Origin of the sequence: Streptococcus sp. oral taxon 058 str. F0407 (assembly GCF_000235485.1) — a bacterium.
Lineage (GTDB): Bacteria > Bacillota > Bacilli > Lactobacillales > Streptococcaceae > Streptococcus.
The window spans coordinates 444,306-557,723 of the sequence record NZ_JH378887.1 but is presented as its reverse complement, the minus strand read 5'-3'; the positions used below and the strand labels follow the sequence as shown (position 1 = coordinate 557,723).

Annotated in this window: 114 protein-coding genes, 3 pseudogenes and 1 other annotated feature (1 of these 118 cut by a window edge); of the genes and pseudogenes, 12 read left to right on the top strand and 105 right to left on the bottom strand. The window is 41.3% G+C overall.

Going from position 1 to position 113,418, the window contains the following annotated elements; genetic code table 11:
- Window positions 1-374 precede the first annotated feature (374 nt).
- Window positions 375-1,181 carry a peptidylprolyl isomerase gene (locus HMPREF9184_RS04345; RefSeq protein WP_000731902.1) on the top strand — a complete coding sequence of 269 codons (807 nt, stop codon included), beginning with the start codon at window positions 375-377 and terminating at the stop codon, window positions 1,179-1,181.
- A 27-nt stretch (window positions 1,182-1,208) separates the two neighbouring features.
- Window positions 1,209-1,448: a zinc-ribbon domain-containing protein gene (locus HMPREF9184_RS04340; protein ID WP_000600218.1), complete on the top strand. Its 240-nt coding sequence runs from the start codon at window positions 1,209-1,211 to the stop codon at window positions 1,446-1,448.
- 42 nt (window positions 1,449-1,490) lie between these two features.
- Here HMPREF9184_RS04340 and HMPREF9184_RS04335 read toward each other — a convergent pair whose 3' ends face one another.
- The 7 genes from HMPREF9184_RS04335 to HMPREF9184_RS04305 all read right to left on the bottom strand — a co-directional run bounded on the left by HMPREF9184_RS04335 (window position 1,491) and on the right by HMPREF9184_RS04305 (window position 7,988).
- Complete coding sequence (locus HMPREF9184_RS04335; protein ID WP_000025371.1) at window positions 1,491-3,032, bottom strand: ABC-F family ATP-binding cassette domain-containing protein; 1,542 nt, start codon at window positions 3,030-3,032, stop codon at window positions 1,491-1,493.
- 1 nt (window position 3,033) lies between these two features.
- Entirely contained in the window at window positions 3,034-3,513 is a 480-nt protein-coding gene (locus HMPREF9184_RS04330) for a VanZ family protein (protein ID WP_000197239.1), read from the bottom strand.
- Window position 3,514: 1 nt separating this feature from the next.
- Window positions 3,515-4,600 (bottom strand): 23S rRNA (adenine(2503)-C(2))-methyltransferase RlmN, encoded by a 1,086-nt coding sequence (gene rlmN / locus HMPREF9184_RS04325; RefSeq protein WP_000804767.1) that lies wholly within the window; start codon window positions 4,598-4,600, stop codon window positions 3,515-3,517.
- 20 nt (window positions 4,601-4,620) lie between these two features.
- On the bottom strand, window positions 4,621-5,151 hold the full coding sequence (locus HMPREF9184_RS04320; RefSeq protein ID WP_001224373.1) for a YutD family protein: 531 nt from the start codon (window positions 5,149-5,151) through the stop codon (window positions 4,621-4,623).
- A gap of 155 nt (window positions 5,152-5,306) precedes the next feature.
- On the bottom strand, window positions 5,307-5,912 hold the full coding sequence (sodA, locus tag HMPREF9184_RS04315; protein ID WP_000974734.1) for a superoxide dismutase SodA: 606 nt from the start codon (window positions 5,910-5,912) through the stop codon (window positions 5,307-5,309).
- 69 nt (window positions 5,913-5,981) lie between these two features.
- Window positions 5,982-7,019: a DNA polymerase III subunit delta gene (gene holA / locus HMPREF9184_RS04310; RefSeq protein ID WP_033585947.1), complete on the bottom strand. Its 1,038-nt coding sequence runs from the start codon at window positions 7,017-7,019 to the stop codon at window positions 5,982-5,984.
- Window positions 7,020-7,052: 33 nt separating this feature from the next.
- The gene (locus HMPREF9184_RS04305) at window positions 7,053-7,988 is read right to left on the bottom strand and encodes a dihydroorotate oxidase (RefSeq protein WP_000255169.1); all 936 of its coding nucleotides are present in this window, start codon (window positions 7,986-7,988) and stop codon (window positions 7,053-7,055) included.
- Between the two features lie 203 nt (window positions 7,989-8,191).
- Here HMPREF9184_RS04305 and gdhA point away from each other — a divergent pair, with 203 nt between their 5' ends.
- Entirely contained in the window at window positions 8,192-9,538 is a 1,347-nt protein-coding gene (gene gdhA / locus HMPREF9184_RS04300) for an NADP-specific glutamate dehydrogenase (protein WP_000199521.1), read from the top strand.
- Between the two features lie 290 nt (window positions 9,539-9,828).
- Here gdhA and HMPREF9184_RS04295 read toward each other — a convergent pair.
- From HMPREF9184_RS04295 to mecA, 12 genes and pseudogenes are all read right to left on the bottom strand, one after another.
- Window positions 9,829-10,209 (bottom strand): annotated as a pseudogene (locus HMPREF9184_RS04295) (ATP-binding protein); the annotation flags it as partial.
- 144 nt (window positions 10,210-10,353) lie between these two features.
- Window positions 10,354-11,229: a hypothetical protein gene (locus HMPREF9184_RS04290; protein ID WP_000588665.1), complete on the bottom strand. Its 876-nt coding sequence runs from the start codon at window positions 11,227-11,229 to the stop codon at window positions 10,354-10,356.
- Complete coding sequence (locus HMPREF9184_RS04285) at window positions 11,222-13,669, bottom strand: hypothetical protein (RefSeq protein ID WP_001255530.1); 2,448 nt, start codon at window positions 13,667-13,669, stop codon at window positions 11,222-11,224. The genes HMPREF9184_RS04290 and HMPREF9184_RS04285 overlap by 8 nt, the downstream gene beginning before the upstream one ends.
- 226 nt (window positions 13,670-13,895) lie before the next feature.
- On the bottom strand, window positions 13,896-14,264 hold the full coding sequence (gene rplL, locus HMPREF9184_RS04280; RefSeq protein WP_001196963.1) for a 50S ribosomal protein L7/L12: 369 nt from the start codon (window positions 14,262-14,264) through the stop codon (window positions 13,896-13,898).
- Between the two features lie 74 nt (window positions 14,265-14,338).
- On the bottom strand, window positions 14,339-14,839 hold the full coding sequence (gene rplJ, locus HMPREF9184_RS04275; protein WP_001287271.1) for a 50S ribosomal protein L10: 501 nt from the start codon (window positions 14,837-14,839) through the stop codon (window positions 14,339-14,341).
- A 38-nt stretch (window positions 14,840-14,877) separates the two neighbouring features.
- Window positions 14,878-15,013: a sequence feature (ribosomal protein L10 leader region), on the bottom strand.
- A 61-nt stretch (window positions 15,014-15,074) separates the two neighbouring features.
- Entirely contained in the window at window positions 15,075-16,334 is a 1,260-nt protein-coding gene (locus tag HMPREF9184_RS04270; RefSeq protein ID WP_000870434.1) for a TRZ/ATZ family protein, read from the bottom strand.
- A gap of 106 nt (window positions 16,335-16,440) precedes the next feature.
- Window positions 16,441-18,189, bottom strand: a complete 1,749-nt coding sequence (locus HMPREF9184_RS04265) for an ABC transporter ATP-binding protein (RefSeq protein WP_001254294.1) — start codon at window positions 18,187-18,189, stop codon at window positions 16,441-16,443.
- Between the two features lies 1 nt (window position 18,190).
- Complete coding sequence (locus HMPREF9184_RS04260; RefSeq protein WP_000681726.1) at window positions 18,191-19,915, bottom strand: ABC transporter ATP-binding protein; 1,725 nt, start codon at window positions 19,913-19,915, stop codon at window positions 18,191-18,193.
- Window positions 19,916-19,975: 60 nt separating this feature from the next.
- Window positions 19,976-20,914 (bottom strand): peptide-methionine (R)-S-oxide reductase MsrB, encoded by a 939-nt coding sequence (msrB, locus tag HMPREF9184_RS04255; protein WP_000818197.1) that lies wholly within the window; start codon window positions 20,912-20,914, stop codon window positions 19,976-19,978.
- Window positions 20,915-21,119: 205 nt separating this feature from the next.
- Window positions 21,120-21,989 (bottom strand): homoserine kinase, encoded by an 870-nt coding sequence (gene thrB / locus HMPREF9184_RS04250; protein WP_000692405.1) that lies wholly within the window; start codon window positions 21,987-21,989, stop codon window positions 21,120-21,122.
- Window position 21,990: 1 nt separating this feature from the next.
- Complete coding sequence (locus HMPREF9184_RS04245; protein ID WP_000216370.1) at window positions 21,991-23,277, bottom strand: homoserine dehydrogenase; 1,287 nt, start codon at window positions 23,275-23,277, stop codon at window positions 21,991-21,993.
- A 147-nt stretch (window positions 23,278-23,424) separates the two neighbouring features.
- Window positions 23,425-24,165, bottom strand: a complete 741-nt coding sequence (mecA, locus tag HMPREF9184_RS04240; protein ID WP_000782704.1) for an adaptor protein MecA — start codon at window positions 24,163-24,165, stop codon at window positions 23,425-23,427.
- A gap of 122 nt (window positions 24,166-24,287) precedes the next feature.
- Between mecA and HMPREF9184_RS04235 the strand changes: the two genes are divergently transcribed.
- Window positions 24,288-25,766: an oligosaccharide flippase family protein gene (locus HMPREF9184_RS04235; RefSeq protein ID WP_000789713.1), complete on the top strand. Its 1,479-nt coding sequence runs from the start codon at window positions 24,288-24,290 to the stop codon at window positions 25,764-25,766.
- 49 nt (window positions 25,767-25,815) lie between these two features.
- Here HMPREF9184_RS04235 and HMPREF9184_RS04230 read toward each other — a convergent pair whose 3' ends face one another.
- From HMPREF9184_RS04230 to HMPREF9184_RS04155, 16 genes are all read right to left on the bottom strand, one after another.
- Window positions 25,816-28,341, bottom strand: coding sequence for an MBL fold metallo-hydrolase (locus HMPREF9184_RS04230; RefSeq protein ID WP_000790871.1), 2,526 nt, complete (start codon window positions 28,339-28,341; stop codon window positions 25,816-25,818).
- Window positions 28,342-28,377: 36 nt separating this feature from the next.
- The gene (locus HMPREF9184_RS04225) at window positions 28,378-29,190 is read right to left on the bottom strand and encodes a LicD family protein (protein ID WP_000004183.1); all 813 of its coding nucleotides are present in this window, start codon (window positions 29,188-29,190) and stop codon (window positions 28,378-28,380) included.
- 57 nt (window positions 29,191-29,247) lie between these two features.
- Entirely contained in the window at window positions 29,248-31,407 is a 2,160-nt protein-coding gene (locus HMPREF9184_RS04220) for a LicD family protein (protein ID WP_001011692.1), read from the bottom strand.
- 21 nt (window positions 31,408-31,428) lie between these two features.
- Entirely contained in the window at window positions 31,429-32,397 is a 969-nt protein-coding gene (locus HMPREF9184_RS04215; RefSeq protein WP_000969651.1) for a glycosyltransferase family 2 protein, read from the bottom strand.
- Entirely contained in the window at window positions 32,394-33,230 is an 837-nt protein-coding gene (locus HMPREF9184_RS04210; RefSeq protein ID WP_001281452.1) for a LicD family protein, read from the bottom strand. Before HMPREF9184_RS04210 ends, HMPREF9184_RS04215 begins: the two co-directional genes overlap by 4 nt.
- Before the next feature lie 147 nt (window positions 33,231-33,377).
- On the bottom strand, window positions 33,378-34,652 hold the full coding sequence (locus HMPREF9184_RS04205) for an LCP family protein (RefSeq protein WP_000032492.1): 1,275 nt from the start codon (window positions 34,650-34,652) through the stop codon (window positions 33,378-33,380).
- A complete protein-coding gene (gene pheA / locus HMPREF9184_RS04200; RefSeq protein WP_000686391.1) occupies window positions 34,649-35,497 on the bottom strand; it encodes a prephenate dehydratase in 849 nt (282 codons plus the stop codon). The genes HMPREF9184_RS04205 and pheA overlap by 4 nt, the downstream gene beginning before the upstream one ends.
- Entirely contained in the window at window positions 35,494-35,970 is a 477-nt protein-coding gene (locus HMPREF9184_RS04195; protein ID WP_001151354.1) for a shikimate kinase, read from the bottom strand. The genes pheA and HMPREF9184_RS04195 overlap by 4 nt, the downstream gene beginning before the upstream one ends.
- On the bottom strand, window positions 35,963-37,246 hold the full coding sequence (gene aroA, locus HMPREF9184_RS04190) for a 3-phosphoshikimate 1-carboxyvinyltransferase (protein WP_009755206.1): 1,284 nt from the start codon (window positions 37,244-37,246) through the stop codon (window positions 35,963-35,965). Before aroA ends, HMPREF9184_RS04195 begins: the two co-directional genes overlap by 8 nt.
- A 90-nt stretch (window positions 37,247-37,336) precedes the next feature.
- The gene (locus HMPREF9184_RS04185) at window positions 37,337-37,675 is read right to left on the bottom strand and encodes a YlbF/YmcA family competence regulator (protein WP_000065971.1); all 339 of its coding nucleotides are present in this window, start codon (window positions 37,673-37,675) and stop codon (window positions 37,337-37,339) included.
- A gap of 10 nt (window positions 37,676-37,685) precedes the next feature.
- Window positions 37,686-38,789, bottom strand: a complete 1,104-nt coding sequence (locus tag HMPREF9184_RS04180) for a prephenate dehydrogenase (RefSeq protein WP_001140497.1) — start codon at window positions 38,787-38,789, stop codon at window positions 37,686-37,688.
- A 9-nt stretch (window positions 38,790-38,798) separates the two neighbouring features.
- Window positions 38,799-39,965 carry a chorismate synthase gene (aroC, locus tag HMPREF9184_RS04175; protein ID WP_001269857.1) on the bottom strand — a complete coding sequence of 389 codons (1,167 nt, stop codon included), beginning with the start codon at window positions 39,963-39,965 and terminating at the stop codon, window positions 38,799-38,801.
- Window positions 39,966-39,974: 9 nt separating this feature from the next.
- Window positions 39,975-41,042 carry a 3-dehydroquinate synthase gene (aroB, locus tag HMPREF9184_RS04170; RefSeq protein ID WP_000702178.1) on the bottom strand — a complete coding sequence of 356 codons (1,068 nt, stop codon included), beginning with the start codon at window positions 41,040-41,042 and terminating at the stop codon, window positions 39,975-39,977.
- 18 nt (window positions 41,043-41,060) lie between these two features.
- Complete coding sequence (locus HMPREF9184_RS04165; protein ID WP_000762468.1) at window positions 41,061-41,915, bottom strand: shikimate dehydrogenase; 855 nt, start codon at window positions 41,913-41,915, stop codon at window positions 41,061-41,063.
- Window positions 41,905-42,582: a type I 3-dehydroquinate dehydratase gene (gene aroD / locus HMPREF9184_RS04160; protein ID WP_000780377.1), complete on the bottom strand. Its 678-nt coding sequence runs from the start codon at window positions 42,580-42,582 to the stop codon at window positions 41,905-41,907. Before aroD ends, HMPREF9184_RS04165 begins: the two co-directional genes overlap by 11 nt.
- Window positions 42,579-43,742 (bottom strand): class I SAM-dependent rRNA methyltransferase, encoded by a 1,164-nt coding sequence (locus HMPREF9184_RS04155; RefSeq protein ID WP_001079980.1) that lies wholly within the window; start codon window positions 43,740-43,742, stop codon window positions 42,579-42,581. The genes aroD and HMPREF9184_RS04155 overlap by 4 nt, the downstream gene beginning before the upstream one ends.
- Window positions 43,743-44,014: 272 nt before the next feature.
- On the opposite strand from HMPREF9184_RS04155, the gene HMPREF9184_RS04150 reads away from it, so the two are divergent.
- Window positions 44,015-45,463: an alpha-amylase gene (locus HMPREF9184_RS04150; RefSeq protein WP_001181036.1), complete on the top strand. Its 1,449-nt coding sequence runs from the start codon at window positions 44,015-44,017 to the stop codon at window positions 45,461-45,463.
- An 87-nt stretch (window positions 45,464-45,550) separates the two neighbouring features.
- Here the strand turns inward: HMPREF9184_RS04150 and alaS are convergent, their stop codons facing one another.
- From alaS to budA, 11 genes and pseudogenes are all read right to left on the bottom strand, one after another.
- Window positions 45,551-48,169, bottom strand: a complete 2,619-nt coding sequence (alaS, locus tag HMPREF9184_RS04145; protein WP_000811708.1) for an alanine--tRNA ligase — start codon at window positions 48,167-48,169, stop codon at window positions 45,551-45,553.
- A gap of 21 nt (window positions 48,170-48,190) precedes the next feature.
- Window positions 48,191-48,676, bottom strand: a complete 486-nt coding sequence (locus HMPREF9184_RS04140; RefSeq protein WP_000847086.1) for an LURP-one-related/scramblase family protein — start codon at window positions 48,674-48,676, stop codon at window positions 48,191-48,193.
- Window positions 48,677-48,953: 277 nt separating this feature from the next.
- Window positions 48,954-49,115: pseudogene (locus HMPREF9184_RS10050) on the bottom strand (PASTA domain-containing protein); the annotation flags it as partial.
- A gap of 89 nt (window positions 49,116-49,204) precedes the next feature.
- A complete protein-coding gene (locus HMPREF9184_RS04135; protein WP_000364424.1) occupies window positions 49,205-50,029 on the bottom strand; it encodes a GIY-YIG nuclease family protein in 825 nt (274 codons plus the stop codon).
- Window positions 50,030-50,187: 158 nt separating this feature from the next.
- Complete coding sequence (locus HMPREF9184_RS04130) at window positions 50,188-51,258, bottom strand: ABC transporter substrate-binding protein (protein ID WP_000737936.1); 1,071 nt, start codon at window positions 51,256-51,258, stop codon at window positions 50,188-50,190.
- Entirely contained in the window at window positions 51,255-52,028 is a 774-nt protein-coding gene (locus tag HMPREF9184_RS04125) for an ABC transporter permease (protein WP_000712724.1), read from the bottom strand. Before HMPREF9184_RS04125 ends, HMPREF9184_RS04130 begins: the two co-directional genes overlap by 4 nt.
- Window positions 52,025-52,831 (bottom strand): ABC transporter permease, encoded by an 807-nt coding sequence (locus tag HMPREF9184_RS04120; RefSeq protein WP_000754114.1) that lies wholly within the window; start codon window positions 52,829-52,831, stop codon window positions 52,025-52,027. The genes HMPREF9184_RS04125 and HMPREF9184_RS04120 overlap by 4 nt, the downstream gene beginning before the upstream one ends.
- Complete coding sequence (locus HMPREF9184_RS04115; RefSeq protein ID WP_000742901.1) at window positions 52,812-53,969, bottom strand: ABC transporter ATP-binding protein; 1,158 nt, start codon at window positions 53,967-53,969, stop codon at window positions 52,812-52,814. The genes HMPREF9184_RS04120 and HMPREF9184_RS04115 overlap by 20 nt, the downstream gene beginning before the upstream one ends.
- A gap of 158 nt (window positions 53,970-54,127) precedes the next feature.
- On the bottom strand, window positions 54,128-55,033 hold the full coding sequence (gene murB, locus HMPREF9184_RS04110; protein ID WP_000177102.1) for a UDP-N-acetylmuramate dehydrogenase: 906 nt from the start codon (window positions 55,031-55,033) through the stop codon (window positions 54,128-54,130).
- 110 nt (window positions 55,034-55,143) lie between these two features.
- A complete protein-coding gene (locus tag HMPREF9184_RS04105; RefSeq protein WP_000172438.1) occupies window positions 55,144-55,899 on the bottom strand; it encodes a YhfC family intramembrane metalloprotease in 756 nt (251 codons plus the stop codon).
- Window positions 55,900-55,908: 9 nt separating this feature from the next.
- Window positions 55,909-56,640, bottom strand: a complete 732-nt coding sequence (gene budA / locus HMPREF9184_RS04100; protein WP_000375401.1) for an acetolactate decarboxylase — start codon at window positions 56,638-56,640, stop codon at window positions 55,909-55,911.
- A 145-nt stretch (window positions 56,641-56,785) separates the two neighbouring features.
- Between budA and HMPREF9184_RS04095 the strand changes: the two genes are divergently transcribed.
- Window positions 56,786-58,057, top strand: coding sequence for an aminotransferase-like domain-containing protein (locus tag HMPREF9184_RS04095; protein WP_000166364.1), 1,272 nt, complete (start codon window positions 56,786-56,788; stop codon window positions 58,055-58,057).
- Between the two features lie 20 nt (window positions 58,058-58,077).
- Here the strand turns inward: HMPREF9184_RS04095 and HMPREF9184_RS04090 are convergent, their stop codons facing one another.
- The 23 genes and pseudogenes from HMPREF9184_RS04090 to HMPREF9184_RS03985 all read right to left on the bottom strand — a co-directional run bounded on the left by HMPREF9184_RS04090 (window position 58,078) and on the right by HMPREF9184_RS03985 (window position 75,101).
- Window positions 58,078-58,893, bottom strand: a complete 816-nt coding sequence (locus HMPREF9184_RS04090) for an ABC transporter substrate-binding protein (RefSeq protein ID WP_009755199.1) — start codon at window positions 58,891-58,893, stop codon at window positions 58,078-58,080.
- A 158-nt stretch (window positions 58,894-59,051) separates the two neighbouring features.
- On the bottom strand, window positions 59,052-59,705 hold the full coding sequence (gene phoU, locus HMPREF9184_RS04085; RefSeq protein WP_000946472.1) for a phosphate signaling complex protein PhoU: 654 nt from the start codon (window positions 59,703-59,705) through the stop codon (window positions 59,052-59,054).
- 11 nt (window positions 59,706-59,716) lie between these two features.
- Entirely contained in the window at window positions 59,717-60,475 is a 759-nt protein-coding gene (gene pstB / locus HMPREF9184_RS04080; protein WP_000138670.1) for a phosphate ABC transporter ATP-binding protein PstB, read from the bottom strand.
- 12 nt (window positions 60,476-60,487) lie between these two features.
- On the bottom strand, window positions 60,488-61,291 hold the full coding sequence (gene pstB, locus HMPREF9184_RS04075) for a phosphate ABC transporter ATP-binding protein PstB (protein ID WP_000049851.1): 804 nt from the start codon (window positions 61,289-61,291) through the stop codon (window positions 60,488-60,490).
- A 10-nt stretch (window positions 61,292-61,301) separates the two neighbouring features.
- Complete coding sequence (gene pstA, locus HMPREF9184_RS04070; RefSeq protein ID WP_000543050.1) at window positions 61,302-62,186, bottom strand: phosphate ABC transporter permease PstA; 885 nt, start codon at window positions 62,184-62,186, stop codon at window positions 61,302-61,304.
- Window positions 62,176-63,093 (bottom strand): phosphate ABC transporter permease subunit PstC, encoded by a 918-nt coding sequence (gene pstC / locus HMPREF9184_RS04065; RefSeq protein ID WP_001070946.1) that lies wholly within the window; start codon window positions 63,091-63,093, stop codon window positions 62,176-62,178. The genes pstA and pstC overlap by 11 nt, the downstream gene beginning before the upstream one ends.
- Complete coding sequence (locus tag HMPREF9184_RS04060; protein ID WP_000746352.1) at window positions 63,093-63,971, bottom strand: phosphate ABC transporter substrate-binding protein PstS; 879 nt, start codon at window positions 63,969-63,971, stop codon at window positions 63,093-63,095. Before HMPREF9184_RS04060 ends, pstC begins: the two co-directional genes overlap by 1 nt.
- A 212-nt stretch (window positions 63,972-64,183) precedes the next feature.
- Window positions 64,184-65,488: an RsmF rRNA methyltransferase first C-terminal domain-containing protein gene (locus HMPREF9184_RS04055; protein ID WP_001160280.1), complete on the bottom strand. Its 1,305-nt coding sequence runs from the start codon at window positions 65,486-65,488 to the stop codon at window positions 64,184-64,186.
- Window positions 65,489-66,262 carry an inositol monophosphatase family protein gene (locus HMPREF9184_RS04050; protein ID WP_000448247.1) on the bottom strand — a complete coding sequence of 258 codons (774 nt, stop codon included), beginning with the start codon at window positions 66,260-66,262 and terminating at the stop codon, window positions 65,489-65,491.
- The gene (locus HMPREF9184_RS04045; RefSeq protein WP_001041968.1) at window positions 66,252-66,530 is read right to left on the bottom strand and encodes a UPF0223 family protein; all 279 of its coding nucleotides are present in this window, start codon (window positions 66,528-66,530) and stop codon (window positions 66,252-66,254) included. The genes HMPREF9184_RS04050 and HMPREF9184_RS04045 overlap by 11 nt, the downstream gene beginning before the upstream one ends.
- Window positions 66,531-66,932, bottom strand: coding sequence for a Spx/MgsR family RNA polymerase-binding regulatory protein (locus HMPREF9184_RS04040; RefSeq protein WP_004246303.1), 402 nt, complete (start codon window positions 66,930-66,932; stop codon window positions 66,531-66,533).
- Between the two features lie 197 nt (window positions 66,933-67,129).
- Window positions 67,130-67,750, bottom strand: a complete 621-nt coding sequence (locus HMPREF9184_RS04035) for a TIGR01906 family membrane protein (RefSeq protein ID WP_000850609.1) — start codon at window positions 67,748-67,750, stop codon at window positions 67,130-67,132.
- Entirely contained in the window at window positions 67,740-68,513 is a 774-nt protein-coding gene (locus HMPREF9184_RS04030) for a TIGR01457 family HAD-type hydrolase (RefSeq protein WP_000323534.1), read from the bottom strand. The genes HMPREF9184_RS04035 and HMPREF9184_RS04030 overlap by 11 nt, the downstream gene beginning before the upstream one ends.
- 10 nt (window positions 68,514-68,523) lie before the next feature.
- The gene (locus HMPREF9184_RS04025; protein ID WP_000524792.1) at window positions 68,524-69,261 is read right to left on the bottom strand and encodes an acyl-[acyl-carrier-protein] thioesterase; all 738 of its coding nucleotides are present in this window, start codon (window positions 69,259-69,261) and stop codon (window positions 68,524-68,526) included.
- 4 nt (window positions 69,262-69,265) lie between these two features.
- Window positions 69,266-70,396: a radical SAM family heme chaperone HemW gene (gene hemW, locus HMPREF9184_RS04020; protein ID WP_001170095.1), complete on the bottom strand. Its 1,131-nt coding sequence runs from the start codon at window positions 70,394-70,396 to the stop codon at window positions 69,266-69,268.
- Window positions 70,397-70,479: 83 nt separating this feature from the next.
- On the bottom strand, window positions 70,480-70,878 hold the full coding sequence (locus tag HMPREF9184_RS04015; protein ID WP_000517397.1) for a YtxH domain-containing protein: 399 nt from the start codon (window positions 70,876-70,878) through the stop codon (window positions 70,480-70,482).
- 15 nt (window positions 70,879-70,893) lie between these two features.
- Window positions 70,894-71,277, bottom strand: coding sequence for a DUF948 domain-containing protein (locus HMPREF9184_RS04010; RefSeq protein ID WP_000895023.1), 384 nt, complete (start codon window positions 71,275-71,277; stop codon window positions 70,894-70,896).
- A complete protein-coding gene (gene lgt / locus HMPREF9184_RS04005; RefSeq protein WP_000609725.1) occupies window positions 71,278-72,066 on the bottom strand; it encodes a prolipoprotein diacylglyceryl transferase in 789 nt (262 codons plus the stop codon).
- Window positions 72,059-72,994, bottom strand: coding sequence for an HPr(Ser) kinase/phosphatase (gene hprK / locus HMPREF9184_RS04000; protein ID WP_000115191.1), 936 nt, complete (start codon window positions 72,992-72,994; stop codon window positions 72,059-72,061). Before hprK ends, lgt begins: the two co-directional genes overlap by 8 nt.
- Window positions 72,995-73,124: 130 nt before the next feature.
- Window positions 73,125-73,301, bottom strand: coding sequence for a 30S ribosomal protein S21 (rpsU, locus tag HMPREF9184_RS03995; protein ID WP_000048054.1), 177 nt, complete (start codon window positions 73,299-73,301; stop codon window positions 73,125-73,127).
- A 160-nt stretch (window positions 73,302-73,461) separates the two neighbouring features.
- Window positions 73,462-74,085 (bottom strand): Type 1 glutamine amidotransferase-like domain-containing protein, encoded by a 624-nt coding sequence (locus HMPREF9184_RS03990; protein ID WP_000811179.1) that lies wholly within the window; start codon window positions 74,083-74,085, stop codon window positions 73,462-73,464.
- A gap of 35 nt (window positions 74,086-74,120) precedes the next feature.
- A pseudogene (locus HMPREF9184_RS10030) lies at window positions 74,121-74,291 on the bottom strand (class I SAM-dependent methyltransferase); the annotation flags it as partial.
- 102 nt (window positions 74,292-74,393) lie between these two features.
- Window positions 74,394-75,101 carry a glucosamine-6-phosphate deaminase gene (locus tag HMPREF9184_RS03985; RefSeq protein WP_000864601.1) on the bottom strand — a complete coding sequence of 236 codons (708 nt, stop codon included), beginning with the start codon at window positions 75,099-75,101 and terminating at the stop codon, window positions 74,394-74,396.
- A 147-nt stretch (window positions 75,102-75,248) separates the two neighbouring features.
- Here HMPREF9184_RS03985 and queA point away from each other — a divergent pair, with 147 nt between their 5' ends.
- Window positions 75,249-76,277 carry a tRNA preQ1(34) S-adenosylmethionine ribosyltransferase-isomerase QueA gene (gene queA, locus HMPREF9184_RS03980; protein ID WP_001090128.1) on the top strand — a complete coding sequence of 343 codons (1,029 nt, stop codon included), beginning with the start codon at window positions 75,249-75,251 and terminating at the stop codon, window positions 76,275-76,277.
- A 61-nt stretch (window positions 76,278-76,338) separates the two neighbouring features.
- Here the strand turns inward: queA and HMPREF9184_RS03975 are convergent, their stop codons facing one another.
- The 7 genes from HMPREF9184_RS03975 to HMPREF9184_RS03945 form a co-directional block, all read right to left on the bottom strand.
- A complete protein-coding gene (locus tag HMPREF9184_RS03975; RefSeq protein WP_000864838.1) occupies window positions 76,339-77,046 on the bottom strand; it encodes a B3/B4 domain-containing protein in 708 nt (235 codons plus the stop codon).
- 13 nt (window positions 77,047-77,059) lie between these two features.
- Entirely contained in the window at window positions 77,060-77,512 is a 453-nt protein-coding gene (locus HMPREF9184_RS03970; RefSeq protein WP_000055210.1) for a MarR family winged helix-turn-helix transcriptional regulator, read from the bottom strand.
- Between the two features lie 90 nt (window positions 77,513-77,602).
- The gene (locus HMPREF9184_RS03965; RefSeq protein WP_000759527.1) at window positions 77,603-78,487 is read right to left on the bottom strand and encodes a YihY/virulence factor BrkB family protein; all 885 of its coding nucleotides are present in this window, start codon (window positions 78,485-78,487) and stop codon (window positions 77,603-77,605) included.
- A 35-nt stretch (window positions 78,488-78,522) separates the two neighbouring features.
- Window positions 78,523-80,577: a cation:proton antiporter gene (locus tag HMPREF9184_RS03960; RefSeq protein WP_000421606.1), complete on the bottom strand. Its 2,055-nt coding sequence runs from the start codon at window positions 80,575-80,577 to the stop codon at window positions 78,523-78,525.
- An 11-nt stretch (window positions 80,578-80,588) separates the two neighbouring features.
- Window positions 80,589-80,843, bottom strand: a complete 255-nt coding sequence (locus HMPREF9184_RS03955) for a hypothetical protein (protein WP_000361101.1) — start codon at window positions 80,841-80,843, stop codon at window positions 80,589-80,591.
- Window positions 80,836-81,393, bottom strand: a complete 558-nt coding sequence (locus HMPREF9184_RS03950; protein ID WP_000828426.1) for a tRNA (mnm(5)s(2)U34)-methyltransferase — start codon at window positions 81,391-81,393, stop codon at window positions 80,836-80,838. The genes HMPREF9184_RS03955 and HMPREF9184_RS03950 overlap by 8 nt, the downstream gene beginning before the upstream one ends.
- The gene (locus HMPREF9184_RS03945) at window positions 81,377-82,333 is read right to left on the bottom strand and encodes a TIGR01212 family radical SAM protein (protein WP_000867023.1); all 957 of its coding nucleotides are present in this window, start codon (window positions 82,331-82,333) and stop codon (window positions 81,377-81,379) included. Before HMPREF9184_RS03945 ends, HMPREF9184_RS03950 begins: the two co-directional genes overlap by 17 nt.
- A gap of 91 nt (window positions 82,334-82,424) precedes the next feature.
- Between HMPREF9184_RS03945 and HMPREF9184_RS03940 the strand changes: the two genes are divergently transcribed.
- Window positions 82,425-82,790 carry a DUF3397 domain-containing protein gene (locus tag HMPREF9184_RS03940; RefSeq protein WP_000525417.1) on the top strand — a complete coding sequence of 122 codons (366 nt, stop codon included), beginning with the start codon at window positions 82,425-82,427 and terminating at the stop codon, window positions 82,788-82,790.
- A gap of 99 nt (window positions 82,791-82,889) precedes the next feature.
- Here the strand turns inward: HMPREF9184_RS03940 and HMPREF9184_RS03935 are convergent, their stop codons facing one another.
- Window positions 82,890-84,512, bottom strand: coding sequence for a putative polysaccharide biosynthesis protein (locus tag HMPREF9184_RS03935; RefSeq protein WP_000064190.1), 1,623 nt, complete (start codon window positions 84,510-84,512; stop codon window positions 82,890-82,892).
- Window positions 84,513-84,617: 105 nt separating this feature from the next.
- On the opposite strand from HMPREF9184_RS03935, the gene HMPREF9184_RS03930 reads away from it, so the two are divergent.
- Window positions 84,618-86,063, top strand: coding sequence for a UDP-N-acetylmuramoyl-L-alanyl-D-glutamate--L-lysine ligase (locus HMPREF9184_RS03930; RefSeq protein WP_000590322.1), 1,446 nt, complete (start codon window positions 84,618-84,620; stop codon window positions 86,061-86,063).
- A gap of 36 nt (window positions 86,064-86,099) precedes the next feature.
- Here HMPREF9184_RS03930 and HMPREF9184_RS03925 read toward each other — a convergent pair whose 3' ends face one another.
- The 17 genes from HMPREF9184_RS03925 to HMPREF9184_RS03845 form a co-directional block, all read right to left on the bottom strand.
- Window positions 86,100-86,300, bottom strand: coding sequence for a CsbD family protein (locus HMPREF9184_RS03925; protein WP_000051187.1), 201 nt, complete (start codon window positions 86,298-86,300; stop codon window positions 86,100-86,102).
- A gap of 101 nt (window positions 86,301-86,401) precedes the next feature.
- Window positions 86,402-87,052, bottom strand: a complete 651-nt coding sequence (locus HMPREF9184_RS03920) for a DUF1803 domain-containing protein (RefSeq protein ID WP_000614495.1) — start codon at window positions 87,050-87,052, stop codon at window positions 86,402-86,404.
- Window positions 87,036-87,548 carry a YiiX/YebB-like N1pC/P60 family cysteine hydrolase gene (locus tag HMPREF9184_RS03915; RefSeq protein ID WP_000892231.1) on the bottom strand — a complete coding sequence of 171 codons (513 nt, stop codon included), beginning with the start codon at window positions 87,546-87,548 and terminating at the stop codon, window positions 87,036-87,038. Before HMPREF9184_RS03915 ends, HMPREF9184_RS03920 begins: the two co-directional genes overlap by 17 nt.
- A gap of 85 nt (window positions 87,549-87,633) precedes the next feature.
- A complete protein-coding gene (locus tag HMPREF9184_RS03910) occupies window positions 87,634-88,569 on the bottom strand; it encodes a manganese-dependent inorganic pyrophosphatase (protein WP_000036036.1) in 936 nt (311 codons plus the stop codon).
- Window positions 88,570-88,654: 85 nt separating this feature from the next.
- The gene (locus tag HMPREF9184_RS03905) at window positions 88,655-88,939 is read right to left on the bottom strand and encodes a GIY-YIG nuclease family protein (RefSeq protein WP_000349623.1); all 285 of its coding nucleotides are present in this window, start codon (window positions 88,937-88,939) and stop codon (window positions 88,655-88,657) included.
- Window positions 88,929-89,675: a tRNA1(Val) (adenine(37)-N6)-methyltransferase gene (locus HMPREF9184_RS03900; RefSeq protein ID WP_000414875.1), complete on the bottom strand. Its 747-nt coding sequence runs from the start codon at window positions 89,673-89,675 to the stop codon at window positions 88,929-88,931. The genes HMPREF9184_RS03905 and HMPREF9184_RS03900 overlap by 11 nt, the downstream gene beginning before the upstream one ends.
- Before the next feature lie 33 nt (window positions 89,676-89,708).
- The gene (locus HMPREF9184_RS03895; RefSeq protein WP_000689606.1) at window positions 89,709-90,068 is read right to left on the bottom strand and encodes a S1 RNA-binding domain-containing protein; all 360 of its coding nucleotides are present in this window, start codon (window positions 90,066-90,068) and stop codon (window positions 89,709-89,711) included.
- 1 nt (window position 90,069) lies between these two features.
- Window positions 90,070-91,470, bottom strand: a complete 1,401-nt coding sequence (locus HMPREF9184_RS03890; protein WP_000992229.1) for a bifunctional Cof-type HAD-IIB family hydrolase/peptidylprolyl isomerase — start codon at window positions 91,468-91,470, stop codon at window positions 90,070-90,072.
- Window positions 91,471-91,551: 81 nt separating this feature from the next.
- Complete coding sequence (locus HMPREF9184_RS03885; RefSeq protein ID WP_033585920.1) at window positions 91,552-92,061, bottom strand: GNAT family N-acetyltransferase; 510 nt, start codon at window positions 92,059-92,061, stop codon at window positions 91,552-91,554.
- A gap of 240 nt (window positions 92,062-92,301) precedes the next feature.
- A complete protein-coding gene (gene rpsR, locus HMPREF9184_RS03880; RefSeq protein ID WP_000068664.1) occupies window positions 92,302-92,541 on the bottom strand; it encodes a 30S ribosomal protein S18 in 240 nt (79 codons plus the stop codon).
- A 31-nt stretch (window positions 92,542-92,572) separates the two neighbouring features.
- A complete protein-coding gene (gene ssbA / locus HMPREF9184_RS03875) occupies window positions 92,573-93,043 on the bottom strand; it encodes a single-stranded DNA-binding protein SsbA (protein WP_000609594.1) in 471 nt (156 codons plus the stop codon).
- An 11-nt stretch (window positions 93,044-93,054) separates the two neighbouring features.
- Window positions 93,055-93,345: a 30S ribosomal protein S6 gene (rpsF, locus tag HMPREF9184_RS03870; RefSeq protein WP_001151782.1), complete on the bottom strand. Its 291-nt coding sequence runs from the start codon at window positions 93,343-93,345 to the stop codon at window positions 93,055-93,057.
- Between the two features lie 132 nt (window positions 93,346-93,477).
- Complete coding sequence (locus HMPREF9184_RS03865) at window positions 93,478-94,686, bottom strand: MFS transporter (RefSeq protein WP_000476800.1); 1,209 nt, start codon at window positions 94,684-94,686, stop codon at window positions 93,478-93,480.
- Window positions 94,687-94,819: 133 nt separating this feature from the next.
- On the bottom strand, window positions 94,820-96,163 hold the full coding sequence (gene asnS, locus HMPREF9184_RS03860) for an asparagine--tRNA ligase (protein ID WP_000167158.1): 1,344 nt from the start codon (window positions 96,161-96,163) through the stop codon (window positions 94,820-94,822).
- Between the two features lie 13 nt (window positions 96,164-96,176).
- Entirely contained in the window at window positions 96,177-96,548 is a 372-nt protein-coding gene (locus HMPREF9184_RS03855) for a VOC family protein (protein WP_000565237.1), read from the bottom strand.
- Window positions 96,548-97,729 (bottom strand): pyridoxal phosphate-dependent aminotransferase, encoded by a 1,182-nt coding sequence (locus HMPREF9184_RS03850; protein WP_000777438.1) that lies wholly within the window; start codon window positions 97,727-97,729, stop codon window positions 96,548-96,550. The genes HMPREF9184_RS03855 and HMPREF9184_RS03850 overlap by 1 nt, the downstream gene beginning before the upstream one ends.
- A gap of 9 nt (window positions 97,730-97,738) precedes the next feature.
- A complete protein-coding gene (locus HMPREF9184_RS03845; protein ID WP_000776858.1) occupies window positions 97,739-98,215 on the bottom strand; it encodes a cell wall elongation regulator TseB-like domain-containing protein in 477 nt (158 codons plus the stop codon).
- A gap of 118 nt (window positions 98,216-98,333) precedes the next feature.
- On the opposite strand from HMPREF9184_RS03845, the gene HMPREF9184_RS03840 reads away from it, so the two are divergent.
- Window positions 98,334-98,780: a MarR family winged helix-turn-helix transcriptional regulator gene (locus HMPREF9184_RS03840; protein ID WP_000809185.1), complete on the top strand. Its 447-nt coding sequence runs from the start codon at window positions 98,334-98,336 to the stop codon at window positions 98,778-98,780.
- A 91-nt stretch (window positions 98,781-98,871) separates the two neighbouring features.
- On the top strand, window positions 98,872-99,420 hold the full coding sequence (locus HMPREF9184_RS03835; RefSeq protein ID WP_000039635.1) for an NADPH-dependent FMN reductase: 549 nt from the start codon (window positions 98,872-98,874) through the stop codon (window positions 99,418-99,420).
- Between the two features lie 31 nt (window positions 99,421-99,451).
- Here HMPREF9184_RS03835 and yaaA read toward each other — a convergent pair whose 3' ends face one another.
- From yaaA to HMPREF9184_RS03815, 4 genes are all read right to left on the bottom strand, one after another.
- The gene (gene yaaA, locus HMPREF9184_RS03830) at window positions 99,452-100,180 is read right to left on the bottom strand and encodes a peroxide stress protein YaaA (protein ID WP_000697761.1); all 729 of its coding nucleotides are present in this window, start codon (window positions 100,178-100,180) and stop codon (window positions 99,452-99,454) included.
- 75 nt (window positions 100,181-100,255) lie between these two features.
- Window positions 100,256-101,851 carry a hypothetical protein gene (locus tag HMPREF9184_RS03825; RefSeq protein WP_000821470.1) on the bottom strand — a complete coding sequence of 532 codons (1,596 nt, stop codon included), beginning with the start codon at window positions 101,849-101,851 and terminating at the stop codon, window positions 100,256-100,258.
- A gap of 11 nt (window positions 101,852-101,862) precedes the next feature.
- A complete protein-coding gene (locus tag HMPREF9184_RS03820) occupies window positions 101,863-102,273 on the bottom strand; it encodes a peptide deformylase (RefSeq protein WP_000412243.1) in 411 nt (136 codons plus the stop codon).
- 104 nt (window positions 102,274-102,377) lie between these two features.
- Window positions 102,378-105,074: a cation-translocating P-type ATPase gene (locus HMPREF9184_RS03815; protein WP_000032433.1), complete on the bottom strand. Its 2,697-nt coding sequence runs from the start codon at window positions 105,072-105,074 to the stop codon at window positions 102,378-102,380.
- A gap of 307 nt (window positions 105,075-105,381) precedes the next feature.
- On the opposite strand from HMPREF9184_RS03815, the gene mntE reads away from it, so the two are divergent.
- Window positions 105,382-106,569, top strand: a complete 1,188-nt coding sequence (gene mntE, locus HMPREF9184_RS03810; protein ID WP_001076577.1) for a CDF family manganese efflux transporter MntE — start codon at window positions 105,382-105,384, stop codon at window positions 106,567-106,569.
- Between the two features lie 37 nt (window positions 106,570-106,606).
- Here the strand turns inward: mntE and HMPREF9184_RS03805 are convergent, their stop codons facing one another.
- The 7 genes from HMPREF9184_RS03805 to HMPREF9184_RS03775 form a co-directional block, all read right to left on the bottom strand.
- Window positions 106,607-108,478 carry an ABC-F family ATP-binding cassette domain-containing protein gene (locus HMPREF9184_RS03805; protein ID WP_001279105.1) on the bottom strand — a complete coding sequence of 624 codons (1,872 nt, stop codon included), beginning with the start codon at window positions 108,476-108,478 and terminating at the stop codon, window positions 106,607-106,609.
- Window positions 108,475-109,674 (bottom strand): CCA tRNA nucleotidyltransferase, encoded by a 1,200-nt coding sequence (locus HMPREF9184_RS03800; protein ID WP_009755191.1) that lies wholly within the window; start codon window positions 109,672-109,674, stop codon window positions 108,475-108,477. The genes HMPREF9184_RS03805 and HMPREF9184_RS03800 overlap by 4 nt, the downstream gene beginning before the upstream one ends.
- Entirely contained in the window at window positions 109,671-110,438 is a 768-nt protein-coding gene (dapB, locus tag HMPREF9184_RS03795; protein WP_000027908.1) for a 4-hydroxy-tetrahydrodipicolinate reductase, read from the bottom strand. The genes HMPREF9184_RS03800 and dapB overlap by 4 nt, the downstream gene beginning before the upstream one ends.
- A 39-nt stretch (window positions 110,439-110,477) precedes the next feature.
- Window positions 110,478-111,326: a DegV family protein gene (locus HMPREF9184_RS03790; RefSeq protein WP_000762166.1), complete on the bottom strand. Its 849-nt coding sequence runs from the start codon at window positions 111,324-111,326 to the stop codon at window positions 110,478-110,480.
- Between the two features lie 2 nt (window positions 111,327-111,328).
- Window positions 111,329-111,703, bottom strand: a complete 375-nt coding sequence (locus HMPREF9184_RS03785) for a DUF1149 family protein (protein WP_001050092.1) — start codon at window positions 111,701-111,703, stop codon at window positions 111,329-111,331.
- A 73-nt stretch (window positions 111,704-111,776) separates the two neighbouring features.
- Entirely contained in the window at window positions 111,777-113,129 is a 1,353-nt protein-coding gene (gene glmM / locus HMPREF9184_RS03780) for a phosphoglucosamine mutase (protein WP_000521445.1), read from the bottom strand.
- A gap of 29 nt (window positions 113,130-113,158) precedes the next feature.
- On the bottom strand, window positions 113,159-113,418 hold the end of the coding sequence (locus HMPREF9184_RS03775) for a CdaR family protein (protein WP_001230926.1). 526 nt of this gene lie beyond the right edge of the window; only the last 260 of its 786 coding nucleotides appear in the window; the start codon falls outside the window, past its right edge — the gene reads right to left on this strand; the stop codon is at window positions 113,159-113,161.

Genomic DNA, 113,418 nt, shown 5'->3' with positions numbered 1-113,418 from the left:
TTTATTTATTTATATAGCATAAATTGATTTCGGAGTCAATTTTTAGAGTAAAAATAATCTTCAAAAAAATTTGATTTTAAAGAATCTATAATTTAACAATTATTAGGACTGTCTAAGATAAAGGCTGCAGATCTGGATCAAGTCCTTCATTACAACTTGACAGAAGAAGAATTAGCAACTCACTTTTCAATTCGTGGCTACAGATTAACTCCTAAGGGAGAGCAGATACAGGAACAGTAACAGGAAATTATAGACCGACATCCGAAGAAAAATCTCTAATAAAGCAATTTTCAGTAAGTTGTCTTATCACTAAAATTTGAAATCGCCTCCCTTTTAGGGTACAATGGTAGAAATGAATTTTTGAGAGGAAAACAATGAAAAAACTAGCAACCCTTCTTTTACTATCAACTATAGCCCTTGCTGGATGTACTAGTATCCAACGTGGTCTCCGTGGTGATGACTATGTCGACTCTAGTCTTGCAGCAGAAGAAAGCTCAAAAGCGGCTGCTCAAGCTGCCAAAGATTTGAATGACGCTTTGACCAATGAAAATGCCAACTTCCCTCAACTTTCTAAGGAAGTTGCTGAAGATGAAGCCGAAGTGATTCTCCACACAAGTCAGGGTGATATTCGCATTAAGCTCTTTCCAAAACTAGCACCTCTTGCGGTTGAAAACTTCCTCACTCACGCTAAAGAAGGCTACTATAACGGAATTACCTTCCACCGTGTCATCGATGGCTTTATGGTCCAAACTGGAGATCCTAAGGGAGATGGTACAGGTGGCCAATCCATCTGGCATGATAAGGATAAAACGAAGGACAAGGGAACTGGATTCAAAAATGAAATCTCTCCTTATCTATACAATATCCGCGGAGCTCTTGCTATGGCTAACACTGGTCAGCCAAACACCAACGGTAGCCAGTTCTTCATCAACCAAAACTCGACAGACATTTCTGCTAAACTCCCTACAAGCAAGTATCCAAAGAAAATCATCGAAGCCTATAAAGAAGGTGGAAATCCAAGTCTAGACGGCAAACACCCTGTCTTTGGTCAAGTCATTGATGGCATGGATGTTGTTGACAAGATTGCCAAAGCTGAAAAAGATGAGAAAGACAAACCAACGTCTGCTGTCACCATTGATAGTATCGAAGTGGTGAAAGACTACGACTTCAGCAAAAAATAAGCCATCTACAGATAAGGAGACGATGACATGATTTTATTTTGGGGTTCTAAAGGTTATCAAAAAGATTTGGGACATACGCAAACTGCAATCGAATGTGGTCACTGTAACAATGTTGACACTTGGGAAATTGTTGAAACAGGGCGCAAATTTACCCTCTACTGGATTCCACTTTTTCCTTACGGCAAAACTTATTTCGTTTCTTGTCCGGTTTGCCACTATGGTAAAGAAATTGAGAAATCTGAAGTTGAAAACTATTTAAATTACTAGTCAAAAAAGCCAAGTCATTTCGACTTGGCCTTTTTAGTGCTTTTAAGTTAACTTGTTAAAGTCCCAGATTTGGTCCATCCAGCCTTCATAGAAGTCTGGCTCGTGGCAGACCATGAGGATACTTCCTTTGTACTCTTTGAGAGCACGCTTGAGTTCATCCTTGGCATCCACATCCAAATGGTTGGTCGGCTCATCCAACACTAAAACGTTGTTTTCACGATTCATCAAGAGACAGAAGCGCACCTTGGCTTGTTCCCCACCTGATAGGACCTGAATCTGACTTTCAATATGCTTGGTTGTCAAACCACAACGAGCAAGGGCTGCTCGAACTTCTGCTTGGTTGAGAGCAGGAAAGGCATTCCAGACTGCTTCGAGAGGAGTTTGGCGATTGCCTCCTTCCACTTCCTGCTCAAAGTAGCCAAGTTCTAGATAGTCGCCACGTTCGACTTCTCCAGCAATGGGAGGGATAATGCCCAAGAGAGACTTCAGGAGAGTTGTTTTTCCGATACCATTTGCCCCGATAATAGCAACCTTTTGATTGCGTTCAAAGGTGAGATTTAGGGGTTTGGTGAGTGGATGGTCATAACCAATCTGTAGGTCCTTGGCTTGGAAGATAAAGCGCCCAGGTGTACGAGCCGGTTTGAAATCAAAGGATGGTTTTGGCTTCTCACTTTGAAGTTCGATAATATCCATCTTGTCCAATTTCTTCTGACGGGACATGGCCATGTTTCGTGTTGCAACACGCGCTTTATTACGAGCAACAAAGTCCTTAAGGTCTGCAATTTCTTTCTGTTGACGTTCATAGGCTGCCTCTAGCTGTGATTTCTTCATAGCATAGACTTCTTGGAACTGATAGTAGTCTCCAGAATAGCGAGTTAGCTGTTGGTTCTCCACATGGTAGACAATATTGATCACGTCGTTGAGGAAAGGAATATCGTGCGAAATAAGGACAAAGGCATTCTCATAGTTTTGGAGATAGCGTTTGAGCCAGTCAATGTGCTCGGCATCCAAGTAGTTGGTTGGCTCGTCCAGTAACAAGATATCTGGCTTTTCAAGGAGGAGTTTAGCCAAGAGTACCTTGGTTCTTTGTCCACCAGACAAGGCTGTTACATCTGTATCCATACCATAATCCATGACACCGAGAGCACGCGCTACTTCATCAATCTTGGCATCCAAGGTATAGAAATCACGACTCTCCAAACGATCTTGGAGCTCTCCTACTTCTTCCATAAGCGCGTCGATATCCGCTCCGTCTTCTGCCATTTCCATATAGAGCTCGTTGATACGGACTTCTGCTTTAAAAAGCTCATCAAAGGCTGTCCGCAAGACATCACGTACGGTTTGGCCTTCTTTTAGCACAGCGTGCTGGTCCAGATAGCCAGCAGTCACATACTTAGACCACTCCACCTTCCCTTCATCTGGTAGCATTTTACCAGTCACGATACTCATAAAGGTTGATTTTCCTTCACCGTTAGCACCGACTAAACCGATGTGCTCTCCCTTAAGGAGGCGGAAAGAAACGTCTTCAAAAATTGCACGGTCACCAAAACCGTGACTTAAATTTTTAACTTCTAAAATACTCATTCTAATTCCTTATCTTATTTTTATGTAGTCCTTTATAGAGGAGCCAAGCCAAATAGCCTCCCAGGGTATTGGTCCACAAATCATCAATCTCAAAGACGCGATTAAAGTCGAAGAAAAAATCTAAAACTAGTTGCGTACACTCAATTCCTAGACTTAGTAAAAAACTGAACAAAATCACTTTCTTAGTATTTCTTAGACCAGGCATAAGATAGAGAAGTTGGAAAATCAGTGGGAAGAGCAAGAGGATATTTAAGGCATTTTGCAAAAATATCCAGAATAGCTGCAGGAGGCTAGTCACTTCACCCAGTTTCCAAAAGGAGTTAAAAGGCGTCAAAAGAAAAACCAGGCGTCCAAAAGTTTGAATACCTGGAGTTTCCACTCCTGTAGGAAGTTGAGGTTGGGGAGTAAAACAAAAACAGACAATGCAAAGACTGTAAATAATCACTCCCAATCTTAAGATTATTTCTCTTTTTCTAGTCATTTTATGGATTTACCGCTGCGACTGCCTTCTGGCGGTCACGTTTCATTGTATTGGAACGCAATTGTCCACAAGCCGCATCAATATCTGTACCATGCTCCTGACGAACCACACAGTTAATCCCTTTTTTCTTGAGGGTATCATAGAAGGCCATCACGCGCTCTTTAGGACTACGGCTATATTGGTCATGTTCACTAACTGGGTTATAGGGAATCAAGTTTACGTAAGATAATTTCTTGATGTTCTTGAGCAACTCAGCCAACTCCAAGGCTTGTTCAACACCATCGTTGACTTCATTCAGCATGATATATTCAAAGGTCACACGGCGATTGGTTGTTTCGATATAGTACTCAATAGCTGCAAAGAGCTTTTCAATCGGAAAGGCACGGTTAATTTTCATGATGCTTGAACGTAATTCATTATTGGGTGCGTGAAGGGAAACAGCGAGATTAACCTGTACGCCTTCATTAGCAAAATCACGAATTTTATGGGCCAAACCTGAAGTAGAAACAGTGATGTGACGAGCACCGATTGCCATCCCCTTGTCATCATTGATGGTACGGACGAAATTCAAAACATTGTTGTAGTTATCAAAGGGCTCACCAATTCCCATGACAACAATATGGCTGACACGCTCGTCCTGACCACGTTCATCAAAATATTTCTGAACCAGCATGATCTGCGCTACAATTTCCCCATTATTAAGGTCACGTTGCTTCTTAATCAATCCTGACGCACAGAAGGTACAACCAATATTACAGCCGACCTGAGTGGTCACACAGACTGACAGCCCATAGTGTTGACGCATCAGTACTGTCTCAATCAACATACCATCTGGCAACTCGAAAAGATACTTAACAGTACCATCAGCCGACTCTTGTACGATGCGTTGTTTCAATGGATTTACCACAAACTGCTCATTGAGCTTGGCAATCAAATCCTTGGAAAGGTTGGTCATCTCTTCAAATGACTGGACACGTTTACGGTAGAGCCATTCCCAGATTTGATCTGCTCGGAATTTCTTTTCTCCTTGTTCTAATACCCATTCTTGCATGGTTTGACGTGTTAAACTATAAATAGACGGTTTCATCTTTTCTCCTTATTCTCTATCTATTTTTGACGAATGACAAAATGGCGCTGTCCCTTGTCCTCTTTCTGAGACTTTTGGTCCTTATGACGACGTCTATTTCTCTTATCCGCATTTGGTTTTCTCTTGTTATGCGAAGGTTTCTTTCCTCTTCTAGGAAGGTTTTCCTCTTCCTTTTTACGCATTTTCTTGTCAAATGACGCACGCTTAGGTGCTTGGTTTTCTAGGACAAAATAAGCACAACCATAACTACAGTACTCTAAAAGATAATCCTGTAAGCGACTGATTTTTTCAATTTTTTCCTCTGTTCGATCGTCTTTGTAAAAACCGCGTAGGCGAAGCTGTTCATTGCTCCAGTCCCCTACGACATAATCAAACTTGGTCAACACTTCTGAAAAGCGCTGATTAAAGACGGTCACATCGAAAGCATCCTTGATATTTTCAACCAAGGTAAAAGCAATCCCTTCAGTCTCAACCTTATCCCCATTTACCTGAAATTCTGGGCCAGGAAACTTGTTATAATTGTATAATTCAGGTGCAATTTCTTTACGCATAGTCTTCCTTTTCCACGATTACTTAACACTCTATTTTACCATATTTTCTAGCAGTTAGCACGTTTCTCATAAAAATGAAAAAAGTCTGACGATTCTGTCAGACTTCTGCCTTATAAACCAAAAAAGAGAAGAATGACTCTTCCCTCTATATTTTATTATTTAGCTGCTGCATAAAGCTCATCTACTTTGTTCCAGTTAATCACTGAGAAGAAAGCTTTGATGTAGTCAGGACGAACATTGCGGTATTTCACGTAGTATGCATGTTCCCAAACGTCCAAGCCCAAGATTGGTTTTTTACCTTCTGAGATTGGTGTGTCTTGGTTTGCTGTTGAAGTCACTTCAAGATTCCCTTCTTTGTTGACAACCAACCAAGCCCATCCAGAACCAAAGCGAGTTGTAGCTGCTGCTGTAAAGGCTGCTTGGAACTCTTCAAATGAACCAAATGTTGCATCGATTGCTGCTGCAAGTTCTGCTGAAGGAGCAGTCTTTTCAGGAGTCATCAATTCCCAGAAAAGAGCGTGGTTCAAGTGTCCACCACCGTTGTTGATAAGCGCTTGGCGGATATCAGCTGGGATAGATTCTACATCAGCAAGCAAGGCTTCAAGGTCTTCACCAATTTCAGGGTGTTTTTCAAGAGCTGCATTGGCATTGTTGACGTAGGTTTGATGATGCTTGTCATGGTGCAAGTGCATTGTTTCAGCATCGATATAAGGTTCCAAAGCATCATACGCGTATGGAAGGTCTGGTAAGATAATAGCCATCTGTAATACCTCTTTTTCTTTCTATATGAAAATGATAACGCAATCATCCTCTTTTTTCAAGTTTTTTGCTCAATTTGCCTCTGTCGCAATCTGCAAGAGCGCCTTTTCAAACAAGTAACTTTTTTCATAGACACCTGTCTTAATCTGGTAGTCCGTTTCAATCAAATAAGAAATCGCTCGCTTGAGAAAAGCCAAGGAAATCCCTCTCGAATCTCTTAATGAGAACTTGATTTGATAAGGATTAGGATTGCGTCCCAAATAAGTCCCCAGACTGCTTACAATCTGCGATTCCGTTTGACCAGCCTCTGATAAGATTTTCACTTGAGTAAAAGTCCGAAATTGTCCTAACATGACAGCTATGAGCTTGATTTCGTCTTCCCCTTGCAAGGTCAAGTCTCTAACCAAATCACGAGCCATATCAATCTTCTTAGTTAAAATAAACTGAGTCAAATCAAAAATATTGTCCTGCAAAGTCTTTGGAATAGCCTCTACAATGTCCTTCTCCTCAATCACTCCGTCCGACTTATAAGACTGTAAAAAGAGGAGATTTTTCTGGATTTCGCTAAATTGAAAACCAGACTTGATAAGGAGATTTTCAAAAGATTTTTCCGCAAACTGCAGACCTTGTGTCTGGCTCCATTTTTGGAAATACTGGCGAAGTTCTTGTTCTTTGGCTTCTACTGCATCAAAAACCTTGGCATCACGTTTGAGAAGTTTAACCAACCGTCTCTTGCTATCCAGTTTTCCTTCTGCAAAAATTAAGAGTTTAGTCGTTGGTGAAGGATTGTCAAGGTATTCCTCAAATGACTTGAGTTCATCATCTGTTAAAAAACGTTTCTTGGCTGTTGTAATATCGACAAAATGGTCTAGTATCACGATTTTCTCATCTGCAAAGAAAGGGAGACTGACTAGCTCCAGTTCCACATCCTTATAGGCTACTTCTTTCATGTCAAAGTAGGCAAAATTGAGGTCGGCTGGATCATAACCAATCTGTTTCAGCACCTGATCCTTCATAACTTCAAACTGACCTTGGTCCGAACCTGTAAATAAGGTCAAGCTAGATAAGTTTGATAGAGATAATGTCTGACTCTCCTCTACTGCTAGCATCTTCTCTCCCTTCTTCTGATTTTTCGATTTCATTTAGTCAATATAGCGCAATTTCCCACGGAAATCTTCTAGGTTTTCGTACCCTTTTTCTGCCATGATTGCTTTTAGTTCATTGGTAATACGCTCAAAAGCACCGACGCCTTCCTTGTGAAGGGTAGTTCCGACCTGCACCATACTCGCACCACAGAGGATATGTTCAAAAGCATCACGACCTGTTAGAACACCACCCGTTCCGATGATTTGGATTTGAGGATTTAAACGTTGGTAGAAGGCGTGCACATTAGCAAGAGCAGTCGGTTTGATGTATTCTCCACCAATTCCACCAAAACCATTTTTAGGACGAATAACGACCGACTCGCCTTCTATATAAAGGCCGTTTCCGATAGAGTTAACACAGTTAACAAACTTGAGTGGATATTTGTTGAAAATAGCAGCCGCTTGGTCAAAGTGGACAATATCAAAATAAGGTGGCAATTTGATCCCAAGAGGTTTGGAAAAGTAGGCAAATACTTCTGCCAAGATACGGTCTGTTGTCTCAAAATCATAAGCAATCTGAGGTTTTCCTGGAACATTTGGACAAGAGAGATTAAGCTCTGTCAGTCCTTTAAACTCACTCTCTTGTACTTTTTTCAAGATGGTATGTGTTTCTTCTGGAGACATGCCAACTAGAGATAGGAAGAAAGTACGGTTTGGCTCTTTTTCCTGCAAGTCCAAAAGATAGTCCAGATAGTAGTCTAAGCCATTATTTGGTAAGCCCATGGAGTTGATAGAACCAAGTGGAACATCCTGGTAACGTGGCTCAGGATTGCCCTGACGAAAGTCCAAGGTCGCTGTCTTCGTGACAAAAGTACCTGCTGCTGAGTTTTTAACCCCTTCAAGCTCTTCTATCGTCATACAAGCAACACCCGCCGCATTCATCAAGCAATTGTCAAACTCAAAGCCAGCTATTTGTGTTTTCGTTGATACCATGATTCTAATCCTCCAGATTCCTTTTATTTCTAATATTATACCATACTTTAAGATTTTCTCTTTGAGAAACTAATTTCAATATAAAACGTTCGGTTTTGTGAATTGAAAGAATTTTTAGAAAATTTCTGTTTTTTTCTTTACACTCAAAAAAAATTCTGCTATAATGGCTCATGTAATAAAATATAACAACAAAGGAGAACGATATGACATCTGCTAAAGACTATATCCAAAGCGTGTTTGAAACTGTAACAGCTCGTAATGGGCACGAGGCTGAATTTCTCCAGGCGGTTGAAGAATTCTTCAGTACCTTGGAGCCTGTCTTTGAAAAACACCCTGAGTATATCGAAGAAAACATCTTGGCACGTATCACTGAGCCTGAGCGCGTGATTTCTTTCCGTGTTCCTTGGGTTGACCGTGATGGAAAAGTTCAAGTCAACCGTGGTTACCGTGTTCAATTCAACTCAGCTGTTGGACCATATAAAGGCGGACTTCGTTTCCACCCAACTGTAAACCAAGGGATTTTGAAATTCCTCGGATTTGAACAAATCTTTAAAAACGTCTTGACTGGACTTCCTATCGGTGGAGGTAAAGGGGGATCAGACTTCGATCCTAAAGGAAAGACTGATGCTGAAGTGATGCGCTTCTGCCAAAGCTTCATGACTGAATTGCAAAAATACATCGGACCATCACTTGACGTCCCAGCCGGTGATATCGGTGTTGGTGGACGTGAGATTGGTTACCTTTACGGACAATACAAACGTCTTAACCAATTTGATGCGGGTGTCTTGACTGGTAAACCTCTTGGATTCGGTGGTAGCTTGATTCGCCCAGAAGCAACTGGTTACGGTTTGGTATACTACACTGAAGAAATGCTTAAAGCTAACGGTAACAGCTTTGCTGGTAAAAAAGTGGTTATTTCAGGTTCTGGTAACGTTGCTCAATACGCTCTTCAAAAAGCAACTGAACTTGGTGCTACTGTTATCTCTGTGTCTGACTCAAATGGGTATGTCATCGATGAAAATGGTATCGACTTCGATCTTTTGGTTGATGTTAAAGAAAAACGCCGTGCTCGTTTGACTGAATATGCAGCTGAGAAAGCAACTGCTACTTACCATGAAGGTTCTGTATGGACTTACGCTGGTAACTATGATATTGCTCTTCCATGTGCGACTCAAAACGAGATCAACGGTGAAGCAGCGAAACGCTTAGTTGCTCAAGGTGTTATCTGTGTATCTGAAGGTGCTAACATGCCAAGTGACCTTGATGCTATCAAAGTCTACAAGGAAAACGGAATCCTTTACGGACCAGCTAAAGCTGCCAACGCTGGTGGTGTAGCCGTTTCAGCCCTTGAAATGAGCCAAAACAGCCTTCGCCTTTCATGGACACGTGAAGAAGTTGATGGCCGTCTCAAAGACATCATGACCAATATCTTTAATACAGCTAAAACAACTGCTGAAACATACGGTCTTGGTACCGATTACCTCGCAGGTGCCAATATCGCTGCCTTCGAAAACGTAGCCAACGCTATGATTGCGCAAGGCGTAGTTTAAAAAACAAATTACAGAAACTGACTACCCAGACGGGCAGCCAGTTTTTTTCAATTCTTAAAATTCAAAATTCTAATAGCCTTTATGCAAAAAGATAGAATGCTAACTTTCTCTTCATATAGGCTAATGTTTTTAATATATTTTTTGTCTATTTTTGAAAAGACAATAAAACTACTCTACTATAGAGTATCATTTCCCAGAATTCATAACTTAAACCTAATATTATGTTATAAAACAGTAGATTGTATTTATTATATCTGGCACCTTAAGAAGTAAGAAATATAAATTAAAATTTAAAACTCTTTTTCCAATTCTCTTTCAATAGCTTTCCGCTTGCCATCTATTAGTTTATCCAAGTACAGTAGCAAATTAATATAGTCTATATCAGTTTCAAATATCTTTTTAATTCTTTCTAGGAGTTCTTTTTCTAATTCCAACACCGGAACGTGACTACCAGTAAAAAAATGTGAATAGGGAATAAAATGTATTTCTTGGAATGACTTCTTACCAAATCCTTTAGCTCTGAGAAGATTAAATAGTATTAGTTTTTGATTGTTGTTTTCTAAAAATTCTACACCTAGATTGACCAATCTAATTGCAGATTGCTCATTATTTGTTTCCTCCAGTATTTCTAATATGATTTGACTGTCATTTTTTATGATATCATCAAGCATTTATTTCTTTAAATGATTCATAAATTATTATGCTTAGATTTTATATTGTAATTTCATACTTTTTTAATATCACGATTATATTTTTTTAGATGAAATTATCTCGTTCTTTAAATTTATTTTTGAATTAAAGTTAGATTAAATATACTAGCTCCATACAATCTTACTTAACTCAGAGCGCGTAAGTTCTCCACGTTGGAATTTTTCCCATGACTCCTCATAATTTATGTTTTTCATAGTTGCTTCTATTTTGAATTTTTTGTTATGTATATAATTTGATACCAGTGATTTATTAATTTTATCAAGTATATATTGAAGCAGTTTTTTCTGGAATAGTTTTCTCTGAATTTCATTATACAGTATATAACTATCTGACAGGTCATCTAAAGAAAAGTTAAGACCTAGACCTCTCAGTTTTCTAAGCAATAATTTAGTGTTTTTATCTCTATGAACGCTAAAATTATATGTTGGTACTTTTGGTGATTTAGATGTTGTATTATATTTTTCAGCCTGTTTTGCAAGCTTTGTAAAATGATTCTTTTTAAAACCTATTTCTCTTAAGTTAAAAGTGATTAACGTACCTTCGTTGATATCAAACTCAGAAATCTCATTCCTTCCTATCTTATAAAAAAATTTATTTTTCTTCAATATTCCCTTAACTTCACTAATATATATAGAACTAATGATTTTAGACGTGTTGCCTTGTTTATCGATTTGCTCTTCATATTCTGGTTTTATAAAAATGTATGCATTACCATAAATAGCCATGCTGTACAGAACTCTATCTATAATTTTTCCAAAATCGTAGGAAAAACGATATGTGGAAGCATGATTGAATAATTTAACAATTTTAGAGTCGTTCGGTGTAATTTTATAAAAATCTTCTCCATTATGCCTTCCTTCATTTAAAGAAAACTCGTATCCATAAAATAATTCTCTACAAATTTTTTGTAAATATAAACCATCTTCAGGATATTTATATAACTTTTCAATCATTTTACTTATTCTTGTATCCTTAATCATTTAACTTTTTCTCCCACGAAAAACTAGAATGAAGCCTCTTTTCCTCAGGGACTAGAGGATTAACGCAGATAACCCAAAATAATTCTGAAGGATTTGTTCTGAATCCATCATCCAAAATACTAGGGCAAAATACTTTTATTAATTTGCTATCGGTTTTAATCTTCGTTTCAAACATTGTGTTTTCAGTTTCTATGTTAGCAGTATTCTTTATTGCATTTACAACATAGTCATTCCACTTATCTTCTATGAGACCTCTTGAGTTCATAAAGCACATTAACCTTAGCTGATTTCTTAAATTCACATATTCCGTATACTGAATTGCAAGCTCTTTTGAATTTTCTTCATTATTATTTTGAAAAATTATTTCGGAAGTTTCTTTAACAATTTCACTCCATTCTTTATCATTAAAAAATTCACCCCATATTATTCCAAGACCACCAAGCTGTGCCCATTCAACAATCGGACAAGTAATCATATAATAAACATATTCTTTCCTATACGAATTTTTATTTTTACTAAAATATAATCTAATATATTCTTGATATAAAGGCATTATCTGAGTAATAATTTCAAAATTCTTTTTAAATTGTTTTTTATCTGAATTTACAATAGCTTCAATAGTATCTCTTGAGATTTGATTAAAGCATTCTCCTAAAAAGTCAGGAAATTCTCCTTCTCTATCCCAATTTTTTACAGTAAAAATACTTGAACATTTTCTATACATTTCTGGAATGTCTTGTTTGATTTCTCTAAATTTTTCTTTTAATTCATCCAATCTACTCTCTTCCCATGAATCTTCAGAATCAATATGACAACTAAATAGTTTAATCTCCAATTGTTTTGCAAATTCTAAAAAAATTGTCAACTCAGATTCGTACTTATAAAATTTAGAGATTAAAATACAAGCTTCATAATACATTTTTTTCTCAAAAATAATATTACTTAAGAAATATATATGTTCAATTCCTTCTTTTACTACATCATATAATAAATTTACATAATCAAATTCTTCTTTAGCTACATATTGCTTGATCAACCAAACAGGAGTAATACGTTGCTTCTCGACATTAATCTCTAACAATATTTTTTTAAAAATATCTATATCTCTTCTACCTCGAATAGTCTCTATAGAATTAAATGACTTTCCAGTATCAATTCCATCTATAATGGATTTACTTATTTTATCAATGTCTAGTGTCTTAATATAATCTCTTGATTCTAAAATAATATTTAAATATAGAACAGAAATATATTCAACAACTGCAATAAAGGAAATATTTTCTTCCTTATTTTGAATTTCAATAGACTTTTGAATAATGTTATTTATCCAGTCTAAATGTTCTAGATAATAGCTCGCTTCTTTGTATTTAATTGCAGATTGACAAATTTTATCTAATACAACTAAATAACTGTATACAGTTTCAAAATCTTTTTCTTTTATCAAGTAGTTTACACATGTCTTGTTTATAGTCATCAATTCATTTTCAAACCAATAAATATCTGCTTCTTCTTTTGTACTTAACGGCGTTCCCGTATCTAATGCTACTAATACTTCTATATTATCTGCTAAATGCCATTGTTGATATTTAGATTTTTTTCTAAACCAGAGTGAATCCTTTGGTAAACCCTGTTTAATTGACCAATATTTATTTATTAGTCCTAAATTTTTACACATAAAATTAAATACAGAAGAATTATCGGCTATGTCTGGATTACAACCATATTTTTGAATTATTTTTAGTAACTCAATTCTATTTGAAGTAACTTTTCTAAAATAAGCCTGATAGCTATTATCACTAACGTATATTTTATGTTTAAGATTTTTTGAAATTACTCTTTCTAAATATAAATGTGCATCATCTGATAATCTAAAAACATCAGATAACTGATAAATTCTATTCCCTGTAATTCCAAAGTATATAACTACAAGTATAGACCATATTATCAATACTGAAACAGTTGCCCAACTAACTTTACAATTCAATAATAATTCAACTAGTATAATTGTTCCATAAATAATAAAACTACTAATTACATCTAAACTCCTAACAGTCAAATGATCATATTGAAAAGCGATTGCAATTTTTTCAGGTGCATTAGCATATCTTGTGGAATATACACTTGAAATATTAGAGCAATACAAACCTAAAATCACACCAGCAACACCTAGTTCCCCCAAAATAACATCTCCTAATAGATTACTTTCTATTATCGTTGTTACACTAAAATTTAGAAGAATTCTATCAACTATCCCTAAAAGCAAAGCTAAAACAAATCCTTTTATTGCACCAGAGATAAATCTTGCAAAAAGAATATTTCTAAAAGATTTATACTCTTTGGATAATTGCCACTTACTATTTATTTTTAAACGTATTTTTTTAATATAAAAAATAAAATTTAATATTTTATTTCTAATACTCCAGTATATTGCTGATCTCATTTCTTTTACTCGTGTTTTCTAAAAAAAATACATTAGACATACAAACAATACTAAAATTTAATAACTAATATATTCATTATATCAAAAAAATAAAGAAAACCCCACCAAACATTTATTTGGTGGGGTTTTGGTGGGGAATGAAATCATTTTCCACCATATTTTCGCTATTTGACATTACGCAAAACCTTGCTAAGCTGGAATTTCGCAATGTAATTGCCTACTCTTATTATTTAAGAGTAACTGAAGCTCCAGCTTCTTCCAATTTAGCTTTGATTTCTTCAGCTTCTGCAGTTGCAACGCCTTCTTTAACAAGTGCTGGTGCACCGTCAACAAGTTCTTTAGCTTCTTTAAGTCCAAGACCAGTGATTTCACGTACAACTTTGATAACGCCGACTTTCTTGTCACCAGCAGCTGTCAATTCAACGTCAAATGAATCTTTAGCAGCACCAGCGTCAGCAGCACCAGCTGCAGCAACAGCTACAGGAGCAGCTGCAGTTACACCAAATTCTTCTTCGATAGCTTTTACAAGGTCGTTCAATTCAAGGATTGAAGCTTCTTTAATTTCAGCAATAATGTTTTCAATGTTCAATGCCATTGTTATTTCCTCCAAATATGTTTTTAAATTAATAATAGATTTTTCGTAGCCAGGCTACGCTGCGTAGCTTAAGATTAAGCTGCGTCTTCTTTGTTGTCTGCAACCGCTTTGACTGCAAGAGCAACGTTGCGCACTGGCGCTTGAAGTACAGAAAGGAGCATAGAAAGAAGTCCTTCGCGGTTTGGAAGAGTTGCAAGAGCAATAATCTCTTCTTTAGATGCGACAGCGCCTTCGATTGCACCACCTTTGATTTCAAGTGCTTCAGCGTTTTTAGCAAAGTCGTTCAAGATTTTCGCTGGTGCGATAACATCTTCGTTAGAAAATGCCACTGCAGATGGTCCAACAAATACTGATGCAAGATCTTCAAGACCAGCTTTTTCAGCTGCACGACGCAAGATTGAGTTTTTAATGACTTTATACTCAACTTCGCTTCCACGAAGCTCACGACGAAGAACTGTATCTTGCTCAACTGTCAAACCACGAGCGTCTACAACGACGATAGATGCAGCAGCTTTCATTTTTTCAGCTACTACGTCAACTAGTTCCGCTTTTTTAGCAATAATTGCTTCACTCATTAGTGTGTTCACCTCCGTAATTATTTTGCTTGGGGAATTTTTTCAAAAGAAAAACGCGCCCAAACCTAGACACGAAAGTACAATACGCTTCTTTTTACATGATACGTTTTGTCCTCGGTAGGATACTTATGAGTCGAGCTCCCCTACTGTCTTAGGCAGTTTTTTCAAACCGTATATAAGTATAGCATAGACAAAAAAAGAATGCAAGATTTTTGCAAACTTTTTTTGAATTTTTTTAAATCTCAACTGTCAAAACTTGCCCTTGCTTGACAACCAGCTCTCCAGCAATGTAGACATCATCAACATCACTGGATTTGACAGCATAAACGAGGTGAGAGAGCATATTTTCTTGAGGTTGGAGATGAATTTTCCCTTGTGGTTGGATGACCAGAAAATCTGCCTGCTTGCCAACTTCTAGACTTCCTATCTGTTCTTCCATTCTAAGAACCTTGGCGCCTTCTATCGTCAGAGCTTTGAGGGCTGTTTCGATTGGAAACTGACTGGCATCTCCACTCTTCATTTTCTGAAGGAGGGCGGCGGTCCGTCCTTCCTCAAACATATCTAGATTGTTATTGGAAGCGACCGAGTCCGTCGCAATTCCCACTGCTACTCCTGCTTTTTGGAGTTGGATGATTGGAGCAATCCCTGAAGCTAGTTTGAGATTACTGATAGGATTGTGGGCAATAGCCACTTGAGAGGTTGCCAAACGTTCAATTTCTCGCTCGTCTAGTTCGACCCCGTGAGCAAAGACAGAGGGATGGTCTAAGTAACCCAATTCTTCTAGAAAGGCGAGGGGACGTTTGCCGTATCGTTTCAGGATAATTCCTGATTCTTCCTTGGTCTCCGCAACATGGATATGGATAGGAATATTCAACTCTTTTGCCATGTCTAAACTCGCTACCAGCAAGTCTTTGCTACAACTGTAGGGAGAATGGGGTGCTACCATAACCTTGAAATTTGGATTTTCATATTCTAAGATTTCCTCTATGATGGCACGTGTTCTACTTATAGTCTCAGAAGTTGTTTCTACCTCTGAGGAAAAGAGGGTCGGTGAGAAATAACAACGCATCTTGGAAGCTTTCACTGCCTGATAAATTTGCTCCATATCCACACCATTGGGATTATACATATCGTTGAAGGTTGTTGTTCCTGACTGGAGCATCTCTGTCAAAGCCTGCTTGACAGCTCTTGTAGTCATGTCAGGCGTAAATCCTGCTTCTGCAGGCCAGATATAGTCATTGAGCCATTCATGGAGATTGCTATCATCTCGGATCCCTCTCAAACCTGTCATAGCAGAATGGGTATGGCAATTAACCAAACCAGGCATGATCCAAGCCCCTTGATAGTCTATCATCTGCTCTGCTTGATCTAAAATCTCTGGCTTCTCTTGACCAACATAGATAATTTGAGCATCCTTAACAGCCAAAAGGCCATCCAGATAAACATGGAAATCTTGGTCACAGGTCACGATATTTACATGCTGATAGACTTTCATTGATTTTCTCCTTCTAAGACCTTGATTTTTTCTAGCTATTGTAACAAAAAAGTCACCCGAAGGCAACTTTTAGTGTCATTAAGACTTTAAAATGGATAGGAATGGTTTATTCAGAGCTAAAAGCCGCAGCCTTTTGCATTTGGTAATACTTGCCCTTGTTAAGCATCAGGTCATGATGATTACCATACTCAACAATATCACCATCCACCAAGACTAGAATCAGATCCGCATCCTGAATGGTAGACAAGCGGTGTGCAATGATAAAACTTGTTCGCCCTTTCATGAGTTTTGCAAAGGCATCCTGAACCAACACTTCTGTCCGTGTATCAATGGAAGAAGTCGCTTCGTCTAGGATGAGAATCTTGGGAATAGCCAGAAAGACTCGGGCAATGGTCAAGAGCTGGGCTTGACCGACAGAGAGAGATTCACCTGCATTTTCCAATTTGGTATCATAGCCTTGGGGTAACTGTTGGATGAAAAAGTCTGCATTGGCTACTTTTGCAGCAGCAATCACCTGCTCCCGGCTAGCATCAGGATTTCCAAAGGCAATATTGTCATGAATGTTCCCTTGCTTGAGCCAGGTTTCCTGTAGCACCATACCAAACTGCTGTCTCAATGATGCTCGGGTATAATCGTAAATAGAACGACCGTCTAACAAGATATCTCCTGAATTAATAGGATAAAAACGCATGAGGAGATTGATAAGAGTTGACTTACCAGCACCTGTCGGACCAACGATGGCCACCTTGCTACCAGCTGGGATATCGATAGACAAATCCTTAATCAAGATCTTTTCAGGATTGTAGCCAAAAGAAACATGCTTAAAGGAAATGGCTCCCTTAACTTGGTCACTGGTCAAGATTTCCTTACCCGTTTCAACAACCTCAGGACTTTCTAAGACAGCATAGACACGCTCTGCGCAAGCGAGAGCACTTTGCAACTCGGCTAGAACTGAAGAAATATCATTAAAGGGCTTGGTATACTGCTGAACATAATTCAAAAAGGTCACTAAACGTCCGATAGTCACGGTTGAACCCATCATGATACGATAAGCTCCCACTCCAGCTAAAAGGGCATAAATGAGCGCATTGACAAAGCGAGTCGAAGGATTGACCGTTGAGGAGTAAAAGATGGCTGACTGAGAATAGTCTGCGTAGTTGTCATTAGCTTCACGCAGCCTTTGGATAAACTCTGTTTGAGCATTAAAAGACTGGATAATAGTCTGCTGGCTAAGTGATTCTTCAATTAATTGTGTCTGAATTCCCCTTGTCTCTGTTTGCTTTTGGAAGAGATGATAGGATCTCTTGGCAATAAAGCGTGAAATCACCATGGATAGTGGCGTCAACATCAAGACCAATAGGGTCATGAGGAGATGAATTTGGAGCATGGCTAGAATACTAACCAAAATCATCAATACACCAATGAAGAATTGGTTAAAAATCATGGTCAAGCCAGCTGCCAACTGTTCTATATCCGTGGTTACACGACTAACCATCTCCCCACTACCTTGCCAATCCACAAAGGCAATCGGTAAATGATGGAGCTTATGGATTATTCGCTCTCGCAAGTCTTTGGTATAAGAGAAGATTAGACGATTATAGAGGAGAGGATTGGCCCATTGAACTAGGGTATTTCCTATGACCACCAATACCATCTGAATGAAAATCTGCCAAAAAACTGGTGAAGAGCCAGTCACTAGGACCTGGTCAATGACCTGCCCAATCAGAATAGGTAGGTAGATTGATAAGCCAACTTGAGCAATAGTTCCTAGAAAGGCTAGAAAAAGGAGGAAGGGGTGACTTGCAAGGTCTTTAGCCAAACGTGTGAGCGTCTGGTTTGCAGTTTGTCGTCTCATGCTAGTTCTCCTTTCCATGTTGGGATGCATTGATTTCACGATAGACTTGACTAGTCTTCATCAAGTCCTCATGCTTGCCGACAGCTAGAAGCTCCCCTTTTTCCAAAAGGAGAATCTGGTCAGCCATCTGTAAAGTCGAGGTTCGTTGAGAAATCAAGATTAAGCTCGTGTTTGGTAAGTTTTCGCGGATAGCTTTCAAGAGCTTGGACTCGGTAATGGTGTCGAGGGCCGAGGTCGCATCATCTAGGATGAGAAATGGAGCTTGGCGCAAGACTGCTCGAGCGATCGACAGCCGTTGTTTTTGTCCACCTGAGAAATTTCGCCCTCCTGCCTCAACTAGGGCATCCAAGAGTCCTTCCTTTTCACTGACAAAATCCTTTGCTTGTGCTATTTCCAAGGCCTGCCAGAGTTCTTGGTCAGTTACTTCTTGGTTGAAACCTAGAGTCAAGTTGGAACGTATGCTCCCCTTAAAGAGTTCAACTTTTTGGGGAACATAGGCAATCCAAGACCGCCACTCCTCCAAATTAAGAGGACTACGTCCATCTCGATAAAGGTCAATACTTCCCTTATCTGCTGGATAAAGACCAAGTAAGACTTGTACCAAGCTTGATTTACCAGAACCAGTTCCCCCAATGATACCAAGGATTTGCCCTTGAGTCATATCAAAGGAAATATCTCTCAGAGAAGGCTGAGCCGCATCAGGATAGGTAAAGGTTAATTCTTGGACTTGTAAAACCTGATTACTGGTGGCTTGCTTTTGTTCTAACTCTGAATGGATATCTTCTGGACCTTCAGCAAAGACTTCCTCGATTCGCTTAGCTGAGATGTAGGACTGGTTGAGAGAATTAATCAGCATGGCTAGCTTGACCAATTCCACCAAGATCTGCAAGAGGTAGTTGATGAGAGCAATAAGAGCACCTTGACTAAGCAAGCCTCCTTGAATTGAGATATAGCCCTGCCAGATGACGACAAGGAGGGTCCCATTGACAATCAGATAGGTCAGAGGGGTTAATAAACTGGACCAGAAACCTGTTTTCTCTTGCAATCTAGCATAAACTTGGTTAAGGGTTTGAAAAATCTGTAACTCTCGTTTTTCTTGCCCAAAGGCACGAATGACCCGCATTCCTTGTAATTGCTGGCGCGTTTCCTGAACCAGTTGGTCTGTTTTCTTTCTGAGACTGCTGTAGAGAGGATTGACTAGACGAGAGAGCCCTACAATGACAATGGTCAAAATGACAACCATGACCAAAAACCAGAAAGTCAGTTCAGCCGAGATGCGATAGGCCATAAAAATGGCCCCAAAAACGATAATAGGCGCTCTCAAAAAGAGACGCAGGAATTGATTGATACCAGTCTGAATCTGATAGGTATCCGATGTCAAGCGAGTCACCAAGCTAGAAGTTGTCAAACGGTCTCTGCTTTCCTTGGGCAAGGAAAGAATATGACGATAGAGGTCGTCTGTCAGTTCTTTGGCAAATCCAACCGCTGCCTTAGCTGAGTAAAACTGAGCTACCAAGGCCACTACAACACCAATCACTGCAAAGATAAGGAGCAGGCCAATCTGCATCCAGAGATGTCCTTGATCTCTCTGAGGCAAAGATTGGTCAACAATCCCAGCAATCACCATGGGAACCAAGAGCTCAAAAACAGCTTCTAGCAGCTTGAACAAGGGAGCTAAAATGGATTCTTTGATATAGGGTTTGAAGTAAGATAGTAAGTGTTTCATAGATCCTTTCTATTCTTATTCTGGAAATGAAGAAAATGGGAAGCGCCCACCCTCTCAGTTTTATTTGTTTAAGTAAGGCAATAAATAGCCGTATCCTGCCTCTTCCATCTCATCCTTGGCCACAAAGCGCAAGGAGGCCGAATTGATACAGTAACGGAGACCACCTAACTCCTGCGGTCCATCTGTGAAAACATGGCCCAAGTGAGCATTACCTGACCGAGAACGAACTTCGATTCGCTCCATACCATGGCTCAGGTCCTTGTAGTAGTGAATCAATTCCTTGGAAATTGGACGGCTAAAACTTGGCCAACCACATCCTGAGGCAAACTTATCCTTAGCGAAAAAGAGTGGCTCACCCGTCGTGATGTCTACATAAATCCCTTCTTCAAAGGTTTGGTCATAGGCATTGGTAAATGGAGCCTCTGTAGCAGCTTCTTGGGTAACACGATAAGACTCTTCGGTTAAGCTTTCCTTTAACACCTCTTGACTAGGCTTTTCATAGTTAGAGGCATCAATCAATGGCTTCTCAGCATCAGTCACATCGATATGACAGTAACCAGAAGGATTCTTCTTGAGATAGTCTTGATGGTAATCTTCAGCTAAAATGTAGTGGCGAAGTTTCTCCACTTCTACTGCAATCTTTCGACCAAGCATGCGCTCCTGCTCCTGCACCACTGTGTAGATAGCTGGCAAGTCTGTTTCATCTTGGTAATAGATCCCAGTTCGATATTGGCGGCCACGGTCATTCCCTTGCTGGTTGATAGACAAGGGATCGATGACTCGGAAATAATAAAGCAAAATCTCTCTGAGTGACACTGCCTTCTCATCGTAAATCACTTGAACCGTTTCTGCATGGTCTGTTTTCTTGAGTAGCTGGTAATTGGTCGTTTCGACTTGCCCATTAGCGTAGCCAACACTGGTCGCCAGCACTCCAGAAATTCGAGAAAAATACTCCTCTAAACCCCAAAAACAACCACCTGCTAGATAAATTTCTGCCATCTTTGTTTCTCCTTTATCAAGTTTTTAACTAATACTCTTCGAAAATCAATTTCAAACTACGTCAGCGTCGCCTTACCGTACTCAAGTACAGCCTGCGGCTAGCTTCCTAGTTTGCTCTTTGATTTTCATTGAGTATAAACTTCTTTTCAAAAAAAGGATAGGAAGCCCCGCTAATCGAGACTTTCCCCATCCTATCTTCTATTCTTTATTTTGCTTCTACACGGACACCTTGGGTATCAACTTTTAGGTCATGCAATTTCCCTTTGAAAGACTGCTTTTGCAATTCAGCTTTAATCTTGGGCATCTTGTCATGAGAAGCCAGAACCATAACTGTCGGTCCAGCACCAGAGAGGTAGGTCGCATAAGCTCCATTTTCCTTGGCTACTTGCTTAATCGTCGCAAATTCTCTCACCAAGTCCTGACGATAGCGTTCGTGGAAGAGGTCTCCCTCAATCGCTTGGCCAGCAGTCACCATATCTCCTGCCAGTAAGGCTGCAACCGCTACATTAGCAATCGAACTTGCCGCAACAGCTTCCTTGTAGGACAACTTTTTAGGCAAGACACCGCGGCTGTCTCGGGTGCGTAATTCATAGTTTGGAATGTAGGCTAGGAAATCACACTCTGGGAAGTCTGCTACAATCGCTGAAACTTTCCCTTCAACAGAACTTGCAATAACGAGATTACCATAGATAGCAGGAGCCACATTGTCAGGATGCCCTTCAATCTTAGTAGCCAGCTGCAATTTGTCATGGTCAGATAAGTTGAGCTTGCCCAGTTGGTTGGCTAGTTCAATTCCAGCAACAATGACAGAGCTAGAAGAACCCAAACCACGCGCCAAGGGAACATCACTGGTCATTTTCAGGCGTCTTGGTTGCAGGTCAGGAGCAATTTGTAAAGCAATCTTGAGTAAAAGGTTGCGCTCATCGTGGGGAATCCATTTGCCGATCTGATGTTCAATCAACCACTCATCTCGTTCTTCACAGACCTCAATTTGAAGATACTTAGTAACAGCTACACCGACCGAATCAAAACCTGGCCCGATATTGGCACTGGTTGCAGGTACAATAATCTTCATCCTATTCTCCTAACACCTTGAAGGTATTCAAGAGGTCAAATTCTGATACCTTGGTCAACTCAGTTGAAACCTTTTCAAGCTGGGCTTTATTGATCTTATGTGTAATGATGACTACACGCGCCTTGTCCCCCTCTTTTCCGTCTTGAAGGATTTGCTTGAAGGAAATATCTTGAGCGTTGAAGATTTCAGCCAGTTTCAAGACCTGACCTTTTGAGTCTAGAGCCAAGATTGAGAAGTAGTAATTGGCTTTGACATCCTCAGGCTTAGCCAAGACCAAGTCACGACTATATTCGTTGAAGTATTTACCGATGGTACCATCATTCAAGCGACGAACGATACGGACAATATCCGCTACAACACTTGTTGCAGTTGGTTTTTGACCAGCACCTGGTCCGTAGTACATAGACTCGCCAATACCGATAGATTCTACAAAGACGGCGTTCATCACGCCATTCACGCTGGCAAGTGGGTGTGCTTTAGGCAGGAAGGTTGGAGTCACTTCTGCGGCAATACCTGAAGGAGTTTCTTCAATAGAACCAACCAATTTCACAACATAACCAAGGTCTTGGGCTACAGCCACATCTTCTGGTGTGATATTGCGGATCCCCTTGTGGGCTACATCGTCAAACGCAACCTTCATGCCAAAGGCAAATTGGCTTAAAATGACCATCTTGTAGGCCGCATCAATTCCGTCTACGTCATTTGTAGGGTCACTTTCTGCAAATCCTAGGCGTTGCGCTTCAGCCAGAGCATCATCGTAGGACCAGCCTTCTTCGACCATCTTGGTCATCATGAAGTTAGAAGTTCCGTTAACCACACCAAGGACACGAGTGATTTTGTCAGAAGCCAGCGAATTTGCCAACGTACGAAGAATTGGAATCCCACCAGCTACTGCTGCTTCGTAGTAGAGTGCTACCTTGTTAGCTTTAGCGATTTCTAACAATTCTGCACCATGGACAGCCAAAAGGTCCTTGTTAGCAGTAACAACGTGTTTTCCAGCTTTCAGGGCACGAGTGATAAAGGTCTTAGCAGGTTCGATACGCCCCATCAATTCCACTACAATCGTAATGTCCTGATCTGATAAAATATCATCTACATTGGTTACAAAGTTAAAGTCATTCCCTGCTGCAAGCAAGCGGTTCTTTTCATCTTCATCCTTGACCAATACCTTGGCAACTTCAATCTCCGAATGAGCTGACTGAACGATTTTTTCTCCATTTTCCTTTAGGAGGAATGGCACACCACTTGCAACGGTACCAAATCCAAGTAAAGCAATTTTAACTGTCATGTTTGTCTCCTAGAAATTTTCTGATATAGCCATTATAACAGAATTTTGTGAAAATTCCTATTATAGTAAATCACTATTTCAGTCTAGTAAAGAAAAAACGAATCCCATGATTCGTCTTTCTTGATAAATGAAAATTGATTTTAAAAATTATGAACGAATCTTTTGCAGACCGAGAACTGCGTCATGGTTAATCAATATTTGCCCATACTCTTGCAAGACTGAACGACTGATGTCACTGTCGTCTGCAAACTCACGCATACGAGCCAAGAGCCAGGCTGGATATGGACTAGGATGATTTTCCACATCGACTAAGATTGTCAAATAGTAGTGTCCATTCATCTTATAGAGTTCAGATGTTTCCATCTGGTAGTTAACCGTCTTTGCAAAAGCAACCAAGTCAGCAAGGCTTGCAAAGCGCAGGATATAGTAGATATAAGGTTCTTTCTTACTCTCAGTCTCCTTGTCTGCCTGCTCTTGCTCTTCTTCCTTTGCTTCGACCTGCTCTAGAGATTGGATGGCCTCAATATCGTCCTTGGTCTTATCTGCAATGCTCTTTTCCAAGGTTTTGAGAAATTCATCTGGCGACATTTGGGCCAATTCTTCCATGTCTGGTAGGTCTGCCAAATCCTCAAAATCCAAATTCTGGTCAATTTTGGACTTGGTTACAAAGACGTCCACCTTATCTGGTTTTGGCGTCACACGGAAACTCAGCATGCCACTATCCAAAAAATTGTCTGGCATCTCTAATTCATCTAAAATAGCATAGAAAAACTCTTCGGTTTTTTCCTGTGGAACGAGAAAATCTGCAATCTCCATTCCCCGATCCATCAAATCATCTAAAGTCATCGTGATTTTCAGTGTTGTATCACTAATTTGTTTCATCTTCATATCTAGTAACCTCATACTTTCAGTCTATCTATTATACTAGATTTTTACGATTTTATCAAAAGAATGGCGCTGGAATGTGATATAATACTAGAGATGATTTTAGATTTAAGAAAGAAAGTTCAATGAAAAATATAAAAGTTAATGCATTGGCCAGCTTGCTGGTCAATATTCTCAATATCGTTTTTCCTCTGATAACCAACCCTTATCTGACTCGGATTCTCAGCAAATCCAACTACGGTTATTTCAATACCGCTAATACCTGGGCTAGCTTTGTCGTTCCACTAGCTGCCTTTGGTATTTACAACTACGGGATTCGTGCTATCAGTAAGGTTAAGGACGACAAGAATAAAATCAACTATGTCTTTTCTAAGTTGTTTTATATTTCGGTTTTCACTTCTCTCCTGACGACTGGTATCTACTTCCTCTTTATCTTCTTTGACACCAGCATTGAGAACCTGAAAGTCCTTTACTATATCCTAGGAGCTCAGGCACTCTTCCAATTTCTCAATATCGAATGGATGAACGAGGCTTATGAAAACTATGCTTTCATCCTCTACAAGACATTGATTATTCGGATTACCATGCTGGTCGCTATCTTCGCCTTTGTCAAAACTGCTGATGATATTGTCCCCTACGCTATCGTCATGACTGCGACAACTATCCTCAATTACCTCCTCAGTTTTCTTTGGATCAAGAGAGAAGTTTCCTTTGTCAAAATTGGTTTCATCGAGTTAGCTAAGGCTTCTAAACCACTCTTTACTATGCTTCTCTTGGCAAATGCCAATATGCTCTATACCTTGCTTGATAGAATGTTTATCACCAAGGGACCAGATGAAAACTATATTTCTTATTATACAATTGCCTATAGCATCGTCATGCTAATTGCTGGTGTCTTAAGTGGAGCTATCAGTGTCAGCATTCCACGTCTCGGCTACTACCTCGGGAAAAAGGATTACAATTCTTATAATTATCTTGTAAATCAAGCGGCATCATTATTCTATTTTCTCATGGTTCCAACTAGTTTTGGGATTATGATTTTGGGAAAGTACGCAACGGTTATCTACTCTTCTGAAAAGTATCTTGAGGCAGGTATTGTGACCAGTGTCTTCGCCTTTCGAACCATTATCTGGGCTATTGAATTGATCCTTGGTAAGCAAATTATCTTTATCAATGACCACGAGAACCGCTTAACCGCTTTCTACTTTGCTGGTGGTGGAGCAAACCTCCTATTAAATAGCATCTTGTATTTCAATAATATTTTTGCCCCTGAGTATTATATTGCTACTACCATTATTGCAGAAGCCATCGTTGTTCTCTTAGAAATTCATTTTATTAGGAAACACCAACTGATTAGTTTAAAAGAAATTTTTGTGACCTTAACACGTTATGGCCTCATATCCCTTGGATTTATCCCGATCTTCTATATTTTCAAGATGATTTTCCAAATCAGTTCCTATACGGTAAACCTCAATATGATTCTCATGGTTCTCTCTACCATAGCTACTTGTGGAATCTACTATCTCTTAACACTCTTTCTCACTAAGGATAAAACACTTCACTATGCACTGAACCTAGTATTAGCTAAGATCAAAAGAAACTAAAAGAACACCCTACTGATAAACGAACGTTTACTAGTAGGGTGTTTCTTATTTACTCTTTTTCTTTCTTGTCAGAAGTATTGGCTTCTAGATTTGAATCTTGTTTTGGCTGTTCAGCAATAGAGGAACTAGCTTCTTGCTTCTTCTCTGACTGATCTACTTCGCCATTTACAGCAGCAACAGCCTGTCTCCAGATGCCTTCCTCGTTTACCTTATAACCATCCGGTGTGGTAGCATTTTTCAACAAGGAACCATCTGTTTGGAAATAGTACCAATTACCGTCAATTCGTTTCCAACCGGTCTGCATAGCTCCTGATTCATCAAAGTAATAATGATCACCATTTACTTTATGAAGGCCAACCAACATGATGCCATCTTCAGGATTGAGATAATACCAGATTCCTTTATCCTTTATCCAACCTGTTTTCATAGCTCCATTTGATTCAAAGTAACGGTAATGATTATCAAACCATTTCCAGCCTATCTGCATGGCACCTGATGCACTAAAGTAATATTGCTTACCATCCACTTGATGGAGGCCAACCAACATGGTTCCTTCCTGAGATTCAAGGTAATACCATTTCTCATTATCCTTAAACCAACCAGTTTTCATAGCCCCTGAGTCAGCGTAGTAATGCCAGTGTTTATCAAGCCATTGCCAGCCTGTTTGCATGGCACCGCTGGTATTCAAATAGTAGCGCGTACCGTTGATTTCTTGTTTCCCAGTCTGCATAATACCATCTTGATTTAGGTAATACCATTTCTCATTATCCTTAATCCAGCCAGTTTTCATAGCTCCTGAGTTCGCATAGTAATACCAATTGTTCTCTAGCCATTTCCAGCCTGTTTGCATGGCACCGCTAGCGTTCAAATAGTAACGAACACCATTTATATCTTGTTTTCCAGTGAGCATGATACCATCTTTGTCCAGATAATACCAAGTATCCTGATCCTTGATCCATCCAGTTTTCATAGCTCCAGAACTTGCAAAATAGTTCCAGTGACCATCAACAAAGGCCCAACCGGTTTGCATGACACCTTCTTGATTAAAGTAGTATGTGCTTCCATTGATATTCTTTTTACCGATAGTCCGTAGCCCATCCTCATCATAGAAATACCAATCTGAATCAATCTTTTGCCAAGTTGAAGGCTTACCTGCTGTTTGGAGTGCACCACTGTCTGCAAAGAACATCTTCTTGCCATTAAAGAATTGATTTCCTGTTAGCATCTTTCCATCTGCTGCAAAGAGATATTTCTTCCCTCCAATTTCAGAAAGCTCACTAAATCGTCTAGCCCCATTTGATTGGATATAATACCAAAAGCCATTCAGCTTGAACCAACCACCTGTTTGCATTTTACCATTTGAGTTGAGATAGTAATCATTCCCCTTAGCATTTTCTCCCCAATCATCATTAAGGTGAAGCCAACGGCTTGCCTGCATTTGCCCTTTTCCATTAAAGAAGTAAGTGGCTCCGTCAATCTCTCTCCAACCGATAGCCATTTCCCCATCACTTAAACGATATTTCCAGTAGCTGCCTTCTTGATACCATTTTTCGTTAACTACAGGGATGTCAGGAAAGAGATTAGAAACATTAGCAAATCCGCTATCACTAATATCAAAAACGGTAGCGTCTTGAGTTTGGCTAGAAGCATGAAGAACCTGAATATTTTTCTTTTGGAGATATTCTCTGGTTGAAGCAACATTAATGTCACCTCCAGTTGTTTGAATAATCATCTTTGGCGATAGGTTTTCAAGAAAATTAATCGTATTTGAAATTGTCGCATCATAATGATGGTTCCATTTCATCATATCAACCTTACCAATAACAGGACCTAACTTATCTTCCGCTCCTTCTGCGTTATCCAAATCTCCACCAAGATAGATTCTCTTTCCTGCCACAGTCACCACTGAAACGATTGAGTTTGAGTTATCATCTCGAACTTTTTTCAGGTTGCCATCAGCATCATATTCATTTTTATAATTATAGAGTTGGATATCCATATCACCTAATTTAAAGTGACTATCCTCATCTGTAATATTCTGAATAAGAGTAACCCCTCGTTTTTGTGCGGCTCTCAAAGCATTATCGTAATTAAAAAGGTTATCCCAGAGTCCCCAGTTTGCTGTGATCCGATCATCTGAATATTTTTTCAAATAAAACTTATCAACCTGGTAACGATTAAGTATTTCGTCCGCTCCACCAATATGGTCACTATGGACATGAGTTCCTATGATAAAATCTAATTTTTTAACACCTATTTGATCTAGATGGCGAATCAATCGATCCTCCAATACTTGATAATTTCTCATAGAAATTCCCCAGCGGCTTGGATACCTTGGGTCACTCCCATCAGGGAAGTCATAGTCTTCACCCATATCAATCAATGCATAATGACCATTACTTTCAAGAAGGATTGCATCACTCCCAGATTTTGCTTTAGTATTTATAAAATGGATACGATTACCCGAACCAGCAGTAATGGTGTCTGCATCAACTTGTTGTGATAAACCAATCAACACAAAAAGGAAAGCAAGTAAACTATAACTGACTGATTTAATTAATCCTTTATTCTTCATCTTGAACACTCCTTTCTCGATGAAAACAATCTCTTACTAATCAATCCAATAATTCTTATCAGTTCCTGGAACCTGTTGTTCAACAGGTGGTGGAGTCATATAATCTGCTCCAAATTCGTAGGCAAGAATTTCATGGTATTTTCTCGGAGCCTTCACTACGATGTTTTCGTATGGCATATCAATCAGATCATAGAGCCATTCTTTTTTGATTCCCGCTGGAAAACTAGGATCAAATATCGTACAAGTAAGATCTGTAGCTTGATTTACACTATATTTTAAAGCAAGATTCTCTAATTTTTGATTCCAAGTTTGTGGAGAGCTAAGACGGAAAATAGCTGACCCAATATAGCGAGGCAGATTTTTTATCCCCCCATTTTCTGATTTAATTCCTTTGAAATTCAAAGAAGAAAGGCGGACAAAATGTTTATAGAGCTTCATTTTCTTACAATCACTTTCCTCCGTCACGACACCATCGTATGGAAAAATGTCAACACAAGTTCCCAATACGACTGTCGAGTCCAGAAGATCAGCATCTCTACGTGTTCTAATATCATGGACACGCATATAACTGTACGGATAGCCTTTTGTTTCTCTAAATGAAATCAATTTGTAGTAGGGATGATTCTCATTTTTTAAAACCTTATAAAGTTTTTCAAATTCATCTCGCGCCAAGGAAATATCCGTATCATCATCCCAAGGGATAAATCCTTTATGGCGAACAGCTCCTAGTAAGGTTCCAAAATCAATAAAATATTTAATCTGATGCTGTTCACATAGTTCATGTAGATACTTTAAAATATCCAACTCCACTTGTTTTATTTCTTCAAGACTTAAAACTCTCTCAGACATACGTTTTATTCTCCTAATTCCGACTAATTCTTTAAACGATTTTTAACTGCGATTTGCTTACTTAGAACTTTTAGTGATTTTCCACAGTTTAAAATCATGGTGAGATACTCTTTGTTCAAGAGGGGGCAATTGCATGTAATCTCCATAGTCAGAAGTCAAAATTTCATGGTAATGTTTTGGAATCATAAATTCCTTGCCTTCAAACGTTCCCACAATCACTTGTTCTAACCACTCACGTTTCCAAACTGGCTTATTCATATCCTTATAAATCAAATAATCAACTTGCTCGTAGTCAGCAACTGCTCTAGATTTAGCAAGTTCATCAATTTGCTCAACATACTTATTCGTATTTGTGAAATAGAAAATGACAACAGAAATATAACGAATCAAAGAATTCAGTAGACTTTTTGTATTTGTAATTCCTTTAAAAGTATAACAACTCAATTGACGTTTCTTTATCAGTTTCGTCATCTTATTTTTAAAATCTGCGTCATCTTCGTATCCATCCACAGGGAAAATATCTACATAGATTCCCATATTTGAATCGATGCGAACATCTTCTTCTAGCAAGTAAGTATGGTTATCCTGCACTTTCATAAAAGGATAGACATAGTTGAGGTTATTTTTATAAGACATAACCTCATAACGTTCATCAGGGTTAGCGATAAGGTAATCTTGTAGTTTCTCATAGTCTTCTCTTAGCATGCAGATGTCCATATCATCATCCCAAGGAATGAAACCTTTATGGCGAACCGCACCAATTAGACTTCCATAAGCTAAGAAATACTTAACACCAATTTTCTGACAAACTTCATGAATGTACTCCATGATTCCTAGTTCCATCTGTTGAATTTCACTGACATCTGTTACTTCCTGATACCGAATTCCTTCATCCCGTTTGCAAACCACTAGTCCATAACCGATTGCCAACCAAAAGATGATATTGATAAAGTTGGTAGAGTACATAATCTGACTCTCAAACAACTGACCAAACAAGATACCGAAGAAAAGAATCATAATCAATTTGTCAGTATTTTTCTTGGAAACAATCAAATAAGTTAAAAAGCGCTTGATAACATAACCCAATATAAGAAGGAAGGATACTAATCCTAGAACTCCCGAACTAACAAATATGGTCACAAAAATGTTATGGAAGTTCCCACCAATGAGAGAATTTTGAATCTCAAATTTACTGAAATATTCTGTGTAGTAATCTGGAACATTCCGTACACCATAACCAAAAATTGGTTTGGCACTTCCCATTTTAATAGCATTTTTCCAAATATAGGTCCTACCACTTGGTGTTGTTTCAATTAAATGGAGTTCACCAGTCTTCTTGGTAACAGACGAATCTGTCTCAGCGTAGGATTGTCCTTTGTTTAAGTCAAAAACAGTCGCAGTTTCAGATGAGATATAAATTGAAGTTGCATAACTTAATCCAATATTGGTAGCGGTAATCAGCAAACCAGCAACAATAAAAGTAAGGAATCGTTTAACGATACTTCCTCTAGTAGCAAAGAAACTATAAAGTCCAATCATGAGGAGTAAAGAAAGTAAGGCTCCTCGACTTTGCATAGTAGCGAAGTAAACTAATTGAATCACATTGTTCAGTTTAAGGTATACAGAATATTTACTTCCTTTGTGGATCAAATACATAGCTAAAATAATGCTAATGTATGAAAAAATCGCACTAGCATTAGGATTGACAATCCCCCACAGACGTCCATTCATGACACCATAGTAATAAGATTGCTCGCCAATCTTAAATAGGATAAGGACTCTACTTACTAATAAACCAAATGCAAAGATTGCGGAAGAGAAAGAAATAATTTGAACTGTATAGGCAATCCAGTCAAATAATTTTTTGAGTTGACCCGATTGTAACATGGTAAATAATAAAACATAGGTTACCATAAAAAGTATTTCAATCACATTCCCAATCAAATGTCCGGAGCGATTGAATACTGCTGATAGCAGATGACTCCCAGATAACAAGCCAAATAAGGCCAAAAACTTTCGATCTACTGTAATCTGTTTCCACTTAAACAACAGTGTGTAGCAAATATAAAGTACAACAATCGCTGACAATCCCTTATAGATTGGATTTGCTACCTTATAAACTAGTGAACTCATACTTAAAATCGAAATGAAAACAAACAGATATGAAATCCATAATTTTGATTTTTCAAAGTATTCATCCATTTTTGAAAAATTCATTTTCAACTCCTTCTCATGATATTAGTTTTTTAATCCAACAATTTTCTTATATAGCCATGGAGAAATGACAAGTGAAAGAATCGCTACCTTGCGAAAAGTGGTGAAATAAGCATCCTTCCATATTTCACGTCGATGCTGAACAATCCAATTCCTCAGCTCGGTTTTCTCCTTTTGATACTCTTCAGATGAAGTAAAGATAATTTTATCGTAAACTGTGATGTACGACCAACATTCTCTATTTATTAATTCGTATTTTAAATTAGGAAAGACTTGTGAAACTTGAGCAATTATTTGCTTATAAACTTCTATCGTGTCAAATACATGCTGGTTAACAGATGTTGTTGCACTTCCCTCACGATGATCATAGTAATAAACAGGTTTGTCAATAAATACGCTACTGCATCTTGTCTTTAGTAGCAATTCAGTTAAAAACAAGGCATCTTCAGCTAGGTGATAATTTGTATTAAACTTTTCATCCGCAAGCAGGTCTCTCTTAAACAGTTTTGCAACTGGAAAAAATGACGTTCTGGTAGTCATCAGTAGTTCCTTCATGGTTTCTTCTGTTGACCAGAGTTCTGTTTTTCCAGAATGTGGAGGTAAGTCTGTCACAATGCCGTTTTTAATATGGTGTAGAGGAGCAATTACAAAGCCTATATTTTCCCCCTCAACTGCACTAGCTAAAGTAGCTAGATAATCTTTAGTAACGAAATCATCGCTATCAATAAAGGTGATCCAAGCACCCGTCGCTAGCTGAATTCCCATATTTCTCGCATTTGAGACTCCAGCATTTTCGATATGATAAACCTTGATATTCTCATGCAGAGAGGCTAAATTCTCACAGATCAGTCCGCTGGAATCGGTAGAGCCATCGTTGATTAGGATTAACTCAAAATGGGCATAAGTTTGATGAAGAATTGACTCCACACATCGCTCCAGATAGGCTTCTACATTGTAGACTGGAACGATAACGCTGATTTTTTCTTCCATCATGCTCCATATTCTCCCTTGTACTCTGTGTAGCTCTTGTCCATGTCTGCTATAATGGCATCATGATGCGGTACTTGCTTGTCCGCTGGTGGCGGTGTCATATAATCCCCAAAAGCAGTGCTGAGATAGGCATCATAACCGACCGGAATGGGCATCTCAGTTCCTTCGAATGGCAAGAAGAGATTGTCTTCAAAGGATGCGATTGGATATTTGTTTCGCATGTAGCCAGGCCCTGAGCATAATTCCGTGATTCCATCGCTCTCAGCCAGACCATACTTGGTCATTTCTTTTTCAGCTTTTTTCCAAATGCGATAACGTAGAGATTTGGGAGTCAAACCGAGTAAGATACGACTTCCCCATTTCATGACTGCACCATGCTTTTCTGGAACAGTTTGCGCACAGAAAAGGGAATAAATCAAGGCCCAGCGAACCTGTTTCTTGCGCTCAGCTGGATTTTTAGGATAATAATCCAAAGGCAAAACGTCCAAGGCCAAACCGTGTGGCAAATCCAAATCCTTCTGATAAGGCTTGATACAGGTCGTTTCCTTATCACGAATGGTAATAAAAAGGTTACGGTCTACAAAATCCTTGTGACTCTTTGACAAGAAATAGCGCTCATCTGCATAACGTGGCCATAGTTCGGCTAACTTTTCATAGTCCTTGCGAGGCATGAAAAAATCTAGGTCATCATCCCAAGGAATGAAGCCCTTGTTGCGAAGGGCACCAATCGCTCCTCCACCACAGAGATAGCACAACAAATTATGTTCTTTACAAAATGCGACGAAATATTCAGCCATTTCCAGACTACGAGCCTGAATCGCTTTCAAATCACTCATGTCTCTCCTCTTCTGTCCAATAACGAGTTATATCGTTTTATTATACCATAAAAAAGCCTTAAAAATCCATCAGATACCGTAAAAAATCAAAGCCCAATCCACCATTTTTACTAGTGAATGAAGCTTTGATTTTCATTTATTTACATCTTATCTCATTCCCATTTGGGCGAGTTTAGTCTGATATTTGTTTTGGTCGACAAGTAGACCTTGTCCTCCGTAGACATCATAAGCGTCTACCCAATCGCCAAGTTCTGGCACTGTCAACCTTTCAATACCATTCTGTGCGCCTTCGATAACTGACAAACCATTGGTCAACAAGAAGCTATACGGTAGATTGGTTGAAGTCATTCCAAAGACCTTTCCAAGCGCCTCTGAACCTGTAAAGAGTTTGGTCGGGTCTTTGATTTGCTCAAGAACAGCTGACATGACCTGCTGCTGACGTTTGGTACGGCCATAGTCTCCTTCATCATCATCACGGAAGCGAGCGTAGTTAAGTAAGGTTGAGCCATTCATTTGTTGCTTGCCAGCCCGAATTGTTTGAGTTGGTGATTCCGTTTCTGTTGCATGAAGATCATCTCCAACTGTAGCTTCTTTCAGAGGTTGACCATTCAATGTTGAGAATTGAGCATCGATGGTCACCCCATCAGGAAATAGAGTATCAATTGCAGTTGCAAAGGCTTGAAAATCCACTAGAGCATAGTACTTAATGTCCAAATCAAAGTTATCTTTTAAAACCTTGCGAACCATTTCTGCTCCTTTTTGTCCCTCCTGCTCTCCAAGTTCATAGGCTACGTTGAGTTTGTTATCCCTCTGCTTCTTTCCATTCACAATCTGGCTGTAGCTATCAATATAGACTAGGTTGTCACGCATGAAGCTGACTAGCTTGATCTTCTTATCCGAACCACTAACATTCAACACCATAATCGTGTCTGTGCGAGTTTCTGCACTGTTTTGACCAATACGGCCATCTGTCCCCATGATTAGGATATTCACCCCGTCTTTAGTATCTTGACCATTAAACACTTCAACCTGAGCTGCCCGTGCATTGGAAGGATTTTTAGTAGAATTTGTGGACTGGAAACCTCGAAGGAACATAATAATCATGCCCGCAGCCACACAGGTTATCAACAGTAAAAGCCAAATTAGAACTCGTTTAAAAAATCTTCTTGGTTTCTTCTTTTTCACTTTTGGAAGAGAGGGAATTTTCTGATGTCTATTCGAGCGACTTTGATTGGAATACTCTGGAATCCCAATGTCCGTCCCTCGATTTTCTTCCCTTTCTTTAGAGGGTAATTCACCGTTCATTTTTCTTTTCAGATAGTCAAATTCTCTCTTTTCTCTGTCATTTAGGTAATGAATATTCTTAAAAAGGTAGTCATAACGTAACTGCTCATGATGACTTAAAGGGCTTTCTTTGCTCATAGGTTCTCCTTTCCTAGGTCCCTTATGGTGAAAATAGGGTAGGTTCCCAATATCTTGTACTGGATCCCAATTGTTTCTAGTTCTTGTCTGGCAAAATGAACCAGCTCTTTGGCACTATAATCTACATCAATAATGAAAAAATATTCTCCCAAGGCTGTTTTCAAAGGGCGACTTTCAATCTTTGTTAAGTCAATCCCTCTCCAAGCAAAGGTCGAAAGTGCCTTGTAAAGAGCACCGGGAAGATTGTCCGGTAAGGTTAAGGCCAAACTCATTTTTTCTGAATAGGCATCCAAAGGAATGAATGGTAAATCTACACCCAAAACCCAAAAACGAGTGAAATTGGCTTCCATTTCCTGAATATCCTCTGCAATCAGTTTCAAGCCATATTCTTCAGCTGAACTTTTAGGAGCAATGGCTGCGTAAGGTTGGTCTGGATGTTCAGCGATGAAGCGGGCTGCATAGGCTGTACTTGCCGTCACTTCAAGCTGGGCTTCTGGGTAATGCTCATCTATGAATTTCTTTCCTTGAGCCAGAGCTTGAGGGTGGGAAAAGATTTTCTCAATCTTTGACTGACCAGGAACTGCCATCAGTTGCTGATGAATGGGTTGTACTATTTCTGCAACAGCCTGAATGTCCGACTGATGAAAAAGATAGTCCAAGCTTTCATGCACACTTCCCTCAATGGAGTTTTCAACTGGCACCACCGAATAGTCCACCAAGCCTTGTTCATAGGCCTTGATGACATCTGTGATGTTGGCAAAGGCTTGTAATTCCTCATGAAGAAAAGCGGTCTGCACAACATGGTGCGAAAAAGATCCTTTAGGACCTAGATAGGCAATTTTCATCTCAGTTCCTCTATAATTTCCTCTGGGCTTAGCTTAGTCACATCTAGAACACGACTGGCTACTTCCTCGTACCAAGCCTGTCTTTCTTGAAAAATCCCTCGCAACTCTTCCTTACTGTTGTTGAGAAAAAGTGGCCGTTGATTGTCCTTATCAGTTGCGATACGTTGGTAGAGGGTTTCAAAGTCCGATTTTAGATAAATGTTATCAGAATTAGTCTTCAGTAAGTCACGATTTCTCTGAGAAACGACTACTCCTCCACCAGTTGACACAACTCGGTCCGTTTTTAGTAAGTCCGCTAAAACTTCTGACTCCACCTGACGAAAGGCCGCTTCTCCCTTTTCAGCGAAGAAATCCGCAATGGATATGCCCAAACGTTCCTCGATTAAGGCATCCATATCGATGTAGTCTGGGTCCAATCCTCTAGCGATTGTCGACTTGCCAGCTCCCATAAATCCGAGTAATACCTTAGCCATGAATCAAGCTCTCCAAGTCATCAAAGAAGCTAGGATAGCTGGTATTGATGGCTTCAGCACGGTCAAGCTCCACCTCTCCATCTGCAACCAAGAGGGCCGCAATAGCAGTCATCATTCCGATACGATGGTCGCCAAACGTATTGACTCTCGCACCATGAAGGACTGATTTCCCTTTGATAACCATTCCATCTGCTGTAGGTGTGATATCCGAACCCATGCTATTTAAGGCGTCAGCCACCACCTGAATGCGGTCGGTCTCCTTGACCTTAAGTTCCTCAGCATCCTTAATAACTGTGACACCTTGTGCTTGTGTCGCCAGAAGGGCAATAATGGGCAATTCATCAATCAAACGGGGAATCAAAGCTCCCCCAATTTCTGTTCCTTTCAAGTCAGAAGACTCGACAGTTAGGGTTGCAGATTTTGCGACTGGATCAATTTCAGTTATTTCTAGTTTTCCACCCATGGCGCGAATGACATCAATGATACCAGTACGCGTTTCGTTAATGCCCACATTCTTCAGAACCACACGAGAATTTGGAACAATCAATCCAGCAACTAACCAAAAGGCTGCACTGGAAATATCTCCTGGAACGATAACCTTTTGTCCAGTCATTTTTTGCGGTCCTTGTACTGTGATTTTCTTTCCGTCCACACTTAAATGACCACCAAATTGCTGTAGCATATCTTCTGTGTGATTTCGTGTACATTCTTTCTCGATAATAACTGACTCCCCCTGAGCCTGCAAAGCCGCAAACATCAAGGCAGACTTGACTTGGGCAGAGGCGATTGGCAACTCATAGTGAATTGGTGTTAGGTTTTTAGTACCTTTCAAGTGCAGAGGAGGCAAGTCTCGCTCAGTTCGCCCTGAAATGCTAACGCCCATTTTTTTCAGTGGAATCGTCACGCGGTCCATAGGGCGTTTAGAAAGACTATCATCTCCAAACATCTCTACTTCGAAGTCTGCACCAGCAAGTACACCTGAAATCAGACGAATCGAGGTTCCAGAATTCCCCATATCCAAAGCATGTTGCGGAGCTTTAAGGCCATCCATCCCAACACCTTGAATAGTAATCACATCGTCTGTATCCTCAATTTCAACACCAAGGTCACGAAAAACTTGTATAGTCGAAAGCACATCCTCTCCACGCAAAATATCATAAACCTTGGTCTCACCCTCAGCCAAACTTCCAAAGATAACCGAACGGTGGCTAATAGACTTGTCACCTGGAACTCGGATACTGCCATGTAAGTGGCGAATGTTTGTTTTTAGTTTCATAGTTGACCTCATACTTGCAATACTTTTTCTTATTTTATCACAAAAAAGCCAGAAATTCCTGAAATTTCTGGCTTTTATACAGATAAAATACTATTTCAATAATTCTGAAACGGGTTCAAAGACAATTTTTTCAATGTCTGAAAGATAAATAGATAATTGTTGCTGCTTGGCAAAGAAATCTGACAAAAGAGCGTTCTCTTGGATTTGCTTGCTGAAAGACTGCATCTTTTCTTGGAAAGAGGCATCTGGCATTTGTCCCGTTTGAGCCATGACTTGGATTTCTTGCTGGAAAGCGATATAGTCTGCAAAAATCTTGCTAGCTTGTTCATCAGCTTGGATGGCATCTTTTGCTGCCTTAACCGCCTTGTATTCTGGTAATTCGCGTAACCCGCGACTGAGTTCGTTTGCACTATCATAAATATTTGACATATTTTTCTCCTTATTTGATGACGACTGTGTAGTTCGTATTTTCTGTAATTAAGCGCTCAGCTCGTTCCAGATCCTGAGCATTTTTAAAGGAAATTTGTAGAATCCCGTGAACATCCTCACGGTTTTCTTCGTTGATGTGGATATTAACCAAAGAAGTCCCACGAAGCAATTCCAAAATCCGCAAGATAACATCTTCTTCATCGGGAACATCGACATAGAGGTCGTAAGAGCTGTCTACACCACCACGCTTATGGATTTCCATAGCCTGACGTTGCTCACGCGCTTGGTTGAAAAAGTTCCAGATCTTCGCTTCATCCCCCTTGCTAATAGCCAGACCAATCTCATCTAAGCGTTCCTTGAAATCCTCAATCCGCTCTAGGATAGTCTCGCGATTGGATAAGAGAATAGAAGTCCACATGCCTGGCTCGCTCTCTGCAATCCGAGTCATATCTCGAAATCCTCCCGCCGCAAAGCGCCTTGCCATTTCATGTTCCTGAGCATAAACTGCCGTCTGCTCCATTAGACTGGAAGCCAGAATATGGGGAAAATGGCTAATCTGTGAAGTTACTCGATCATGCTCCTTGGCATCAATCTCGATAAAACGAGCATGGAGACCAGAAAGTAGGTCCTTCATTTCCTCAAGTGTGTCAGAACTTGTCAGGCTCGAAGGTGTAAAGATATAATAGGCATTTTCAAAAAGATTGACATCCGCAGAAGCAGCCCCTGTCTTGTGACTACCAGCCATGGGATGGGCCCCTATAAAGCGAACAGTCTTACCAGCCAAATACTGCTCCGCCGCATCTACAATGGTTGACTTGGTCGAACCAGCATCCGAGATAATGACGCCTTCTTTCAAGTTCAAACCTGCCAACTCCTGGATAAAAGCAATGGTCTGCTTGATCGGAAAGGTCAGAATGATGACATCTGCCAGAGGAGCAAAACTGGCAAAATCATCCGTCGCACGGTCAATCATTCCCCTCTCCAAGGCAATGTCTCTCGAAGCCTGACTACGATTGTAACCTAGAATTTCATATTCAGGATGGTCGCGCTTGATTCCAAGTGCCATCGAAGCACCAATCAAACCGAGACCTGCGATATAGATGGTTTTTGCCATAGGAACTCCTTAATAGTTCTTTGTATACTCACGGTGTTTGGCTACTGCTTCCTTTAATTCCTCTAGATTATCGGATGAGAATTTCTCTAAGATTTCCTGCGCCAGAACTGTTGCTACAACAGCCTCCATGACCACACCTGCTGCTGGAAGAGCGGTTGGATCACTTCTCTCCACAGTTGCCTTATAAGGTTCGTGAGTTTCGATATCTACACTCATCAGAGGTTTATAAAGGGTGGGGATGGGTTTCATAACTCCACGAACAACGATGGGTTGCCCATTGGTCATGCCACCTTCGAAACCACCTAGATTATTGGTACGGCGAGTATAGCCGTCTTCTTTAGACCAGAGAATTTCGTCCATGACTTGGCTGCCTTTACGGTAACCGGCCTCAAATCCAAGACCAAATTCTACCCCTTTAAAGGCATTGATAGAAACAACAGCTTGGGCCAGTCTAGCATCCAATTTTCGGTCCCATTGGACATAGGAGCCGAGGCCTACTGGTACGCCTCCGACGACTGTCTCAACAACTCCACCGATGGTATCACCGTCACGCTTGATTTGATCAATATAATCCTTGATTTCCTGTTCCCGTTCTTGGTTGACAATAGAAACTTCAGACTGGGCAGCTCTTTCCTTAATCTCAGTAACCGTCAGATTTTCAGGAACATCGATTTCCTTGCCACCAAAGACAACAACATGGTTAGCGATTTCTATCTCTAGTTCAGCCAAGAGACGTTTGGCCACTGCTCCAACTGCCACTCGCATGGTGGTTTCACGGGCAGATGAACGCTCCAAGGAATTTCGCAAATCATCAAAACGGTACTTGATGCCCCCAACCAAATCGGCATGACCTGGCCGAGGATGAGTGATTTTCCGTTTGCTTTTAAGGCGGTCTTCAATGTCCTCAGCAGACATGATATCCAGCCATTTTTGGTGGTCCTTATTGACGACATCCATGGTAATGGGAGCCCCAGTCGTCTTCCCATGGCGAACACCCGAAGTAAAGACAACCTGGTCACTCTCAATTTTCATACGACCACCGCGGCCGTATCCACCCTGACGACGTTTCAGATCCTCATTGATGTCCTCTGCTGTCAAAGGAAGTCCAGCGGGAATTCCCTCGATAATTGCCGTCAGACGCGGACCGTGTGATTCTCCTGCAGTTAAATATCTCATACACTCTCCTTATTTTACCAAGTAGTCTTTCATCTCTTCTAGAGAAACTGGGTGAATGGTCGCTGAACCAAGCTCTGGTACCAAGACCAATTTCAAGGTGTTTCCACGCGCTTTTTTATCATGAGTCAAAGCCTGATAAAGCTTGTCAACATCCCAGTTTTCATAGTCAACAGGGAGTCCAAATTTCTGACACATTTCTGTGATGGACTGGGTAATCCCCTCAGGCATGAGTCCTTTTTCCTCAGCAACCTTAGAGACCTGCACCATTCCCATGGCGACAGCCTCCCCATGCATGACTTTGCCATAACCGGCAGTCGCTTCAATGGCATGCCCAATAGTGTGGCCAAAATTGAGGTAAAGGCGGACACCGTTGTCCAACTCATCCTCAACTACCATCTTGCGCTTAACTTGGCAAGAATGTTCAATCAAGGTCTCTGCATGTTCCAAAATGCTCTCTACAGAACCATCTAACTCCGTCAAGAGAGTCCACAGTTCTGGATCCTCAATCAAGCCATACTTGATGACCTCGCCCATCCCCTCAATCAGCTCTCTTTTCCCAAGCGTTTCTAGGACAAGTGGATCAATCAGAACCCCATCAGGTTGGGCAAAAGTTCCTACCATATTCTTAGCAAAAGGGGTGTTGACACCTGTCTTTCCACCGATAGAAGAATCAACCTGGGCTGTCAAACTAGTCGGAATCTGAACAAAGTGAATGCCCCGCATATAGGTAGAGGCAACAAAGCCAGCCAAGTCTCCAACGACACCACCACCAAGGGCTACAATCCCATCGCTACGAGTCAGACCTTGCTTGACTAGAAATTCATAGACTTTCTGAACAGTAGTTAAATTCTTTCTTTCTTCACCTTCTAAAAAGTCAAAAACAGCTACCTGAAAACCAGCATCTTCTAGGCTGAGCTTGACCTTCTCCGCGTAGAGTGAGGCCACATGGTTGTCTGTTACGATAACCACTTTTTGCGGCTGCCAGAGTTCTCGCAACCATTGACCTGCTTGCGATAGACAACTTTTTTCAATTTGAATATCATAAGGATGATGTGGAATATCGATTCTGATTTTCATAGTAGGGTCTCCTTTTCATTATTGGTATTTTTCTGTTAAGGACTGCCAAATCTCTTCCGTCGGCATTTCTTTACCTGTCCACAGTTGAAAAGCTTCAGCAGCTTGATAGAGTAACATTCCCAGACCATTGACAGCTGGGTTGCCCTGACTTCTGGCCCATTTCAAAAATGGCGTTTCAAAGGGTTGGTAAATGACATCGGCCACCAAGAGATCTTCAGGTAAGACTATACTTGTCGGAACTGGGGACGACTGGTCATCCATCCCCACACTAGTCGCATTGACGAGCAGGTCCGACTTGGCAATTCTTTCTTGCAGTTCAGAAACATCCTCTAAAGCATACAAGTCCACTTTAAAGCCTGTTTGTTCCTGTAACTTGTTCAGGTAAGGCCTTGTTTTTTCCATGGAAACTGAACGAACAAAGACTGAAATCTGACTGACGCCATCCAAAATAGCCTGTGCCAAAATGGACTTGGCCGCACCACCTGCTCCCAGAATGGTCATTTTCTTATCTGAAATTTTAAAAGAAGGCAAGCTCTTAAAGAATCCCTTGCCATCTGTATTATATCCAATTAACGTTCCGTCTTGATTGACAACTGTGTTGACCGCCCCAATCAAACGAGCCTCATCACTCAACTCATCCAGATAAGGAATCACTTGCTCCTTGTATGGCATGGAGAGATTGATCCCAAACATCTGGTAACGACGAATATTAGCGACTGTTTCTGCCAAATCACCCGCTTCAATCTCCCAAGCCACATAGGCACCATTGGTAGCTGTCGCCTCAAAGGCCCTATTGTGGATGAAGGGTGAAATAGAGTGTTTGATGGGATTGGCAACAACTGCAGCTAAACGTGTATAGCCATCAAGCTTCATCCAAAATCTCCCTGATTTTCTTCATGTTTGTTAGAGAAATCTGACCTGGGGCACTCGCTTCATCTAGACTAGCGAATGACCAACTTGAACCCGTCACATCTGAAGTGATACGCGAAACCTTACCAATTTTCCCCATGGAAATAGTCACGTACTCTTGCTCAGGATTGAGTGTCTTGAAACCTCGCGTATAATTCATCAGATCCAAAACATCCTGAGCTGTATTTGCCATTACCGATACCTTCACTACTTTTGGAGTCAAGCTGGTCAATTCAGACAAGATTTCCATCATGTTTTCAGGTGTTTCTTGGAAATTGTGATAACTCAAGACCAGATTTGGAAAATCCAACATCTTCTCAAAAACATCCTTGTGGCTGAAATACTCAAAATCCACATAGTCTGGTTGGTAGAGTTGGGTCACTTCCTTGATGATTTGAACATACTCCTCTGAGGAAAGTTCGATTTCTCCTCCCTCAGCGCGAGTCCGAAGGGTAAAGACAAGTTCGCGTCCTGCAAATTTTTCAAAGATAGCGGGTGCTACCTGTAAAATAGCGTCCTTTGCAAGAAAGTCCGCACGCCACTCAATGATATCGGCATCTTCATACCTTGTGGAATCCAGTTCTTGCGCTTCCTCTAAACTTCTTGGCATTACTGAAACGACTAATTTCATCTACTAACCTTCATACTAATCACCTTGAGGTAATTACTGCTTTCATCTTTTTTATTATAGGCAAAGTCTGCTGGAAGTCCGTATTCATTCAAGACTTGATACCTTCTTCCTGCAAAACCTTTATCAATTTGTTCTGTAAATTTCTGGCGGGAAACATTGGCAGCATTGGTACTAGCAATGATGATTCCTCCAGGATTTAAAATCTCAAGACTCTGGGAAATCAACTTGTGATAGTCCTTTGCCACAGAAAATGTTTGTTTTTTATTGCGAGCAAAGCTAGGCGGATCCAGGACAATCACATCGTAGGTCAAACCTTTTCGCTTGGCATACTTGAAGTACTCAAAGACATCCATAACGATAAAACGATGATTGTCTGTGCTGAGTCCATTTGCCTGAAAATGAGCTTCTGACAGCTCTCTGGACCGTTTAGCCAAGTCAACTGAAGTCGTCTCACTGGCACCTCCCATAGCTGCAGCAACAGAAAAGGCAGCCGTATAGGAAAACATATTGAGCAAGGATTTGCCCATGGCTAGACCGTCAACCAGACTCCCACGAACCTCATGTTGGTCCAGGAAAATCCCTGTCATCAAACCATCATTCATAAAAACTTGATAGAGCACTCCATTCTCAAGAACAGTAAAATCATCTGGCGCTTCCTCACCATAAACATAGGCAGACTCGTAGTCTAGACCTTTAAAACGAATCTTTTCATAAGCACCCAAGACCTCAGGAAAAACTTCCTTAAAAGCCTTTACGATCAGCTTACGAATCTGGTAAACAAAGGAGTTGTACCAAGAAAAGACAGCATAATCTCCATAGAGATCAAGAGTCAGACCACCAAAACCATCCCCCTCTTGGTTAAAAAGGCGAAAGGCAGTAGTCAAGTCATCTTGATAATAAGGCTTTCTAGCTTCCTTGGCCTTACGAAACAGAGATTCAAAAAAAGCTTGATTGAAACGAACCTTTTCCTTGCTGATGAACCAACCGATTCCCTTATTCTGCTGAGAAAGATAGGCGCTCCCTAAAAACTTTCCATCTTGACTAAGAACTTCTACTGCCTGATCCGTCAGATCAATATCTCTTAAATCACTTGCTTCCAAAAGAACTAGACCCTTAGCTAGCTTTTTTTCAACACGTCTGCTGACCCTAATTCTATTCATAGCTACTATTATAGCAAATTTTATGACAATTCTCAAAAAAGAAACCGTTTGTCCATATGTACTTTAGTTTACTAAGTGTCATTTTTGTTAAAATAAGTTTGGTCATGTCATTCTTTATCCTAAACCCTCTTTTCCCAGCAATGAAAAGAAGGCGGACAAGCTCTAAAAATAGACAATTCCAGAAATGAGTATAGAATCTTGCGCAAACGTTTGCCTAGTTCTAAACTTTATGGTAGAATAAAACACAACATTGATAAGCAAGAGGAAAAACAATGCAAAATCAGACACTTATGCAATACTTTGAGTGGTATCTGCCTCACGACGGACAACACTGGACGCGATTGGCAGATGACGCAGAACACCTAGCAAACCTTGGTATCAGCCATGTCTGGATGCCACCTGCCTTCAAGGCAACCAACGAAAAAGATGTAGGCTATGGTGTTTACGATCTTTTTGACCTAGGTGAATTTAACCAAAAAGGGACTGTCCGCACCAAGTATGGGTTTAAAGAAGACTATCTTCAAACGATTCAGACTCTCAAGGAGCATGGAATCCAACCTATGGCTGATGTGGTGCTCAATCACAAGGCCGCTGCTGATCACATGGAAGCCTTTCAGGTTATTGAAGTGGACCCTGAGAATCGTACCGTTCAACTAAGCGAGCCCTTTACTATCAATGGCTGGACTCACTTTACCTTCGATGGTCGGCAAAATACCTACAATGACTTCCACTGGCACTGGTACCATTTTACTGGTACAGACTACGATGCCAAACGCCGTAAGTCTGGCATTTACCTGATTCAGGGAGACAATAAAGGTTGGGCAAACGAGGAATTAGTCGATAACGAAAACGGTAACTACGACTACCTCATGTATGCCGACCTAGACTTTAAGCATCCTGAAGTCATCCAAAACATCTATGACTGGGCTGACTGGTTTATGGAAACGACGGGTGTAGCTGGTTTCCGCTTGGATGCCGTTAAGCACATCGACTCCTTCTTTATGGGTAATTTCATCCGTGATATGAAGGAGAAATACGGCGAGGATTTCTATGTTTTTGCTGAATTTTGGAATCCAGACAAGGAAGCCAATCTAGACTATCTTGAGAAAACAGAAGAACGTTTTGACCTTGTCGATGTTCGCCTCCACCAAAACCTCTTTGAAGCTAGTCAGGCTGGAGCAAGCTACGACCTTCGTACTATCTTTACTGATAGCTTGGTTGAACTCAAGCCTGACAAGGCTGTAACCTTTGTCGACAACCACGATACTCAACGAGGTCAAGCCCTTGAATCGACTGTTGAAGAATGGTTCAAGCCAGCAGCCTATGCCCTCATTCTATTACGTCAAGATGGGCTTCCATGTGTTTTTTACGGAGACTACTACGGTATCTCAGGAAAATACGCCCAACAAGATTTCAAAGAAGTTCTTGACCGTCTCCTAGCCATCAGAAAAGATTTAGCCTATGGAAAGCAAACAGACTACTTTGATGATGCCAACTGTATTGGTTGGGTACGTTCAGGTGCTGAACATCAATCCCCAATCGCAGTCTTGATTTCAAACGACCAAGAAAACAGCAAGTCAATGTTTGTCGGCCAAGAATGTGCTGACCAAACCTTTGTTGACCTCCTTGAAAATCATCCAGCACAAGTTACGATCAATGCAGAAGGTTATGGAGAATTTCCAGTAGCAGCAGGTTCAGTCAGTGTCTGGGCAGTTAAATAAACCTATCAGTTACAAGCCAAATCCAACCAGATTTGGCTTTTTTCTATTCGCAAAAAGACCTACCCAAGTGGATAGATCTTTGTTTTCTTACAATTTACCAGCTACTGCATCCAACAATTCTTGGATTTTGGTTTGGTTGCTTCCTCCTGCCATGGCCATGTCTGGTTTACCACCACCACGTCCATCGACGATTGGTGCCAATTCTTTGATCAGGTTTCCTGCATGAAGGTCTTTCGTCTTGCTAGCTACGAGGACATTGACTTTGTCACCGATAGCTGCAACTAGGACAAGCACGTCAGAGTAGTCTTTTTGTTTCCAGTTATCCGCAAAGGTACGAAGGGCACCTGCATCTGATACAGAAACTTGGCTAGCAATGTAACGGTGACCGTTGACTTCCTTCACATCCTTGAAGACATCACCTGCAGCCGCAGCTGCTGCTTTTTCCTTCAATTCTGCATTTTCTTTTTGGAGTTGGCGAAGTTGCTCTTGAAGCCCTTCAACCTTGTGAGGTACTTCCTTAAGTTGCGGTGCTTTCAAGGTTGCTGCTACTGCTTTCAGAGCGTCTTCTTGTTCACGGTAGGCTTCAAATGCTTCCTTACCAGTCACTGCCAAGATACGGCGAGTTCCTGATCCGATTCCTTCTTCTTTGACAATCTTGAAGAGACCAATTTCAGAAGTGTTGCCAACGTGGGTACCACCACAAAGCTCGATAGAGTAATCACCAATAGTAACAACACGAACTTCTTTACCGTATTTCTCACCAAAAAGAGCCATAGCCCCCATTTCCTTGGCAGTGTCAATATCTGTTTCAACAGTCTTAACTTCAAGAGCTTCCCAGATTTTTTCGTTGACTTGCTGTTCAATAGCGCGCAATTCTTCAGCAGTTACTGCTTGGAAATGCGTGAAGTCAAAGCGAAGGAATTCTACTTCGTTCAGAGATCCTGCTTGTGTCGCATGGTGGCCAAGGATATTGTGAAGGGCCGCATGGAGCAAGTGAGTGGCTGTGTGGTTTTTCATGACACGATGACGACGATTTGAATCAATTACCAAGGTGTATTCTTGGTTCAAAGCAAGCGGTGCAAGAACTTCAACAGTATGAAGCGGTTGTCCATTTGGTGCTTTCTGAACATCTGTTACAGTAGCCACAAGGTTTCCTGCAGCATCCAAGATTTGACCGTGGTCAGCTACTTGTCCACCCATTTCAGCGTAGAATGGTGTTTCCGAAAAGATCAGAGAGGCAGTTCCTTCAGAAGCAGCTTCTACTTCAGCGTTTTCAGCTACGATAGCCACCAACTTAGAAGGCAATTGACTGGCATTGTAGTTAAAGTGACTTTCCACTGTAATGTTTTGAAGGGTTTCGTTTTGCATTCCCATTGAGCCGCCTTTGACAGCTGACGCACGCGCACGTTCTTGCTGCTCTTTCATGGCTGCTTCAAATCCTTCACGGTCGACAGTCATACCAGCTTCTTCAGCGATTTCTTCTGTCAATTCCACTGGGAATCCGTACGTATCGTATAGTTTAAAGACATCCTGACCAGCGATAACGTTTTGACCTTTCGCTTTCAAATCAGCTACAATGGTTTCTGCAAAGTGTTGACCTGAATGAAGGGTACGGGCAAATGACTCTTCTTCGCTCTTCACGATTTTCTCGATAAAGTCACGTTTTTCAAGTACTTCTGGGTAGTAGCTTTCCATGATTTTCCCAACAGTTGGAACGAGTTTGTAAAGGAAAGGCTCGTTGATGCCCAATTTTTGGCCATGCATTGAAGCACGACGAAGAAGACGACGAAGGACATAACCACGACCTTCATTTCCTGGAAGAGCTCCGTCTCCAATAGCAAATGCAAGGGAACGGATGTGGTCAGCGATAACCTTGAAGCTCATGTTGTCGCCGTCTTGGTCGTAGACCTTACCAGACAATTTCTCAACTTCACGGATGATTGGCATGAAGAGGTCTGTTTCAAAGTTAGTCTTAGCCCCTTGGATAACCGCCACCAAACGTTCCAAACCAGCGCCCGTATCAATGTTCTTGTGTGGCAATTCCTTGTACTCGCTACGAGGTACAGCAGGGTCTGCGTTAAATTGTGACAATACAATGTTCCAGATTTCAATGTAACGGTCGTTTTCAATATCTTCTGCAAGCAGGCGAATACCGATATTTTCTGGATCAAATGCTTCTCCACGGTCGAAGAAAATCTCTGTATCCGGTCCAGAAGGTCCCGCACCGATTTCCCAGAAGTTGTCTTCGATTGGAATCAAGTGGCTTGGGTCCACTCCTACTTCAATCCAGCGGTTATAAGAATCTTTATCGTCTGGATAGTAAGTCATGTAGAGTTTTTCAGCTGGGAAGTCAAACCACTCAGGGCTTGTCAAGAGCTCATAAGCCCAAGTGATAGCCTCATCACGGAAATAATCACCGATAGAGAAGTTCCCCAACATTTCAAACATGGTATGGTGACGAGCAGTCTTCCCTACGTTTTCGATGTCGTTGGTACGGATGGCTTTTTGCGCATTGGTAATACGTGGATTTTCAGGGATAATCGTCCCGTCAAAGTATTTCTTAAGGGTTGCTACCCCAGAGTTAATCCACAAAAGAGTTGGGTCGTTTACAGGAACCAAGCTGACTGATGGTTCTACAGAGTGGCCTTTGCTTGCCCAGAAATCAAGCCACATTTGGCGAACTTGAGCACTAGATAATTGTTTCATAATATCTCCTTATTTACTTGTTTAATTTGATTGGCTTTCCAGCATTTCCACATAGTCAATCGCGACACAAAGGGAAATGACCAGATCTGCATAAGAGTCTTCATAGACGGTTACGGTGTAGGTTGAGGTCAAATGGAAAATCTCTTTCCGAATCTCGGCGACAAGCTGATCACGATCATCCAGCAATTTGAAATTCAAATCCCAGATATTGCCCTCGATACGAAGCCCCAGATTATCAAACTCATACTTATCTCGCCAGAAGGTCAACTTCTTACGAATGACGAAATTTGAACCGTTTCGTAGCTGAATAGTAAAGCGAGGAAGTAAGGTGAAAAATTCTTTACTAATCTCACTGACTTGCTCACCATAGGCGTCATAGATGGTAAAGGTTTTAGGAATTTGGAAGAAAGAGCCCTCCACCTGATAGTTCACTACTCCTCTATCATCCTTGATATCAAAGCGTTCGCCTCCAAGACGAAACTTTTGTTTCACGAGAAATGTCTTCATAAACACCTCCAAAAATCAAAAGACAAGCTCACATAACGAAGGGCGAAAAACCGCGGTACCACCTTCATTCAATGAACTTGTCATTCTCTTATTCTTATGCAATTGTGTGATTGAGTAGCATGACTTCCTACCTTAGATGGCTCGCAGCACCGCCATTTCTCTGGACTAAGATAACTGAAAATCAATTCTCAACTTTCTTATTATATCGTTTTTGGAGAAGTTCGTCAAGATTAACGGCAATGAATCATTAATTTCGACTTCACCTCTTAATTTATCTAGATTTACTTTGCGATGTCGGAGGAATTTTGGGCTTATATATCGAAATTTTAATTCGTGTACGTTTCAAATCAACTTTCTCTCCAACTTTTGGAGTTTAATCTACTGCTGTTCCTACAGCAGTACCCTCAAGGGCACTGGAAACTTCTACTACTTCAATATTTCCTGCTCACTAACAATTTCTCTATTTTCATCTCTTCACCATTCCTATTTTATAAGACGATTTCTTTCCCACTGTTCTATTTTCTCCTCCTAATTTGCATTATAACCATGCTCCTTTGATTTTAAAACTTCTTTCCACCATGATTCACGCCTCAAAACAAAATTATCATCAATCTTACCATTGTAGTTTTCCAATACAGAGTATTGAAAATTTTCTTTAACGTAATTTAACCCTTGTTTTTCAACTAAAATCCTAAGTTCTTTATTGCCACCATGTCCATTATCCACATAGGATTGCCAACGTTGTAAAAGCATACCATAGTTTGAAGTTGCTGAGCCTATATATAATTTACCATTCTGCTTATCCGTAATAAGATAAACAGCTTTTTGATTTTGTAAAGCAGTTATCCAATCTTTTTTTCTCAAACGTAAAATCAATTCTAATTCTTTGTAAGATAAAGAAATATTATCATATCCCGGAAATTCTTCTCCTCCAAATGAATCTGATAACAATTGTTCTATCACAAGTTTTTCCTTACAAGTTGTATACTTTAGAACTGAACCTCTAGATTCTTTTCTGTACCGAATAATTAGACGACCAAAAAGGGCTGAATATTCTTTTAGTTCAATTCCTTCATAATTTTGTCCTTCAGTAACAAAAAGTTCCTTACTCACTTCTTTTATAGTAGTTAATAACCATTTGTTATTATCAATCTTAATGAAATTTATGACAATATCCCCAACATTGAAATATCGCTTATTTGTTCTCCAAAATAAGTTGTAGTTATTAATTATTTCCTCGTCTCTCAAATAGGTCTGAATTGGATTTTCACCCGTCCAATTATTAAATTTCACCTTGAATTTTCTTTGATTTTGATCACTTATATTCAAAATATCGTTTAACTTTAGATCCATGACAAACTCTTCCCCCATAATATTTGCTTAATTTTACACCCCTCATATATTATTATACAAAAAGGTGTGGTTAGGCGCAAACTTTTATAAGTTTGATTTATTAATTTCATCATAAAAAACGAACCAGCTTGACTGATTCGTTTCATAACTGCTAACTCCTACTTTCGATACATTTTGAATTGAAGGAAGAGATCACTATATTTACCTGTCCATTTATGGTCAAACTTCTCATAAACTTCTAGGTTTTTCATGGTATCAGCATCTGGATAAAAGGACTTATCTTCTTTTGTCTCCTCTGAGAGCAGTTCCTTGGCTGTGTTATTTGGTGTTGCATAGCCTACATACTCAGCATTTTTCAGAGCATTGTCGGGTTTCAACATAAAGTTGATAAAGGCGTAGGCTGCATCTTGGTTTTTCACAGTTTTTGGAATGACCATGTTGTCAAACCAGAGATTGCTGGCCTCAGTCGGAACGACATACTTGAGGTTAGGATTTTTCTCCAACATCTGGCTGGCTTCCCCAGAGAAGGTCACGCCGATAGCCGCATTGTTCTGAATCATGTAGCCCTTCATCTCGTCGGCAACGATGGCCTTTATATTTGGAGTCAGTTTGTAGAGCTTATCTACCGTCTCTTCCAACTGCTGAGGTTCCTTTGAGTTAAGGCTGTAACCGAGCGAGTTAAGCCCGAGTCCCAGCACCTCACGCGCCCCATCAAAGAGCATGATGGAATCCCTATACTCTGGCTTCCAGAGGTCATCCCAATGCTCAGGAGCCTCGTCTACCATGGTTTCATTGTAGACGATTCCCAAGGTTCCCCAGAAATAAGGAATGGAGAATTTATTTCCCGGGTCAAAAGACTGGTTGAGGAACTCAGGTCCGATATTTTCGATTCCTTCAATTTTTGAATAATCGAGTGGAACCAAGAGATCTTCATCCTTCATCTTGTTGATCATGTATTCACTTGGGATGGCAATATCGTAGGTCGTTCCACCTTGCTTAATCTTGGTATACATGGCTTCATTGGAATCAAAGGTCTCATACTGTACTTGGATTCCTGTTTCTTCTGTGAATTTCTCCAAGAGTTCTGGATCGATATAGTCCCCCCAGTTGTAAATAACCAGTTTTTGACTATCTCGGCTATTGATTTTATTGTCTAGATGAGTCGCAATTCCCCACAAGACGAGGATAATTGCTGCAATTCCTGCTAAAAATGAATAGAGTTTTTTCATGCTTGTTCCTCCTTCTCACGTGAGATAAAGTAATATCCTACAACTAGGATAATACTAAAGAGAAAAACAAGTGCAGACAGAGCATTGATCTCTAGCGAAATCCCCTTACGAGCACGAGAGTAGATCTCAACTGATAGGGTTGAAAAGCCATTTCCTGTTACAAAGAAGGTCACGGCAAAGTCATCCAGCGAATAGGTAAAGGCCATGAAATAACCTGCGATGATAGACGGAGTCAGGTAAGGAAGCATGATTTCCTTGAACATCTGAAACTGGCTGGCTCCTAAGTCATAAGCCGCATGAATCATGTCATCATTCATCTCCTTGAGACGAGGCAAGACCATCAAGACCACGATAGGGATCGAGAAAGCCACGTGACTAGATAGAACCGTCAAAAATCCAAGTGAAAATTTAAGCTGGGTAAAGAGAATCAAGAAGCTGGCACCAATCATAACGTCAGGCGCAACCATGAGGATATTATTGAGTGATAGAAAGGCTTCTTGGTATTTTTTACGAGACTGGTAGATGTAGATAGCACCGAAAGTCCCGATAATGGTCGCAATCAAGGCTGATAGAAAGGCCAAGAAAAAGGTTTGGGTGAGGATCAACATGAGACGGCCATCACCAAACATAGTTTTAAAATGGTTCAAGCTAAAGCCTGTAAAACTGTTCATATCATCACCAGCATTAAATGCATAGCCAATCAAGTAAAAAATTGGCAAATAAAGGATAATAAAGACAAGGGCTAGGTAGAGATTGGCAAATTTTTTCATCGTTCTCTCCTTTCCTTAGTCACCCACATGGTGATGAACATGGTCAGGATGAGGATCACACCAATGGTTGAACCCATTCCATAGTTGTCATTGGTCAGGAAGTTCTGCTCAATAGCCGTTCCCAGCGTGATAACGCGGTTCCCACCAATCAAACGTGTCAGCATGAAAAGACTCAAACTTGGGATAAAGACTGATTGGACACCACTTCTTACCCCGTTCATAGAAAGGGGAAAAATGACATGGCGGAAGGTCTCCCACTTGGTCGCACCGAGGTCATAGCTGGCATTGATGAGATTGTTATCCATATCATCCAAGACATTGAAAATCGGCAAAATCATAAAGGGAAGCTCGATGTAGCTTGCGACAAAGATAAAGGAGAAATCCGTAAAGAGCAACTGCTGCGAACCGATTCCGATGAATTCCAAGAATTGGTTAATAGAACCATTCTGACCAAAAATCCCGATAAAGGCATAGGCCTTGAGGAGCAGGTTAATCCATGTCGGCAGGATAATCAGCATGAGCCAGAGTTGACGGTGCTTGAGGCGGGTCAAAAAGAGGGCTGTTGGATAGCTGATGAGTAGTGTTACCAAGGTTACAATTCCTGCATAAAGCACAGAGTTGAAGCTCATTTTGAGATAGGTCAAGTTTTGTGATGCAAAGTAGGATTTGTAGTTTTCTAAACTAAACTGCCCTTCAATATTGAAAAAGGATTGACCGAAAATCAAGACTAAGGGTGCGAGAACAAAGAGGGCAATCCAAAGCATATAGGGCACTACAAAGAGTTTAGAGGTTGTTTTCTTCATCTCTTTCCTCCTCGATCGCGTTAATCAGACCTGCTTCTTGCTCTTCGATTTCTACGTATTCTTCGATACGAGCATCGAACTCTTCTTCGGTTTCGTTGAGACGCATGATGTGGATGTCTTCTGGCTCAAAGTCCAGACCGATTTCCTCACCCACAATGGCCTTACGAGTTGAGTGGATCATCCATTCGTTTCCAAGTTCGTCGTAGGCGATAATCTCGTAGTGAACCCCACGGAAAAGCTGAGTATCCACCTTAACTTGGAGCTTGCCTTCTTCAGGAAGAGTGATGCGCAAGTCCTCTGGACGAATAACAACTTCCACAGGCTCGTTTGGCTTCATCCCACCATCGACCGCTTCAAAGCGTTTGCCGTTAAACTCGACCAAGTAGTCTTCAATCATGGTTCCTGGCAAGATGTTGGACTCACCGATAAAGGTGGCAACAAAATGATTGATTGGCTCATCGTAGATATCCACAGGTGTTCCAGACTGGACAATCTCGCCATCGTTCATAACGAAAATCCAGTCACTCATAGCCAGGGCTTCCTCCTGATCGTGAGTGACAAAGACAAAGGTAATCCCCAATCGTTGTTGCAGTTCACGCAGTTCGTACTGCATGTCTGTTCGCAATTTCAAGTCCAGCGCTGACAAGGGCTCATCCAACAAAACCACACGAGGTTGGTTGATGATGGCACGGGCAATGGCTACACGCTGACGTTGTCCTCCAGAGAGTTTACGGATGGAACGTTTTTCATAACCTTCCAACTGAACCATCTTGAGCACTTCCGCTACACGTTGCTCGATTTCTTTCTTGTCAATCTTACGCAAGCGGAGTGGAAAGGCAACATTTTCAAACACATTCATATGTGGAAACAAGGCATAGGATTGGAAGACCGTATGGACATCTCGCTTGTTGGTTGGGATGTCGTTGATCCGTACCCCATCCAGCAAAATATCACCTGTCGTTGCATCTAGTAAACCTGCAATGATGTTTAGGATGGTTGATTTCCCAGAACCAGATGCGCCCAAAAGAGTGTAGAACTTTCCTTCTTCCAACTCAAAGTTAATGTCTTTGAGAACCTTGGTGTTGCTGTCTTCAAAAACTTTAGAGACGTTTTTGAATTCGATAATTGGTTTTTTCAATTGGCATAAATTCCTTCTTTTTCATAAATTAACAGATCAAGGCTCTGTCAGGCCGCTACTACCTCTTGCAGGGAGTAAAACCACCTGCATACATCTTCGCTACCGATAGGCTTTCACCCCCTTTCCATTGACATAGCAGCAGCTATTCTGGCGAAACCTTACTCCTTCTCACCCAAGATTCGGACTTCTCTCTCAAGGGTGACACCTGAATGTTCCTTGACTTTTTCGATGACGAACTGAATCAAGTCCTCGTAGTCTTTGGCCGTACCGTCAGCAACATTGATCATGAAACCAGCGTGTTTTTCCGATACTTCAACACCACCGATACGGTAGCCTTTCAAACCAGCCTCTGAAATCAACTGACCTGCAAAATGCCCCACTGGACGCTTAAATACTGAACCACAAGATGGATACTCTAGAGGTTGTTTGAGTTCGCGAAGGTGAGTCAAGCGATCCATTTCCTGCTTGATAACCTGGTGATTTCCTGGAGCTAGGGCAAATTTAGCTGACAAGACAATCGCCCCAGAATCCTGAATGGCAGAATGACGGTAACCAAAAGCCAAGTCCTTGGCTGACAAGGTCACGATTTCCCCTTCCTTGGTCAGAATCTTACAAGACTGCAAGATATGAGCAATCTCTCCTCCGTATGCACCCGCATTCATAAAGACAGCGCCTCCGATACTCCCTGGAATCCCGCAAGCAAACTCAAAACCAGTCAAACTATGACGAAGGGCAATGCGTGTTGTCTCGATCAAATTAGCACCAGCTTCTGCTTCGATGGTGTAACCATCAACTGAAACGTTATTGAGCTTATCACACAAGATGACAAAACCACGAATTCCACCTTCACGAACGATGATATTGCTGGCATTTCCTAGCACCATCCAAGGAATATTCTCTTGATTGGCAAATTGAACGACACGCGCCATCTCATAGCGATTGCGTGGCAAAACTAGGTAATCCGCTCGACCTCCAACCTTGGTATAGGTATAGGTCTTCAAGGGTTCCTTGAAACGAATATCGATTCCTTCTAATTGTTCTTGTATTTTAGTTACTAATGTCATATCTCTCATCCTTTTGTAAAGTCATTTCATTATACCATTTTTAAAGGCTTTTGACGAACCGAAAAATGGAAGTATCAAAGCATCGCATAAAAAAAGAGGTAAACCTCTTTTTATGATGATTTTTTCCAAAATGTAGATTTTGTTAGCCAGACAAAGGCTAGTACTTCTACAAGAAGAATGCCCTCCACTACAAGTGGATTCGCAATCCAGCCCACTTGAGATAAAGCTGGAGCCAAGTCAAACAAGGCATGGAAACCATAGGCAGCAACGAGATAGATCCATTTCTTTTGGCTAACACTTTGGTAAACCCAGATGGAAAGACCGATTTGGAGAACTAGGGCAAGCACACGCTCAACTCCTAGTAAATAAACCTGCCATACAGAAAGAGACTGAACCGTTTCGAGTGTAGTCTTTGGAAGGATATTGGCCACATCAGTATTTGAAGACTGGATGACTGAAAAGAGGATCAACAAACTGATCAAGCTTCCCATCCCGAGATAGAGCAACTCCAAGCCTCCATGTCCCAAGCCATAAGCCAAAGCGTCTTTCTCTTCTAGACTTCTCTTTTTCTCCAACCATTTAAAAAAGACAAGGCGGGCAGTTTCCTCAAAGAGAGCTGCCATGGCAATCGCGTAAAGAACGTATAGGAAGGGTTGCTCATTCATGAGCGAAATCGTTCCATCTTTTTGCGGTTGAAGAACTAGAAAGTGGACCATCTTCTCTAACACTTGAGAAGAAACGAAAAATGCGATTGCCCCCAAGCCCATGACTGCAAGAGAAATCTTAAAGCGTTTTTTGGCGTACCAAGTCCCACCTACTAGGACTAAAACCAAAGCGATCATAGTAAGGATAATATGTAGTGTCATCTTTTTCTCCTATTCTGACTTGTCAATGTCTTTCTTCATCTCATCAACGTTAAATTTCGCAAATAAATACTGGCGATCTTGGACTGGAAAACGTTGGTCCAACTGATCGACTGCCCCAACCTCGATCATTCCTTCTTTGATAACAAAGTCCATCACATGCCCACCAAAAGTCAAATCATCTGAGATAAAGTGCAAATGGTAACCCGCCACACTGACCCCATGGAAAATCTCCGGCGTCCAAAACCCAACGATGGTACCCGATACATTCTCACGACTATATTCAGGCTGATGGGTGGCAACCTCAGCAAACTTGGTGTCTGTTGTTGACTTGGGAATCATCCGTACATGCATGTGGGCGAATTCCCCATGAATCTTGATAGAGCGAAAGAGATTTTCCCCATCATAGTAGGACTCAATCCGCTTTTCTAATTCCTTGTCCGTCATCTCAAAGCGCTGGCGGAAAATCACTTCTGCCTGATGGGGAACAACTGCCGCATAAGGGATAAGGGCATCAGGTGCAACTTCTACAATTTCAGGTTGCTCCCCTGAACCTTTGGCTTGATAAGCCTTGCCATCAAGGACAATCAACTCCCCATCAATCGAATCAAGGGTTCCCAAACCAAGGTCGCCATGTTCCAACAATTCTCCCACTGTCATGGTTCCGCCGTAGAGACCAGCCATTAGGGCACCTAGAGTATTGTATTGAAATAATTTTACCGGTTCCTGCACTTTTCTATCCATTCTCTTTCTTATCTTCTTTTCAATAAATCATCATACTTTCTAAGTATACCATATTTGTTCCTAGTTGTGAAAGGGAGAAATGCTTTTCCCATTGCCAAGTAGGCAAAAAAAAGGTACAATGTAACAAAATCAAAGGAGGTCTGGAATGACGAAGCAAAGCAAGTACCAAGCAGTTGTTTCCCATCTAAAAAAGGGTATCGAATCAGGGAAATTTCCAACTGGTAGCAGACTTCCCTCTATCCGTCAACTGAGCCAAGACTTCCACTGTAGCAAGGATACTGTCCAACGAGCCCTGCTAGAATTACGCCATGAACAATACCTCTATGCCAAGCCCCAAAGTGGCTACTATGTTCTGGAACAGGGGCAGCATCAAGACCTGAAAATCGAAGTCACTGACGAACATGCCAGTGCTTATGACGACTTTAGACTCTGCGTCAATGAAACACTGATTGGAAGAGAAAACTACCTCTTCAACTACTATGATAACCAAGAAGGCCTTGAGGAACTAAGAAAATCTGTCCATCAACTTCTTTTTAACCAAGCCCTCTACTGCAAACCTGACCAACTGGTTCTGACTTCTGGAACTCAGCAAGCTCTATTTATCCTTTCTCAGATTGCCTTTCCTAGCAAGGGAGAGGAGATTTTGGTCGAACAGCCGACTTACCACCGGATGAACCGCCTCTTGGTCGCTCAGGGATTGGCCTACAGGACCATTGAACGCCGAATCGATGGAATTGACCTTGACGAACTAGAAGAACAGTTCAAATCTGGAAAAATCAAGTTCTTCTATACCATTCCTCGCTTCCACTATCCTCTTGGGCATTCCTATCCTGAGCAGGAAAAAAGAGACATTCTGGATCTAGCAAATCAGTATGGTGTATACATCGTCGAGGATGACTATTTAGGAGACTTAGACCCTAAAAAAGGGCAGACCTTCCACTATCTGGATACAGAGGATCGGGTCATTTATATCAAGTCCTTCTCAACCAGTCTCTTTCCAGCCCTTCGTATCACCGCTCTCATTCTCCCAAATGCCCTAAAAGAGACCTTTGTTTCCTACAAAAATATCCTGGACTATGACAGCAATCTCATCATGCAAAAGGCCCTCTCTCTTTACATCGATAGTCAGTTATTTGAAAAAAATCGACTGGCTCGACTGACCCTTCAAGAAAACTATCAGACTCGGATAAAAGAAGTACTTGAAAAAAATACCTGTCCCTTACCCTACTATCCTCTACACGATGGTCTTCTCCTTGATTTGAGAAATTATCCTAAAATTGCCAGTTTGAAGCATAGTTCACTCAAACTAGACTTCTTTGAAGAGGCTTATTTGGAAGCCTGTCCTTATCAGTTTGCCAAAGTCTCTCTCGAAAATCTAGAAGCACTATTACAATACATAAAAGCAGAATTGGATTAAACTCCAACTCTGCTTTCTTTTTATTGTTCAACTTCTGTCAGTTTCGCTGCTTTTTCAAGATAGCTTTGATAAGTTCCCTCATCTTTTAGTTTTTGGATAACCTTATCTACTACTGCTTTCAAGTCTGATTGATTCTTCTTGACAGCAACGGCACTGGCTTCGCCATCTTTCATCGTCAAAGTAGCTGTCGCAACGGCAAGATCTGAGTTTTTACCTGCGTAACTAAGAGCCACTGGTTCATCCATATGAACAGCATCCACTTTTCCAGCCCGCAATTCATTGACTGCTTCACCCATATTGGTCAAAGATATCAACTGGGCATTTGGTAATTGTTGCTTGACCATGGTTTCTGGAACGGTTCCCTTTTGAGCTGCGATATTCGCACTTGCTAGGTTTGAAAGATCCTTGTATTTGTCTAAATCGGCTTTTCTAACCAAGAAACTCATCTTGTTTTCATAGTAAGGAATTGAAAAGTCAAAGACTTCCTTTCTCTCATCTGTGGCACTAATTCCTGCAATAGCCAAGTCAGCCTTTCCAGTTTGAAGACTGGTCAAGACATTGTCAAAACTCATACTAGAGATTTCAAGCTTAACTCCAAGTTCATCCGCAATCGCTTGAGCCATATCAATATCTGCACCAACCACTTGGTTTTTACCATCTACCAAGGATTGGAATTCAAATGGTGCATAGTCTGGACTAGTCGCCACAACTAGCTTCCCTTTTTGTTTGATAGCATCTACAGCAGACTGGGAACTATCCGTACTTGATTGACAAGCGACTAATATCATGCTGGCAAGCATGCTACATACAACTAATATCCATTTCTTAAACTTCATAAATAAACGACCTTCCTGTTATTTATGAATAATTATAACTTATTTGAAAATGATTGTCAACATTTTCAGAATTTTCATTTCAAAAAATTCCTTTTTATTCAAAAATAAAGACTAATCTGAGTTGATTAGCCTTTTTCATTGCATATTTAAACCATTTCTTAGAGTTCGACGATTTTACCCGTTTCAAAGTAAACAACCCATTCACAGATATTTTTTGCGTAGTCCCCGATACGTTCCAAGAAAGAAATGACCTGGAAGTAATCACGGCCTGTAACGATAGCTTCAGGATGTTTCTTAATTTCTTCTGTAGCCAAATCACGGATGCTGTCAAAGTAATGGTTGATTTTTTCATCCAGAGCTGCTACTTCGTAAGCTTGATCCACAGAGGCACTCAGATAAAGATCTAGAGCTGCTTCGACAAAGTTTTTCACGTCACGCCCCATCTTTTTGATTTCTTCTTCAACGGCAGGGATACGTTGCTCTCCCTTCATGCGAATAGTTGCTTTCGCAATTGACACCGCATGATCTCCCATGCGTTCCAAGTCGGATACGGCCTTGAGAACTGTCAAGACAGTACGAAGGTCTTGTGAAACAGGTTGCTGGAGGGCAATCATTTCAAATGATTTCTTTTCTAGTTTCACTTCATATTCATTTATCTCTGCATCTTCCTCGATAACTTCTTTTGCCAAATCACGGTCGTGCGTGACAAAGGCGCGCACTGTACGATTGATTTGTGAGAGCACTTCTTGTCCCATGGCGTAGAACTGGTTGTGCAATTTCTCCAAATCTTCTTCAAATTGAGATCGTAACATCTTTCAACTCCTTATCCAAATTTTCCTGTAATATAATCTTCTGTTTCCTTGTTTTGAGGGGAAAGGAACATCTTCTTCGTATCATTAAACTCAATCAAATCTCCATCTAGGAAAAAACCTGTCTTATCAGAGATACGTGAGGCCTGTTGCATTGAACGCGTTACCAAGAGCATGGTGTATTTGTCTTTTAGACCATACAAGGTTTCCTCAATCTTACCTGCAGAAATAGGATCCAAGGCTGAAGTTGGTTCGTCCAAGAGGATGATTTTAGGACTGGTCGCCAAAACACGGGCAACACAGACACGTTGCTGTTGACCTCCTGAGAGACCAATGGCCGAATCATGCAAACGATCCTTGACTTCATCCCAGATAGAAGCACGTTGCAAGGCCTTTTCTACAGCTTCATCAAGAACTTGCTTATCCTTGACCCCATTGATACGTAGCCCATAGACAACATTTTCGTAGATAGACATAGGGAAGGGATTGGGCTGTTGAAAGACCATACCGATTTCCTTACGCAATTCAACCGTATCGGTGCGGGGACTGTAGATATTGTGACCATTATAGATCACTGTTCCAGTTGTTGTCACCTCAGGGTTTAAATCTCCCATGCGGTTGATGGCCTTGAGAAGAGTTGACTTCCCTGAACCTGATGGACCAATCAGGGCGGTTATTTCCTTGGGTTGGAAAGAAAGGGAAACACTATTCAAGGCCTTCTTTTTATTGTAATAAACGGACAGGTCTTTAACCTGCAAAATCGGTTCTGTCATACTGCTTCCTTTCTAACCAAAGTGTCCCGTTACATAGTCATTGGTAGACTGTAGCTTGGCATTTTGGAAAATGTTGGACGTCTTGTCATACTCAATCAAGTCACCCAAGTAGAAAAATCCTGTGTAGTCACTCGCACGGGCGGCCTGTTGCATACTGTGGGTAACGATGATGATAGTAAAATCCTTCTTTAATTCCAACATGGTTTCTTCCAGCTGGGCTGTCGCAATCGGATCCAAGGCTGACGCAGGCTCATCCATCAAGAGAATATCTGGTTTAACAGAGATAGCTCGCGCAATACAAAGCCGTTGTTGCTGACCACCAGAAAGCATCAAGGCTGATTTGTGAAGGTCATCTTTGACCTGGTCCCAAAGGGCAGCTTGACGGAGAGAGGTTTCTACAATTTCATCAAGTACTTTCTTATCCTTAACACCTGCACGTTCATGAGCAAAAGTGATGTTGCGATAAATAGACTTGGCAAATGGATTTGGCCGTTGAAAGACCATTCCGATATGCTTACGCATCTCATAGACATTGATTTCTGGACGATTGACGTCAATTCCTCGGTAGAGGATTTGACCTGTGACCTTGGCAATATCAATGGTATCATTCATCCGATTGAGACTGCGAAGATAAGTAGATTTCCCTGATCCAGAAGGACCAATCAAGGCCGTTATTTTATTTTTTTCAAATTGCATATCGATGCCCTTGATGGATTCATTTTTACCATAGTAAACATGTAAATCCTTGGTTGAGAGGGCCACTTTTTCTTCAGGGAAGGTGATGATATGCTTTTCATCCCAGTTATATTTTGACATGGCTTCTCCTTTAGGCAGCGGTTAATTTCTTGTGTAAATAGCTTCCGAGTTTGCGAGCCCCAAAGTTAAAGATTAGGATAAAGATGAGGAGCACCGCGGCAGAACCAGCTGATACGATGGTAGCATCAGGAATGGTTCCTTCACTGTTGACCTTCCAAATGTGGACAGCCAAGGTTTCTGCCTGACGGAAGATTGAGATGGGGCTGGTAACACTGAGTATATTCCAGTTAGACCAGTCAAGGGCTGGAGCGGATTGTCCTGCCGTATAGATAAGAGCGGCGGCCTCACCAAAGATACGGCCAGATGCCAAGACAACACCAGTCACAATACCTGGAAGAGCTTCAGGAATGACGACATGGACCACAGTCTCCCAACGAGAAATTCCAAGGGCCAGACCAGCCTCACGTTGTGTATGGTGAACATGTTTTAAGCTATCCTCAACATTTCGAGTCATCTGAGGGAGGTTAAAGACCGTCAAGGCCAAGGCACCTGAAATGATTGAAAATCCATACTCAAACTGGACTACAAAGATCAAGTAACCAAAGAGACCCACAACGACTGATGGTAGAGAAGACAAAATCTCAATACAGGTACGAATAAAATTGGTCACAGGTCCTTTTTTGGCATACTCAGCAAGGAAAACACCAGCTCCCATAGACAGGGGAACAGAAATGATCAAGGTAATGACCAAAAGGAAGAAGGAATTATAGAGCTGAATCCCGATACCCCCACCTGCTTGATAAGAGGAGGATTTCCCAGTCAAGAAGGACCAAGAGATGTGCGGTAACCCTCTCACCAAGATATAGAGAATCAAAGATGCCAAAATGGCCACGATGATACCCGCGATGGTATAGAGGACAGCTGTTGCAAGTTTATCTAATTTCTTAGCGTGCATAGTTTTTCTTTCCTCTTTCTTTCGTAATCAATTTAATCACACTGTTAAAGGCCAAACTCATCAAGAGCAATACCAAGGCCAGTGACCAGAGGACGTTATTGTCAACCGTTCCCATGACGGTATTCCCAATTCCCATAGTCAATACAGAGGTCAAGGTCGCAGCTGGTGTTGTTAGTGAGGTTGGGATAACTGCTGAGTTTCCGACTACCATCTGAATGGCAAGGGCTTCACCGAAGGCACGCGCCATCCCAAAGACCACTGCAGTGAAAATACCTGAACGTGCTGCTTTCAAGGTCACACGCCAGATGGTTTGCCAACGAGTGGCTCCCATAGCTAAACTAGCTTCACGGTAATGCCGAGGAACAGCACGCAAGCTGTCTGTTGTCATAAAGGTTACAGTTGGTAGAATCATGACAAAGAGAACGAAAATACCTGACAAGATCCCAAAACCAGTCCCACCAAAGACGCTACGAACAAAAGGCACCACAACTTGCAAACCGATAAATCCATAGACGACTGAAGGAATACCGACGAGGAGTTCAATGGCTGGTTGCAAAATCTTTGCACCCTTTGGTGATACTTCGGTCATAAAGACTGCAGCGCCAATAGCAAAGGGAGTTGCGATGAGAGCTGATAAAATCGTCACAATAAAGGAACCCAAAATCATCGGAAGAGCACCAAATTCTTTCCCTGAAGGGTTCCAAGTTTGTCCAAAGAGGAAATCAAAGATGTTCACCCCATTGACAAAGAAAGTTGACAAGCCTTTTTGGGCTACAAAAATCAAAATCATCGCCACAATGATGACAATCAAAGAAAGGCAAGTGAAGGTCAAACCTTTACCAAACTTCTCAAGACGAGAGTTCTTTGAAGGAGAGAGTAATTTTTTAGATAGTTCTTCTTGATTCATTATTGACCTCCTTCTACTGCTGTAACGGTACCTGAAGCATCCTTTTGAACTTTCATTTCATTGATAGAGATATAGCCCATGCCCTTAACAATTCCATTTTGAGCTTCATCTGAGAGGACGAAATTCAGGAATTCAGCAGCTAACTCATTTGGCTGACCAAGTGTGTACATATGTTCATAAGACCACAAAGGCCAGTTGTTGGTCGTTACATTTTCAGACGTAGACTCATACCCATTGAGCTTCATGGTCTTGACTGAGTCATCCACATAGGCAAAAGCCAGGTAAGAAATGGCTCCTGGAGTTTGCGAAACAATTGACTTGACCATTCCATTGGAATCCTGCTCTTGGCTCTGCATAGCAGATTGGCCATTCATTATGACATTATCAAAGGTTGCTCTTGAACCAGAACTTGCTGCTCGGTTGATGATTGAAATTGCCAGGTCTTTGCCCCCAACTTCTTTCCAGTTGGTCACTTCACCTGTAAAGATTTTACGAAGTTGCTCGGTTGTGAGATTTTCAACAGCCACTTCTTTGTTCACAATCACTGCCAGACCAGCCACTGCAACCTTGTGGTCTACTAGAGCTGAAGCATCAATTCCATCTTTTTCCTCTGCAAAGACGTCAGAGTTCCCGATGTCTACTGCTCCAGACTGCACCTGAGAAAGTCCTGTTCCCGAACCTCCACCTTGAACGTTGACTGTTTTTCCGATATTTTTTGAACCAAATTCGTCTGCTGCGGCTTCAACCAAAGGCTGAAGAGCAGTTGATCCGACGGCTGTCATGGTTTCTCCACGATCAATCCAGCTTGCACATCCCGCTAGAAAACCTACAAGTAAAAATGTCGCAAGAGATAGGACGAGCTTTTTTCTTTTTTTCACTATTTTTCTCCTTGAACATAATGATGAATATTCTGATTTCTTTCAGTTCCTATCATGACAATCAGTGATGATAGGATTTGGTTTACGATTTATAGACTGGAAGTCCCTTGAGGACCAGTCGGTTCATCACATAATATAAGTAAAAATGAAAGACTATCAGAAAAAACTCATACTTCCAATATAACATAGAATAGATTCTTTGACTAGCTTTTTCACTTGAATCTGAGGCCTTTTGGATAATAATTTTTTAAAACATTTCCAGTAACTTTTGCAAAGCCCAGACCGTTTCCTTGAACCACAACTTGGTACCATCCATTTGGTCGAGCTTCAGACAATTGAACAGTCTCCCCAGCCACATATTTTACAAAATTCTCATCCTTGATTTCGATTGTTTGCAAAACTTGACTTGGTTTTAAGGCTAATCCCAGAGCAAAACTTGGTTCGAAACGTTTCTTCTTAAAGGTACCCAGATGGAGCCCATTTCTAGCAATTTTGAGTTTGCCTAGATCAGGTAGCATCTCTGGCAAGAGATAGAGTTGGTCTCCAAAAGTTTGTAGTACGCCAGTTAGCGATATTTTTAGATGTTTTTGGGCAAATTCTTGCCACAAGTTCTGCTGTTCGCGACTGAGATTGCTCTTGCTAGCTTTGAATTTGGGTGCTGAATTTTGTCCCTTAAACTGCAGGTGGGCTACAAACTGGCCTTCTCCCTTGAAATGATGAGGGTACATTCGAGCCGTTTCAGGAAGATCAATTCCTGCTACCATACCGTTCACATGCTCGACTGGAAGCAATTCAAAATCATAAGTATCAAGCAACCAGTGGACGATTTCTTCATTTTCCTCAGGTGACCAAGTACAGGTCGAGTAGACCAGACGGCCACCTTCTGCAAGCATGGTGACTGCATCTTCTAGAATTTCCCTTTGGAGACTGGCACATTGGCTCGGATAATCGGTACTCCAATAATCCATGGCATCTGGTTGTTTACGGAACATCCCTTCACCCGAGCAAGGGGCATCAAGGACAATCACATCAAAATAACCTTTAAAGACCTTGGCTAAGCGGTCCGCAGACTCATTGGTCACAACTACGTTTGTAGCACCAAACCGCTCCATATTTTCCACTAAAATCTTAGCACGCTTGCTTGAAATTTCGTTGGAAACAAGGACTCCCTGATTAGCCAGATAAGCTGCTAGTTGAGTGGATTTTCCACCTGGCGCTGCTGCCAAATCCAAGACCTTCATACCAGGAAGGGGCTGAGCTACCTGGGCCACCATTTGGGCTGCAGGCTCTTGCGAATAAACGAGACCCGTCACGTGCTCTGGTGACTTCCCTGAGACCTTGCCATAGTATCCCCAAGGTGTATGAGGAATGGCGTCGTCAAACGACAGCTGACTTTCTTTTAAGGGATTGACCCGAAAAGCCGAAACCGCGTCTTGTTTAAAAGAGGCAAGAAAATCTCTTGCCTCATCTTCTAGTATCGCTTCATATTTTTTAACAAATCCTTCTGGAAATTGCATTTAGTTTTCTTTCCTTTCATAAATATAGGACTGAATCTCTTCTTGCATCTCGATTGGCACCATCATGACAGGCTGACGCGTTTGAAAATCAACAGGCTCACCAGAAACTGTAAGAAGACGATACCCCAGACTGTCTCCTAGGATACTTGCAGCAGCGTAATCCCAAGGTTGCAAGTAGGTGATATAAGTCAGCAGACGACCTGATAAAACCTTGGCAAAACTAATGGCCGCACTACCATAGACACGGACTCCCAACGCTGCTCGGCCCAAATCAGCCAAGCCCCACTCATTGGTTTCAAACATACCTGAGTTACCAGCCACTAAAAATTCTTGAAGAGGTTTCTTTTTAAAAGTCGGTAAGGGAGCATTATTACGATAGGGAGGAAAGGCACCACCACCATGGTAACAATCGCCTTTCATAACATCATAAATGATACCAAATTTGCCCACACCATTCTCAAAATAAGCCAACATAACGGCAAAATCTTCCTTCTGAGCGACAAAGTTATTGGTACCGTCAATGGGATCAATCACCCAAACGGAACCTTGACCGACCGCAACACGCAAACAGCCCTCTTCCGCGCAAATCAAGTCTTCTGGATAAGATGCTAAAATTCTCTGAACTAAGAGATCCTGAACTTCCTTATCCAAACGCGTCACCAAGTCTGTAGGGGAAGACTTTCGCTCGACCTGCAAATCTTCTTGCATGTGGGCCAAAATATACTCAGCAGCTTCCTGCACAATCTGTTTGGCAAATTCAAATTTAGTTTCCAAGAGAAATCTTCCCTTCTCTTTTTTCTTTTGCTAATTGAACTGCATGATAGAAGGAATAACCGCTAGCCGTCTCAAATTCGCGGCCTAGGCGTTTTTCTTCACTTTTGCTCGGAACGACAGACTTAAATTCCTTGTAAGACTCTAGCAGTTTTTTTGCTTCTACCTTGTCTTCATAGGCAGCTTCAACATCATTAAAAAAAGAAAGCACTGAAGCAAGTTCTTCAGTGCTCCACGACAAATCTAGTGGGTAACTATACTGTTTGTTCATCTATCCAATACCAGCTCTCAATGTTGCTTCTTTTAGTTCTTGTTTACGGTAACTACGAGGGAGAAAAGCACGAATCTCATCTTCATTAAAACCGATCTGCATGCGTTTGGTATCAATAATAATTGGGCGACGCAAAAGACTAGGATATTGCTCAATCAACTGAAGCAACTCCGATACCGAAATACTCTCTACATCAATATCCAATTTTTGGAAAATTTTTGAACGAGTTGAAATGATGTCATCAGTACCATTTTCGGTCAAGGAAAGAATGTGTTGCAATTCTTTTCTTGTTAAAGGACTGGTCATAATATTATGCTCCTCAAAAGGAACTTTATGCGTCTCTAACCAGGCCTTTGCCTTACGACATGATGTACAGCTCGGTGATAAAAATAGTGTAATCATGCTTTTCTCTTCTTTATCTATACTTTGCTATTCTTATTATACAAAAAAATAAAGCGCTTGACTAGCAATTTCTAGAAAAAAGCCTATTTTTTTCTAGAAAAATAGACTGTATGCGAACGAATTACTCAATTCCAATGAAGTTAATTCACTCCTCGTAAGAATTTTTAACTTCATCTCTGTTTTATCAATGCAACACATTAAAGTATTCTACGACTTTTCAAATAAAGAAAACCAAAGAAACTTTCATAGAGTCCAAAGAAGAGAAGGAAAGCATGGAGGAAGAAGGTCTCTGGTAAAATCAAAATAACGGGATCCTTTGCGGGATCAAAAAGCCAGGTATCATCTCCCACAAAGAGAATCTGATGGAAAAGAGTAAAGAATTGCTCAAAACCAATCAACACTCCCACAAGCCCAATGACTAGAGGCAATAACACTAGGGTCAGGATACTTTTACGATATAGGGGCAGAAAGCCTTTTTTTACAATCTTTTTAACAAAGAAATAGAAACTTGGCAGTGTCACCAATGTGACTAGCTGAACCAAGTGAAAGAGGTTCTTCACCACCGCAAAGTGGTGCAGGCCTGCCGCTGAAGAACGAAAATCCGGCATCTCTAAGACCTGACTAAAAGGATTGGTCAGGTAATTCATCAAGATATGAAAGTTATACAGAATGGTTTCTCGCTTTAGAAAGACACGATCCGTTAAATTCAGCCACTGAATCTCCATGGGATAGAAAATCCAAGCCAGATAAATCGTCAGTAGGATAGAAAGGGAGAGGAAAAAGAGCATACTTCCCCAAAAGGTCAGTTTAGTTTTCATCAAAATTCCACTCCGCAAGGCTAGAAATTACATGAGTTGGTGCGATTGGCAGGTCTGCTACTTCTTCTGTCTTGGTAAAACCTGTTGTCACCAAGAGCGTTGGAATGCCATTGTCAATCCCTGCTCGGATATCTGTCAGGTAGTTGTCCCCAACCATAAGCAATTCTTCTCTTTTCAAACCTAAGTGCTCAACTGCCTTGTCCATAATGATAGCATTTGGTTTCCCAATATAAACTGGTTTTATCCGAGTTGCTACTTCAAGAAGGGTTATCAGTGAACCAGCACCTGGCAAAAGGCCACGTTCCGTAGGAATATTGAGGTCTGGATTAGTTCCGATAAAATGAGCCCCCTTTTGGATTGCTAGAGTCGCCGTAGCAAATTTTTCATAGTCGACTTGCCAGTCCAGTCCAACTACCACATAGGCAGGATTTTCCTTGTCTTCGACATAACCAGCCGCCTGAATGGCATCCTTGAGTCCAGCTTCTCCGATGACATAGACTGTCTTTTCCAGTCCCAGGTCATTCATATAGTCAATGGTTGCCAGAGTTGCTGTGTATACAGTCGATAGAGGCGTATTAATATTAAAATTCTGAGCCAACATCTCTTGAACGCTCTCAGGAGTTCGGGTTGTATTGTTGGTTACAAAGAGATAAGGAATTTCTCGCTTTTGCAGTTCATGCACAAAAGCCTCACCTGCCGGAATTCTGTCTTTCCCCTTGTAAATAGTCCCGTCTAAATCAATTAAATAACCTTTATAAGCCATATCGTCCTTTCTAATTCGCTTCAATTTCTTGCCAAGTAATCATAGCTTGGGCATTAATCTCGCCATCACTGATAATCTCATGCTTGCTTTCTAGTCCCTTGAGTTCATAAGCTGAAGCAATCATGCCACCCGGTCGCACTTCTTTGACATATTTGAGATTGATTTTCTTTGGAATATACTTGGTCAAAAAATCTGCTCCCATGACTTCAAAAATCCATTCCAGATATTTGCTATTATTGACATGACCATTCATATCCAAGTCGTAAAAACGAACATGGTAGTCTTTACTGAACGGGTTTTCTAGATTTGTATACTTTGGCCCACGGATGAGTTTTTTATCAAACTCAGACTGGTAAGGAGCAACAATCTCAGGCTCAACAGCATGGACTTTCCGACTATCTCTGTCCATGAGAACAAAGGTTGCTAGCATGCGAATGATTTCCTGGCCTGCTTCATCATAGATAGTGAAACGGCGGTAGCAAAAAAGACGATTGTAAGTCAATGCTTCTGTTTCAATCGTAATCTCCTCAGCAAAGCGAGGCAAACGTACCACGTCAATCTCATAATCCGTGATAATCCAAACCAGATTGTAACGTTCTAACATATCCTTGTCGCTAACTCCCAGTTCAATCGACTGCATACCTGATACTTGCAAGGACAGCAAAATCACATCTGGAAGTTTGATATGACCGTTCATGTCCGCCATATCAAAAGGAATTTTCATTTTCATTTGATAAGTTAAGCCCATCGTTCTACTCCAAAATAAATCGTTCTGCTACAGTGTCTCCTAAAAAGAGACCTCTCTTTGTCATTCGGACACGGTCACCATCGACCTGCATGAGTCCTTGTTGAACCAAGTCTCTGATGACTTCTCCATAAAGTCCATCAAAGGATCGCCCGAATTTTTCCTCAAATCGCACCATGGAAACCCCTGATTTCTTGCGGAGGCCTAGGAACATTTCTTCTTCCATCTGCTCCCTTTGACTCAGGTGTTCTTCTGTAATCCGAGCATTTCCTGCCTCTACTGCATTGAGATAGTGGCGGATAGGACCATGATTTTTATAACGTACTCCGTCCACATAACCCGAAGCACCCGCACCGATACCATAATACTCGGCATTATCCCAGTACATGAGATTGTGGCGACTTTCAAAGCCAGGCTTGGAGAAATTGGAAATCTCATAATGCTCAAAACCAGCTCGCTCCAGTTCTGCGATGATGTACTCAAACATCTCCGCTTCTAACTCTTCCTTGGGTAGGGGCAATTTCCCACGTCTCATGCGGTTCATAAAGACCGTATGATTCTCCAAAATCAAGCTATAAAGGCTCATATGAGGAATATCAAGCGAGATAGCCTTAGCTACATTTTCCTTGACTTGCTCCATGGTCTGACCAGGCAATGCATAAATCAAGTCGATGGAGATATTGTCAAAACCAGCCAATTTAAGACGGTCGATATTTTCATAAATATCCTTTTCCAAATGACTACGCCCAATCTTTTTCAGCATTTTGTCATCAAAAGTCTGCACACCTAAGGAAACTCGATTGACTGGCGACTGTTTCAAAACCGCAATCTTCTCTGCGTCCAAGTCTCCTGGGTTGGCCTCAATGGTTAATTCTTCCAAAACTGACAAGTCCAGATTTTTAGTCAAACCATCCAAGAGAACTTCTAATTGGGAAGCAGACAGAGCCGTTGGCGTCCCGCCTCCAATGTAGAGGGTTCGCAACTTTTGGATATCATAAGAACGAAACTCTTCTAGTAGATGCTCCAGATAACTATCTACAGGTTGATTCTTGATAAATACTTTTGAAAAGTCACAATAATAACAAATCTGTGTGCAAAAGGGAATATGCACGTAGGCGGACGTAGGTTTTTTCTGCATAGTATTTATTATACCACAAAGACTGCTTTCCAGATAAAAATCACCATCTCCAGAACCTTAGATGAACCAGAGATGGTGATGTTTTATTCTTCTGTAATGTCAATAATAATCTCTTCTTCGTCTTCTACGATATCTGGAGTAGCTGACTGTTCTTGCCATTGCTCCTTGAGATTGTTAAAAGTTTCTTTTGATGCTTCTGTCGCTTGTCGTGCACATGTTTTGACTTGACCAAGGACACTGTCAAAAGTAATTTCACCAGATTCTACTTGTTCCTTTGTTTTCAGCACAAAGTCCCTTGCTTGTTCCTTCACTTCTGTCAATTTCTCACAGACTTGCTCTCTGGCATATTCTGGATCTTCTCTCAAATCATTTAGAAAATCTTGAGCTTGACTACAAACTTGCTTTCCCTTGTCACTGGTTAAGAACAAGGCCAGAGCTGCACCTGAAACAGTTCCTAAAAGGATAGAGGATAGTTTTCCCATAAGAGTTCTCCTTTTCTATTTTTTGAAAATTTTACTTGCGAAACGAAGAGCTGACAAACCTGCACCCGTTTTAATAGTCTTTGAACCAGCAGATGAAGCTTTTTTGCCCAAAACACGTGCATGTTGGTTGAGATCAGATACTGACTCAGACAAGTCCGCTACAGCTGTAAAGAGTGGATCAATTGTCGCAACTTTTACATTAATATCATCTACCAAGACATTAACTTTTACCAACAATTCATTGGTATGATGTAAAGTAACATCTACATCTGAAGACAAGGTTTTGATAGTTTTCTCCGTCTCATCAATCATTCGACCTGCTTTTTGAATGGTAATAGTCAGATAGACTAAACAAACGATCAAAGCAATCGCAACAAGAATATAAGCAACTTCTAACATTTAGTTTTCCTCCTCAGTATGATAGAAAGGGGCTTTCTTTCGATTTTGATAAAGTATGATAAAAATACCGAGTCCGATAAGAACGACTGATAACCATTGGGAAACTCGCAGACCAAAGAACATGAGACTGTCTGTCCGCATGCCTTCGATGATCATACGACCAAAACCATACCAAATCAAGTAGAAAGCAGTGATATGACCACGTCTGATTCCCTTCAATTTTCTTCTAAAAATCAGAATCAAAGCAAATCCAATCAGATTCCAAACCGACTCGTAAAGGAAGGTCGGCTGACGGTAGCTACCGTCAATGTACATCTGATCACGAATGAAGCCTGGCAAATAATCCAGACTATCTACTGCTACACCGTAGGCTTCTTGGTTAAAGAAATTCCCCCAGCGGCCTAAACTTTGGGCAACCATCACGCTCGGTGCTGCAATGTCTAAGAAATCCCAAGTATTGATTAGTTTTCTATCCGCAAAGATATAGAGAACAATAGCTCCCGCTATCAAACCTCCATAAATAGCCAAACCACCATTCCAGATGGCAATAATTTCACCTGGATTTTGAAGATAGTAATCTAATCGAAAGAGTACGTAGTATAATCTAGCGCCTAAAATCGCAACTGGAAAAGCAATCAGGATAAAATCCAAAATGTCATCTGACAGGATTTTCTTTTTAGGAGCTTCTTTCATGGCAAGATAGACTGCCAAGACCAAGCCTGCCACAATACACAAGGCATACCAACGAATGGAAAAAGGACCGATTTCAAATGCAACTGGATTAATCATCTTTCACCTCATTTTTGGAGATGAGATTAGTTAAGCGTTCTTCAAATAAACGCGTCGCATCAAAGCCCATTTCCTTAGCGCGATAGTTCATAGCTGCCGCCTCAATAACAACAGAGATATTGCGTCCTGTTTTTACTGGGATGCGGATACGTGGAATCGTTACACCAGAAACTTCTAATTCTTCGGCATTGTTTCCTAGACGATCAAAAGTCTTTTGGGTATCGTAATTTTCCAAATAGACTGCCAGCTGAACTTGTGAAGAATCTTTTACAGCGCTTGCTCCGTAGAGACTCATCACATCGATAATCCCCACTCCACGAATCTCAAGCAAATGCTTCAAAATTTCAGCAGGCTCTCCCCAAAGGGTCATTTCATCCTTAGCAAAGATATCCACACGGTCATCCGCTACCAAACGGTGTCCGCGTTTCACAAGCTCGAGACCTGTCTCACTCTTACCGATTCCACTATCCCCTTGGATCAAGACACCCATGCCATAAATGTCCATCAAGACACCATGCACACTAGTCCGTTCAGCTAAACGGGAATCAAGGTAGCTAGATAACTCTCCCGACAAGCGACTAGTGGCTGTACGACTGGTTAAAATGGCAATCTTACATTCCCTAGCAGCTCTCAACATCTCCTCTGGCACTACCAAGCCACGAGCAACGATGACAGCAGGTGTTTCAGGTAGAAACATTTTCTTCAAAACTTGATAACGGTTATGGGCAGGCATGGCAACCAAATAGGACCACTCCTTCATCCCTAACAGTTGAATCCGTTCTGGAGTATAGTAATCAAAATAGCCCGTCATTTCAAGACCAGGTCTCATAATGTCCGCAGTATTGATTTCCTTTTCAAGTAACTCGCCTTCACCATAGACAATATCTAATCTGAGCTTTTCAATTACTTCTCTTACTAAAACCGACATAATTTCCTCCTTCAATCAAGTTCTCCCTACTATTATATCAGATTGTAGGAGGAAGTTTTCTTTTTTTGCAGGATTTACAGTATTTATTTAAAAATAAAAAGACTAGACAAGTCTAGCCTTTCATTTCTAATTAGAATTTTTTACGTTTACGAGCTGCTTCTGATTTACGTTTACGTTTTACAGAAGGTTTTTCATAGAATTCACGTTTGCGTGTTTCTTGAAGAGTACCAGCTTTAGTAACCGCACGTTTGAAACGACGAAGTGCATCGTCAAGAGATTCATTCTTACGTACTACTGTTTTAGACATTTTTTTCACTCCCTTCAAGTTCAAGATCTATTCTATTTTACATGCAAAATGAATAAATGTCAAGAGAAAAAACTGCCATAAACTTATATTATCTTCACTTTCTTTTTTTAGAGAGGCAACGTATTAGAATGGACACCATAATAGCAAAAAGAAATTTATTTTAATCCTGTTCAGAAACAACTTTTAATTCTTCGCTATTTACAATTACGGCTTGGGAATTGTTCATTAGCATTAAGCTGAGCTGATTTTTATAGGTTTCAAAGGTCTTCTGACTACTATCAGTAAAAGGTTCCTCACCATAATGTGGAAGTATGTAAAAATCCACTTCATCTAATCCCGCTGTATCAGATAACTCTGTCGCTACCGTCTTATCGTCCATGAGTTTATTGTAGTCAATATCCTTGGCTGTAATGATAGCTCCTGCTGATTCTCCCACATAGACCAGCCCATCTCTTATTTGCTCTTTGATAAGAGATAGGAGTTGTTTTTTCTTTAATTCTTGTAATAAATAAAAGGTATTCCCGCCTGAGATATAAAGAATCTTGCTTTGGAAAATCTTTGCCTGAGCAGTTTCTCGATCACAAGAAGCAATATCTAGAACCTCTATCTCAAATCCTAAATCCCTGAATGTTTGCTGAGCCTCATCGATATAGGCAGTATAGTCCTCTTTGTTCCCAGCGGTAGGAATAAATAAAACCTTTTTTTCTAGATTTTTTTCCTTTGCATAATCACTAAAAAGATTTTTGACACCAGCAAAATATGAACATAAAAATAATTGTTTCATGATTGTACCTCCATTAGTTTTTAACAATTTTATAAGGTTCTATCCAGATGACGAATTGCCCATACAAACATGGGGAGATCAGCCCAATTCCACAATTTCATCATTCGTTTTCCTAGAAAAACCGAAGAATTCTTTGGTTTCTGAATGAGACGACAAAACAGTAAAACTAAAAGTAAAAAACAAATAAAACCGATTATATAAATCAAAGTTCGAGCCTCACCTGTATAGCTATATTATACCACTTTAGCAGAATAGTGAATATTTGAAGTAAAAAACCACTTACCCAAAAGAGCAAATGGTTCCTAATTTTATTTTTCAAGCAAACTAAGCGCTGCTGCATCGGCAATGATGGTCACATCAGGGTGGTTTTGTAGGCTACTTGCTGGGAGGTTCTCAGTCACTGGTCCTGATACTGTTCCAGCAATGGCTTCTGCTTTTGACTCACCATAAGCAAAGAGAAGAATAGACTTGGCATCCAAGATGTTTTTAATTCCCATTGAAATGGCTTGGGTTGGGACGTCTTCAATCTTGTCAAAGAAGCGAGCATTAGCTTCGATGGTAGACTGGTCAAGTTCGACTAGATGCGTTTGACTGTCAAATGGAGTGCCTGGCTCGTTAAAGCCGATATGTCCATTGCGACCGATTCCTAAAATTTGGAGATCAACTGGATGATCAGCCAAAATTTGGTTGTAGCGTTCCACTTCAGCTTCAGCATTGTCCTTAATACCACGTGGCAAGAAGCTTTCTTTAAATGGTTTTTGGTTAAACAAGTTTTCTTGCATGAAGTGACGGTAAGACTGTGGGTTGTCCCCATCAAGCCCTACATACTCATCAAGGTTTACACTGGTTAGATTTGAAAAATCAAGGTCACTCTCCACAATTTCCTTGTAAAACTCAAGCGGGCTGCTTCCTGTCGCAAGTCCTAATGTTTGAGCACCATTGGCCAATTTTTCCTTCAAAATCTCAAAAGCTACTTTTCCACCTTCAACTTGATTTTCAACTTTTATAACTTTCATTTTATATCCTCCATATTTCTATATTCATTATATGGTATAGACCAATTTTTGTCAAGTGAAAACGATTTAATTTCTAAAAAAAGAGCGCCCAAACTTGAAACGTGTTATAATGGATAGGATTAGAAGTTAGAAAGAATGAACAGATATATGAATACAGCTGATTTTGATTTCCACTTGCCTGAGGAATTGATTGCCCAAACACCCCTTGAAAAACGAGATGCCTCCAAACTCCTCATCGTTAATCGTGAGACGGGGGAATTTCAGGATAAACACTTCCACTCTATTATTGATATGTTGGAACCAGGTGATGCCCTTGTCATGAACGACACACGTGTTCTCCCAGCCCGTCTCTATGGTCAAAAGGAAGAAACAGGTGGCCACGTGGAGCTTCTTCTTCTCAAAAATACTGCTGGTGATGAGTGGGAAGTCCTAGCCAAACCTGCCAAACGTCTCAAGGTCGGTACTCGTATCAGCTTTGGTGATGGTCGTCTCAGCGCTATCGTTACAGAGGAATTGACCCATGGGGGCCGCATTGTCCACTTTGAATACCAAGGAATTTTCCTAGAAGTTTTGGAAAGTCTAGGTGAAATGCCATTACCGCCTTATATCCATGAAAAACTGGATGACCGTGAACGTTATCAAACGGTCTACGCTAAAGAAAGTGGCTCTGCTGCTGCACCGACTGCTGGACTGCACTTCACCAAAGAACTGCTAGCAGAAATCCAAGCCAAAGGTGTTCATCTGGTCTATCTCACTCTTCACGTCGGACTCGGAACTTTCCGCCCTGTTTCTGTTGACAATCTGGACGAACACGAAATGCACTCAGAGTTCTACCAACTTTCTGATGAAGCAGCAGCCACCCTTCGCTCTGTCAAGGAAGATGGCGGTCGTGTTATCGCTGTTGGAACTACTTCGATCCGCACACTGGAAACCATCGGTTCCAAGTTTGATGGGCAAATCCAAGCAGATTCTGGTTGGACCAATATCTTTATCAAACCTGGTTACGAATGGAAGGTCGTGGATGCTTTTTCAACCAACTTCCACCTGCCCAAATCAACCCTCGTCATGTTGGTTTCTGCCTTTGCAGGCCGTGAATTAGTCTTAGATGCTTACCACTACGCTATTCAAGAACACTACCGTTTCTTCAGTTTCGGTGATGCCATGTTTATCTATTAAAAATAGCTCCGTCATTTCTTTAGGAAATTTTATTCCTAAGAGATAACGGGGCTATTTCTGTTTAAAGTGTAATTTCTGGGGACTCAGAAGTTAGATGAATCAGTTTGCCTTGAACACCAAAGTAGTCCTTTACCAAGTCCTGTAATTCTTCCATGGCAGCCCGAGCACGTGTTGCCTGTTCTGCATTGATCGCTTCAATCACTAAGACAGCATCTTTTGTCTCTTCTGTCAGCATGGTTCTCTGTGCCTCTCTCCAGTTGAGACAGCGACAAACCGCTCCTTCATCATCGTAATAGATCAGTTCTTCTGGAAGTGCAGGCGCATCGTTTTCAGCTCCTAGTGGAAAGAAAGGTTCTCCTCCCTTAGCCTGACCGAGATGAAGACTACCTACAATCTTGTTCACATCTTCACCACCACAGGGGACCGCATAAGATAATGAAACACTATTATAGATATCTACTAAGGGATTGATGGGGTTGAACTCTCTTCCCTGACTGACCCGCTTAAGTAGGGCTTCAATCGAAGAACGGGCACCTTTTTTCGTTTTGAACTTGCTGAAAGCCTGACGCCATTCTTGAATGACCTCATTTTGTGTGAAATTATCATCTGAGATATACTCCTCAGCTCGCTTGGCTCCCTTGTCTAGCAAAGATTTGAAATAAGGATCCTTACTTTCATCAACTGTATTGTCTAATCCCTTTACTACTAGAACACTAATCTGTGCCTCTGGAAACAAGTTCCAAAATTCATTTTCAACGATAACTTTCATCTTCCACCTCTTATTATAAATAATCTCTTTTCTGGCCTTTTTTGACCATATCCCAATCACTTGTAATATTTTTTCTAACCCGAATTAGTAGGCTCTCCAGTTCCCTGGCCTCTTCCTTAGAAAATCCCTTTAAGGCTGAGTTCTCCGAGTAGTGATGTTCAGCTAGGATAAAAGGATAGAGACTCTCACCTTTTTCTGTTACAAACCACTCCTTATTTTTCCGATTATCCACAGCTGCTCTTTGCTCTATCAATCCCTTTTCTTCTAGCTTTTTTACAGAACGGGCAACAGTTGAGCGATCAACCTTTAGCATATCTGATAAAGCTTCTTGGATAATACCTGGATTTTCCTTGATTCGAACCAAATAAAGATATTGCCCACGAGCTAGGTCTATATCACGAAATTCGATATTGGCAATAGAGTCCAAGGCACGGGCTATAATTCCTATTTCGCGTAATAACGACATGTTTCCTCCTTTCGCATCTATGAGGATAGAATAGCATATTTTTATTGCAAATGCAATAAAAAGACACTTTGTAAATAAAGCGTCTTTTTATTATTCTCCATTCTTTAAAATGAATGTGTCACCACGAAACCTTGGATCCTTCAAACTCTGCACACTGGCATTGATAACTGCTCCGATAATCAAAATCTTTGCGATGAGAATAAACCAGAACATCATGACTACAACGATAATAGAACTGAAAAATCGGACGTCAACTAGATGATTGACATAGTTATTGAAATAGACAGAAAAGATGTTCAAAAGAAAGACAAGAGTCAGCAAAACAAAGATACTACCAGGAAAAACGTAGCGAATACGAGGGACTCTGACATTTGGAAGGAAATAGTAGAGCATGACCAAGATGGCAAAGAGCAAGACATAAATCAAAGGGCCTGTAAAGTCCTGTAGATAATCAAAGAAAGGACTGTCTGATTGCCAGTAAGTTTTGACTAGGTTGAGCAACATACGCCCAAACATACTCAGAAACAAGGCCAGAGCAAAAAGAATCTGCAAGCCAAAACTAACAAATAAACTCATCAGTTGATGGGAGATGATTCCTCGACTCTTGGCCACTCCATAGGCCTTATTAAAGGCTTTTTGGAGGAAATCCATCGATTTCGAGAAGGTCCAAAGAGCAGACAAGACGGCAAAACTCAGCAAACCAGTCGACGGTTGAGTCAGGACTTCTCGGGCAATCTTTGCTACCACATCATAGACTGTATCTGGTACAAATTCCTTGATGGTGAGCAAAAAATTTGAAATCGGAATTTGAAAATAGGGCAAAATATTGACCACTATCATCAGCAAGGGGAAGATTGAAATCAACCAATAGTAGGCAACTGCAACACTGGTCAGCTCACTATCGGAAGCTTGATAAAAATGTAAAAAAGCTTTCAACAAGGGCCGTTTCATCAGCTCTTTCCACCACTTTTTCATGTTGCAATCCTCCTAATACAATTTGATTTTCTAAACTAATTTCTTCTGACTAATTCCATCATATCATAGGGTAGGGTATTTGCGGCTTCTTTTAGAGAATAATTCTCAAGATTGTTGACATTTTGCCGTAATTTCTTGGCATACTTGGTCGTAATCAATTTCTTCTCTTCGTATTCAAAGATTAGCTTACGTTCTAGATAGTAACCTCTTAGCATTTCATCGATATTATTTGGTTTGATACGATTGATAACACGTTCGACAAAGGCACCACTACCGATAATAGCCGTTTCACGCAAGCGAGACTCCTGCATAAAGCTGATCAAAGAACTCTTATAAATCCCTTTGAGGTTTTCCAAACTTTCGATAATCAACTCCGTATTCTCCAGATAGAGTTCGGATATTTGATCATAGTCAATAGCTCGAAGACGACGTTGCTCTTTGTCATTCCAACTACGGAAGGTCTGGCCAAAGGTTAGCAATTCATGCAGGACAAAACGCAAGATACGGAGCGATACAAGGAAGTAATATGTTAGGCGGGAAGCCACCTTTCGATTGATGCTCTGCTCCATATTTTTCAGATAGCGTTGGTAAACTTGATAACTACGCTCACCGATTTTCCCTTCCTCGTAAGCCTGCTCCAAACCATCGCTTTCGATACTCAGGATGAGGAGTTTTAAAGCCTCCCAGTCTTCTTGGGCACTTTTGTTTTCTTGACTAAGGATTAGGTTTTCAATTCGACCGTGATAATTATCAATAGCCGCATAAAGGGATAGTTTGTTCTTATGCCCTTCCAGTTCTTTTTCTAATTCTGCTGTGACCTCATTTAAAATCGCAATGTGCATGAGGTAATCTTTGGTTTCCTCTTGCTCCTCGGAAAGATGGGGAAGAACTAAGAGACCTGTTAAAAAGCTTAATAGTGTGACACCTGCTACTAGAAAAAGTAAGAGGGGATACTCCTGCTCTAGATTACTAGGTATGAGAAGAATGGTTGCAATAGAAACCGTTCCTTTTACACCAGAGAAGGTCAAAAGGAGCATATCCTTCATGTATTTACGAAGACTTTTCTTGAGACGTCGAGTTCTCCAAATATAGAAGCCATAAATCATGACAAAGCGAATGGCAAAAAGTAAGAATGTCAGTAAAACAACCGATACTACTAAGATTAAGGGGTTATAAAGGGGATTGGTCAGGATAGGTTCTGCTATAATTTCCAATTCCATCCCCAAGATGACAAAGACAGATCCATTGAGCATAAAGGTCACGGTATGCCAAACAGTATCAGTAACAGTATCTACTTGGGCTTCGAGGAGCGTGATTTTTTTGAAACGACTGGCCTTCAAAATCCCTGCAACTACAACTGCGATAATCCCTGAAACATGGATTTCTTCGGCGATAAAGAAGGTCATGAGAGGCAAACTCAGTTCAAGCAAGAGTTCACTCGCTATATCTGTCGCTCGCACACTCAGTAAAAATGTATGCAGGAAACGATTGATCATTGCCGTCACAAAACCGACTGCAAAACCACCAAGGATCGAAAGCGCTAGGGAAGTTCCAGCATGACTGAGGGAAAAAGCGCCTGTTGTCCATGCAGCCAGGGCCACCTGAAAGGCAACCAGGCCAGAAGCATCATTTAAAAGTCCTTCTCCTTTGAGGATATTGGATACCCGTTTTGGGAAACTAAAACGCTCAGACAGAGAAGCAAAAGCTACCAAATCCGTCGGACCAAGCGCTGCCCCAACAGCCAAACAGGCAGCTAAGGGAAGGCTCAGCCAAAGGAAATGAGCCAAGGCTCCCAAACTCAAGGTCGAGATAAAGATCACTGGAAATATGAGATAAACAATGATGCGCCAGTGTTTTAAAATAGCCGTGATGTCTGCTTCTTCGGACTCTCGGAAAAGCAAGGGCCCGATAACCAGTGCCAAAAATAACTCCGTATTGAGATGAAAGTCGTTGTTTGGTATAAAGAGACCAATCCCAATCCCAAAAAGGATTTGTACCAGAGGGAGGGGCAAAAAAGGTAGAAGTTTATTGGTCGTGGTTGAAATGATTAAGACAAATAAAAATAGAATCAAGTATATAAGTAATTCCACACAATTCCTCCTTAGTCTTTTTTACAACAAAATTCAAACATCTCCTTCTGCTCTTGGATTTTCTGATCAATCTTGGAACAGTCTTTGTGCTCAATTTTTTTCTGGCACCGTTCCATTTCAAGAGCCACTAACTTTTTCTTAATTTTAAGCATTTTCTTACTCATATGTGCTTCGTCGAGCACCCCAACTGCTCGCTCATGATGCGTTGACTCGACAAAATTTTGGCGCATAGTCTCTAATTTCTCACGTAGGTATTGTTTATCCATGTCTATATCTTTCTAATTTCTCAATCATAACTAAAAACGGGGGATTGTTGACTTGGTTGAGGGTCCGATAAATGGCAGCAGTGTACTCTTGTTGGTTCAGCTGGCTAACAAAGTCCAAAACAGCATCCCTCTCAATATCTCCCCCCTCATGACCATAGTAAATCATAATGGCAATCCTTCCACCCTTGACTAAAATCTGACAGAGCTTGTCTAGTGCTTCAATGGTAGTCTGAGGTCTGGTGATGACGGATTTGTCAGCAGAAGGCAAATAACCCAGATTAAAAATCCCTGCCTTGGCTTCTGTCACAAACTGATCAAGTGTCTCATGTCCTTGCAAAATCAACTGGACATTTTCTAAACCTGCCTCATTTAAACGGTCTTGAGTTTTCACCAATGCTTGTTCTTGTATATCAAAGGCATAGACTTGCTTGGCTAACTTGGCTAAAAAAAGCGTATCGTGTCCATTCCCCATGGTCGCATCCACAACGATATCCTCTTTTGTCACGACTTCAGCCAAAAAATCATGTGCCATCTCAAGTGGTCTTTTCATTTTCAAACTCCTGTTTTACAGCTTTGCATCCTTGAACACTGCCACGTCGTCTCATTTCAGTTTCAATAGCATTTAGCACTTCCCATTTATTGAGGCTCCACATAGGACCAATCAACATATCTCTCGGTGCATCTCCTGTGATTCGATGGATGACGATATGCTTGGGAATGATTTCCAGTTGGTCACAGATGACCTTGACATACTCATCCTGACTCATCAGTTGCAAACGTCCTTCATGGTAATCTCGCTGCATCCGTGTATTGGTCATGAGGTGAAGCAAGTGCAGTTTAATTCCTTGAATATCATTATCCGTGACACAGCGGCGGACATTTTCGACCATCATCTCATGAGTCTCCCCAGGCAAACCATTGATCAAATGGGAAACAATCTCAATCTTAGGATATTTCCGCAAGCGTTTGACCGTTTCCACATACAATTCGTAGGAATGGGCACGGTTAATCAAGTCAGAGGTTGCTTCAAAAGTAGTTTGTAAGCCTAATTCTACCGTCACATGCATGTGTTCCGATAACTCAGCCAAATATTCAATGGTTTCGTCTGGTAGGCAATCTGGGCGGGTTCCGATATTGATTCCCACCACACCCGGTTCGTTGATAGCTTGTTCATAGCGCTCCCGAATGACTTCCACCTTTTCATGGGTATTGGTAAAATTTTGAAAATAAACCAGATACTTCTGGACATCTGGCCACTTGCGGTGCATAAAGTCAATTTCCTTATAAAATTGCTCACGGATAGGTGCATCCGGTGCTACGATAGCATCCCCAGAACCTGAAACCGTACAAAAAGTACAGCCTCCATGAGCCACAGTCCCATCACGATTGGGACAGTCAAACCCCGCATCAATAGGAACTTTAAAGGTCTTTTCTCCAAAGAGTTTTCGATAATAATCATTCAAGGTATTATAAGATTTCATAACTTTCATTATAACAAAAAACACCCACAATCTCAAAAGCCTGACTTTCCTATAAATTCCTCTGTTTCTCGTTTCCATTAGCGATTTTTTATGATACAATATGGGTATGATTTTAATGAAATTAGCATCTATTTTATTATTGGTATTAACCTTGGTGGTTTGCTTTATTGTCACCAAGCTTTTCGGACTTAGGAAATTAGGATTTAATTTCGCGGATTTAGCTTTTCCACTTTTAGTATTCGAGTACTACCTTATCACTGCTAAAGCTTTTACCCATAACTTTCTACCGCGACTTGGCGTAGCACTTTCACTCCTAGCAATCCTCCTAGTTATCTTTTCCCTCCTCAAAAAAAGAAGTTTTTACTACCCTAGATTTATCAAATTCTTCTGGAGAGCTGGTTTTCTCCTAACCTTAGTCCTCTATATCGCTATGATTGTAGAGTTAATGATGCTCACACCCCAATAAATCCCTAGAACAACTGATTCTAGGGATTTTAATTTATGGAAATCTAAGTTTAAGCTAACCCAAACAATTAATAAGGAGCTAGCATTTCTTTTAGTTCTGTTAAGACAGTTTAAATTTTGCTCGTAGTCTGTCTGCTTGAACTTTACCTATTATCTTGTCCAAGAGTCGTGTCCGTAGACTCATCAAACCATAGAGACCTCCTCCAAGTCCCCCGATGAGGGCTACATAAAGGAAACTCCAGAAGCGTCCACTTGGCTGGAAGACAAAACCAAGTAGCCATTGCAAGAAGCCAACTAGGATAAACATGACAAGAGTCAAAATGGTAATCAAAATGGTTCGTTTCAAGATAATCTTTCGACGAGCACCTGTTACCCTGCAGATATCTCGATACATCAGAACATTTGGAATGATGAGACCGATGGTCGTTGAAATCAAGGGACCATAACTATGGAAAATGGCAATAGCTGGTAACTGCAAGACTAATTTAGCAATGGAACCATAGACAAAGTAAAGTACTGCCTTGCGGTTGCGGAACATGGCCTGAAGCATAGGAGACAAGACCATATACAAGCCTAGGATAGTAGACTGCAAAACTGCAAAGACAAATAAGCCCATGGCCAAACTATCTGGTTTTCCATAAAAGACTGTATAGAGAGGTTCACCTACCATGACGACTCCAACTGTTGCTGGTAAGAGAAACATAAAGAGCATAGTCATACTATCTTGAACTAGGCGAGCAGCCGCCTGCAAGTCGCCTTTTACATAGTTTTCCGTCAAAAGCGGCAAGCCGACACTCCCAATTGAAACCCCCACAGAGATTAAAATCATGGTGATTTTATTAGGATTGGCAGAGAAATAAGAAAACATAACAACCAAGTCTTCATTGCTGTAGTTGGTAAACCACTTCATACTATTGATAAAGGTCATCTGGTCTAAAATCTGAAAGAGCTGGATGGCTGATCCTGTCAGGATAAAGGGAATGGCTTCCTTGATGGTATCGACTAAGAGTCGCTTACTATTGATTTTATCCCGTGTTTCAAATACTCTTTTGAGTAAACCTTCTTGGGCTAGAAAGTAGATCAAGACTGCAAAACTAGCCACCATGCCCACAAAGGCTGCAAAGGTCGACTGGGTAACTGCTGATAAGTAGTCTCCTGACCCCAACTTCATAATAATAAAGGTCGCCAACAACATCCAGATGACACGGATTACCTGCTCGGCGATTTGACTCATAGCATAAGGTTTAAGGTTGTTCATCCCTTGGAAGAAGCCTCTGATGACACTCATAGACGGGAAAATCAAGACCGCCCAAGCCAAGCTCTGCATGATGGGAATCAGGTCTTTCCCCACACCCGATAAATCTGCCAACCAAGGAGAAAAGAGATACAAGACCAAGGCAAAAACCAGTCCTAAGCCAGTCATAAATCCTAGGAAACTCCGAATCAAGGCAAAGCTGTGCTCTTCTTCTCTCATGGTATTGTACTTGGCTACTTGTTTAGCGACCGCAACTGGGATACCCGCTGTCGAAATCAGCAAGAACCAGGCGTAAATATTATAACCCATGGTAAAGAGTCCATTTGCCTTGGCAGCATAGGTCCCCATCCAGATATACCAGGGAATAATATAGATAGCACCAAGGAGGCGACTAATAAAGTTACTAGCTGTTAGCCAAGCAGTCCCTCGTAACATCTGAGCCTGCTGGTGATTGTTTTCGTTAGACATAGCTTCCTCATTCAATTTTGATAACTAGGAAAAGTTCCTTATCTTCCATTATAAACTTTTCCTTGTTACTTGTAAAATTCAGACTTGAAGTTTATAATAGAAAGTATGATAAAGATTGAAACCGTATTAGATATTTTAAAGAAAGATGGCCTTTTTCGCGAGATTATTGATCAGGGACATTACTACTACAATTACAGTGATGTCGATTTTGATAGTATCAGTTACGACAGTCGTAAAGTAAAAGCAGGCACTCTTTTTTTTGCAAAAGGTGCTGCCTTTAAAAAAGAATACCTTCTTTCTGCTATAACTCAGGGCTTAGCATGGTATGTAGCTGAAAAGGACTACGAAGTTGGTATCCCTGTTATTGTCGTTAGTGACATCAAGAAAGCTATGAGTTTGATTGCCATGGAGTTCTATGGTAATCCACAAGAGAAACTCAAAATTCTTGCTTTCACAGGGACCAAAGGAAAAACAACGGCTGCTTACTTCGCCTACAATATCCTTTCTCAACGTTTCCGCCCTGCTATGCTGTCTACCATGAATACAACCTTAGACGGCAAGACCTTCTTTAAGTCTGCACTGACAACTCCTGAGAGCATTGATCTCTTTGAGATGATAGCTCAAGCTGTGCAAAATGATCGCACCCATCTGATTATGGAAGTTTCCAGTCAGGCCTATCTGGTCAACCGCGTTTATGGTCTCACATTTGACGCCGGTGTTTTTCTCAACATCAGTCCTGATCATATCGGTCCGATTGAGCATCCGACTTTTGAAGACTACTTCTACCACAAGCGTCTCTTGATGGAAAATAGCCGAGCAGTTGTCATTAACAGCGACATGGACCACTTCACTGTACTGAAAGAACAAGTGGAACATAAAGAGCATGACTTCTATGGTAGTAAGTCTGACAACCAAATCGAGAACTCCAAAGCCTTTAGCTTTTCAGTTACAGGAAAACTCGCTGGCGATTATGATATCCAACTCATTGGCCACTTCAACCAAGAAAATGCAGTTGCTGCAGGACTTGCCTGCCTTCGTCTAGGTGCTAGTCTAGAGGACATCAAAAAAGGAATTGCTACAACCCGAGTTCCTGGACGCATGGAAGTCCTCACACAGAAAAATGGAGCTAAGGTTTTCATTGACTATGCCCACAACGGGGACAGTCTGAAAAAACTCATCAATGTAGTTGAAACTCATCAAACTGGAAAAATCGCTCTGGTTCTCGGTTCTACTGGAAACAAGGGGGAAAGTCGTCGCAAAGACTTTGGCCTCCTCCTCAATCAACACCCTGAGATTCAAGTCTTTCTAACTGCTGACGACCCCAACTATGAAGATCCAATGGCGATTGCAGAGGAAATCAGTAGCTATATCGACCATCCTGTTGAAAAGATTGCCGATCGCAAACAAGCCATCAAAGCAGCCATGTCCATCACTGGCCAAGAACTCGATGCCGTGATTATTGCAGGTAAGGGAGCTGATTGCTACCAGATCGTCAATGGAGTGAAAGAATCCTACCCTGGTGACTCAGCTGTCGCAGAACGTTACCTATAAAATCAAAAAATCAAGGGAAGTCTTCCCTTGATTTTTTTAGTCTTCTTTCTTAAATGAGTTTTTAAGACCTTCAACGGCACCTTCTACAGCACCTTTAGCATCTTCAACAACTTCTTTTGCTTTGGCAACTGTCTTTTCTACAACGCCTTCTGCTTCTGTTTTGCTATCGCCAGTAACTTTACCAAATCCTTCTTTGATAGCACCAGTTGCTTGTTCCAATTTATTTTCAAGTGACATAGCTCTGTCTCCTTTGCTTTTAATACGACAATGGTTATCGCTTACATTCAGTTTATGCTTATTCTTTAGTAAAGTCAAACAATCTGCTCAAAAGCAAATAATTAAGGCAAATAGAAAGACAACCGTTCCTTGTCAAAATCAACCGCCAACTCATACTTCCCTTCTTCGTTTTGAACAATATAACCCAAGACAACTAAACTCTCAACGAAGATATCACGCCGTTTCTGCATGAGTTGGTTCTTTTTGAGGAACTTGAGTAAAAAAGTCGTCATATACTTGAGAGCATACTCAGGATTGACATCTCCCAAAATGGCATAGAGTTCCTGCTGTTTTTGTGTCAAAGGATATTGATTTTTGACCTTGTAGAAATAATTCGACAGGGTCATTTTTTCTCTAGCAAAATCCGTACATTCGACTAAAATGGCTGCATTGGTTTGATTGCGCAATTCTGTATCAAAAGTCTTCCCGAGCAAGGTTTGATAGACTGGACTGTCCTCTCTGACAAAAATCTCTTGATCTAGTTCTAGACTATCGAGTGACTCAGGCATAGGGAGATTGAGAAAATAGCGTTTGTTTTCCCTTAGGATCAAGCCTGCCTTAATATACTCTTCCATGAGTTTATCAACTGCCACATCTGGAAACTGAGCCTTGATTTCCCGGAGGATTACATCATCATGTTCTTCCAGATAGTCTACCAAATCTATAAAAAATGATTGTCGAGTTAAACGAGAGGGATTAAAAATCTGAATCATGAAGATTCCTTTCTTTACATTCTAAAAGAGGAGATGCTGCCAACTGACTGGGATTGGTCCCCGGCTGGTTCAGAGGCACAGGAAGTTCGAGTTTCCTATAATATTCTCTCCAAAAATCACTAATCTCCTGCTCCCCATCCCCAAATTTCATCGGAACGCTTTCAAAAATAGGTAGGATTTCAGCGATGTACTGAGAGCAGTAAAAGCCAGATCCATCTGGATAAAAAGAGGTATTATAGGGTGCACCTAAATGTTTGCTAGCACTTTCCTTTACCAAGTCAGCTTCCAGCTCTGGATAGACATAAAGGTCGTAGAGATGAGTCGGTTCAAAAAATTCTGCTGGTTCTTGACAGATGACACCTGCTTGCCCACTAGCATGATAAATCAAACCGTCTAAAAAGATAGCTACATGACTATAGTTTCCAGTCGAAGCTTGGATAGCCTGCCCCATATCTGAAAGATCCTTCACAAAAATCAAGTCACCATTTTCTAACATCTTTCTCTCCTAGAAAAAAAGGAGCCAAAACCCCTTTAGCTATAAGGAAACTAACGTTTCCTCATTTCAATTATCACTCAGACTATTAGCCATTAAAGCTTTCTGTCAACTGAGGCACCACTTGTTTCTTACGTGAAACGGCACCTGGAAGGAAGGCATGGTTGTTTTCAAGTTTAAAGTTGAAGGCAGCTTCAACCTTGTCCATGTTTGATCCAAGAGCCAGAATTTCTGAGTTTGAGTTCACAATATCAGTAATCATCAAGACAAAGTCAGAGTAGCCGTTTGCAGCATTAGCTGCCTGCATTGCAGCTTCGATTTCAGCTTGACGTTCCAAGACTTCAGCAATATCAACTGTATTTACTTGGGCTACACGAACCTTATTTCCGTTGAGTTCAAAGGTCTTAGCATCGATGTCAATCAATTCTTCAGCAGATTTGCTAGCCAAGTTGGTACCAGCCTTGAGCATAGCAAGACCGTACTCTTCCAAGTTCACGCCTGCTAATTCTGCCAATTCAGGAGCAATGACTTTATCAGATGGGTGAGTTGTTGGTGATTTCAAAAGAAGGGTATCTGAAATCAAACCTGAAAGCATCAAACCAGCAATTTCTTTAGGAACTGCTACACCGTGTTCTTTGAACATGCGGTAAACGATTGAAGACGCAGATCCAACTGGTTCCAAACGCATGTAGAGTGGGCTTGCAGTTTCAAAGTTAGCTACACGGTGGTGGTCTACAACACCATAAACTTCTACTTCAGCGATATCTGAAACAGATTGTTGGAATTCATTGTGGTCAGTTAGGATAACTTGCTCTGCACCTTCTGCTTTAGCTGATGTGATAACACGCGGTGCTTCTACACCAAAATAGTTCAAAACAAAGGCTGTTTCTTCATTAGGAGTTCCAAGTGCTACTGCTTCTGTGTCCAATCCATAAGCCTCTTTAGCAAGATAAGCAAAGGCTACAGATGACCCGATGGCATCTGAGTCTGGATTTTGGTGACCAAATACTAGAATCTTAGACATGATAATACCTCTTTTAATTTATTCATCTTATTTTAGCACTTTTTTCCTATTTTGACAAAAGTAAGAGGAGTCAAAGGACTCCTCGTTAGATTTCAATATGGTTGACTAGATTTTTATCTTGATTTTCGGATAGAAATCGTTCTTTCTGTGGACGTTTCTTACGTTTGAGGAGAGCCTCTGCAGACATGGCTTCTTCCTTGCTAGCAAAGCCCTCTACATAGATGAGTTTGACTGGCAAGCGAGCTCGGGTATACTTGGCTCCCTTACCACTATTATGAACGGCAAGGCGTTTCTTAACATCTGTCGTATAACCAGTATAGTAAGAACCGTCACGGCACTCCACCACGTACATATATGCCTTATGATCCATAGTAAATCTCTTGAATTTCTGGCGTATAGGAGCCATCTTCATTGTGAACAATGAGGGGAGGCAAGACCTTGAAGCCACTAATAGACCCATCTTTGATAGCTTCTATTAAAAGCATATTGGCTTCTTTTTCTCGTTTAGGATAGACAAATTGCAGGCGCTTGGGTGCCAAATTATGGCGTTTGAGCATCTCTAAGATATCTAAAAGCCGATCTGGACGATGAACCATAGCCAAACGTCCATTAGACTTGAGAATACTCTGAGCACTTCGACAAATTTCTTCTAGATTGGTTGTAATTTCATGTCTAGCTAAAAGGTAGTGTTCACTCTCGTTCAGATTGGAATGGGGATCCACCTTGAAATAAGGCGGATTGCACAAAATCATATCCACCTTGCTTCCCTGAATGCGTGCAGGCATATTTTTCAAATCATCGCAGATAACCTGCATCTGCTCTTCCAATCCATTCAACTGAACCGAACGCTCTGCCATATCCGCCAAGCGCTCCTGAATCTCTACAGAGAGAATTTTTGCCTTGGTACGACTACTTGCAAAAAGTCCAACTGCACCATTTCCAGCACAAAAGTCCACAATTAAGCCATTTTTAGGAAAGCGAGGAAAGCGTGATAAGAGAACACTATCCACCGAATAGCTAAACACTTCTCTATTTTGAATGATTTTGATATCTGTCGAAAAGAGCTGGTTGATGCGCTCTCCTGGTTTTAATAATTGTTTTTCCATATATTGATTTTAAAAAATACGAAATCTAATAGACTAGTTTTTCTCTTTCAGATTGTTGAGGGCTTCCCTTGTCCAGATTGGCATCATTCGGCCAAGAGGTGCAAAACCGTGCTTGATACGGTCATTTGAAAAACGTCTCCGTCTTGGCAATTGGTGTTTTTCTTCCTCCAGAGTGCGAATAGACAGACTGGCTTTACCTGAAAATTCGTCCAAATCAACAACCTGAACTTGCACTTCTTCACCAATTTTCAAAACTTCATAGATATTTTCAATAAATCCTGTCCGAATTTCTGAAATATGAATCAGCCCAATCACCCCTGTCTCTAACTCGACAAAGGCACCATAGGGCTGAATTCCTGTAATACGCCCCTTTAGCTTATCACCAATTTTCATCCTAGTCCTCAATTTCAATCGTTTCAATTACTACATCTTCAACTGGTTTATCCATCGCTCCAGTCTCAACAGCTGCAATGGCATCTAAGACAGCAAAAGATTCTGCATCTACCAACTGCCCAAAAACAGTATGGCGGCGGTCAAGGTGAGGAGTTCCTCCTTGCTCCGCATAAATCTCAGCGATTGGTTCTGGCCAACCACCACGCGCAATCTCTTTCTTAGAGTATGGCAAGTGTTGGTTTTGAACGATAAAGAACTGGCTACCGTTGGTATTTGGACCAGCATTGGCCATAGAAAGAGCACCACGAACATTGTAAAGTTCTTCTGAAAATTCATCTTCAAAAGCTTGTCCATAAATTGACTCTCCACCCATACCAGTACCAGTTGGGTCTCCACCTTGGATCATAAAGTCCTTGATAATGCGGTGGAAAATGACGCCATCATAGTAACCGTCTTTTGAAAGAGCGACAAAGTTGGCAACTGTTTTGGGAGCCTGCTCAGGGAAGAGCTTGATACGCAAGTCTCCGTGGTTTGTCTTAATGGTCGCCAACGGACCTTCTACTGTTTCAATGTCTACTTGTGGGAAATGCAATTCTTTTTTTACCATACCAAATCCTTCTAAGGCATCAAAAATGCCATCTTCTTCTACTGTTTTTGTTATATAATCTGCTTTTTCTTTGATTTTATCATGGGAAACACCCATGGCAATGCTGATTCCAGCATAATCAAAGAGTTCCAAGTCATTGAGACCATCTCCAAAGACCATGACATTCTCTGGTTTCAAGCCTAAATGCTCCACCACCTTGGCTACACCTGTGGCTTTTGAACCTGAAATAGGCACGATATCAGATGAATGTTCATGCCAACGCACCATGCGAAGTTTATCCGACAAGGAATCTGGCAAGTGCAAGTCATCCCCTTTATCTTCAAAAGTCCACATCTGATAAATGTCTGCTTTTTCATGGAAGTCAGGATCCACATCCAAGTTCGGATAAATCGGATCAATAGCCTCACTGATCATTTCTGTCCGAGTGGAGAGTTTAGCAGCATGACTGCCAACCAAACCATATTCAATCCCCTCTTTCTTCGTCCAAGAAATGTACTCCTTAACATCTGACTTCTCAATCTGATGTTGATAAATGACCTGACCTTTTTTATCTTCTATATAAGCACCATTCAGAGTCACAAAAAAGTCAGGCTTGAGGTCTCGAATCTCTGGAACGACTCCAAAAATACCACGTCCAGAGGCGATTCCTGTTAAAATTCCTTTTTCACGCAACTGCTTAAAGACAGTAGGAATTGTAGCTGGAATAAAGCCTGTCTTTGACGCACGCAGGGTATCATCGATATCAAAGAAGACGATTTTAATCTTCTTTGCCTTGTATTTTAATTTTGCATTCATCTCTCTACCTCTTTCAATCTAACACTTTCCATTATACCATAAAGTAGAGAAATCCCACATCTCCAAAAAATTCGCTATCTCTTATTCTAATTCCTTGGATAAGTACAGAACTAAATCATCATTATTTTGAATAGTCGCATTCATTTTCAACGGTTGGTTTCGATACCAGACACCCGTACCATCTGGAATATATCCTCGTTTGATGTACAATCTCTGGGCAGGTCCATACCCTGAATGGAGCCCTACACCCAACGTCACTTTGTCCGAAAAAAGCTTAACTCGATTTTCAGCTTCTTCCATCAAGAGATTTCCAATACCTTGATTTTGAAAGGGATCAAAGACATTGAAATCTGAAAGTTCTGGATAGATTTCTGCGAACGGCCCTTGCTTGGCAATTTGTAAAATAGTAATGTATCCCGCTACTACACCCTCAAAATCAGCAACTAAAACTTCCCTCTCTCCACTCTCCTGCTCCTTAAAGTATCGAGTTAAAATTTCCTCTCTACCAGGCCAACCTTGGCTGGTAAATCCTCGAGATAGATCTTTAATGTCAGATTCTTGCATTTTCCTAATTGAACATGTCGTCTTCATAAGTTGCTCCTTTAAAGCTTTCTCCTACCATTATAGCACGATAATTAAAAGAAAAAGACCTAGTAAGAAAAAAGCAGCTTACTAGGTCAAAAAGTAGCTCTGTCCAACCGAGGTCTGAAAAAGAGGTTCAACCGAATCTGAAAAAAAGACTCGAGTGAGTCAGAAAAAAAGACCCGTTGGGGTCTTGACTCGCTTTCTTATTTTCAAGCTCATGAAAAAGAGGTCCACTGGACCACTTTTTTAATCTTCGTTTACGAAAGGCATCAAAGCCATTACGCGAGCGCGTTTGATAGCTGTTGTTACTTTACGTTGGTTTTTAGCTGAAGTTCCTGTTACACGACGAGGAAGGATTTTTCCACGTTCTGAAACGAAACGGCTAAGAAGCTCAGTATCTTTGTAATCAACATATTCAATTTTGTTTGCTGCGATGTAATCAACTTTTTTACGGCGTTTGAATCCGCCACGACGTTGTTGAGCCATGTTTTTTCTCCTTTATAGTTTTAATTGTCCATTAGAATGGTAAATCATCATCTGAAATATCCAAAGGATTGGTTGCTCCAAATGGATTTTCATCACGTGAAAAGTCTGGTACTGATTGTGTAGGTGCTGTATAACTAGCAGTTGGTGCAGAATAAGCTCCACCTGTATGTCCTTCACGCACACTACGGCTTTCCAACATTTGGAAATTATCAGCCACGACTTCTGTTACGTAGACACGTTGTCCTTGCTGGTTATCGTAACTACGAGTCTGGATACGACCGGTTATCCCGATAAGAGAGCCTTTTTTAGCCCAGTTAGCAAGATTTTCAGCCTGTTGGCGCCACATAACGACATTGATAAAATCAGCCTCACGTTCGCCATTTTGACTCTTGAATGTACGGTTTACTGCAAGAGTAAAAGTCGCAACTGCTACATTTGATGGGGTATAACGCAACTCAGCGTCACGTGTCATACGCCCTACAAGTACAACATTGTTAATCATAATTTACCTTCTTACGCGTCAAGTTTGACGATCATGTGACGAAGAATGTCAGCGTTGATTTTTGAAAGACGGTCAAACTCTTTAAGAGCTGCGTCGTCGTTTGCTTCAACGTTAACGATGTGGTAAAGTCCTTCACGGAAATCTTGGATTTCGTATGCAAGACGACGTTTTTCCCATGATTTTGATTCAACAACAGTTGCACCGTTGTCAGTCAAGATAGAGTCAAAACGTGCTACCAAAGCGTTTTTCGCTTCTTCTTCAATGTTTGGACGAATGATATAAAGAATTTCGTATTTAGCCATTGATATGTTCCTCCTTTTGGTCTAATGACCCCAAGACTTTGCAAGGGGTAAGTGAGGTTTGCTCACAATTAACTATTATACTAGAAATACTAGTAGATAGCAAGAGAAAAAAGATAAAAATGAAAAATAACTCTATTGCTTAGAAATAACATTCTTTTTCAGTTCCAAAGATCTGGCCATCTCTTTCAAAATGAATATTAACAAAAAGCCTGCTAATACTAAAAAGAATCCTAAGTAAAGGAAGGCTACTACAAATCCTAGATAGTCAATCAACCACCCTGTCAGAGGAAAAATGACGATCATACTCAGGCTGAACATCATAGAGTAGACACTTAGCATGGTTGCCCGTACCTCACTTGGGAGTCGCTTTTGTAAATTGTTGTCAAAAATCGGCTGAAAGAGAGCATATAAGGCGTTACTGATCAAATAAACCAAAATATAAATCAGTGGCGTACCAAAGTAGGAAAGCAAGTAAGTCACTCCTGTCAAGAGTACAAGAATTGGAAAGAGCTTTAAGGCTGAATATCTCTTTCCAATCTTACTCGCTAGATAAACTGCCCAGATATTCAAAACACTGCCCATCAACATGACCATCGAAATCTGCCAATCTTCTAAGTCAGGCAGTTGATTTTGATAGTAAAAATAAAACATGCACATCAGAGTTCCGATGATTTGGGAAAGAATCATCCAGCCAAAAAGACTGGGATTTCTCTGCAGCACCTCTTTGACAGTCAACATAATTCTTTTCATCGTCAGACGCTCAGATTTTTGCGCTTTAACACTAGGCTCTTTTAACATCCAAGTTAGAAAAAGAACGATAATCGAAGTGGCAATCATGATATAGTAGGTCAAGTGCAATTGACCATGGACAAAAAACCCCGCTAAAACGGTCCCCAAAGACCGAGTTCCTTCTGCTACTCCTGACATAAAACTTGAGATAGACAAGTAGCGCTCTTTTAATCCAGCCTCCACGGCCGAATCATAAACCATGGCTGCACTCGTCCCCGAATCAAAATTATAAGACAAGGCACTCACCACCATCGCGAGTGCATAAATCCAAAAATTACCTTGCCCTACTAACATGAGAATAGACGACGCAATCCCAGCTATTCGACTTAAATACAGATTGGTTTTATATGAATAGCGATCAGCTAACATTCCAGAGGGAATTTCACAAATGACACTGGTGGCATGAAAAATGCTTTCCAATAAGCCAATCTGCAAAAGTGACATCCCATTTTGACTGAGGAATAGAATCCAAAAGCTGGTAATGCCCAAAAAGGCAAAAAATTCCACACCAGCCATGAGACCGATATTCTTCCGATAATTTCGTTTAAACATAATTTCTCCTTTAACAAGTGTATATGTATCTTTGTGTTTGTCACTTGTTAAGCTTTACTTTACATGTTCCTCACCTCTTCCTTCAAGTATTATGGTGTTTTGAAAAAACGCCTATTACGGCGTTTTAGTTTTTTTATGGTTTAATACGATGCAACATACGTGGGAATGGAATAGCTTCACGGATGTGTTTTGTACCTGCTGCGAAGGTTACCATACGCTCGATACCGATACCAAATCCTCCGTGTGGTACTGTACCATATTTACGAAGGTCAAGGTAAAATTCATACTCTGTACGATCCATACCAAGTTCTTCCATTTTAGCGACAAGGGCGTCATAGTCTTCCTCACGCATTGAACCACCGATGATTTCTCCATAGCCTTCTGGTGCAAGCAAGTCTGCACAAAGCACACGTTCTGGATTTCCAGGAACTGGTTTCATGTAGAAGGCCTTTATAGCTGCTGGGTAGTTGATAACGAAGGTTGGGACACCAAAATGGTTTGAAATCCATGTTTCATGTGGTGAACCAAAGTCATCTCCATGTTCCAAATGCTCATAGTCAGCATCTTCATCATTCTCATGCTCTTGCAAGAGGTCAATGGCTTGATCATAAGTGATACGTTTGAATGGCTCAGCAATGTAGCGTTTCAAGAGCTCTGTATCACGTTCCAAGGTTTCCAAGGCTTGAGGTGCACGGTCAAGTACACCTTGAAGAAGAGCTTTCACGTAAGCTTCTTGCAAGTCAAGTGACTCATCGTGTGTCAAGTATGAGTACTCTGCGTCCATCATCCAGAACTCAGTCAAGTGACGGCGTGTTTTTGATTTTTCAGCACGGAATACTGGACCAAAGTCAAAGACACGGCCAAGAGCCATAGCTCCTGCTTCTAGGTAAAGCTGACCTGATTGGCTCAAGTAGGCTGGTGTTCCAAAGTAGTCTGTTTCAAAGAGTTCAGTTGAATCTTCTGCCGCATTTCCTGAAAGGATTGGACTATCAAATTTCATGAATCCGTTCTTGTCGAAAAACTCATAAGTTGCATAGATGATTGCATTACGGATTTGCATCACAGCCACTTGCTTACGAGAACGGAGCCACAAGTGACGGTTGTCCATCAAGAAGTCAGTTCCGTGTTCTTTTGGTGTGATTGGGTAGTCTTGAGATTCACCGATGACTTCGATGTCAGTGATATCGAGCTCATAACCAAACTTAGAACGCTCATCTTCTTTGACAATCCCTGTCACATAGACAGAAGTTTCTTGGCTCAATCGTTTGATGACATCAAACTTCTCTAGACCCACTTCTTCACCAAATTTTTCTACAAAGTTTGGTTTAAAGGCTACACCTTGGAAGAAGGCTGTTCCATCACGCAATTGCAAAAAAGCAATTTTCCCTTTTCCTGATTTGTTGGCAACCCAGGCTCCGATGGTCACTTCTTGACCAACGTAGTCTTTTACATCGATAATCGTTACACGTTTTGTCATTGTTTTTCCTTTTCTATTCTTCTTTATGGCAAACTGCCTCTATGTTATTTCCATCTGGATCAATAATAAACGCAGCATAGTATCCCACATGGTAATTTTTACGTTCGCCAGGTGCACCATTATCCTTTCCTCCAGCAGCCAAAGCTGCATGATAGAAAGCATCTACTTCTTGACAAGTTCGAGCACTAAAGGCAAAATGCATCGGCTCTTGTTGACCAACATTTAGCCAAAAATCACCACCTGGATCCACATCTCGCGGTTCTGTGAAACTAACGACCTGCCCCGTATCAAATTGAAGGTGATAATTTAAAGCAGCTAAAGTAGCTTGATAGAAAGCTTTAGAAACTTCTAAATTCTTTACCTTAAGGGTAAAATGATCTATCATTATAATTCCTCCATAAACTGATGCAAACGACGAATAGCTTCTTTCAAGGTATCCAAGTCTGTGGCATAGCTGAGACGAACATTTTCTGGTGCTCCAAATCCAGCTCCTGTAATCAAGGCAAGGCCGACTTCTTCGAGAATAGCCGTTGTAAACTCTGTCACATCGGTATAACCCTTCATTCCCATCGCTTTTTTAACATTTGGAAAGAGATAGAAGGCACCTTGGGGCTTGACCACTTCAAATCCTGGCACTTGGCACAAGAGTGGATAAATGGTATTCAAACGTTCTTCAAAGGCTTGGCGCATGGTTTCAACAGAGTCTTGCGGTCCAGTCAGCGCCTCAATCGTTGCATATTGAGATACTGCTGTCAGATTTGAAGTCGTTTGTCCTGTCAATTTGCTCATGGCAGCAATAATCTCAGGATTTCCCACAGCATAACCTACCCGCCAACCAGTCATGGCATAGGCCTTAGATACACCGTTAATCACGATGGTTTGCTTGCGAATGGCTTCTGACAGACTAGAGATTGGAACAAATTCGTTCCCGTTATAAACCAAACGACCATAAATATCATCTGCTAGGATAAGGAGATCATGTTCAACAGCCCAATTTCCGATAGCCAAGAGTTCCTCACGAGAGTAAATCATACCGGTCGGATTAGATGGTGAATTGAGAACTAAGACCTTGGTCTTATCTGTTCGGGCTGCTTCTAGCTGCTCTACTGTTACTTTAAAGTGATTGTCTTCCTTGGCCTGGACAAAGACTGGCACTCCTTCTGCCATCTTGACTTGGTCTCCATAGCTGACCCAGTAAGGTGTAGGAATGATGACCTCATCGCCTGGATTGACCACAGCCATAAAGAAGGTGTAGAGAGAGAACTTAGCACCAGTGGCAAAAGTAACCTCGTTGGCTGCTACAGAATACCCATAGTGGCGTTCAAAATAGGTATTAACCGCCGCTTTTAACTCTGGTAGACCTGAAGCAACTGTATAAAAGGAAGCTCGTCCATCTCGAATCGCTTCTATCGCTGCATCCTGAATGTTTTCAGGAGTATGAAAATCAGGCTGTCCCAAGGTTAAGAAAAGAACATCTTTTCCCTGAGCTTTTAATGCTTTGGCTCTTGCATCACTAGCTAGAGTGACGCTTTCTTCCATTTCTAGTACACGTTTGGATAGTTTCATATGCCCTCCTTATTGGATCACTGCTCCTGTTTCAAAGTCGACCAGATAGTACTGGTTTCCTGACTTGACTTCCCAAATCGGCTTGTCCTGATAGCGACCAAAAGTAATCTTGTCAATGTCGCTAGCTCCTTTTTCCCTCGAAATCGTCGCTGCCTTGTCTTGAGAAATCCCCTTATCAAGCTGATAAACATAAATCTTGTGGTCATTCTTTTCAATCAGTACGGCAATGGCCTCTTGCTTTTTATTATGTCCCAGAACGCTGTAATAACCTTCTAGTCCATTATAGAAATCAACCTGATCTGCCTGTTCCAATTCTGCATACTGCTTGGCCAGTTTTTCTCCTTCAACCCTAGCATCTTGATAGGGTTTCATGCTGAGTGATATCAAATAAAGGAAGGAAGTCGTCATGACTAGTACTACCAGAGCAATGCCGATTCCATACTGTAAAAGTAGCTTGTTTTTTGCTTTTTTCTGTCTTAGTTTCACTCGTCTATTTTACCATCTCTCCTCCTTTATTACAAGTGAAGACAGGAACATTCTAAGAATCTTTTCCTATAAAATATCAGTTCTTGTTTTTCTCTCTCATTATTGATAAAATAACCTTATGAAACAACATTTAAAAGAGAAAATTTCCGATAATCAACTAGACTTAAAAACGGCTATCGTCCTCAATAAAGCCATACGAACTTTTAAACCATATGAAGCCAAGGCTGCTAAAGAATACGGGCTAACACCAACTCAATTTTCAGTTTTGGAAACCCTCTATAGCAAGGGAGAACTACGCATTCAGGATTTGATTGAAAAAATGCTAGCCACTTCTGGAAACATGACTGTTGTCATTCGAAATATGGTTCGAGATGGGTGGATTTCTAGAACTTGTGACCCAAAAGACCGTCGTTCTTTTTTCCTGAAACTAACACCTGCTGGACGCAAAAAAATTGAAGAGGTTCTTCCTGACCATATTAACTCTATTGTAGATGCTTTTAGTATCTTGGAAGATGAGGAAAAGGAAGATTTGATTCGGATTTTAAAAAAATTTAAAAATTTGTGAGCAAAATTATTGCTAATTAGTATTATTTGTTATAACATAGGTGGTAACAAAAGGGTTCGCTCTTTGAATTTTAAACTAAAGGAGACATATCATGTCTAAAAAAGTATTATTTATCGTCGGATCACTACGCCAAGGTTCTTTCAACCACCAAATGGCCCTCGAAGCTGAGAAAGCACTTGCCGGAAAAGCGGAAGTTAGCTATCTTGATTACTCAGCTGTTCCTCTCTTCAGCCAAGATTTGGAAGTTCCAACTCATCCAGCTGTAGCTGCTGCTCGTGAAGCAGTCCTTGCTGCGGATGCCATCTGGATTTTCTCTCCAGTCTACAACTTCTCTATCCCTGGAACCGTGAAAAACTTGCTTGACTGGCTCTCTCGTGCCCTTGACTTGTCTGATACACGTGGCGCTTCTGCCCTCCAAGACAAGTTTGTTACTGTATCATCTGTAGCCAATGCCGGTCACGAGCAACTCTTTGCTATTTACAAAGACCTCTTGCCATTTATCCGTACACAAGTCGTTGGTGAATTTACTGCTGCTCGTGTCAATGACTCTGCTTGGGCAGATGGAAAATTAGTGTTAGAAGAAGCAACTGCCTCATCACTTGCTAAACAAGCTGACGACCTTCTTGCAGCTATTAACTAATCCAGCAAAAACCAGCTCGAATGAGCTGGTTTTATGCTTGTTTTACAAAGACGAGTTCTAAGTCACTTGATAAATCAGGTCGGTAGTCAAAGCCTGCAAAGCTTAGCTTGCGAGCTTGCTCAACTGTTTGAACTTGCCCTTCTATTAGAACTGTCAGAAAGGCGCCACGCGCTTTTTTTGAAATGGTTGAGTGGATTTTCAACTGGTCTGCCTTGTCCTCCATAAATTTGAAGGTCACCATCTTTTCTCTACTTTCCTTAGAAAATACAGTTTCAAACTCTGATGACAAGAGGGAAAAAATGACTTCTTCATCCCTCAAAGCTTCGTCGTAGGCTGACTTCCAATGACTCTTTAGGTTTTTTCCAGCCACTTTTAACTTCATCAAAAAGTCCAAACGGTGAGGAGCCATGGGAGATAGGGCTGGAACAACGCCATACAAAGCCGAGGTAATCAGAACATGATCTTCAAGATAGGCTTGTTCAGTCTCGGTCAACTCATCTCGTTTGATGTGGCGATACATAAGACCATCAAAGAGTTTCAAAGCTGGATAATGTTTAGCCCTCTGATCTTTTAGAGCTTGAATATGAGCGTACTCTTCTGCTGCTTTCTCAGCAGATACCTTATAAAAAGTCTCTAATTCACTGGCTGAGTAGCAAGCCAGTGAGTCAAGGACTGCCTGACTTTCTTCCCTCAAAGGGAGCGCTTCGATACAAGGATGGTCTGTGTTCATTTCTTTTGCTGTTGGGATTAAAATTTTCATATTGTTAGTGTAGCATATTTTTCAATCACGACCAAGAATTTCATCTGAAAACCTCGGATCATACCGAGGTTCCTTTTACTTGACTTTAAATGTTTTGATATAATTATCCTTTCCAACTTGACCTTCGAAAGATTGGCCATTTTCTAGATAAGGAAGGTCGTCTGACACTGAAGCCTTGACCTTATAAATCTTGCCATCTACTTTAAAGAAGTATACGGTATCACCCTTGATGACAGCTGATTTAAGGTCTGAGACCACTCCCTTGATGTTTTCTACCGTTTCATTATCCAGCTCGAGGTCATTTTTATTGGCATATTTACTGAGGAGTTCATCTACCGTAGCTGCTACGATGACGTTTTGGTACTCCACTGCATCGACCAAAGCATACTCCTTGACCAAGCCTGCATTGTCCTTCAAGCCCATGATATAAAGCGGTTTGTCATTGAGATTGACAAGGATAGGGAAGGTAGCCTTGTAGGCTTTCTCTTGAACTGCTCCTTCTGCGGAAGCACGGGCAGATTCTTCGGTTGCTGATGCTAGATTGTACTTAGTGATTTCTCCAGTGCGCATGTTTTCAAGGATAAAACCTAGATTACTTTCGTCAGCATTTGCTGAAGTCACACCCGTGTAGAGATAAATGTCATTTCCAATAGAAAGATAGTTATAGCCCTCTGTCGTTTGGGTAACATTTTTCTTAGAAATCAAGGCATTCCAGAAGCCATCTTTATACTTGCCGTTGTAATTGATTTGCTGGATGGTTTCTTCGGCCGGATAGACACGGTCCACCCATTCTGGCACTTCATCCAAGCTATATTCCTTGGTTTCGCCATTGGTAGCATCCAAGATAATAACAGATGAAGGGCGAGGTACTCCTAGACCAAACTGTTTTTGATAAACGGTTGCTACATAGAAAGGATTGCCTTCATCATCCACCTCAAAGGATGGGGTTTTAAAAATCTTGGTCGGATACTTGATTCGAAGATGACGTTTGACATCACGGTTAAAATACTCGGAGTCCGAATACTTCATCGGTGTTTTTAAATCCACCAATTCGGCATTTCCCGTCACCATATCGACCTTGATATACTCGCCAATTCCCTTGGCTTGATTGTTGAACCATTTGATGGGATCGGCATACTCCAAGGGGGTGACTCGATAAGGTTTGCCATCAACCGTCAGCTGGGTATAGGTGTCTGCTGCTACGTACTGGGATACCTTATCTGTCAGAGAGCCCAGATAACGGTCACCAATTTTTTCAGCAGTACTCCGATCCAAGATCGGAACCTTACTGGTATCACTCTTAGGAAAATCTTTAAAGTCTTTTTCGGTGATAGACACCACATTAGCATAGTTTTTTGCTTGGAAAAAGCTAGAGGTCACTAGGCTTACCAAACCAGCAAGGGCAAAGATGAGGCCTGCCGCCAGCAATAATCCTCCACCTAATTTATTAAAATGAAGCCCTTCTATATTGAGTTCGTTAGCAGCCCTGCCATGACGCACATGAACAGTTTTGAGGAGATTGGTATCCTTGCGGAAACTAAACAAAATTCCCATCACCACCAAATGCCCACAGAGGAAGAAGATGAATTCCCAACTGGTAAGATTGAAGGGTGGCAAAAAGATATACCAAGTTGTTGCGACAAAAACAAGTTCAAAGAGTATGCGTTTCATCTGAGTTCCTCCTAAATAATCCGTCCTTCCAAATGATCCAGTTCATGTTGGCATATCTGAGCTGGAAAATCTGTTAGTGTAATGGTCTGTTCCTGCCACTTGCTATCGCGATAGGAAACCGTAATCGTTTCATAACGAATCGTCGTTCGAACCCCAGTCAAAGACAAACAACCTTCCTCTGTCTCGTAAGGTCCTTTATAGGAAAGAAGAATCGGGTTAAACATAACCATGGGAACTAGGCCAAGATTAAAGATAATCACGCGCTTCTGCACACCAATCATATTGGCCGCCAGACCGACACAGGTCTCGCGATTAGCCAGCAGGGTATCCTGCAAATCCTTAGCCAGATAAAGGTCTTCCTGACTTGCAGGTTTCGAGACCTGCGCCAAGAATAAGACATCTCGGACAATTTTCTTTTCCATTCTCTTACGCTCCTTACAACTTTACTTTATTATAGCACAAAAGGGGGCAACTTCTAACTATTCTTCTCAAATGCAAAAAAAGTCATCCGAAGATGACTTTCTTTTTAAATCGCGTTCTTATCAAGACCAAGCTTACGTTGAATAAACTTAACGATTTCTACGATAAGAATCATTGAGAAGCTTCCAGCTAGAACAATAGCCCATTGCGATAAGTCTAGTTTGGTTACGTGGAAGATACCTTCAAGTGGTTCTACGACAATGGTCGCCATAAGAAGAATGAAGGATACCAAGATAGACCAGTTGAAGGTCTTAGACTTGAATGGTCCAACTGTCAAGATGGACTGGTAAACAGACTTAACGTTGTAGGCATGGAAGAGCTGAATCAAACCAAGTGTTGCAAAGGCCATTGTGAGGGCATCTGCGTGAATGGCTTGGTTGTCTCCTACATGGACTGGGTAGGCAAGAGCAAGACCATAGACGGTCAAGACGATTGCCCCTTGGAGTACACCTTGATAGATGATCGAACTCATGACCCCACCTGAGAAGAAGCTTGACTTACGTCCACGTGGTTTATGGGTCATAACACCAGGTTCAGCCGGCTCAACACCAAGAGCGATAGCTGGGAAGGTATCGGTTACCAAGTTAATCCACAAGAGATGAACTGGCTGTAGAACATCCCAACCAAACAAGGTTGATAGGAAGATAGTTAATACTTCAGCCGTATTGGCAGAAAGAAGGTACTGAATAGTCTTTTGAATGTTTGAGAAGACCTTACGTCCTTCTTCAACTGCGACGATAATGGTCGCAAAGTTATCATCGGCAAGAATCATATCAGATGCACCCTTAGAAACCTCTGTACCAGTGATTCCCATACCGATACCGATATCAGCTGTTTTCAGAGCTGGCGCATCATTGACACCGTCACCTGTCATGGCAACGACCTTACCTTGGTTTTGCCAAGCTTTAACGATACGAACCTTGTGTTCTGGAGATACACGCGCGTAAACAGAATATTGACCAACTACTTTTTCAAATTCTTCATCAGAAAGTTCATTGAGCTCAGCACCAGTCAAGACATGGTCCTCTGAGTCATTTTCATCGATGATTCCCAAACGTTTGGCAATGGCTTCCGCTGTGTCTTGGTGGTCACCCGTGATCATGATTGGACGAATTCCTGCTTCCTTAGCGACACGAACCGCTTCTGCCGCTTCGGCACGCTCAGGGTCAATCATCCCAATCAAACCAGTGAAAATCAAGTTGTTTTCCAGTTCTTCAGAAGTGAGGTTTTCTGGAATGCTATCAACAATCTTATAAGCACCTGCAAGGACACGTAAGGCTTGGTGAGCCATTTCAGAGTTGTTTGTGTGAATTAAGTCATTGACTTTCTCATCAATCGGAGCAACATCTCCAGCCTTATCACGAGCAACACAACGTTTCAAGAGTTGATCTGGAGCCCCTTTGACTGCTACGAGGTATTTACCATCTGGCAATGGGTGAACCGTTGACATGAGTTTACGATCTGAGTCAAACGGTAACTCAGCCACACGAGGATATTGCTCTAAAAATCCTTTAACATCATAGCCCTTGTCCAATGCATACTGGATGAAGGCTGTTTCCGTTGGATCCCCGATCAGGTTTCCTTCTGCATCAATCTTAGTATCATTAGCCAAAACAACAGAACGAAGAAGAGGCATGTCCAAGCCGAGTTCAATGTCATCAGCAGAGTCATGTAAGACCGCATCATAGAAGACTTTTTCGACTGTCATCTTGTTCATAGTCAGCGTACCAGTCTTATCAGAAGCGATGATTTCAGTTGAACCAAGTGTTTCTACTGCTGGCAACTTACGAACGATAGAGTTACGTTTTGCCAAAACTTGAGTACCAAGGGCAAGAACGATGGTCACGATAGCAGGAAGTCCTTCTGGAATGGCTGCAACAGCAAGCGCAACAGAGGTCATCAACTCACCAAGTGGATCTTTTCCTTGAATGAAGACTCCAACTACAAAAGTAACAAGGGCAATGACCAAAATTGCATAGGTCAAGACCTTAGAAAGGTTGTTCAAGTTTTGTTTGAGTGGTGTATCCGTCTCATCCGCATCTTGGAGCATGCCAGCGATATGACCTACTTCAGTATACATACCCGTATTGACAACAACACCAAGACCACGACCATAGGTCACGTTTGAGTTTTGAAAGGCCATATTGACACGGTCGCCGATACCAGCATCTGCAGCGAGCTCGACAGTCAAGTCTTTTTCGACTGGAACAGACTCACCTGTTAGGGCTGCTTCTTCGATTTTAAGAGAGTTGGCTTCTAGCAAACGGAGGTCCGCTGGCACGACATCACCAGCTTCAAGGGCAACGATATCACCAGGCACCAATTCTTTTGAATCAATCTCAGCCATGTGCCCATCACGGATAACGCGAGCAGCTGGGCTAGACATAGACTTGAGGGCTTCGATGGCTTCTTCTGCTTTTCCTTCTTGGTAAACACCGAAGGCAGCATTGATGATAACCACGGCTAGGATAATGATAGCATCTGCGATATCTTCCCCACCAGAAGTTACGACTGACAAAATAGCCGCTGCAACTAGGATGATAATCATCAAATCCTTAAATTGCTCGATAAACTTGACTAGGAGAGATTTTTTCTCACCCTCTTCCAGTTCATTGCGTCCATATTCAGCTAGGCGTTTCTGCGCTTCGCTAGACGAGAGACCTTGTTCAGTTGCTTCAACTGACTTCAAGACCTCTTCAGGACTCTGAGTATAAAACGCTTGGCGTTTTTGTTCTTTTGACATGTGTCTCCTCCTTGACATTATGTGCAAAACAAGTTCTCTTTTGGTTTTATGACAAACAAAAAGAGACCTGTTAATCATAACAAGTCTCGCTGTTTAAGATAGCGCCGGAAAGCATACTTTTCAGTATAAAATTCGGAATGACGACACTATCACAGGTTTCTGCCAGCTACTCCCTTGAGTAGTACTATTATATCAAATTTTGAAAAGTTTTCAAGAATTAAAATCCGATGAAACAAGACTAAATTTGAATTTTCCCATGAAAACCAGTATAATGAAAACAGAATCTCAGCACTAGAAAGGAAGTCCGATGAACCAATCCATGTCAAATCTCAAGTTGGCGGAACGTGGGGCCATTATCAGCATTTCGACCTACCTCCTCTTGTCTGCGGCAAAATTAGCAACTGGCCACCTCCTTCATTCATCCAGTTTGGTAGCCGATGGTTTCAACAACGTGTCGGATATCATTGCAAATGTGGCCCTCTTGATTGGGATTCGGATGGCGCGCCAGCCTGCTGACCGGGACCACCGTTTTGGTCACTGGAAGATTGAAGATTTGGCTAGCTTGATCACTTCCATCATCATGTTCTACGTTGGTTTTGATGTGCTCCGGGATACCATTCAAAAGATTCTCAGTCGAGAACAAACACCCATCGATCCTCTGGGAGCATTTCTAGGAATCATTTCTGCAGCGGTTATGTTTGTCGTTCATCTCTATAACACACGCCTCAGTAAGAAATCCAAATCCAAAGCTCTAAAGGCAGCAGCTAAAGATAATCTTTCCGATGCAGTCACCTCGCTTGGTACTTCCATTGCTATCCTAGCCAGCAGTTTTAATTATCCGATTGTGGATAAATTAGTCGCTATCATCATCACTTTCTTTATCTTAAAGACAGCCTATGATATCTTTATCGAATCGTCCTTCAGTCTTTCAGATGGTTTTGATGACCGGCTACTAGAAGACTACCAAAAGGCCATAATGGAAATTCCAAAGATTAGTAAGGTCAAGTCCCAAAGAGGTCGCACCTACGGTAGTAATATCTACCTTGACATCACGCTGGAGATGAATCCCGACTTATCAGTCTATGAAAGTCATGAGATTGCAGACCAGGTCGAGTCTATGCTGGAAGAGCGTTTTGGAGTCTTTGATACCGATGTCCATATCGAACCTGCTCCTATACCAGAAGACGAAATTTTGGACAATGTCTATAAAAAACTACTCATGCGTGAGCAATTGATTGATCAGGGAAATCAACTCGAAGAACTCCTTGCTGAGGACTTTATCTATATCCGTCAAGATGGAGAGCAGATGGATAAAGAGGCTTATAAGGCTGAAAAAGAACTTAAAGCTGCGATTAAGGACATTCAGATTACCTCCATTAGTCAAAAAACCAAGCTCATTTGCTATGAGTTAGATGGTATCGTCCATACCAGTATCTGGCGTCGCCATGAGACTTGGCAAAATGTCTTCCACCAGGAAACAAAAAAAGAAGAATAGAGAAATCCTGTCAGCACGACAGGATTTTTCTATTCTTCTAATTATCAAACTCACTTAGATACTCATAGCGTTCATATTTTTCAAGGAGTTCTTCATTTTTCTCGTCTAGCTCTTTCTGAAGAGTAGCTAGTTTGCCAAAATCAGAGCCATTTGCCTGCATCTCTTCTTCAATGGCTGCGATACGATTTTCCAAGGCTTCAATATCGCCTTCAATGCTTGCCCACTCCTGTTTTTCTTGGTAGGTCATGCGTTTCTTGTCTTCACGGACTTTGACCACTTTCTCCTTTTCGGTCTTTTGAACTTGATTAGCCATATCTGTTTCAAAAGCTTTTTCGTCAAGGTAGTCGGTATAATGACCAAAGAAAGTACGGATGCTTCCATTCTCAAAGGCGAGAATCTTAGTCGCTACCTTATCCAGAAAATAACGATCGTGGCTGACCGTCAAGACAGGTCCCGCAAAGCCTTGCAAGAAATTCTCCAAGACTGTCAAGGTTGCAATGTCCAGATCATTTGTCGGCTCGTCCAAGAGAAGTACATTTGGTTTTTCCAATAGCAGTTTGAGGAGATAGAGGCGTTTTTTCTCGCCACCAGACAACTTCTCAATCAATGTTCCATGGGTCGAACGTGGGAAAAGGAATTGCTCTAGCAACTCAGCGATGGAAGTTGTAGAACCACCGCTAGTTTTGACCTCTTCTGCTACTTCCTGCAGGTAATTGATGACTCGCTTGCTTTCATCCAATCCTTCGATTTGTTGAGAGAAATAGGCGATACGAACGGTTTCCCCAATCACAACTTGACCTGCTGTCGGCTCAAGAATTCCAGCGATGAGATTGAGCAGGGTAGATTTTCCCACACCGTTGTCCCCAACGATACCGATACGATCTTTGGCTTGCACCAAGAGGTTAAAATCTTGTAAAATCGGCTTTTTCTCATAGGCAAAGGAAACATCCTGAAACTCGATGACTTTCTTCCCAATCCGACTGGTCTCAAAGTTCATGGTCAAGTCTGTCTCAGTAGGATTATCTGAAACTTCCTTTTTCAAGTCGTGGAAACGATTGATTCGAGCCTGCTGCTTGGTCGCACGCGCTTGCGGTTGTCTGCGCATCCAAGCCAATTCTTGCTTATAAAGTTGTTCCTTTTTGTGGAGAAGTGCCGCATCACGCTCATCTTGTTCCGCCTTAAGGCGAACATAGTCCTGATAATTGCCCTGATACTCAGTCAAGCCTGATCGGTCCAACTCGAAAATCCGTGTTGACAGTGCATCTAAAAAATAGCGATCGTGGGTGATAAAGAGAACCGTCTTCTTGGAATTTTTCAAAAAGAGGGTCAACCACTCGATGGTCGAAATGTCCAGATGGTTGGTCGGCTCATCCAGTAACAAGAGGTCGTGGTTGCCTAGGAGAACTTGCGCCAACTGAACACGTCTTCTCAGACCACCTGACAATTCACCAACTGGAGTCGACAAGTCCTGAATACCAAACTTGCTGAGAACGGTCTTGACCTGACTTTCGATTTCCCATGCTTGGAGGGAGTCCATCTCAGCCATGACCCGTTCCAAACGTGCCTGCTTGTCCTCACTGTAGTTGAGCATGATTAACTCATACTCACGAATGAGCTGGATTTCCTTGAGGTCGCTGGAGAGAACCGTATCCAAGACCGTCTTGCTATCATCAAAATCAGGATTCTGAGTCAAGTAACCAATCTTATAGTCATTCTTAGCGGAAAAAGGGCTAACGTCACCATCAAATCCTGAAACCCCAGAAAGAACATCTAAAAGGGTAGTCTTACCCGTTCCATTGACACCGATCAGACCGATTCTGTCTAGGTCATGGATGATAAAGGAAATATCCTTAAAAACGGTCTTGTCTCCGACGGATTTGCTTAGTTTTTCAACGATAAAATCACTCATCTTCTCCCCCTCAGGTAATCATGGATGGCTTGACGATCATTTTCCAATTCTCCATCGACAATGGCAAACTCAATCTCTGTTAAAATCTCTCCCAAATCTGGCCCAGGTTGATAACCGTATTCCTTAATCAGAACTCCTCCGTTGATCTGGATTTCTTTCTTATCATGAATGGTCAAACTATGGTAAGTTTCTTTGATGGCTTGTGGGTTGACTGCTTTCCCTTGGGCCTGACGAAGACTTTCAGCTTGTAGAAGGGAATTCAAGTCAAAGCGGTAACAATCGCGCTTGCTCAGCTCACCTTCTTCTCGCAAAGCCAAAATGGTCAGCAAATCCTGTACTTGCTTGGCAAACTGGCGTGAGGTTTTCCATGCCTTCAAAAATGGCTGTGCATCTTTAATCTCCAAAGCCCACAATAGAGCCGCCCAGGCTTGTTCAGAAGACTCAAAGGTGAAATCCGCCTCTAAATCAAACAATCTTTGGAGCTTTTCTCGACTGTCTGCCATATCAGGGAGATAATCATAAGCTTGACTCTCAATCATGGAAGACAGACCAACTCGCCAAAAAGGTGCTAGCAAGAGTTTATCAAACTCAACGAAGGTGCGCTCCACAGAAATTTTCTCCAAGAGTGGTGACAAAGTCTTCATCGCTTCAAAAGTTTCTGGCTCAAGTTTAAAACCAAGACTGGCCTGAAAACGGAAACCACGCATAATCCGCAGAGCATCTTCGTTGAAACGTTCACTAGCAACTCCCACTGCTCGCAAGACTTGCCTTTCCAAATCTTCTAAACCATGGAATAAGTCAATGATTTCTCCTATCTCGTCCAAAGCAAAGGCATTGACTGTGAAATCACGACGCTTGAGGTCTTCCTCTAGCGAACGCACAAAGGAAACCGCACTGGGTCTGCGATAGTCTACATAGACATCTTCGGTCCGAAAGGTCGTTACCTCATACTCCTCGTCCCCATCTAGGACCAAGACGGTTCCGTGCTCGATTCCGATATCAGCTGTTCGCGGAAAAATCTGCTTGGTCTCTTCTGGATAGGAAGAAGTCGCGATATCCACATCATGGATGGGACGATTGAGGAGGGCATCTCGAACAGAGCCCCCAACAAAATAGGCTTCAAAGCCTGCTTCTTTAATTTTTTCTAATACTGGTAAAGCCTTCTGAAATTCAGAAGGCATTTGCGTTAATCTCATAATAAGTGTTCTAATCCATAGACAAGCTCATGACGCTTGACAACTTCTTTGATTCCCAAATTCACCCCTGTCATGAAGGAGCTGCGATCATAGGAGTCATGACGGAGGGTCAATCCTTCTCCCTGATTGCCAAAAATGACTTCTTGATGAGCTACCAAGCCTGGTAGACGGACTGAGTGGATCCGCATGCCATCAAAATCAGCACCACGGGCACCTGCAATCAATTCTTCCTCATCAGGCGCACTTTGCTGGATGGATTCTCGAACTTCTGCCATCAACTCAGCTGTTTTAATGGCTGTTCCACTCGGAGCATCTTTTTTCTTGTCATGATGGAGCTCGATAATCTCCACATTTGGGAAATATTTAGCAGCCTGCGTCGCAAATTGCATGAGCAAGACAGCTCCCAAGGCAAAGTTAGGGGCAATCAAGCCACCCAAATTTTGCTTACGAGAAAATGCTTTTAGTTCTGCAATTTCCTCACTAGTGAATCCTGTTGTTCCAACTACTGGAGCAAAACCATTTTCAAGAGCAAAGCGTGTATTTTCGTAGGCAACGGCTGGTGTAGTAAAATCTACCCAGACATCCGCTTCAAAACCAGCCAAGTCCGCCTTATCATTGAAGACAGGAATCCCCTGCCATTCTGACTCAGACTCAAAAGGATCCAAAACTGCGACCAAGTCCAAGTCTGGATCAACCAAGACCATCTGGCAGGCAGCTTGGCCCATCTTTCCCTTAAAACCAGCAATAATTACTCGAATACTCATCTCTACTCCTGTCTAAGATACAAAGCCTGTAAGAACAATCTAGATAACTGGTGTATAGCTCAAGGCAATACTACCTTCTCCAAGGTGGGTTCCAATGACACTACCAAAGCTAACAATTGGAATCTCAGAATTCACATCACTCTCAATCAAGAGTTGGCGTAAATCTGCCGCCCTTTGAGGAGCGTTACCATGAATAACTGTAATATGGTAGTCCCCATCTTTTGTCAACTCTTTGATGATTTCCACCAAACGTTTGATTGCTTTCTTTTCCGTACGAACTTTTTCATAAACTTCAATCACCCCTTGGTCATTAAAGTAAAGGATAGGCTTAATACTGAGGAGATTTCCTAAGATGGCAGCCCCATTTGACAAACGTCCTCCCTTAACCAAGTGGTCAAGGTCATCTACTATGATAAAGGCTGAATTATCAGCAATTTGAAGAGCCAACTTCTCCTGAATCTGGGCAAAATCATCGCCTTGTTCTGCCCATTCAAAGGCACTCTCCACCATAAATCCTAGAGGGGAGCTTGTGATATGGGTATCTGGAAAGACAATGGTCAAGCCATCATACTCATCCAACATGTATTGGATATTCTGATAAAAGCCTGAAATTCCTGACGAAAGAAAGAGTCCCAAGACATGGGTATAGCCCTCTTCTTTCAAGGAACTTAGAATCTCATCCAATTTGGCAATACTTGGTTGACTAGTTTTAGGCAATTCTGCAGACTGAGCCATTTTTTGATAAAATTCCTCAGCAGTCAGATTGACACCTTCTACATACTCCTCCCCATCAATATTAACAGGAATATCCAAGACAAATAGATTCTCTCTTTGCAGCGTCTTCTCCTCTAAATAGGCTGAAGAATCTGTAATGACAGCTAATTTCATGACTAAAACTCCAAATTGATCCCTGGAAGATCCAAGGCGATTTCTGTTACTTCATACGTCAAACGATTGAGCATGTTCAAACATGGACGTGCCAAGGTTTCTACTTCTTCTTGGTTAAATTCGCTTGGTTCGTTGACAATGCGGCCTTCCACATGGTTAACTTGGGAAATCGTTCCGCTGATGACAAATTTGTCAAAGACAATCATGAAACTCAAGATAACGACAAGCGAAGTCACTTGATTTTCTTGGTCATGTTGGAGCAACTGAAAGTTCACGTCTACCTTAGTTTCAGGAGCACCATTTTCATTTTCCCATTCAAAGTTACGAGCATCAAAGTGATACTGGCTAACAAATTCTTGTTCTCGTTTAAGATTCATTTTTCTCTCCCATTGCTACAATTTACTATGCAATTGTACCACATTTTTATCATTTCATCTAGTTTTCTAGGCTTTAGTCAATACCGATTTCATCTTTAACAACAGCAGCAATCGTATCTACATAGTAGTTAACTTCTTCTGTTGTAGGGGCTTCTGCCATAACACGCAAAAGGGGTTCTGTTCCACTCGGGCGGACAAGGATACGGCCGTTCCCTGCCATCTCTTCTTCCATCTTTTCGATGATTGCCTTGATGGCTGGTACTTCCATGGCTTTTTCTTTCATGGCATTTTCCACTCGAATATTGACCAATTTTTGTGGGTAAATCGTCACTTCTGATGCCAGTTGAGACAAGCTCTTACCTGTTTCTTTCATGATTTTGGTCAATTGGACAGCTGATAATTGACCATCACCAGTTGTATTGTAATCCATCAAGATAACGTGACCAGACTGTTCACCACCAAGGTTGTAGCCTGATTTTCTCATTTCTTCGACAACATAGCGATCGCCAACCGCAGTGACTGCCTTGTTAATACCTGCGCTATCCAAGGCTTTATGGAAACCAAGGTTAGACATGACGGTTGTTACGATGGTGTTTTGAGCTAACTGTCCTTTTTCAGAAAGGTATTTCCCGATGATGTACATGATTTTATCACCATCAACGATGTCGCCATTTTCATCAACAGCAATCAAGCGGTCGCTGTCTCCGTCAAAGGCCAAACCAATAGCTGACTGGCTTTCTTTGACTAGTTCTTGGAGAGCTTCTGGATGAGTCGAACCAACATTTAGGTTGATGTTAAGACCATCTGGTGTCTCACCGATAACTGTCAACTGAGCCCCAAGATCAGCGAAAATTTGACGGGCACTTGTAGACGCTGCACCGTTTGCTGTGTCCAAGGCCACTTTCATTCCTTCAAGAGGAGTTCCAGTTGAAACAAGGTAGCCTTCGTACTTACGCAAGCCTTCTGGATAGTCCACCAAGGTTCCCAAGCCTTCCGCACTTGGACGTGGAAGAGTGTCTTCGGCAGCGTCCAACAAAGCTTCGATTTCTGCTTCTTTTTCGTCATCAAGTTTGAAGCCATCCCCACCAAAGAACTTAATTCCATTATCAAGGGCTGGGTTGTGACTCGCTGAAATCATGACACCCGCACTAGCTCCCTCTGTTTTAACCAAGTAAGCTACTGCTGGTGTTGCAAGAACACCGAGTTTGTAGACGTGAATCCCTACAGAGAGGAGACCAGCCACCAAGGCAGATTCTAGCATTTCTCCTGAGATACGTGTATCGCGTCCTACAAAGACTTTAGGGGCTTCCGTTTCATGTTGGCTAAGAACATAACCACCAAAACGTCCCAGTTTAAAGGCCAATTCTGGCGTCAATTCTACGTTTGCTTCTCCACGGACTCCATCAGTCCCAAAATATTTACCCATTTTGTTAATCATCCTTTTCTGTTATTTTTTTATTCTTGTTTAGACGAGTCTGGTTTCGTTTCTGAACTCGTTGAAGACGAACTACTAGCTGAGGAGCTCGTTGATGATGAGCTCGAGCTAGACGATGCTGGTTTCGTTGTAATTTTCATAGTAGTGTCAAATGGCATAATGACACTTGGCAAGACATTTCCATTTTTATCAACCGCTTGTAGAGGAACAGAAGCTGAGTAGTTACCTGTTATCCGTTCACTCGTTGGCAAGATGGCAATGACACGATCTACTCTAGAGA

Coding starts and splice junctions, on each gene's coding strand:
- HMPREF9184_RS04345 (WP_000731902.1), top strand. CDS start 375: ATGAAAAAACTAGCAACCCTTCTTTTACTATCAACTATAGCCCTTGCT.
- HMPREF9184_RS04340 (WP_000600218.1), top strand. CDS start 1,209: ATGATTTTATTTTGGGGTTCTAAAGGTTATCAAAAAGATTTGGGACAT.
- HMPREF9184_RS04335 (WP_000025371.1), bottom strand. CDS start 3,032: ATGAGTATTTTAGAAGTTAAAAATTTAAGTCACGGTTTTGGTGACCGT.
- HMPREF9184_RS04330 (WP_000197239.1), bottom strand. CDS start 3,513: ATGACTAGAAAAAGAGAAATAATCTTAAGATTGGGAGTGATTATTTAC.
- rlmN (WP_000804767.1), bottom strand. CDS start 4,600: ATGAAACCGTCTATTTATAGTTTAACACGTCAAACCATGCAAGAATGG.
- HMPREF9184_RS04320 (WP_001224373.1), bottom strand. CDS start 5,151: ATGCGTAAAGAAATTGCACCTGAATTATACAATTATAACAAGTTTCCT.
- sodA (WP_000974734.1), bottom strand. CDS start 5,912: ATGGCTATTATCTTACCAGACCTTCCATACGCGTATGATGCTTTGGAA.
- holA (WP_033585947.1), bottom strand. CDS start 7,019: ATGCTAGCAGTAGAGGAGAGTCAGACATTATCTCTATCAAACTTATCT.
- HMPREF9184_RS04305 (WP_000255169.1), bottom strand. CDS start 7,988: ATGGTATCAACGAAAACACAAATAGCTGGCTTTGAGTTTGACAATTGC.
- gdhA (WP_000199521.1), top strand. CDS start 8,192: ATGACATCTGCTAAAGACTATATCCAAAGCGTGTTTGAAACTGTAACA.
- HMPREF9184_RS04290 (WP_000588665.1), bottom strand. CDS start 11,229: ATGATTAAGGATACAAGAATAAGTAAAATGATTGAAAAGTTATATAAA.
- HMPREF9184_RS04285 (WP_001255530.1), bottom strand. CDS start 13,669: ATGAGATCAGCAATATACTGGAGTATTAGAAATAAAATATTAAATTTT.
- rplL (WP_001196963.1), bottom strand. CDS start 14,264: ATGGCATTGAACATTGAAAACATTATTGCTGAAATTAAAGAAGCTTCA.
- rplJ (WP_001287271.1), bottom strand. CDS start 14,839: ATGAGTGAAGCAATTATTGCTAAAAAAGCGGAACTAGTTGACGTAGTA.
- HMPREF9184_RS04270 (WP_000870434.1), bottom strand. CDS start 16,334: ATGAAAGTCTATCAGCATGTAAATATCGTGACCTGTGACCAAGATTTC.
- HMPREF9184_RS04265 (WP_001254294.1), bottom strand. CDS start 18,189: ATGAGACGACAAACTGCAAACCAGACGCTCACACGTTTGGCTAAAGAC.
- HMPREF9184_RS04260 (WP_000681726.1), bottom strand. CDS start 19,915: ATGAAACACTTACTATCTTACTTCAAACCCTATATCAAAGAATCCATT.
- msrB (WP_000818197.1), bottom strand. CDS start 20,914: ATGGCAGAAATTTATCTAGCAGGTGGTTGTTTTTGGGGTTTAGAGGAG.
- thrB (WP_000692405.1), bottom strand. CDS start 21,989: ATGAAGATTATTGTACCTGCAACCAGTGCCAATATCGGGCCAGGTTTT.
- HMPREF9184_RS04245 (WP_000216370.1), bottom strand. CDS start 23,277: ATGACAGTTAAAATTGCTTTACTTGGATTTGGTACCGTTGCAAGTGGT.
- mecA (WP_000782704.1), bottom strand. CDS start 24,165: ATGAAGATGAAACAAATTAGTGATACAACACTGAAAATCACGATGACT.
- HMPREF9184_RS04235 (WP_000789713.1), top strand. CDS start 24,288: ATGAAAAATATAAAAGTTAATGCATTGGCCAGCTTGCTGGTCAATATT.
- HMPREF9184_RS04230 (WP_000790871.1), bottom strand. CDS start 28,341: ATGAAGAATAAAGGATTAATTAAATCAGTCAGTTATAGTTTACTTGCT.
- HMPREF9184_RS04225 (WP_000004183.1), bottom strand. CDS start 29,190: ATGTCTGAGAGAGTTTTAAGTCTTGAAGAAATAAAACAAGTGGAGTTG.
- HMPREF9184_RS04220 (WP_001011692.1), bottom strand. CDS start 31,407: ATGAATTTTTCAAAAATGGATGAATACTTTGAAAAATCAAAATTATGG.
- HMPREF9184_RS04215 (WP_000969651.1), bottom strand. CDS start 32,397: ATGATGGAAGAAAAAATCAGCGTTATCGTTCCAGTCTACAATGTAGAA.
- HMPREF9184_RS04210 (WP_001281452.1), bottom strand. CDS start 33,230: ATGAGTGATTTGAAAGCGATTCAGGCTCGTAGTCTGGAAATGGCTGAA.
- HMPREF9184_RS04205 (WP_000032492.1), bottom strand. CDS start 34,652: ATGAGCAAAGAAAGCCCTTTAAGTCATCATGAGCAGTTACGTTATGAC.
- pheA (WP_000686391.1), bottom strand. CDS start 35,497: ATGAAAATTGCCTATCTAGGTCCTAAAGGATCTTTTTCGCACCATGTT.
- HMPREF9184_RS04195 (WP_001151354.1), bottom strand. CDS start 35,970: ATGGCTAAGGTATTACTCGGATTTATGGGAGCTGGCAAGTCGACAATC.
- aroA (WP_009755206.1), bottom strand. CDS start 37,246: ATGAAACTAAAAACAAACATTCGCCACTTACATGGCAGTATCCGAGTT.
- HMPREF9184_RS04185 (WP_000065971.1), bottom strand. CDS start 37,675: ATGTCAAATATTTATGATAGTGCAAACGAACTCAGTCGCGGGTTACGC.
- HMPREF9184_RS04180 (WP_001140497.1), bottom strand. CDS start 38,789: ATGGCAAAAACCATCTATATCGCAGGTCTCGGTTTGATTGGTGCTTCG.
- aroC (WP_001269857.1), bottom strand. CDS start 39,965: ATGAGATATTTAACTGCAGGAGAATCACACGGTCCGCGTCTGACGGCA.
- aroB (WP_000702178.1), bottom strand. CDS start 41,042: ATGAAAATCAGAATCGATATTCCACATCATCCTTATGATATTCAAATT.
- HMPREF9184_RS04165 (WP_000762468.1), bottom strand. CDS start 41,915: ATGAAGCTTGATGGCTATACACGTTTAGCTGCAGTTGTTGCCAATCCC.
- aroD (WP_000780377.1), bottom strand. CDS start 42,582: ATGAAATTAGTCGTTTCAGTAATGCCAAGAAGTTTAGAGGAAGCGCAA.
- HMPREF9184_RS04155 (WP_001079980.1), bottom strand. CDS start 43,742: ATGAATAGAATTAGGGTCAGCAGACGTGTTGAAAAAAAGCTAGCTAAG.
- HMPREF9184_RS04150 (WP_001181036.1), top strand. CDS start 44,015: ATGCAAAATCAGACACTTATGCAATACTTTGAGTGGTATCTGCCTCAC.
- alaS (WP_000811708.1), bottom strand. CDS start 48,169: ATGAAACAATTATCTAGTGCTCAAGTTCGCCAAATGTGGCTTGATTTC.
- HMPREF9184_RS04140 (WP_000847086.1), bottom strand. CDS start 48,676: ATGAAGACATTTCTCGTGAAACAAAAGTTTCGTCTTGGAGGCGAACGC.
- HMPREF9184_RS04135 (WP_000364424.1), bottom strand. CDS start 50,029: ATGGATCTAAAGTTAAACGATATTTTGAATATAAGTGATCAAAATCAA.
- HMPREF9184_RS04130 (WP_000737936.1), bottom strand. CDS start 51,258: ATGAAAAAACTCTATTCATTTTTAGCAGGAATTGCAGCAATTATCCTC.
- HMPREF9184_RS04125 (WP_000712724.1), bottom strand. CDS start 52,028: ATGAAAAAATTTGCCAATCTCTACCTAGCCCTTGTCTTTATTATCCTT.
- HMPREF9184_RS04120 (WP_000754114.1), bottom strand. CDS start 52,831: ATGAAGAAAACAACCTCTAAACTCTTTGTAGTGCCCTATATGCTTTGG.
- murB (WP_000177102.1), bottom strand. CDS start 55,033: ATGACATTAGTAACTAAAATACAAGAACAATTAGAAGGAATCGATATT.
- HMPREF9184_RS04105 (WP_000172438.1), bottom strand. CDS start 55,899: ATGACACTACATATTATCCTTACTATGATCGCTTTGGTTTTAGTCCTA.
- budA (WP_000375401.1), bottom strand. CDS start 56,640: ATGGATAGAAAAGTGCAGGAACCGGTAAAATTATTTCAATACAATACT.
- HMPREF9184_RS04095 (WP_000166364.1), top strand. CDS start 56,786: ATGACGAAGCAAAGCAAGTACCAAGCAGTTGTTTCCCATCTAAAAAAG.
- HMPREF9184_RS04090 (WP_009755199.1), bottom strand. CDS start 58,893: ATGAAGTTTAAGAAATGGATATTAGTTGTATGTAGCATGCTTGCCAGC.
- phoU (WP_000946472.1), bottom strand. CDS start 59,705: ATGTTACGATCTCAATTTGAAGAAGATTTGGAGAAATTGCACAACCAG.
- pstB (WP_000138670.1), bottom strand. CDS start 60,475: ATGACAGAACCGATTTTGCAGGTTAAAGACCTGTCCGTTTATTACAAT.
- pstB (WP_000049851.1), bottom strand. CDS start 61,291: ATGTCAAAATATAACTGGGATGAAAAGCATATCATCACCTTCCCTGAA.
- pstA (WP_000543050.1), bottom strand. CDS start 62,186: ATGCACGCTAAGAAATTAGATAAACTTGCAACAGCTGTCCTCTATACC.
- pstC (WP_001070946.1), bottom strand. CDS start 63,093: ATGAATCAAGAAGAACTATCTAAAAAATTACTCTCTCCTTCAAAGAAC.
- HMPREF9184_RS04055 (WP_001160280.1), bottom strand. CDS start 65,488: ATGCAATTTCCAGAAGGATTTGTTAAAAAATATGAAGCGATACTAGAA.
- HMPREF9184_RS04045 (WP_001041968.1), bottom strand. CDS start 66,530: ATGAACAAACAGTATAGTTACCCACTAGATTTGTCGTGGAGCACTGAA.
- HMPREF9184_RS04040 (WP_004246303.1), bottom strand. CDS start 66,932: ATGATTACACTATTTTTATCACCGAGCTGTACATCATGTCGTAAGGCA.
- HMPREF9184_RS04035 (WP_000850609.1), bottom strand. CDS start 67,750: ATGAAAACTAAACTGACCTTTTGGGGAAGTATGCTCTTTTTCCTCTCC.
- HMPREF9184_RS04030 (WP_000323534.1), bottom strand. CDS start 68,513: ATGGCTTATAAAGGTTATTTAATTGATTTAGACGGGACTATTTACAAG.
- HMPREF9184_RS04025 (WP_000524792.1), bottom strand. CDS start 69,261: ATGGGCTTAACTTATCAAATGAAAATGAAAATTCCTTTTGATATGGCG.
- hemW (WP_001170095.1), bottom strand. CDS start 70,396: ATGCAGAAAAAACCTACGTCCGCCTACGTGCATATTCCCTTTTGCACA.
- HMPREF9184_RS04015 (WP_000517397.1), bottom strand. CDS start 70,878: ATGGGAAAACTATCCTCTATCCTTTTAGGAACTGTTTCAGGTGCAGCT.
- HMPREF9184_RS04010 (WP_000895023.1), bottom strand. CDS start 71,277: ATGTTAGAAGTTGCTTATATTCTTGTTGCGATTGCTTTGATCGTTTGT.
- lgt (WP_000609725.1), bottom strand. CDS start 72,066: ATGATTAATCCAGTTGCATTTGAAATCGGTCCTTTTTCCATTCGTTGG.
- hprK (WP_000115191.1), bottom strand. CDS start 72,994: ATGTCGGTTTTAGTAAGAGAAGTAATTGAAAAGCTCAGATTAGATATT.
- rpsU (WP_000048054.1), bottom strand. CDS start 73,301: ATGTCTAAAACAGTAGTACGTAAGAATGAATCTCTTGACGATGCACTT.
- HMPREF9184_RS03990 (WP_000811179.1), bottom strand. CDS start 74,085: ATGAAACAATTATTTTTATGTTCATATTTTGCTGGTGTCAAAAATCTT.
- HMPREF9184_RS03985 (WP_000864601.1), bottom strand. CDS start 75,101: ATGAAAGTTATAAAAGTTGAAAATCAAGTTGAAGGTGGAAAAGTAGCT.
- queA (WP_001090128.1), top strand. CDS start 75,249: ATGAATACAGCTGATTTTGATTTCCACTTGCCTGAGGAATTGATTGCC.
- HMPREF9184_RS03975 (WP_000864838.1), bottom strand. CDS start 77,046: ATGAAAGTTATCGTTGAAAATGAATTTTGGAACTTGTTTCCAGAGGCA.
- HMPREF9184_RS03970 (WP_000055210.1), bottom strand. CDS start 77,512: ATGTCGTTATTACGCGAAATAGGAATTATAGCCCGTGCCTTGGACTCT.
- HMPREF9184_RS03965 (WP_000759527.1), bottom strand. CDS start 78,487: ATGAAAAAGTGGTGGAAAGAGCTGATGAAACGGCCCTTGTTGAAAGCT.
- HMPREF9184_RS03955 (WP_000361101.1), bottom strand. CDS start 80,843: ATGGATAAACAATACCTACGTGAGAAATTAGAGACTATGCGCCAAAAT.
- HMPREF9184_RS03950 (WP_000828426.1), bottom strand. CDS start 81,393: ATGAAAAGACCACTTGAGATGGCACATGATTTTTTGGCTGAAGTCGTG.
- HMPREF9184_RS03945 (WP_000867023.1), bottom strand. CDS start 82,333: ATGAAAGTTATGAAATCTTATAATACCTTGAATGATTATTATCGAAAA.
- HMPREF9184_RS03940 (WP_000525417.1), top strand. CDS start 82,425: ATGGGTATGATTTTAATGAAATTAGCATCTATTTTATTATTGGTATTA.
- HMPREF9184_RS03935 (WP_000064190.1), bottom strand. CDS start 84,512: ATGTCTAACGAAAACAATCACCAGCAGGCTCAGATGTTACGAGGGACT.
- HMPREF9184_RS03930 (WP_000590322.1), top strand. CDS start 84,618: ATGATAAAGATTGAAACCGTATTAGATATTTTAAAGAAAGATGGCCTT.
- HMPREF9184_RS03925 (WP_000051187.1), bottom strand. CDS start 86,300: ATGTCACTTGAAAATAAATTGGAACAAGCAACTGGTGCTATCAAAGAA.
- HMPREF9184_RS03920 (WP_000614495.1), bottom strand. CDS start 87,052: ATGATTCAGATTTTTAATCCCTCTCGTTTAACTCGACAATCATTTTTT.
- HMPREF9184_RS03915 (WP_000892231.1), bottom strand. CDS start 87,548: ATGTTAGAAAATGGTGACTTGATTTTTGTGAAGGATCTTTCAGATATG.
- HMPREF9184_RS03910 (WP_000036036.1), bottom strand. CDS start 88,569: ATGTCTAAGATTCTAGTATTTGGTCACCAAAATCCAGACTCAGATGCC.
- HMPREF9184_RS03905 (WP_000349623.1), bottom strand. CDS start 88,939: ATGGATCATAAGGCATATATGTACGTGGTGGAGTGCCGTGACGGTTCT.
- HMPREF9184_RS03900 (WP_000414875.1), bottom strand. CDS start 89,675: ATGGAAAAACAATTATTAAAACCAGGAGAGCGCATCAACCAGCTCTTT.
- HMPREF9184_RS03895 (WP_000689606.1), bottom strand. CDS start 90,068: ATGAAAATTGGTGATAAGCTAAAGGGGCGTATTACAGGAATTCAGCCC.
- HMPREF9184_RS03890 (WP_000992229.1), bottom strand. CDS start 91,470: ATGAATGCAAAATTAAAATACAAGGCAAAGAAGATTAAAATCGTCTTC.
- HMPREF9184_RS03885 (WP_033585920.1), bottom strand. CDS start 92,061: ATGAAGACGACATGTTCAATTAGGAAAATGCAAGAATCTGACATTAAA.
- rpsR (WP_000068664.1), bottom strand. CDS start 92,541: ATGGCTCAACAACGTCGTGGCGGATTCAAACGCCGTAAAAAAGTTGAT.
- ssbA (WP_000609594.1), bottom strand. CDS start 93,043: ATGATTAACAATGTTGTACTTGTAGGGCGTATGACACGTGACGCTGAG.
- rpsF (WP_001151782.1), bottom strand. CDS start 93,345: ATGGCTAAATACGAAATTCTTTATATCATTCGTCCAAACATTGAAGAA.
- HMPREF9184_RS03865 (WP_000476800.1), bottom strand. CDS start 94,686: ATGTTTAAACGAAATTATCGGAAGAATATCGGTCTCATGGCTGGTGTG.
- asnS (WP_000167158.1), bottom strand. CDS start 96,163: ATGACAAAACGTGTAACGATTATCGATGTAAAAGACTACGTTGGTCAA.
- HMPREF9184_RS03855 (WP_000565237.1), bottom strand. CDS start 96,548: ATGATAGATCATTTTACCCTTAAGGTAAAGAATTTAGAAGTTTCTAAA.
- HMPREF9184_RS03850 (WP_000777438.1), bottom strand. CDS start 97,729: ATGAAACTATCCAAACGTGTACTAGAAATGGAAGAAAGCGTCACTCTA.
- HMPREF9184_RS03840 (WP_000809185.1), top strand. CDS start 98,334: ATGAAACAACATTTAAAAGAGAAAATTTCCGATAATCAACTAGACTTA.
- HMPREF9184_RS03835 (WP_000039635.1), top strand. CDS start 98,872: ATGTCTAAAAAAGTATTATTTATCGTCGGATCACTACGCCAAGGTTCT.
- yaaA (WP_000697761.1), bottom strand. CDS start 100,180: ATGAAAATTTTAATCCCAACAGCAAAAGAAATGAACACAGACCATCCT.
- HMPREF9184_RS03825 (WP_000821470.1), bottom strand. CDS start 101,851: ATGAAACGCATACTCTTTGAACTTGTTTTTGTCGCAACAACTTGGTAT.
- HMPREF9184_RS03820 (WP_000412243.1), bottom strand. CDS start 102,273: ATGGAAAAGAAAATTGTCCGAGATGTCTTATTCTTGGCGCAGGTCTCG.
- HMPREF9184_RS03815 (WP_000032433.1), bottom strand. CDS start 105,074: ATGTCAAAAGAACAAAAACGCCAAGCGTTTTATACTCAGAGTCCTGAA.
- mntE (WP_001076577.1), top strand. CDS start 105,382: ATGAACCAATCCATGTCAAATCTCAAGTTGGCGGAACGTGGGGCCATT.
- HMPREF9184_RS03805 (WP_001279105.1), bottom strand. CDS start 108,478: ATGAGTGATTTTATCGTTGAAAAACTAAGCAAATCCGTCGGAGACAAG.
- HMPREF9184_RS03800 (WP_009755191.1), bottom strand. CDS start 109,674: ATGAGATTAACGCAAATGCCTTCTGAATTTCAGAAGGCTTTACCAGTA.
- dapB (WP_000027908.1), bottom strand. CDS start 110,438: ATGAGTATTCGAGTAATTATTGCTGGTTTTAAGGGAAAGATGGGCCAA.
- HMPREF9184_RS03790 (WP_000762166.1), bottom strand. CDS start 111,326: ATGAAATTAGCTGTCATTACAGATTCTTCAGCCTATTTAGAGGAGAAG.
- HMPREF9184_RS03785 (WP_001050092.1), bottom strand. CDS start 111,703: ATGAATCTTAAACGAGAACAAGAATTTGTTAGCCAGTATCACTTTGAT.
- glmM (WP_000521445.1), bottom strand. CDS start 113,129: ATGGGTAAATATTTTGGGACTGATGGAGTCCGTGGAGAAGCAAACGTA.